The organism is Humidesulfovibrio mexicanus (assembly GCF_900188225.1).
Taxonomy (GTDB): Bacteria; Desulfobacterota; Desulfovibrionia; order Desulfovibrionales; family Desulfovibrionaceae; genus Humidesulfovibrio; species Humidesulfovibrio mexicanus.
The window spans coordinates 108,088-213,703 of the sequence record NZ_FZOC01000006.1 but is presented as its reverse complement, the minus strand read 5'-3'; the positions used below and the strand labels follow the sequence as shown (position 1 = coordinate 213,703).

Annotated in this window: 95 protein-coding genes, 2 tRNA genes and 1 other RNA gene (1 of these 98 cut by a window edge); 29 read left to right on the top strand and 69 right to left on the bottom strand. The window is 69.3% G+C overall.

Annotated features, from left to right (window positions below; translation table 11 throughout):
* Positions 1–125 precede the first annotated feature (125 nt).
* Together CHB73_RS13230 and CHB73_RS13225 are read left to right on the top strand one after the other, a co-directional pair.
* Entirely contained in the window at positions 126–1,289 is a 1,164-nt protein-coding gene (locus tag CHB73_RS13230) for a sensor histidine kinase (RefSeq protein WP_089275069.1), read from the top strand.
* Positions 1,290–1,326: 37 nt separating this feature from the next.
* Positions 1,327–1,887, top strand: coding sequence for a hypothetical protein (locus tag CHB73_RS13225; RefSeq protein WP_089275068.1), 561 nt, complete (start codon positions 1,327–1,329; stop codon positions 1,885–1,887).
* Between the two features lie 37 nt (positions 1,888–1,924).
* Here CHB73_RS13225 and CHB73_RS13220 read toward each other — a convergent pair whose 3' ends face one another.
* Positions 1,925–2,980 (bottom strand): DUF1786 domain-containing protein, encoded by a 1,056-nt coding sequence (locus CHB73_RS13220; RefSeq protein WP_089275067.1) that lies wholly within the window; start codon positions 2,978–2,980, stop codon positions 1,925–1,927.
* Between the two features lie 22 nt (positions 2,981–3,002).
* Positions 3,003–3,356: a tRNA-binding protein gene (locus tag CHB73_RS13215; RefSeq protein WP_089275066.1), complete on the bottom strand. Its 354-nt coding sequence runs from the start codon at positions 3,354–3,356 to the stop codon at positions 3,003–3,005.
* A 104-nt stretch (positions 3,357–3,460) separates the two neighbouring features.
* Between CHB73_RS13215 and CHB73_RS13210 the strand changes: the two genes are divergently transcribed.
* The 6 genes from CHB73_RS13210 (at position 3,461) to CHB73_RS13185 (ending at position 9,800) form a co-directional block, all read left to right on the top strand.
* The gene (locus CHB73_RS13210) at positions 3,461–4,312 is read left to right on the top strand and encodes an esterase/lipase family protein (protein ID WP_179217042.1); all 852 of its coding nucleotides are present in this window, start codon (positions 3,461–3,463) and stop codon (positions 4,310–4,312) included.
* Positions 4,313–4,480: 168 nt separating this feature from the next.
* Positions 4,481–5,485, top strand: a complete 1,005-nt coding sequence (locus CHB73_RS13205) for an omptin family outer membrane protease (RefSeq protein WP_179217041.1) — start codon at positions 4,481–4,483, stop codon at positions 5,483–5,485.
* A 248-nt stretch (positions 5,486–5,733) separates the two neighbouring features.
* Positions 5,734–6,567 carry a phage capsid protein gene (locus tag CHB73_RS13200; protein ID WP_089275063.1) on the top strand — a complete coding sequence of 278 codons (834 nt, stop codon included), beginning with the start codon at positions 5,734–5,736 and terminating at the stop codon, positions 6,565–6,567.
* Positions 6,568–6,598: 31 nt separating this feature from the next.
* On the top strand, positions 6,599–6,847 hold the full coding sequence (locus CHB73_RS13195; protein WP_089275062.1) for a hypothetical protein: 249 nt from the start codon (positions 6,599–6,601) through the stop codon (positions 6,845–6,847).
* Between the two features lie 227 nt (positions 6,848–7,074).
* The gene (locus CHB73_RS13190) at positions 7,075–8,514 is read left to right on the top strand and encodes a UTP--glucose-1-phosphate uridylyltransferase (RefSeq protein ID WP_089275061.1); all 1,440 of its coding nucleotides are present in this window, start codon (positions 7,075–7,077) and stop codon (positions 8,512–8,514) included.
* A 74-nt stretch (positions 8,515–8,588) separates the two neighbouring features.
* The gene (locus CHB73_RS13185) at positions 8,589–9,800 is read left to right on the top strand and encodes an alpha/beta hydrolase (protein WP_089275060.1); all 1,212 of its coding nucleotides are present in this window, start codon (positions 8,589–8,591) and stop codon (positions 9,798–9,800) included.
* 77 nt (positions 9,801–9,877) lie between these two features.
* Here the strand turns inward: CHB73_RS13185 and CHB73_RS13180 are convergent, their stop codons facing one another.
* From CHB73_RS13180 to CHB73_RS13170, 3 genes are read right to left on the bottom strand one after another with little or no spacing between them, the layout of a single operon-like run.
* A complete protein-coding gene (locus CHB73_RS13180) occupies positions 9,878–10,459 on the bottom strand; it encodes a hypothetical protein (protein WP_089275059.1) in 582 nt (193 codons plus the stop codon).
* Between the two features lie 31 nt (positions 10,460–10,490).
* Positions 10,491–12,089 carry a portal protein gene (locus tag CHB73_RS13175; protein WP_089275058.1) on the bottom strand — a complete coding sequence of 533 codons (1,599 nt, stop codon included), beginning with the start codon at positions 12,087–12,089 and terminating at the stop codon, positions 10,491–10,493.
* Positions 12,086–12,391, bottom strand: coding sequence for a hypothetical protein (locus tag CHB73_RS13170; protein WP_089275057.1), 306 nt, complete (start codon positions 12,389–12,391; stop codon positions 12,086–12,088). Before CHB73_RS13170 ends, CHB73_RS13175 begins: the two co-directional genes overlap by 4 nt.
* 542 nt (positions 12,392–12,933) lie before the next feature.
* On the opposite strand from CHB73_RS13170, the gene CHB73_RS13160 reads away from it, so the two are divergent.
* Together CHB73_RS13160 and CHB73_RS16545 are read left to right on the top strand one after the other, a co-directional pair.
* Positions 12,934–13,020, top strand: a tRNA-Leu gene (locus tag CHB73_RS13160).
* 958 nt (positions 13,021–13,978) lie between these two features.
* Positions 13,979–14,374: a hypothetical protein gene (locus tag CHB73_RS16545; protein ID WP_143337393.1), complete on the top strand. Its 396-nt coding sequence runs from the start codon at positions 13,979–13,981 to the stop codon at positions 14,372–14,374.
* Between the two features lie 241 nt (positions 14,375–14,615).
* Here the strand turns inward: CHB73_RS16545 and CHB73_RS13155 are convergent, their stop codons facing one another.
* From CHB73_RS13155 to CHB73_RS13085, 15 genes are all read right to left on the bottom strand, one after another.
* On the bottom strand, positions 14,616–16,208 hold the full coding sequence (locus tag CHB73_RS13155) for a HEAT repeat domain-containing protein (protein ID WP_089275055.1): 1,593 nt from the start codon (positions 16,206–16,208) through the stop codon (positions 14,616–14,618).
* Positions 16,209–16,253: 45 nt separating this feature from the next.
* A complete protein-coding gene (locus tag CHB73_RS13150) occupies positions 16,254–16,715 on the bottom strand; it encodes a chemotaxis protein CheX (RefSeq protein ID WP_089275054.1) in 462 nt (153 codons plus the stop codon).
* Between the two features lie 182 nt (positions 16,716–16,897).
* Positions 16,898–17,584: a DUF554 domain-containing protein gene (locus tag CHB73_RS13145; RefSeq protein ID WP_089275053.1), complete on the bottom strand. Its 687-nt coding sequence runs from the start codon at positions 17,582–17,584 to the stop codon at positions 16,898–16,900.
* Positions 17,585–17,814: 230 nt separating this feature from the next.
* Positions 17,815–20,748 carry a [protein-PII] uridylyltransferase family protein gene (locus tag CHB73_RS13140; protein WP_089275052.1) on the bottom strand — a complete coding sequence of 978 codons (2,934 nt, stop codon included), beginning with the start codon at positions 20,746–20,748 and terminating at the stop codon, positions 17,815–17,817.
* A gap of 34 nt (positions 20,749–20,782) precedes the next feature.
* Positions 20,783–21,121 carry a P-II family nitrogen regulator gene (locus tag CHB73_RS13135; protein ID WP_089275051.1) on the bottom strand — a complete coding sequence of 113 codons (339 nt, stop codon included), beginning with the start codon at positions 21,119–21,121 and terminating at the stop codon, positions 20,783–20,785.
* A gap of 18 nt (positions 21,122–21,139) precedes the next feature.
* Complete coding sequence (locus tag CHB73_RS13130; protein WP_089275050.1) at positions 21,140–22,345, bottom strand: ammonium transporter; 1,206 nt, start codon at positions 22,343–22,345, stop codon at positions 21,140–21,142.
* 462 nt (positions 22,346–22,807) lie between these two features.
* The gene (gene ispD, locus CHB73_RS13125) at positions 22,808–24,055 is read right to left on the bottom strand and encodes a 2-C-methyl-D-erythritol 4-phosphate cytidylyltransferase (RefSeq protein ID WP_089275049.1); all 1,248 of its coding nucleotides are present in this window, start codon (positions 24,053–24,055) and stop codon (positions 22,808–22,810) included.
* Positions 24,056–24,201: 146 nt separating this feature from the next.
* Positions 24,202–24,568: RNase P RNA component class A (gene rnpB / locus CHB73_RS13120), an RNA gene on the bottom strand.
* Between the two features lie 11 nt (positions 24,569–24,579).
* Positions 24,580–25,314, bottom strand: a complete 735-nt coding sequence (locus CHB73_RS13115) for a zinc ribbon domain-containing protein (protein WP_089275048.1) — start codon at positions 25,312–25,314, stop codon at positions 24,580–24,582.
* Between the two features lie 80 nt (positions 25,315–25,394).
* Positions 25,395–26,435, bottom strand: coding sequence for a Nif3-like dinuclear metal center hexameric protein (locus CHB73_RS13110; RefSeq protein WP_089275047.1), 1,041 nt, complete (start codon positions 26,433–26,435; stop codon positions 25,395–25,397).
* Positions 26,436–26,634: 199 nt separating this feature from the next.
* Positions 26,635–26,710, bottom strand: a tRNA-Ile gene (locus tag CHB73_RS13105).
* A 61-nt stretch (positions 26,711–26,771) separates the two neighbouring features.
* Positions 26,772–27,290 carry a D-glycero-beta-D-manno-heptose 1-phosphate adenylyltransferase gene (gene rfaE2, locus CHB73_RS13100; protein WP_089275046.1) on the bottom strand — a complete coding sequence of 173 codons (519 nt, stop codon included), beginning with the start codon at positions 27,288–27,290 and terminating at the stop codon, positions 26,772–26,774.
* Positions 27,291–27,293: 3 nt separating this feature from the next.
* Positions 27,294–28,082, bottom strand: a complete 789-nt coding sequence (locus CHB73_RS13095; protein ID WP_089275045.1) for a YkgJ family cysteine cluster protein — start codon at positions 28,080–28,082, stop codon at positions 27,294–27,296.
* The gene (locus tag CHB73_RS13090) at positions 28,079–29,854 is read right to left on the bottom strand and encodes a glycosyltransferase (protein ID WP_089275044.1); all 1,776 of its coding nucleotides are present in this window, start codon (positions 29,852–29,854) and stop codon (positions 28,079–28,081) included. Before CHB73_RS13090 ends, CHB73_RS13095 begins: the two co-directional genes overlap by 4 nt.
* A complete protein-coding gene (locus CHB73_RS13085) occupies positions 29,851–32,034 on the bottom strand; it encodes a glycosyltransferase (RefSeq protein ID WP_089275043.1) in 2,184 nt (727 codons plus the stop codon). Before CHB73_RS13085 ends, CHB73_RS13090 begins: the two co-directional genes overlap by 4 nt.
* Before the next feature lie 134 nt (positions 32,035–32,168).
* Here CHB73_RS13085 and CHB73_RS13080 point away from each other — a divergent pair, with 134 nt between their 5' ends.
* From CHB73_RS13080 to CHB73_RS13070, 3 genes are all read left to right on the top strand, one after another.
* Entirely contained in the window at positions 32,169–33,725 is a 1,557-nt protein-coding gene (locus CHB73_RS13080; protein ID WP_089275042.1) for a sigma-54 dependent transcriptional regulator, read from the top strand.
* Between the two features lie 61 nt (positions 33,726–33,786).
* Positions 33,787–35,244: a cysteine--tRNA ligase gene (gene cysS, locus CHB73_RS13075; RefSeq protein ID WP_089275041.1), complete on the top strand. Its 1,458-nt coding sequence runs from the start codon at positions 33,787–33,789 to the stop codon at positions 35,242–35,244.
* A gap of 25 nt (positions 35,245–35,269) precedes the next feature.
* Positions 35,270–35,854 (top strand): manganese efflux pump MntP, encoded by a 585-nt coding sequence (locus CHB73_RS13070; RefSeq protein ID WP_089275040.1) that lies wholly within the window; start codon positions 35,270–35,272, stop codon positions 35,852–35,854.
* A 96-nt stretch (positions 35,855–35,950) separates the two neighbouring features.
* Here the strand turns inward: CHB73_RS13070 and CHB73_RS13065 are convergent, their stop codons facing one another.
* From CHB73_RS13065 to rlmN, 10 genes are all read right to left on the bottom strand, one after another.
* Positions 35,951–36,904: a formylglycine-generating enzyme family protein gene (locus tag CHB73_RS13065; RefSeq protein ID WP_089275039.1), complete on the bottom strand. Its 954-nt coding sequence runs from the start codon at positions 36,902–36,904 to the stop codon at positions 35,951–35,953.
* Positions 36,905–37,097: 193 nt separating this feature from the next.
* Positions 37,098–37,409 (bottom strand): cupin domain-containing protein, encoded by a 312-nt coding sequence (locus tag CHB73_RS13060; RefSeq protein WP_089275038.1) that lies wholly within the window; start codon positions 37,407–37,409, stop codon positions 37,098–37,100.
* A gap of 25 nt (positions 37,410–37,434) precedes the next feature.
* On the bottom strand, positions 37,435–38,232 hold the full coding sequence (locus CHB73_RS13055; RefSeq protein ID WP_089275037.1) for an ATP-binding protein: 798 nt from the start codon (positions 38,230–38,232) through the stop codon (positions 37,435–37,437).
* A 79-nt stretch (positions 38,233–38,311) separates the two neighbouring features.
* Positions 38,312–39,934: a hydroxylamine reductase gene (gene hcp, locus CHB73_RS13050; protein ID WP_089275036.1), complete on the bottom strand. Its 1,623-nt coding sequence runs from the start codon at positions 39,932–39,934 to the stop codon at positions 38,312–38,314.
* 242 nt (positions 39,935–40,176) lie between these two features.
* Positions 40,177–40,929 (bottom strand): DNA-processing protein DprA, encoded by a 753-nt coding sequence (locus CHB73_RS13045; RefSeq protein ID WP_143337392.1) that lies wholly within the window; start codon positions 40,927–40,929, stop codon positions 40,177–40,179.
* 37 nt (positions 40,930–40,966) lie between these two features.
* On the bottom strand, positions 40,967–41,803 hold the full coding sequence (locus tag CHB73_RS16540) for a hypothetical protein (RefSeq protein ID WP_143337391.1): 837 nt from the start codon (positions 41,801–41,803) through the stop codon (positions 40,967–40,969).
* A gap of 104 nt (positions 41,804–41,907) precedes the next feature.
* A complete protein-coding gene (locus tag CHB73_RS13040) occupies positions 41,908–42,960 on the bottom strand; it encodes an agmatine deiminase family protein (protein WP_089275034.1) in 1,053 nt (350 codons plus the stop codon).
* 10 nt (positions 42,961–42,970) lie between these two features.
* Entirely contained in the window at positions 42,971–44,065 is a 1,095-nt protein-coding gene (locus CHB73_RS13035; protein WP_089275033.1) for a deoxyhypusine synthase family protein, read from the bottom strand.
* A gap of 89 nt (positions 44,066–44,154) precedes the next feature.
* Positions 44,155–44,709 carry a pyruvoyl-dependent arginine decarboxylase gene (locus CHB73_RS13030; protein ID WP_089275032.1) on the bottom strand — a complete coding sequence of 185 codons (555 nt, stop codon included), beginning with the start codon at positions 44,707–44,709 and terminating at the stop codon, positions 44,155–44,157.
* Positions 44,710–44,855: 146 nt separating this feature from the next.
* Positions 44,856–45,926: a 23S rRNA (adenine(2503)-C(2))-methyltransferase RlmN gene (gene rlmN, locus CHB73_RS13025; RefSeq protein WP_089275031.1), complete on the bottom strand. Its 1,071-nt coding sequence runs from the start codon at positions 45,924–45,926 to the stop codon at positions 44,856–44,858.
* Between the two features lie 331 nt (positions 45,927–46,257).
* On the opposite strand from rlmN, the gene CHB73_RS13020 reads away from it, so the two are divergent.
* The 11 genes from CHB73_RS13020 to CHB73_RS12970 all read left to right on the top strand — a co-directional run bounded on the left by CHB73_RS13020 (position 46,258) and on the right by CHB73_RS12970 (position 60,483).
* Complete coding sequence (locus tag CHB73_RS13020; RefSeq protein WP_089275030.1) at positions 46,258–46,830, top strand: flavin reductase family protein; 573 nt, start codon at positions 46,258–46,260, stop codon at positions 46,828–46,830.
* 187 nt (positions 46,831–47,017) lie between these two features.
* Positions 47,018–47,749 (top strand): YggS family pyridoxal phosphate-dependent enzyme, encoded by a 732-nt coding sequence (locus CHB73_RS13015; RefSeq protein WP_089275029.1) that lies wholly within the window; start codon positions 47,018–47,020, stop codon positions 47,747–47,749.
* Between the two features lie 123 nt (positions 47,750–47,872).
* Positions 47,873–48,439 carry a DUF4390 domain-containing protein gene (locus tag CHB73_RS13010; RefSeq protein WP_089275028.1) on the top strand — a complete coding sequence of 189 codons (567 nt, stop codon included), beginning with the start codon at positions 47,873–47,875 and terminating at the stop codon, positions 48,437–48,439.
* A gap of 7 nt (positions 48,440–48,446) precedes the next feature.
* Positions 48,447–50,666 (top strand): sensor histidine kinase, encoded by a 2,220-nt coding sequence (locus tag CHB73_RS13005; protein ID WP_235641601.1) that lies wholly within the window; start codon positions 48,447–48,449, stop codon positions 50,664–50,666.
* A gap of 158 nt (positions 50,667–50,824) precedes the next feature.
* Positions 50,825–52,705 carry a 6-hydroxymethylpterin diphosphokinase MptE-like protein gene (locus tag CHB73_RS13000; RefSeq protein WP_179217040.1) on the top strand — a complete coding sequence of 627 codons (1,881 nt, stop codon included), beginning with the start codon at positions 50,825–50,827 and terminating at the stop codon, positions 52,703–52,705.
* Between the two features lie 176 nt (positions 52,706–52,881).
* Positions 52,882–53,829: an NAD-dependent epimerase/dehydratase family protein gene (locus CHB73_RS12995; protein WP_089275026.1), complete on the top strand. Its 948-nt coding sequence runs from the start codon at positions 52,882–52,884 to the stop codon at positions 53,827–53,829.
* Complete coding sequence (locus CHB73_RS12990) at positions 53,826–54,869, top strand: glycosyltransferase (protein WP_179217039.1); 1,044 nt, start codon at positions 53,826–53,828, stop codon at positions 54,867–54,869. Before CHB73_RS12995 ends, CHB73_RS12990 begins: the two co-directional genes overlap by 4 nt.
* Positions 54,866–55,930 carry a methyltransferase domain-containing protein gene (locus tag CHB73_RS12985; protein ID WP_143337390.1) on the top strand — a complete coding sequence of 355 codons (1,065 nt, stop codon included), beginning with the start codon at positions 54,866–54,868 and terminating at the stop codon, positions 55,928–55,930. Before CHB73_RS12990 ends, CHB73_RS12985 begins: the two co-directional genes overlap by 4 nt.
* Positions 55,927–56,817 (top strand): class I SAM-dependent methyltransferase, encoded by an 891-nt coding sequence (locus CHB73_RS12980; protein WP_089275025.1) that lies wholly within the window; start codon positions 55,927–55,929, stop codon positions 56,815–56,817. Before CHB73_RS12985 ends, CHB73_RS12980 begins: the two co-directional genes overlap by 4 nt.
* A 31-nt stretch (positions 56,818–56,848) precedes the next feature.
* Positions 56,849–58,714, top strand: coding sequence for a B12-binding domain-containing radical SAM protein (locus CHB73_RS12975; RefSeq protein ID WP_179217038.1), 1,866 nt, complete (start codon positions 56,849–56,851; stop codon positions 58,712–58,714).
* Between the two features lie 14 nt (positions 58,715–58,728).
* A complete protein-coding gene (locus CHB73_RS12970; protein ID WP_089275023.1) occupies positions 58,729–60,483 on the top strand; it encodes a class I SAM-dependent methyltransferase in 1,755 nt (584 codons plus the stop codon).
* Here CHB73_RS12970 and CHB73_RS12965 read toward each other — a convergent pair.
* Positions 60,480–61,925 carry a hypothetical protein gene (locus tag CHB73_RS12965; RefSeq protein WP_089275022.1) on the bottom strand — a complete coding sequence of 482 codons (1,446 nt, stop codon included), beginning with the start codon at positions 61,923–61,925 and terminating at the stop codon, positions 60,480–60,482. The genes CHB73_RS12970 and CHB73_RS12965 overlap by 4 nt on opposite strands.
* On the bottom strand, positions 61,922–62,689 hold the full coding sequence (locus CHB73_RS12960; RefSeq protein WP_143337388.1) for a class I SAM-dependent methyltransferase: 768 nt from the start codon (positions 62,687–62,689) through the stop codon (positions 61,922–61,924). Before CHB73_RS12960 ends, CHB73_RS12965 begins: the two co-directional genes overlap by 4 nt.
* A gap of 175 nt (positions 62,690–62,864) precedes the next feature.
* Between CHB73_RS12960 and CHB73_RS12955 the strand changes: the two genes are divergently transcribed.
* Genes CHB73_RS12955 through CHB73_RS12940 form a run of 4 tightly spaced genes read left to right on the top strand, consistent with a single transcriptional unit; the run spans position 62,865 to position 66,305 of the window.
* Positions 62,865–63,980 carry a glycosyltransferase family protein gene (locus tag CHB73_RS12955; protein WP_089275020.1) on the top strand — a complete coding sequence of 372 codons (1,116 nt, stop codon included), beginning with the start codon at positions 62,865–62,867 and terminating at the stop codon, positions 63,978–63,980.
* Complete coding sequence (locus tag CHB73_RS12950) at positions 63,977–64,411, top strand: cupin domain-containing protein (protein WP_089275019.1); 435 nt, start codon at positions 63,977–63,979, stop codon at positions 64,409–64,411. The genes CHB73_RS12955 and CHB73_RS12950 overlap by 4 nt, the downstream gene beginning before the upstream one ends.
* Entirely contained in the window at positions 64,411–65,529 is a 1,119-nt protein-coding gene (locus CHB73_RS12945) for a DegT/DnrJ/EryC1/StrS family aminotransferase (protein WP_218819426.1), read from the top strand. Before CHB73_RS12950 ends, CHB73_RS12945 begins: the two co-directional genes overlap by 1 nt.
* On the top strand, positions 65,526–66,305 hold the full coding sequence (locus CHB73_RS12940) for a class I SAM-dependent methyltransferase (protein ID WP_218819424.1): 780 nt from the start codon (positions 65,526–65,528) through the stop codon (positions 66,303–66,305). Before CHB73_RS12945 ends, CHB73_RS12940 begins: the two co-directional genes overlap by 4 nt.
* Before the next feature lie 135 nt (positions 66,306–66,440).
* Here the strand turns inward: CHB73_RS12940 and CHB73_RS12935 are convergent, their stop codons facing one another.
* The 37 genes from CHB73_RS12935 to CHB73_RS12755 all read right to left on the bottom strand — a co-directional run bounded on the left by CHB73_RS12935 (position 66,441) and on the right by CHB73_RS12755 (position 104,651).
* Complete coding sequence (locus CHB73_RS12935; protein WP_089275017.1) at positions 66,441–67,664, bottom strand: glycosyltransferase; 1,224 nt, start codon at positions 67,662–67,664, stop codon at positions 66,441–66,443.
* Positions 67,652–69,457 carry a hypothetical protein gene (locus CHB73_RS12930; RefSeq protein WP_089275016.1) on the bottom strand — a complete coding sequence of 602 codons (1,806 nt, stop codon included), beginning with the start codon at positions 69,455–69,457 and terminating at the stop codon, positions 67,652–67,654. Before CHB73_RS12930 ends, CHB73_RS12935 begins: the two co-directional genes overlap by 13 nt.
* Positions 69,454–70,863 carry a sulfotransferase gene (locus tag CHB73_RS12925; protein WP_089275015.1) on the bottom strand — a complete coding sequence of 470 codons (1,410 nt, stop codon included), beginning with the start codon at positions 70,861–70,863 and terminating at the stop codon, positions 69,454–69,456. The genes CHB73_RS12930 and CHB73_RS12925 overlap by 4 nt, the downstream gene beginning before the upstream one ends.
* Positions 70,864–70,866: 3 nt before the next feature.
* The gene (locus CHB73_RS12920; RefSeq protein WP_089275014.1) at positions 70,867–71,445 is read right to left on the bottom strand and encodes a GNAT family N-acetyltransferase; all 579 of its coding nucleotides are present in this window, start codon (positions 71,443–71,445) and stop codon (positions 70,867–70,869) included.
* A complete protein-coding gene (locus CHB73_RS12915; protein ID WP_089275013.1) occupies positions 71,442–72,740 on the bottom strand; it encodes a DegT/DnrJ/EryC1/StrS family aminotransferase in 1,299 nt (432 codons plus the stop codon). Before CHB73_RS12915 ends, CHB73_RS12920 begins: the two co-directional genes overlap by 4 nt.
* Positions 72,737–73,708: a Gfo/Idh/MocA family protein gene (locus CHB73_RS12910; protein ID WP_089275012.1), complete on the bottom strand. Its 972-nt coding sequence runs from the start codon at positions 73,706–73,708 to the stop codon at positions 72,737–72,739. Before CHB73_RS12910 ends, CHB73_RS12915 begins: the two co-directional genes overlap by 4 nt.
* 3 nt (positions 73,709–73,711) lie before the next feature.
* Positions 73,712–74,455, bottom strand: coding sequence for a cytidylyltransferase domain-containing protein (locus CHB73_RS12905; protein ID WP_089275011.1), 744 nt, complete (start codon positions 74,453–74,455; stop codon positions 73,712–73,714).
* Entirely contained in the window at positions 74,452–75,531 is a 1,080-nt protein-coding gene (locus tag CHB73_RS12900) for a hypothetical protein (protein ID WP_089275010.1), read from the bottom strand. Before CHB73_RS12900 ends, CHB73_RS12905 begins: the two co-directional genes overlap by 4 nt.
* Complete coding sequence (locus CHB73_RS12895; protein ID WP_089275009.1) at positions 75,528–76,802, bottom strand: N-acetyl sugar amidotransferase; 1,275 nt, start codon at positions 76,800–76,802, stop codon at positions 75,528–75,530. Before CHB73_RS12895 ends, CHB73_RS12900 begins: the two co-directional genes overlap by 4 nt.
* Positions 76,799–77,680, bottom strand: a complete 882-nt coding sequence (gene hisF / locus CHB73_RS12890) for an imidazole glycerol phosphate synthase subunit HisF (RefSeq protein ID WP_089275008.1) — start codon at positions 77,678–77,680, stop codon at positions 76,799–76,801. Before hisF ends, CHB73_RS12895 begins: the two co-directional genes overlap by 4 nt.
* Positions 77,674–78,339: an imidazole glycerol phosphate synthase subunit HisH gene (hisH, locus tag CHB73_RS12885; protein WP_179217031.1), complete on the bottom strand. Its 666-nt coding sequence runs from the start codon at positions 78,337–78,339 to the stop codon at positions 77,674–77,676. The genes hisF and hisH overlap by 7 nt, the downstream gene beginning before the upstream one ends.
* Positions 78,336–79,460: an N-acetyl sugar amidotransferase gene (locus CHB73_RS12880; protein WP_089275006.1), complete on the bottom strand. Its 1,125-nt coding sequence runs from the start codon at positions 79,458–79,460 to the stop codon at positions 78,336–78,338. Before CHB73_RS12880 ends, hisH begins: the two co-directional genes overlap by 4 nt.
* 8 nt (positions 79,461–79,468) lie before the next feature.
* On the bottom strand, positions 79,469–80,677 hold the full coding sequence (locus CHB73_RS12875) for a DegT/DnrJ/EryC1/StrS family aminotransferase (protein ID WP_089275005.1): 1,209 nt from the start codon (positions 80,675–80,677) through the stop codon (positions 79,469–79,471).
* On the bottom strand, positions 80,677–81,426 hold the full coding sequence (locus tag CHB73_RS12870; RefSeq protein ID WP_089275004.1) for a cytidylyltransferase domain-containing protein: 750 nt from the start codon (positions 81,424–81,426) through the stop codon (positions 80,677–80,679). The genes CHB73_RS12875 and CHB73_RS12870 overlap by 1 nt, the downstream gene beginning before the upstream one ends.
* Before the next feature lie 2 nt (positions 81,427–81,428).
* Positions 81,429–82,436: a radical SAM protein gene (locus tag CHB73_RS12865; protein ID WP_089275003.1), complete on the bottom strand. Its 1,008-nt coding sequence runs from the start codon at positions 82,434–82,436 to the stop codon at positions 81,429–81,431.
* The gene (locus tag CHB73_RS12860) at positions 82,426–83,076 is read right to left on the bottom strand and encodes an acyltransferase (protein WP_089275002.1); all 651 of its coding nucleotides are present in this window, start codon (positions 83,074–83,076) and stop codon (positions 82,426–82,428) included. The genes CHB73_RS12865 and CHB73_RS12860 overlap by 11 nt, the downstream gene beginning before the upstream one ends.
* On the bottom strand, positions 83,073–84,449 hold the full coding sequence (locus CHB73_RS12855; RefSeq protein WP_089275001.1) for a glycosyltransferase family 2 protein: 1,377 nt from the start codon (positions 84,447–84,449) through the stop codon (positions 83,073–83,075). Before CHB73_RS12855 ends, CHB73_RS12860 begins: the two co-directional genes overlap by 4 nt.
* 7 nt (positions 84,450–84,456) lie before the next feature.
* On the bottom strand, positions 84,457–85,155 hold the full coding sequence (locus CHB73_RS12850; protein ID WP_089275000.1) for an N-acetylneuraminate synthase family protein: 699 nt from the start codon (positions 85,153–85,155) through the stop codon (positions 84,457–84,459).
* The gene (gene asnB, locus CHB73_RS12845; protein WP_089274999.1) at positions 85,146–87,023 is read right to left on the bottom strand and encodes an asparagine synthase (glutamine-hydrolyzing); all 1,878 of its coding nucleotides are present in this window, start codon (positions 87,021–87,023) and stop codon (positions 85,146–85,148) included. The genes CHB73_RS12850 and asnB overlap by 10 nt, the downstream gene beginning before the upstream one ends.
* 7 nt (positions 87,024–87,030) lie before the next feature.
* Positions 87,031–87,825 carry a phosphocholine cytidylyltransferase family protein gene (locus CHB73_RS12840; protein WP_089274998.1) on the bottom strand — a complete coding sequence of 265 codons (795 nt, stop codon included), beginning with the start codon at positions 87,823–87,825 and terminating at the stop codon, positions 87,031–87,033.
* Complete coding sequence (locus tag CHB73_RS12835) at positions 87,822–88,442, bottom strand: gamma-glutamyl-gamma-aminobutyrate hydrolase family protein (protein WP_089274997.1); 621 nt, start codon at positions 88,440–88,442, stop codon at positions 87,822–87,824. The genes CHB73_RS12840 and CHB73_RS12835 overlap by 4 nt, the downstream gene beginning before the upstream one ends.
* Positions 88,439–89,242 carry a class I SAM-dependent methyltransferase gene (locus tag CHB73_RS12830; protein ID WP_089274996.1) on the bottom strand — a complete coding sequence of 268 codons (804 nt, stop codon included), beginning with the start codon at positions 89,240–89,242 and terminating at the stop codon, positions 88,439–88,441. Before CHB73_RS12830 ends, CHB73_RS12835 begins: the two co-directional genes overlap by 4 nt.
* Positions 89,233–89,976: a hypothetical protein gene (locus tag CHB73_RS12825; RefSeq protein ID WP_089274995.1), complete on the bottom strand. Its 744-nt coding sequence runs from the start codon at positions 89,974–89,976 to the stop codon at positions 89,233–89,235. Before CHB73_RS12825 ends, CHB73_RS12830 begins: the two co-directional genes overlap by 10 nt.
* Positions 89,967–90,668, bottom strand: a complete 702-nt coding sequence (locus tag CHB73_RS12820) for a hypothetical protein (RefSeq protein ID WP_089274994.1) — start codon at positions 90,666–90,668, stop codon at positions 89,967–89,969. Before CHB73_RS12820 ends, CHB73_RS12825 begins: the two co-directional genes overlap by 10 nt.
* Positions 90,665–91,207, bottom strand: coding sequence for an adenylyl-sulfate kinase (locus CHB73_RS12815; RefSeq protein WP_089274993.1), 543 nt, complete (start codon positions 91,205–91,207; stop codon positions 90,665–90,667). Before CHB73_RS12815 ends, CHB73_RS12820 begins: the two co-directional genes overlap by 4 nt.
* 1 nt (position 91,208) lies before the next feature.
* On the bottom strand, positions 91,209–93,629 hold the full coding sequence (locus CHB73_RS12810) for a PEP/pyruvate-binding domain-containing protein (RefSeq protein ID WP_089274992.1): 2,421 nt from the start codon (positions 93,627–93,629) through the stop codon (positions 91,209–91,211).
* Between the two features lie 19 nt (positions 93,630–93,648).
* The gene (locus tag CHB73_RS16885) at positions 93,649–94,746 is read right to left on the bottom strand and encodes an NHL repeat-containing protein (protein WP_089274991.1); all 1,098 of its coding nucleotides are present in this window, start codon (positions 94,744–94,746) and stop codon (positions 93,649–93,651) included.
* Positions 94,743–96,014 (bottom strand): NTP transferase domain-containing protein, encoded by a 1,272-nt coding sequence (locus CHB73_RS12800; protein ID WP_089274990.1) that lies wholly within the window; start codon positions 96,012–96,014, stop codon positions 94,743–94,745. The genes CHB73_RS16885 and CHB73_RS12800 overlap by 4 nt, the downstream gene beginning before the upstream one ends.
* 2 nt (positions 96,015–96,016) lie before the next feature.
* Positions 96,017–96,763 carry an acylneuraminate cytidylyltransferase family protein gene (locus CHB73_RS12795; protein ID WP_143337386.1) on the bottom strand — a complete coding sequence of 249 codons (747 nt, stop codon included), beginning with the start codon at positions 96,761–96,763 and terminating at the stop codon, positions 96,017–96,019.
* 204 nt (positions 96,764–96,967) lie between these two features.
* Positions 96,968–97,585 carry a class I SAM-dependent methyltransferase gene (locus tag CHB73_RS12790; protein ID WP_089274989.1) on the bottom strand — a complete coding sequence of 206 codons (618 nt, stop codon included), beginning with the start codon at positions 97,583–97,585 and terminating at the stop codon, positions 96,968–96,970.
* A 66-nt stretch (positions 97,586–97,651) separates the two neighbouring features.
* On the bottom strand, positions 97,652–98,458 hold the full coding sequence (locus tag CHB73_RS12785; protein ID WP_089274988.1) for a glycosyltransferase: 807 nt from the start codon (positions 98,456–98,458) through the stop codon (positions 97,652–97,654).
* Between the two features lie 82 nt (positions 98,459–98,540).
* Complete coding sequence (locus CHB73_RS12780) at positions 98,541–99,266, bottom strand: hypothetical protein (protein WP_089274987.1); 726 nt, start codon at positions 99,264–99,266, stop codon at positions 98,541–98,543.
* 16 nt (positions 99,267–99,282) lie between these two features.
* The gene (locus tag CHB73_RS12775) at positions 99,283–100,455 is read right to left on the bottom strand and encodes a DegT/DnrJ/EryC1/StrS family aminotransferase (RefSeq protein ID WP_089274986.1); all 1,173 of its coding nucleotides are present in this window, start codon (positions 100,453–100,455) and stop codon (positions 99,283–99,285) included.
* Complete coding sequence (locus CHB73_RS12770; RefSeq protein ID WP_089274985.1) at positions 100,452–102,731, bottom strand: STT3 domain-containing protein; 2,280 nt, start codon at positions 102,729–102,731, stop codon at positions 100,452–100,454. Before CHB73_RS12770 ends, CHB73_RS12775 begins: the two co-directional genes overlap by 4 nt.
* 97 nt (positions 102,732–102,828) lie before the next feature.
* Complete coding sequence (locus CHB73_RS12765) at positions 102,829–103,599, bottom strand: hypothetical protein (protein WP_089274984.1); 771 nt, start codon at positions 103,597–103,599, stop codon at positions 102,829–102,831.
* Between the two features lie 9 nt (positions 103,600–103,608).
* Positions 103,609–104,118 carry a hypothetical protein gene (locus CHB73_RS12760; protein ID WP_089274983.1) on the bottom strand — a complete coding sequence of 170 codons (510 nt, stop codon included), beginning with the start codon at positions 104,116–104,118 and terminating at the stop codon, positions 103,609–103,611.
* Positions 104,115–104,651, bottom strand: a complete 537-nt coding sequence (locus CHB73_RS12755; protein WP_089274982.1) for a hypothetical protein — start codon at positions 104,649–104,651, stop codon at positions 104,115–104,117. The genes CHB73_RS12760 and CHB73_RS12755 overlap by 4 nt, the downstream gene beginning before the upstream one ends.
* 217 nt (positions 104,652–104,868) lie before the next feature.
* Here CHB73_RS12755 and CHB73_RS12750 point away from each other — a divergent pair, with 217 nt between their 5' ends.
* Positions 104,869–105,616, top strand: partial view of a PAS domain S-box protein gene (locus CHB73_RS12750; protein ID WP_089274981.1) — the start only. Its footprint extends 3,095 nt past the window's final position; only the first 748 of its 3,843 coding nucleotides appear in the window; its start codon is at positions 104,869–104,871; its stop codon lies off the right edge, out of view.

Genomic DNA, 105,616 nt, shown 5'->3' with positions numbered 1-105,616 from the left:
GTAGGTCGCCGCCAAGACTTTTTTTCAAAAGGCCCTGTCACTCGACAGGGCCTTTTTTGCGTTTGCCATTCGGGGGGGGGGGGGGGGCGTTGACGGCGATTTGCCGCACAGGTACCCTTGCAGGCATGGACGAGGCACATAGCGCAACGGCACAGGTCCTGACGGCTTTCGCCGCACCGGAGCGATTCGGGCGACAGGCAATCCTTGAGCAGTATCAGGCCATCGTCGGCAGCCATTGCCGCGCATTTTTCGACAGTCTCCCCACCATCGTGCTTGTCTTGAACCGTCAGCGGCAAGTCGTCTTCGCAAACGCCGCCGCCGTGGCCTTTTTCAAGCGCGGTCACATTGAGGATCTCCTGGGCTTGCGTCCAGGAGAGGCTCTTGGCTGCGTCAATGCCGACGCCGCACCCGGAGGCTGCGGCACATCGCGCCATTGCAGGCATTGCGGGGCGGTTCAGGCCATTCTTGAAGCCATTGACGGTCACGCGGCAGACCGCGACTGCACGCTTTTGAGAAGAGACGACGACTGTGTCGACGCACTGGACATGCATGTCTGGACCAATGCGCTGGACGTGAACGGGCAAGCGTTCATCCTGTGCTCCCTTACGGACGTCTCGCACGAGATGCGGCGCCGCAGCATGGAGCGGATTTTTTTTCATGACGTGTTGAATCTCGCGGGCGGCATCAGCGGGCTTCTGGAGGTGTTGCTTGAGGAGGAACGCTGCAGGGCGTGCCATGAACTCGGCATCCTCGACCAGGCCACGCGGAGCCTGGTGGACGAGATCGTCTCCCAGCGGGAGCTGCTTGCGGCCGAGGCGAAGGAGTTGCAGGCGGAGTATGCCCCGGCGAACACGCTGGCGCTGCTTTCCATGCTTCGCGATCTGTATGGCAACTCCCCGCAGGCCGAAGGGCAGACCCTTGCCATTGATGCGCAGGCTGCGGATGTCGAAGTAGAAACGGACGCCCGCCTGGTGCGGCGTGTGCTGGGCAACATGATCAAGAATGCCCTCGAAGCCGGACGACCCGGCGACACCGTCCGTCTCGGCTGCGTCGACGCGGGCGTCTCGGTGCGCTTCAGCGTGCACAATGCAGCGGTCATCCCCGCTTTCGTGCGCGAGGATATTTTTCACCGGCGATGCAGCACAAAAGGCGCCGGACGTGGACTGGGAACCTATAGCATGTTGCTGCTGTCGGAGCGCTATCTTGGCGCAACTCTGGATTTTGTTTCGGACGAGGGCCAAGGCACGGCATTTACGCTTCTGCTTCCCAAGCGGCAGGAAAGGATGTAATGGACCCAGCCAGTTGGAGTGCCTTTCCGGAGGGATAATGACCGAAACCTCTCGCACCACCTTGTTTTCCGGCGGCGCCCGCGGCGCCGAGGCCGCCTTCGGCGCCGAGGCCGAGGCGCGCGGCCTTGACGAGGTCATCTTCAGCTACGAGGGGCACCGGCCCGAACGCACGAGGGGCCTTCGCGTGCTTTCGCCCGAAGATTTGGCCCTGCGCGACGTGAGTGTGCAGTACGTGACGCGGCTCATGGGGCGCAGTTATCCACGGCAGACGGACGAGGGCAGCTTTCGCGCGCTCATCCAGAGCATCTGCTGGCAGGTGATCTCCGGGCAGGAAGTCTACGTGGTGGGCGAAATTTTGTCCGATCTCACCGTTCGGGGGGGGACGGGCTGGGGTGCGGAGTTTGCCAAGCTCTGCGACAAGCCGCTGTTTGTGTTCGACCAGCAGCATCTGGGCTGGTTTCGCTGGGAGCCGGGCCGTTGGAGCCCTGCACGCACCCCTGTCATCGGCAAGCGCCGCTTCACCGGCACCGGCACCCGCGACCTCACCCCGGCCGGCCGCGAGGCCATAGCCGACCTCTTCACCCGCAGTTTCGGCTAACGGCCGTCACCCCTCGCTCGCCCGTGGCGCCTGCGGCCTATGGCGCGGCGGGCAGCAGCCCCTGCAGCCTGAGGCCCTCCACCAGACCGAAGCTGCCCGTGAGCATCATGTCCCCGCCAGGGGCCGGGAACTCCACCTCAAAGCCCGCCAACAGGGTCCGCCTTGGGCCGATGACCAGCGTGTCCGGGAAGCCTTTCGCCTCTGCGGGCAGGGGCAGGCGCATGGTCCCGTGCCCCCGGTCGTCGAACACCTCCTCGAAGTCGAGGCCGCCCGCCCGAAAGCGCGCCAACTGATCCCACAGGCGCGGGGCGTCGATGAGCCCTGTGTGGTGCTCGTACACGCCGAATACCCGGCCCTGGAAGATCAGGAAGGCCACGGTGTGGCTGTTGCCGATGTTGACCAGGGTCAGGCCGCGCGCCTCCGCCCGTGCGCGGATGGACGGCTCGAAGAGTCCGCCCAGAACGGCGGCCGCGCCCGTGTCGGCCACCGGTCCGCCGCCGATGCTCTTCTGCAGGTCGGCCAGGCGGGTGAAGCAGGTTGGAACCTGGGTGTAGAGCAGGCTTTCCGGATGGCCTTGGGCCTCGTGCAGCAGCTTTTCCCAAAGCACGAAGCGTCCGCGCCGGTTGCTCTGCCCCGGATGGAAGCCGTGGTCCTGGGCGCAGGCGGCCACCAAGCCGGGCCGGGGCAGGCCCAGCGCATCCAGTGCCCGGTTCCAGAAATCCGGGTCGAAGTCCACGGCCAGCAGGTCCACGGCTCCGGCGGGGCAGTCCTCGCGAACGCCGACCCCGCTGGCCGCCAGGGCGTCCAGGTCGTCGGCCAGGGAAAAGGCAGCCGCCCGCGTGCAGGAGAAACCGAGCCCCGCCGCCAGATGCGCCCGCATGGCGGAATGAAAGCCGCCGCCCATGTTGCAACCGTGCAGATGCACGGCGCGGCCCTGGGCCGTGGCCTGGCGGATGCATTCGGCCAGCACGCGTGCCGGGGCGGGCAGCACCAGCTTGGGACAGTTTTCGATCTCCCGGTCAGGGAAATACAGGAGCACGTCTTGCGTGCCGGAGCCGATGTCCAGGCAGAGAATTGGGGCGGTTGCGGTCATGGGGCCTCGGATGCGTGGAGGGTTAATGGATGCGCGCGCCGTCGGGCGCATAGGCGTCGGGTGCGAGCAGGGTGACGTGTCCGGCTTCGTTGGCGCAGCCCAGCACCAGCACCTCGGAGCGAAAGCCTGCGATGCTGCGCGGGGGAAAGTTCACCACGGCCACCACCTGCCTGCCCGCCAGCTCCTCTGGGGCGTAGAGCTGCGTTATCTGGGCGCTGGACTGGCGCACGCCAAGGGGACCGAAATCGATCCAGAGCTTGTAGGCCGGGGTGCGGGCCTTGGGGAAGGGTTCCGCGCGCAGCACGGTGCCCACGCGGATATCAACCTGAAAAAAGTGGTCGGCCTCGACCTGTTCCGCTGCCTTAGGCGGTTCCATGGCACCTCCGTATCGTCACCTGTGCGCGATGACAGTCCATTTGCCCCATGCTACACAAGAGGCGGCGCGACAGGCAAGTCCCGCGCCTGCATGGAGGGCTCCTGATGCTGCTGGAAACAATGGCCGTCGTGGCGGTCGGCGTACCCGCGCTCCCCGCCGCCCTGGCCTGGCTGGAGAACCGCCGCAGCGGCGACTGGCTGCTGCAGCGCCGCCTGTGTGGCGGAAGGCTGGCGTCCGCGCTCCTGCGCGCCTTTCTGGACTCCGTGTGGACGCTGTGGTGCACGGCCCTGGCCCTGCCCTTCGGGCGGCTGTGCAGCGGCCACGGCCTGGCAACCGGTACAGGCCCGGCGGTGATTCTGGTCCACGGGCTGTACCACAATCCGGCGGCCTGGTTCGTGCTGCGGCGCAGGCTGGCGCGAGCGGGCTTTGCGGACGTGCGCTGCTACGGGTACCCCAGTTTCGGCCGCCCCTTCGGCGACATCGTGAGCGGCCTTGAGGAACTGGTGCGCCGCGCGGCGCTGGAGGTCCCGGACGGCCGCGTGGCCCTGGTGGGGCACAGCCTGGGCGGGCTGGTCATCCGCGCGGCCTGCGGTCCATTGGCGCAGGCCGATGCGGGGCACGGCGTGCGCATTGCCGGGGTGGCTACCCTGGGCGCCCCGCACAGGGGCAGCGTGCTGGCGGCGCGCCTGGGCGTGGGGCGTCTGGCCCGTGGCCTGGCCCCAGGCGGCGAGGTGCTGGAAGCTGTGCGGGGTCTGCCCCCCTGCCCCGGACCGGCCTTGAGCCTGTATACGCCTACGGACTGCATGGTGCAGCCGCTTTCCGGCGCGCTGCTTGAGGGCCGCGAACTGTCCGCCGGATGGACCGAGCGCGCGGTGCCCCCCGTGAGTCATGTGGGGCTGCTCTACAGCGCCCGCGTCCATGCGGAGGTCCTGGCCTTCCTGACCAGCTTGCGCTAAAGGCCCGCCTCCCTCCCGCAGGCCATCCCTCTTGGCCTTTGCGGTAACATGCGGCACGGTTTGCATCTTTCCCTGTTCAGGGGTAGGGGGGGACAAAATGGACCGCCTGAGGCGGGGAATCCCCCAAGGGCGGGCCAGCCGCATCATCTGAACCTGAACCAAGGCAACATGGCGACGCACGAGTCCAAAACGTTCTTCGGCGCGGCGCCTTCCGCGGCCCGGACCGCGACGCTTCTCGTGGCCCTTGCCCTGGCGGCGCTGCTGCATCCGCCAGGGGCATGGGCCGGGGACGCCCCGGCATGGCAGGTCGCGTTCAAGACGAAGTTCATGCTCAACAGCCACACGTCCTACCAGTTCGGCAACCCTTTTGACCCCTATCAGGTTCCCTTGAGTCGGCTCGAGTTCGACATGGACTCCACCTGGGCCGGGTTCGAGGCCCGTCGCCAGCTGGGCAGGCTCTCCCTCGGCCTGGGGTACATGAGCACCGTGCGCGACCAGAGGTCCGGGCAGCTGCGCGACTACGACTGGGACGACGACACCGCCCCGCACGCGCTCACCATCTTCAGCGCCTCCTCGTGCCGTATGCGCCCCAGCTACCAGTTTCAGGTCGATGCAGACCTGCGCGTGTCCGATGTGCTCGGCCTGCCGTCCTCGGTGGACCTGCGGCCAGTGGTCGGCTTTCGCGGGCAGCAGCTGCGCTTCATGGCGCACGATGGCGTGCAGTACACCTATGACACGGCCGGAAACGTGACCTCGCGGACCGACTTCGCGGGCGACGCCATCAAGTTCAAGCAGAACTGGCACCAGTACTTCGCCGGGCTGCGCCTGGCCTACGACTGGGATTCGCCGCCCCTTGTGCACAGCCTGCGCCTCAATTCGCAGCTGGACGTAAGCTACGTGGAGGGCAAGAACCGCGACGACCACCTCCTGCGCGGCGACCGCGTCACCCGCGACATCACCTACGGCCATGCCTGGCACGCCATGGCGGGCCTGGCCTTTGGCGTCACCGAGGGGCTCGACCTCGGTCTTGAGGTGGACTACCTGCACATAGAGACCAATGGGACGCACAAATTCCTCGACAAGGGCCTCGGCGTCGGCCTCAACTGGCTGAACGGGGTGCGCGCCTGGTCGGAGCAGACCTCCGTCTCCCTCTCGCTGGATTACCGCTTCTAGACCCGCCCCTTTCGCACACCCTGTCAACCCGCCAAACGCGTCCTTTTTCCGTCCCGTTTCAGGCCATTTTCATCCCGTCGCAAAAGCCGGGCTATACTTGCGTCCGCGCGGACCTGACGGAGGTCCGCACCCCGGCCCTGGGGCCGGACGCGCGCAGCCCGCATCCCTTGTGCCCCGGCCACCTGCGCGCACCGCCCCAAGCGACACCCGGCTCCCCCGGAACCTTTCACCATCTGGAGGATCCTGAAATGTCCCTGAGCATCAGCAACGCCTTTGTGGCCCAGTACACGGCCGACGTGCACGAGGCCTATCAGCAGCGCGGCAGCAAGCTGCGCGGAACGGTGCGCCTCAAGACCGGCGTGGTGGGCGCCACCGCCGTGTTCCAGAAGACCGGCCGCGGCGCGGCGGGCAAGAAAACCCGGCACGGCGCGGTGCCCCTCATGAACGTGGAGCACGCGAGCGTGTCCGCCACCCTGGAGGACTGGTACGGCGCGGACTACGTGGACAAGCTGGACGAGCTCAAGACCAACACCGACGAGCGCCTGGTGGTGGCCAACGCCGGGGCCTACGCCCTGGGCCGCAAGGTGGACGAACTCATCGTTTCGCGCCTGGCCCAGGGCGCGAACGTGGTGGCCGAGGGCGGCACCGGGCTCACCAAGGCCAAGGTGCTGGAGGCCTTCGCCCGCCTGAACACGGCCGACGTGCCTGACGACGGCAACCGCTTCGCCGTGGTGGGCGCGCACCAGTGGAACGAGCTGCTGGACATCAGCGAGTTCAAGAGCGCCGACTTTGCGGGCGACCGCTATCCCTGGCTCAAGGGCACCGAAAGCCGCACCTGGCTCGGCATCACCTGGATGTTTCACACCGGGCTGCCGCTTTCCGGCGGCGCGCGCAAGTGCTTCCTGTACCACAGAAGCGCCGTTGGCCTGGCCGAGGCCCAGGAGGTCAAGGTCTTTACCGACTGGGTGCCGGAGAAGGCCGCGCACCTGGTGGACCACATGCTCTCGGCCGGGGCCGTGCTCATCGACCCGGACGGCGTGGTGGAGATCGACTGCGACGACGACGCGGCCCTGGCGGCCTAGGCCAGCGACACTCAACACAAGGAAGGCGACTATGAGCTACGATTCCAGCACTATGCGTCTGCTTGGCGGCGTGCCCGGCCAGCAGCTGTTCCTGTACCGCACCCCGGACGCCATCGGCGCGGTGTCGGCCTCGGGCTACTTCGACAGGGCCGTGGAGGAGTACAATCTCACGAGCGGCGACATCATCCTGGCCGTATCCGGCTTCGGCGCGCTGAGCGTGCTGGACGCCCTGGTGGCCACGGTGGGCGGCGGGGTGGCCAGCACCGGTCTGCTGTCGTAGAGGCGCAGCCATGAGCGGGGGCGCGGGCCAAGGCTTCGGGCCTTTGCTGCGCGCCCAGGCCCGGCAGGGACTTCCCCGGTCCCGCGCCGGGCCTTTTTGCGCGCGGTTTTGCCGCGCGTCCCCCCCATGCGGGCGGACACTCCCGCTTGCCAAGTTGCCAAACTTCCGTATATGCTCATCATGCTGGGAAAAGACACAACGCGTCCGACAGAGCTTACGGAGCCGCAATGAAGATCAGCTGCCTCGCCACCCAGGACCCCGCCGTCCACACCATGTTCAAGCCCTTTGCCCTGAAGATGGAGGAGCACCGCATCCCCTCCATCGTCATCAACATCTTCAAGTGCTTCTATACGCAGATCATGCAGGGCGCGCAGGGCAAGCTCCCGGACGCCGACATCTCGCCCCTGAACGACGGCGAGGTGCCCGACTACGCGGATCTGGAAGGCTACGCCGAGGCCGGGCGCGAGGCCCTGGCCCACACCGTGGTCATCAAGCTCAACGGCGGGCTGGGCACCAGCATGGGGCTTGAGCGCGCCAAGAGCCTCATCCCCGTGAAGGACGGGCACAGCTTTCTGGACATCATCGCGCGGCAGGCCAAGGTGTTGCGCAGGAAGTTCAAATCCCCGCTGCCGCTGGTGTTCATGAACAGCTTCAAGACCCACCGCGACACCATGCTCAAGGTGGAAGGCCTGGACAACGGCGACACCGGCATCCCGCTGGCCTTTGTGCAGCACATGTACCCCAAGATCGTGGAGGCCGACTTCTCCCCGGCCGACTGGCCCGCCAACCCGGAGCTGGAGTGGAACCCGCCGGGCCACGGCGACGTGTACACCGCGCTTGTGACCTCCGGCCTGCTGGCCAAGCTGCTGAAGCGCGGCTACCGCTACGCCTTCATCTCCAATTCCGACAACCTGGGCGCGGTGATGGACGCCCGGCTGCTGGGCTACATGGCCAGGGAGGAGCTTTCCTTTCTGATGGAGGTGGCGCGGCGCACGCACCAGGACCGCAAGGGCGGACACCTGGCCCGGCTTGCGAACGGGCGGTTGGCCCTGCGCGAGCTGGCCCAGTGCCCGGAGGCCGAATTGGAGAGCTTTGCGGACATCGACAAGTACCGTTTCTTCAACACCAACTCCTTGTGGGTGGACCTGCGGCTCTTGGAGCGGGTCTTTGTCGAGAACCTCATGATGCCCCTGGACCTGATGCTCAACCCCAAGACTCTGGACCCGCGCGACCCGGATTCGCCGCCGGTGCTGCAGGTGGAGACGGCCATGGGGTCGGCCATCAGCGCCTTCGAGAACGCGCGCGCCGTGCTGGTGCCGCGCACCCGTTTTGCTCCGGTCAAAACCACTCAGGATCTGCTGCTGGTCATGAGCGACTGCTTTGTGCGCACCAAGCTTGAGACCATTGAGCAGAACCCGGCGCGCACCGCGCCCATGCCCGCCATTGTCTTGGACCAGAAATTCTACAAGAAGATCGACATGTTCCAGGAACGTTTTCCCAAGGGCGCGCCCTCGCTTCTTGAATGTGAACGCCTGGAGGTCCACGGGGACGTGCGCTTCGGCAGGAACGTGCGCATCCGCGGGGTCACCCGCGTGGTCAACCGCTTGCGCAAGCAGGCCCGCGTGGCCGATGGCGCGGTGCTGGAGGGCGAGGTGCTCTTCGGCTAGGGCTCTGGGCGTCCGGAATTTCCCGGTTGCCTTGCCCTTGCCCCGGCGGGCCGCCGGGTGTAGTGGCCCTGCCCATGAAGCCCCTCGCCATGTTTCGTCCGCTGTGCGCCCTGTGCGCCACCGTTCTGCTGGCGGCCTGCGCCGGTCAAACGCCTCCGGCCCCGCTGCCCGTCCCCACGCCGCCCGCGCCCCTGCACGAGCCTGTCGCCGCGTCCCCCCAGGATTGGCGCAAGCCCTCGTTCCTGTACGCCACCAACCGCAACGCCCTGCCCGGCAGAAACGGCAGCGCCCAGTTCGGGGGACTGCGCTCACGGGCCATGTCCTATGGCGAGCTCAAGACCACGGCCGGGGGCGGCCAGGCCGACGGCAGCGACCTGTACCGGGTGAACGTGGCCCTGGACAGGGTGACGCGCCTGGGCCAGGCGGGCTTCTTCTCCGAGGTGGAGCGCGCGGCCGCGCGCACGCCGGGGCGCGAGGTGCTGCTGTTCATCCACGGCTTTGACAACACGTTCGAGGACGCGGCCAAGACCGCCGCCAGGGTCAGCATCGGCATCGGCTTCACCGGGGCCACCGTGCTCTACAGCTGGCCCAGCGAAGGCAGCCCGGCCGCCTATTTGGCCGACCGCAACAACGCGTATTTCGCCGTGCACGCCTTGAAAGGCCTGCTGCGCGAGCTTGTGGCCAGCCCCTGGGTGGGCCGCGTGGGCGTGGTGGTGCACAGCATGGGCAACGAGGCCTTCATCCGCGCCTATACCGAGCTTGCGGGCGAGTGCCGGGGCGAGGCCGACGCTTGCGCGGCCTTGCGCAAGGTGCGCACCATCGTGCTGGCCGCGCCGGACGTTGACCGGGAGATTTTTCTCGACCAGCACGCCGCGCGGCTGACCGGCCTGGGCGCGCGCGTGGTGTTGTACTGTTCGCGTGGGGACGTGGCCCTGGCGGCCAGCGCGTTGATGCAGGGCGGCGACTACGAGCGCCTGGGCAAGAACGTCATGTGCATTCCCGGCATCCAGGTGACGGATGTGTCCGAGGTCAAGACCGACGTGCTGGGGCACTCGTGGATATCACAGAGCCGCGCGGTGCTGAAGGATTTGCGCTGCGCGTTGACCGAGGGCTGCGATCGTTTCGGCGCTGGCCTGCTGCGCGAGATGAGCTGCCTGCCCGCCATGCAGCCGCCCGGGGTCGCGGCCGGGCGCAGCTACTGGAAGCTCATCGCCCCTGGGGGCGGCACGGGCGCGCCCGCAACCGCGGGCTTCGGCTTCAGCCTGCCCTCGTTCTTGACCCAATAAGCAGACCGTATACACCAGCGGGCCGCGCTCCGGGCGTTTTGTCCGGGGCGCGGCCTTTGTCGTGTGGCGCGGCTTGGCTAGCGGCCAAGCTTGGCCGCCAGCCAAGTGGTGGGCGCGGGGGCCATGGGCGGGGCGGCCTCGCGGGCGTCCACGCCCCGCGCCTCGCGCAGCTTGTCCGCGTATTGACCCCAGAAGGACTGGGCCAGGCTGGTGGAGGCCGTGAGCGGGTAGGCCAGGGTGGCGGCCAGCCGCGCGGTCAGCGTCTCGCACAGCAGCGGGTCGTAGAGCCGGGGGTCGTCCACCCGGCGGATGTAGAGCAGTTGCAGGGGGCCTTGGGCGTCGCAGTGCACGGCCCCGGCCTGCGCCTCCCATTCGTCCAGGGGACTGCCGCCCACGCACGCCTCCAGCACGCGCAGGCAGTCCGCCGGAAGCGGATAGGCCGCTGCGTGCCGCCAGGCCGGCGACGTGGCGCTGGCGGCCAGCTCGGCCTGGGCCAGGGCGCAATTCCAGGGATGCGCGCGCAGCACGGCATCGCGCACGGCGGGCCAGCGCTGGTTGCACAGACGCGCGGCCTTGGTGTTGTCGCCAAGGGAGGCGATGGCCTCCTCGCCCAGGTCGGTAAGGGCGTTGTTGCAGATCTCGATGACGCTGGTGGCCATGTGGAGTCCTCCGTGTTCGGGGTGGCGGCCGTCATTTGGCCGTGGTCCGCCGTGCGGCCGCAGGGGCCGGGGTGTGCGCCTGCATTGCCGCTTCCTGGCGCGCGGCGCGGATGGCGGCGACCCTGTCCTGGGGCCTCAGGTATTCCGGCGGCAGCCCGAAGAGGGTCGCCGCGTGCCGGGCCATGGCGTCGGGCTCGAAGTTGTCCATGATGCTGAAGGGGTCGCCTCCGCCGAGCAGGGGTTGCAGGTAGCGCACGGCCTGGGCCAGGTTTTCGGCCTCGGCCTGGCGCTGTGCCTGGGCCACCGGGCTGGCGTAGTCCACCCGCAGGCTGCCCTGGGGCAGGTCCTTGGGCCAGGGGGGCAGTTCGCCCTCGCGCAGCAGAATGTTGAAGGCGCGCTCAATGAGCGGGGCCAGGAACTCGGTCTGCAGGCGTCCCAGCACCGGCCCCAGGATGCGCATCTTTTCCGCCTGCCGGATGAGGGCTTCGGTGGCGGTGCTGTTCACGGCCTCCGGGGCCAGCTGGTCGGCCAGGAAGATGCGGCGGATGCTTTGCCTGCGCCGCTCGATCATGGCCTCGATGGCCGAGAGGTCCACCCGCACGGGCAGGGCCTCGATGCGGTCCTGGGAGCCCGCGCGGTAGTACGACAGCCCGCCCGGCCCGGAGCGCACCGGCCCCAGGAAGCCGTCGTCCGGCACCATGAGCGGCGGATCGGACATCTTCTCCGCCGCCATGAGGGCGGTGCGGCTCATGGCGTTGAGCACGCGCACATCGGACAGGGCGGTGAGGCCCGGCCCCCGGCCGTAGGCCTCGCCCGAAACCTTGGCCCAGCGCGGGCACATGTACGGCATCTCGTGGTAGCCGGATTCCTCCAGCAGCGCGCCGCTGTCCTGCTCCACAAAGACGCAGGCGTAGGGGAAGTGCGCGCTGGCCGGGCTTGCCGGGTCGCGTTCGGGACGGGGGAACACCGCGTGGATAAGGTTGACGCGGGCCTCGGGCTCCTCCTGCGCACGTCGGCGCACCTCTGGCGGGCAGGTGGCCTCCCACTGTTCCAGCACTTGCCGCGCCGAAAGGGAGTAGGTGCGGATCACCGTGTCCACCATGCCGCGCGCGTCCTCGGCCAGGTGCGTCTCGAACAGGGGACGCACGCTGAAGCGGGCCAGGCAGTCGGGGTCGGCCTCCACCGAGAGCACCGCCGTGCCGAAGAGGCAGAGGTCCAGATACAGCTCGTGCACGCAGGCCTGGAAGCCCGTGGCCTCGGTGTTGAAGAGCGAGAGCAGCCGCTCGCGGCAGTCGGCCAGGAAAGCGCGCACCTCGTCGTTGTCCGGCGCGCCGCGTCCCAGCCGCAGGTCGAACCAGGGCAGGGCCGGATTGGTCAGCAGGCCGCCCAGGGCCGAGGCCAGCAGCTCCAGGCTGTGGGCCGGGGTGGAGTCGAACACGGCCTCGTCGGCGGGTTGTTGCCCCTGGCCGGGCAAGACCAGGCCCTTGCGCGGCATGATTTGTGCGGCGAGCTCGCGCCAGGAGGGCAGCCAGTGCCCGCGGGCCTCGCGCAGGGACGCCAGACGGTCCAGCACGGCCTGGGCCGCTGGTTCCGCCGGAGCCGGACGTGTTGGGTTGCGGCGGGCGCTCATTGCCCCAGCCTCGCCTTGAGCTGGCTTTCCTCCGTGGTCGGCACGGCTCCGCCCAAGGACTCCGCGGCGGCTTGCCCGGTCTTGGTGGCGCGCTCGGCCTGCCTGGCCTTGGCCAGAAGCGCGGCTTCCTCTTTTTTGCGGTCGGCCCTGCGCCGGGCCTCCGCCGCCTGCAGCGCCGCCTCGGCATCCTGGGCCTCGGACTGGCTGGCGCGCGTCGCCTGCTGGCCCAGCGGTCCCAATATGGAGCCGAAGATCATGTTGCCGATGAGGGAAATGGGGTCGAACCCTCCGCCACCGCCCATGGGGAACCTCCTTGGTTGTGCTTCCGGGCGGGATGCCCGGCTGCCCGCGCAAGTATATCCCGGCTTTGCGGGCGGGATGGAAATGGCGCGTTTTTAGCCGGGAAAAGGACGGAATCGCCCTGTTGACAGGGCAGGCCCAGGGGCCTGAAAAAGGAAAAAGGGCCGGTTGCAGCGGCCCTTTTTCGGGAGGAGGGGGAAGGAGTCCAGATTTCGCGTTCGCAGGCCCGGAAGGGGGCTGGGGATGGGGTGGGTGGGTTTGGTGTTCGTCTCCCGGACCCGCGCCGCGCTATCTGAACCAGATAAAGCATTCGGCGTGCCAATGTATATTATGTCTTTTTATCCAGCGTGTTGAGCTTGATGGGGCGGAAACGGAAGCGAAGTGCGCGCTGTATTTTGTGCATTGTGGTGCACAGATGTGCAAAGTTGTTGTGCAAGCAGGACATGTGCAGACGGGACACACGTCCCAGACGGCGGCGCTGGTGCGTGCGCCCGCCGTTCGGCTTGACAGAAGGGCTTGGCATCACCTAAATAGTCGGCTTCATGCCGGGATGGCGGAATTGGTAGACGCAGTGGACTCAAAATCCACCGGTCGCAAGGCCTTGGGGGTTCGAGTCCCCCTCCCGGTACCAGGTGCACTTTGCTGCACGGCAAGACCGTCCAGATCATGCTGGAAAATAAAAGCCCCGGGCAGAAGTCCGGGGCTTTTGTTTTCCAGAGGCGGTTGGGGCGCTAAGGCTTGGTCGTGAAGCCGCTTGGTTGGAGGCTCCTTTGTCGCTCAGAACGTGCCGAAGGGCTAGCTAAGGGCAATCACCCTGCCTCGCCGCTACCAAGCCTTAAAATGGGCCAAATTTGTACGTTTCACGATACCGATGTTTCACGGCGAAGGCGAAGGGATTTCCATAGGGGAGGGATGGGCAACCGTTCCTCCCTATTTTTTTATCTCGCATCTGTTGGGGGATATGTGCCATTGCGCAGAGGCGTATGATGCTCTAGCCTGCCTAAACGTGGTGAGACAAACAGCCTTATGGCACCCGCACCGGGGCAAAGTGACTTTCGAGGGTATGGCCGATGAAGCATAAAAGGGTGATTGCCGACTATGACAAGGATACTCTGTTTGGTGGGGTCGCTGGGGCGGGTCTAGAGCCAGAGTCCGTAGAGATTGCTCCAGGGCTCATACTGCGCCAGACATACGCGCATGTATTTGGCCCGCTGCTAGCAGCATTCAAGCGCCCTCTAGGCCCCCATGCGCCTCATCCTGCTCCTTGGATGGCCGTTGGGTCTGGTACGGCATGGGACATAGAAATTGAGATTGAGCTGATGGCATCCTCTAGGCCGACGGGGTTTGACCGCCTCAACTCATTATGGTTCGCAACTGCGCTACTTCGGCTCAGAACAGGGATTCCATTGCGGATGCCAATCATATCACCAATGGCATTTAGTGGGATAGCATCGTCTCAACAAGAGCCACAGTTTCTTACGATAGAAACGCAGTCAACGCAGCTTAGACTCTCAAAAACGCATAGATCAGTTGTCACACTTGATGATGTCGAGTGGCTTAGGCAGTATTATGTGTCCGGGGCGACTCTCGTGGATGATGAGCACTTTGGGGCAGCGTTTATGATGTTTGATGAATCCGTCTGGGTATCCAAGCCTCGTGCTGGGCTGTTGCTGGCATGGGGTGCGATCGAGTGCGCTATGCGTCCTGGACAGCGAGATACTGCGAAGCGTTTAGCTAGACATATCGCAGCGCTGCTTGAGCCGCGAGGGCCAAATCGAACCAGATTATATCAGCAGGTAAAAAGGTTATATGGTGTGCGCGGCGATGTGATACATGCGGGAGCCAGCGTTGCTCCAGATAATTACTTTGAGACGTTAGAGCTGACCCGCAGGTTGTTTCTCACCTGCTTTGAGCAAAGCGTATTGCCTGCCGCGAGGGATTTGGAAGGCGAGTGGAAAGCTTGTGAGGCTGAAATTCACGGCTAATCCTGCCCTCACAGGACCGAGGCATGTTCATAGGCAACACCGTGTGGGGGTAGCTTTTGGGGTACATTGTCTTTCGTTATGCTAAATTTCTCTTCTTTTCTCGTATGTTGTGTCTAAAGCTCGATTCCCCCTCCCGTACCAGGTGCACTTTGCTGCACGGCAAGACCGTCCAGACCATGCTGGAAAACAAAAGCCCCGGGCAGAAGTCCGGGGCTTTTGTTTGGCGCGGGTGCGCCGGGGCCTAGGGCTGGTCGTGCAGCAGCCCGGCCAGGGCGGCCTTGAGGTCTTCCGGCCGGAAGGGCTTGTTGATGAAGGCCGTGACACCGGCCTTGGTGGCCACCTCGCGCTGGGTGTTCTCGGATTCCGTGGTGACCATGAGGATGGGCGTCTCGTCATAGCCCAGGGAGCCGCGCAGCTTGCCCACCAGCTCCACGCCGTCCATCACCGGCATGTTCATGTCCGTGATGACCACATCGGCGAATTCCCCGTTTTCCACGTAGGCGTAAGCTTCCTGGCCGTTGGCGGCCAAAAGCGGCTCGAAGCCCATGTCCGTAAGGATGCGGCGGTACAGGGCCAGCATGGACTTGGAGTCGTCGGCCGCGATGGCCTTGCGCGTGGCGGTGCGGGCCTGGGGCAGGGTGGCCGCGTCCGCGCGCGACCGCGCGGTGCCGATCTCCTCCAGGCGCTGGGCGAAGGCGTCCAGAATGTCCTGGTCCTGGGACAGGCGCAGGGCGTCGATGAGCCTGTCGCCCACCAGGTCGTCCTTGTACAGCTCCTGGAAGAGCCGAAGCGCGCGCGAGGCCACGACGGCCCGGCAGATGCGCGGGCTGTTGGGCGTGCCCGCGGCGATGCGCTCGCTGATGGTCTTGAGCACGCCTGGCGCGGCGTGGCGCTCAAGCCCGGTGACCACGGCCATGAGGATGAGCTCGTCGTCCTCGTCCAGGCCGTCCACCAGGCACACCAGCCCTTTCAAGGTGCCGATGCGGCCCAGGGCCTCGAAGGCGGCGTAGCGCACGTTGGGATCGGTGAAGCAGCCGGAATCGAAGGCCCGCACCAGGGCGTCGGCGCCCTTGCGCGCGCCGATGAACCCGGCCACATTGCAGGCCAGGATGCGTTCGTCCGTGCCGCCGGTGGAGTACAGGGGCTCAAGGACCGGCAGGGCGGTTTCGCCCAGCCGCACCAGGGCGTCGGTGACGATGCGCCGCGCCGTGGGATTTTTGTGGTGAATGTGCTCGACCAGCAGGCGCGCCGCGCCGGGCGAACCAATGGCGGCCAGGGCGTCTATGGCCTTCCAAGTGGTCAGGTCGCAGCGTTCGTAGCTGCCGTCGGTCCCGGCGGCGTGGAGGGTTTCGGCCAGCACGGGCAGGGCGGAGGCGTCCGCGTAGACCCCGGCCATCTCCATGGCCATGGCCGCAAGCATCTGGTCCGGGTGGCGCAGAAAGGCGCGGAACACGCCTTCGGCCCCTACGGGGCGTATCTTGGACAGGGAGGCCAAAATTTCGATGAGCAGATCGGGGTCGGTTTCGGTCCCCGCCATGCGCATGAGGGGCTCGGCGGCGGAGGCGAAGGCGTATTCTCCGGCGGTGCGGATGCACAGGGTGCGGAAGGCCGGGTTCTGGCTCGCAAGGCCTTCGACCACGGTGGATTCGCTCGACCCGAGCACGGAATTGAGCGCGCCGACCACCATGTAGTCGACGCCGGTATCCCCCGTGGGCTTCTCGAATAGGTCCACCAGGTCGGGAATGAGCGCGGGGTCTCTGCTGCCCGCGATCTCGTTCAGGGCGGTTATCTGTTCGAGAAAATCCTTTTGGCGGAACCCGTCCAGCTTGCCCATTGCTGATCCTTGTCTATGCTTGAGGCCAGGCCGCAGCCCGGCGGTTTATTCGAAGCAGAACTCGATGGTGAAGCTCCCCGCATCGGTGTCGAAGGGAATGGCCATGATGGGCGACTTGGCGATGTGGGTGATGCTGTGGTTGTCGCCCATGATGACGGTGGGGGTGGAGCCCTGCAGCACGAGCCCTTTTTCCGCAAGGCCCGCGCGCGCCTGCCCGGATATCATGTTGGTGATCTCGCCCACGGCGTCCTTCACGTCCTGAAGGATGTCCTGGATGTCGTCGCCCAGCATGTTCTTGACCATGGCGACGGCGCAGGATTTCTGGAAGGAGATGGAGACGCTGCCCTTTTTGCCGTCGCCGGTAAGGCCCACCAGCCCCGTCACGTCGCCTGTGGCGATGGTGTTCTTTTTGACAAAGGGCTTGCCCGGCCTGGGGGTGATGAACGCCATGGTGCCGATGACGTCCGTGGCCGCTTTCACAAAGGGTTTTGCAAGTTCCACGTCCATGCGGATGGTCTCCTTCCGTGCTCATGTCCCCGGTGTCGGCTCGTGCCGAAACCCGCGCCGGGGCTGTGTCGGCGCGACCGCTCCCGCAGCAGGGGCGGGCGAGGCCGTGCACGTTATCCCTACGTTCCCTTGGGGGGCTTGGTCAAGTGATTTGGGTTTTTCGCGGGAGCTATAGCCCAGGGCTATGCGAAAAACAGGGCCAGCAGCACGGCGACGAGCAAGGAAGGCAGCAGGTTGGAGAGGTTTACGCGCTTGATGTCCAGCAGGGTGAGGCCGATGCCCAGGATGAGCAGGCCGCCCGTGGCCGTAAGCTGGCTGATGACCGTTGGCGTGAAGTGTTGCTGGAAGAGCCCGGCGAACAGGGTGAGCGCCCCCTGGTAGAGCAGCACCGGAACGAAGGAGAAGAGCACGCCGGAACCGAAGGTGGAGGCCAGCGCCACGGAGGCGAAGCCGTCCAGGATGCTTTTCGTGTACAGAACTGTGGCATCTCCGCGTATGCCTTCGTCGAAGCTGCCCACTATGGCCATGGCCCCGATGCAGAAGATGAGCGAGGCGGTAATGAGTCCCTCGGTGAATTGCGGGTTGCCGGAGCGCAGCAGCGCCTTGGCCCGTTCGCCCAGGCGCTCGAAGGCCATGTCCAGGCGCAGAAGCTCCCCGGCCAGGCCGCCCAGCAGGATGGCGAAGATCAGCAGCAGCGGGTTGCTCACGGTGAGCGCCATCTTGGCGCCGATCAACAGCACGCACAGGCCCAGGCCTTGGAACACGATGCTGCGGAAGCGCTCCGGAAAGCGGCCGTGCAGGGCCATGCCGGCCAGGCTGCCGAGAATGATTGCGGCGGCGTTGACGAGGGAACCGACGGGCAGGGTCATGGGCGCTCCTTGGGCGTAGGGGCGCGCGGTTGTTCCGCCAGGGCCCCGTCGGCCAGTGCGCTCATGCCAGATTCGGCCGCGCGCGTCGAGAGGCTGCTCCCCCATCCCGCGCAAGGGGGCTTCCGCGTCGCCCTTCAGCTTCGTCCCGTGTTCCCTTTTGCCGGGTCCGGGGGCGGCCAGCCCCCGGCCGCCGGAGGCCTTTCCCAATGCCCTGCGCTCATGCCGGAGCGCTAGTTGTGCCGCGCCGCGGCCAGCAAGGCCCGGCGCAGGACCTCCAGGCGCTGCGGGTCGGCGATCTTGCGGCCTTCCTCGTCGCGCACGTAGAACACGTCATGTATGCGGCCCGCGCTGGTGGCGATGCGCGCCAGATGCACGCGCGCCCCATGGGCGCAGAGGGCGCGCGCCAAGTCGTGCAGCAGTCCCAGGCGGTCCGGCGCGGCCACCTCGACCAGGGTGTGGAAGTCGCTCTGTGCGTTGTCCACGCGCACGGCGCAGCGGCCTCCCGGCGCGCGAGAAGCCTGGGCCAGCGGCGAGTTGCGCTTCTGTTCCAGCCGGTATTCCAGGGAGAGCTTGTCCGTGAGCGCATAGGACACCGCGCGCCGCACCCGCGCCCACAAGTCCTCCAGGGACAGCCCGGGGGCGGGCTCGCGCACCACGAACACGTCCACGGCCAGGCTGGCGCCCGGTCCGGCGGAGCCCGGCCCCCAGGTGAGCACCTCTGCCGAGAGGATGTGCAGGTCGTGCAGGGCCAGCACCCCTGCCATCACCGCGAAGAGCCCGGGGCGGTCCATGGCGGCGATGCTGACCTGGAAGGCGCGCCCGCGCACGGGCACGGCGTCTATTTCCGCCACCCCAAGGCCCGCCTTGGCAGCGGGCTTGCGCACCATGTCCTCGGCCAGGTTCAAGGCGAAGCGCCGGGCCAGGCGCAGGTGCCGGGCCACGGTGGCGGCGTCGAGCACCAGCAGTGCGCGCGCGGGCATGTGTTCCAGGCAGCGCTCGGCGAAGCCGCGCTCCAGCGCTGGCGTTGCGTCCTGTTCGGCCGGTTTGGTTGCCAGGGCCAGGGCGCGTTCGCGCACGCGGCGGCTTGTGTCCACGGCGTCGGGCCCGGAAAGCGGCCCGCGCGTAAGCAGTCCGCGGGCCTTGCGCGCCAGTTCGTCGAACAGCGCTGCGGTCCAGGGGCTCCAGGCGCGCGGCCCGGTGGAGCGGCTGTCGGCCACGGCCAGCAGATGCAGCATGTCCAGCCGTTCCACGCCGCCGCAGATTTCGGCCACGGTCGCGGCCACGGATTCGTCCGCAAGGTCGCGGCGGGTGGCGGTCTTGGGGATGAGCAGATGTTCGCGCACCAGGAAGGCCACATCGTCGATGGCCTCGGGGTCAGCCCCCAGACGGCCCAGAAGCGCGCGCGAAAGCGCTTCGCCCTCGCCGCAATGGTCGCGGCGCGGTTTGGCCAGATCGTGGCAGAACCCGGCCAGGAGCAGGCGGTCGAAATGCGGCAGTCCCGCCGCCCGTTCAAGGATATCCGGCGACAAGTCGCCGTCCGGCGGGCTGCGCCGCTCCTCCGGTCCGCAGGGGCGTATGGAGGCGAGGGCGCGCACCACCTCCAGGGTGTGCTTGCCCACGGGGTGGATGTGGAAGTCGTCGAACTGCACCAGGTGCTCCACGGGCGCGAACTCCGGCACCAGGGCCGCCATGAGGCCGGTGTCGAGCATGGATTGCAGCGCCGTGGCCACGGCCGGGGCCGCAGGTTCGGGAGGGTGCGCGCCCGGCGGGTCGGCGGCGTTTGGCGTGGGGGCGAAGAGACGCCGCAGCGCGTCGGCCAGCCGGGACGGCCCGGTTTGCGCCGATTCCTGCGGCGCGGCGTGGGGCGGGCTGCTTTCGGTTGGCTGGCCCGACGCCCGGAATATCTCCAGCAGCGCGGGCAGGATGTCCGGCAGTTCGGCGAAGGCGGCGCGGCGCGCGGGGTCGGCCAGGGCGGCGCGGGTGGCCCGCAGGGCCGACCAGGCCAGGGGCCGCGCGGCGCGGGCTGCGGCCACGTAGAGCGCCAAGATCAGCGCAGGCTGGTGGGCGGCGGCCTTGGGGTCGCAGAGGGCCATGCCTGTGGGGCCGCACAGGATGCCTGGAGCGGCTGCTGCGGGCGCGCAGGCCTCGGCCCGGGGCGGAAAGGCCTCCAGCCAGCAGGCCTGCCGCATGGCGCGGATGCGCGTCATGGCCTGGTGCAGGCGCGAGAGAAACCCTTCCACGGCCAGGCCGGTGGCCAAGCCGGTGGCCAAGCCGGTTGGAGCATCGGCGGCCTGGGGCTCGTCGCCGCCCTGGCCAGGCTCCGCGCCGCTGAAGCCGAGAGTTCTGGCCACCTGCGGCTGGAGGTCGAAGAAGAGCCTGTCGGTCTTGCGGCCCGCGGCCAGGTGCAGGGCCGTACGCGCGCAGAGCACGACGGCGTGGTCCGCTTCAAGCAAGGCCAGGTCCTCCGGGGTGAAGGGGGCCTGGGGCCCGGCGCACAGGGAAGGCACGAGACGCAGGAGCCAGCGGATTTGGTGGGCGTCGCGCAGGCCGCCCAGGCCGTTCTTGAGTTCCGGTTCGAGCAGACCGCTGGAGTCGCCGTGGCGGGCGCGGCGGCCCGCGTTGTGCTCCAGCACCCACTGGCCAAAGGCGGCGGCGCGGCCGGGAGGCGCGGCCTCGGCCAGGCGTCGCTGCAGTCGGGCGGTCAGCGCGCCCTCGCCCGCGACGTGGCGCACGTCCAGCAGAGAGGTGAGCACGAGCATGTCCTCTCCGGCCAGGCGGAGGCAGTCGGCCAGGGTGCGTACGCCGTGGCCCAGGTCCAGCCCCAGGTCCCAGAGGGGATGGAACAGCCCGCGCGAAAGCTCCTCCGCCGCAGGCGCAATGGCGTTTTCGTAGAGCAGCAGCACGTCTACGTCGGACGCGGGGCAGAGTTCCGCCCGGCCATAGCCGCCCACGGCGACCAGGGCGAAGGGCGTGGCGCAGAGCCCCGGCGAGGCGGTGCGCAATTCGTCCAGGCGCTCGCGGAAATAGGCGTCCATGAGGGCCGCGCCTTGGGCGGGATAGGCGTTGATGCCGCCCGCGCGCGCGGCTTCGGCCAAAAGCAGGCGGCCCTGCCGCAACCGCTGGGCGGCTGGCGGCAGGGCCGGAGGCGTTGTGTTGTCGTCCACTGTGAGGTGGGGGGACGCGCTGCCTGGGGGGAGGCTAGACGGCGGCGTCGCCGGTTTCGCCGGTGCGGATGCGCACCACCTCGTCCACGGGCAGGACGAAGATCTTGCCGTCGCCCACCTGCCCGGTGCGGGCCGCCTTGGTGGCCGCGCCGATGACATCGGCCACGCGGGCGTCCTCCACCACGACCTCGATCTTGACCTTGACCACGAAGTCCACCTGGTACTCGGCCCCGCGGTACACTTCCTTGTGCCCGCCCTGGCGGCCGAAGCCTTTCACTTCGCTCACGGTCATGCCCTTGATGCCGATCTCGGACAGGGCGGCCTTGATGTCATCCAGCTTGAAGGTGCGGGTGATGATCTCGACTTTCTTCATGACGCGTTCTCCTGCGGGCTACGCCTGGTAGCCGGTCTCGTTGTGCTGGGAGATGTCCAGGCCGCGGTCTTCCTCCTCGGGCGTGGCGCGCAGGCCCACCGTGGCGTCCACCAGCTTGAAGAGAACAAGGCTCGCGATGAAGCAGAAGGCCCATGTGGCGGCCACTGAAGCCAACTGTATCCAAAGCTGGGAGGGATTGCCATAGAAAAGCCCGCTGGCCTTGTTGATGCTGGCGAAAAGTCCGGTGGCGATGGCGCCCCAGGTGCCGCCCACGCCGTGCACGCCCACCACGTCCAGGGAGTCGTCGTAGCCGAGCTTGCCCTTCATGAGGACGCCCAGGAAGCAGAACACGCCGCCGCCCAGGCCGATGAGGATGGCGGGCATGGCGGTGACGAAGCCCGCCGCCGGGGTGATGGCCACAAGCCCGGCCACCGCGCCGGAGGCCGCGCCCAGGGTCGTGGCCTTGCCGGAGTGCAGCTTCTCCATGAGGATCCAGGCCAGAGCCGCGGCCGCGGCGGCCAGGTGCGTGGTCACGAAGGCGTTGACCGCGAAGCCGTCGGCGGCCAGCGCGCTGCCCGCGTTGAAGCCGAACCAGCCGAACCAGAGGATGGCCGCGCCAAGCACGGTCATGGGCAGGTTGTGCGGGATGAAGGGCGTGCTGCCATGGCCTTTGCGCTTGCCCAGCACCACGGTCGCGGCCAGGGCCGCGGCGGCGGAGCTCATGTGCACCACCGCGCCGCCCGCGAAGTCAAGGGCGCCCATCTCGGCCATCCAGCCTTTGCCCCACACCCAGTGGGCCATGGGGCAATACACCACCAGCAGCCACAGGGTGGTGAAAACCAGAAATCCGCCGAACTTCATGCGCTCGGCAAAGGCGCCGGTGATCAGCGCCGGGGTGATGACCGCGAACATGCACTGGAAGATCATGAACAAGAGGTGCGGGATGTTCTCCACCGGCCCGCCCGTGGCGTCCATGCCCACGCCGCCCAGGAACAGGAAGTCCAGGCCGCCGATGACCCCGCCCATGTCCGTGCCGAAGGCCAGGGTGTAGCCGACCACGGCCCAGAGCACGGACACCAGGCCGACGATGATGAAGCTCTGCATGATGGTGGCCAGCACGTTCTTGCTGCGCACCATGCCGCCGTAGAACAGGCCGAGGCCGGGGGTCATGAACATGACCAGGGCCGCGCAGACGATGATGAAGGCAGTATCCGCCGCGTTCATTTGAGGAAACCTCCCGTGGGGTGCGCCCCGGTGTTGCCTGGCGGGTGCTTTCCTGCGCAGGCTTGCCGCTTTGCTTTTTTGTCAATTCTTGCATACAAAGCTGAACGCGGAGCACTTTCCTCCGCAGTCCGCCGCCATCTAGCCGCCTTTGCCGTCAGGGCAGGGTGAAGACATCGCGCTTCCCACCTTGCGCAGACGGAATTGTCATTCCTGGTGCGTTTTTGTGGGTTGCGGCCAGAAAGAAGCAAGACTCGGGCCAAGTGAATGGTTGGCCTAAAAATAGCCAAGAATCCATTGGTTTTTTGCTTTTCTCCTATACGGCTGCGGCTCGCGAAGTGTGGTGAGGCGTGTCGATGGCGACATTTAATTGTGCAGAATTGTCAATTCGGCTATCGCGTTGCGAAAAAAAAAAGGCCGAAGCGATTGCTCCGGCCCTGCGCGGCGGGACTGGCTGGCTTTTCGTTAGTCGGGGCTGGCCGTCACCACGGCCACGGCCTTGATGCCCAGGCGCTGGCCGGTGAAGCCAAGGCCCTCCTCGGTGGTGGCCTTCACGTTCACCGCCCCCGGGGCAAGCTCCAGCAGGCGCGCCACCTGGGCGGCGATGCGCGCCTTGTGGGCGAAGAGCTTGGGCGTCTGCGCCACGATGGTCAGATCCGCGTGCTCCGGCCGGAAGCCCGCCGCCCGGACGCGGGCCAACGCCTCGGCCACGAACACGGCGCTGGGCATGTTGTCGAAGGCCTGGTCTGTGTCCGGGAAGAGCTGGCCGATGTCGCCCGCGCAGGCGATGCCGAGCAGGGCATCGGTCACGGCGTGCAGCAGCACGTCCCCGTCGGAGTGCGCCAGCACGCGCGGCGCGCCGGGAATGGCCACCCCGCCCAGAAGCATGGGCCGTGCCTTGGCCAGCACGGTGGGGTCGTCCTCGCCGTTGGCGACAAATTTGTGAACGTCGTAGCCCCAGCCCGTGCGCGGGCAGGCTGCCCTGGACGGGCGCAAAAGCCGCAAGTCCGCCGGGGTGGTGATCTTCACGTTGGCCTCCTCGCCGGGGACGACGCGCACAGGATGTCCTGCCCGCTCCATGAGCATGGCGTCGTCAGTGACCTCCCAGCCCTCGGCCTGGGCGCGCTGGTGCGCGGCCGCAAGCGGGGCCAGCAGAAAGCCCTGCGGGGTCTGCACGCCGCGCATTGCCGCGCGCTCCGGGGTATCGACGACGATGTCGTCTGCGTCCACGCGCTTGATGGTGTCCGTCACGGCCAGGCCGGGGATGGCCGCGGGACGGTCCGGGCCCAGGGCCTCCAGCACGCGGGCGCAGAGGGCCGCGCTGGCGAAGGGCCGGGCGGCGTCGTGCACAAGGACGCAGGCCGCCTCTTTCGGCAGCTCCGCCAGGCCGTGGCGCACGGAGTCCTGCCGTCTGGCCCCGCCCGCGCAGGCCCGCCAGGGCAGGCCCAGGGGGTCGCGCTCCCAAAGGCGCTCCACCTCGGCGCGCATGGCGTGCAGGTCCTCCTGCGGAAACACGAACACCAGCCCCCGCACGGCCTGGATGCGCGAGAAGGTGCGCGCGCTTTTCCAGAACAGGGGCGCGCCGTCCAGCTCGACATACTGCTTGCGCTGCGGGCCGCCAATGGCTGCCAGGGCCTCGGCCAGGCGCGTTCCGCCTCCGGCCGCGAGGATCACGGCCCAGGCTTCGGAAACGCGCGGAGGTGTGGATGTCATGCTGCTCCCCTTGCGTGTGGTCCACGTGCTGCGGGGACCGCCCACGCCGTCCGGGCAGGCGGGGCTTGGTCCCGCGTCTGCTTCGGACGGTCTGGGACTTGAGGGGTCCGGGGGAGGCGTGCGCCTGCCCCCGGTTCAGTGTCACAAGCCGGAGTCGGACTGTAAGCCGGGTTTTGTCACCGCCCGAGGGCGGGAGACCGTCATTCCTCTAGGATGGCCGTTGCCGACCACCTCAAGCGACCTACCCGGAGGCAATAGCCGGGCCAGCCTGCCTCCCTATTTGGTCTTGCTCCAGACGGGGTATGCCTAGCCGACCGTGTCACCACGGCCGCTGGTGGTCTCTTACGCCACCGTTTCACCCTTACCCGGCGGCCCGAAGGCCGCCTGGCGGTCTGCTTTCTGTTGCGCTTTCCGGGGGTCGCCCCCCCTGGGAGTTACCCAGCGCCCTGCCCATTGGAGCCCGGACTTTCCTCCCCGCGCCTTGCGGCGCGCGGCGACGGTCCGTCCAACTCCGGCCGTGTGGTCTATTTCTCGTCGTTGATGTGCGGCGCGTGCTCCACCCAGAAGATGATGCGCTGGCAGTTGGGGCAGCCCAGGATCTGCTTGCCCTTCTGCAGCTCGTTGTACGACTGGGGCGGAATCTTGATGTGGCAGCCGCCGCACACGCCGTCGGACACCGGCACGATGACCGGGTGCTCGATGCGCGAACGGATGAACTCGTAGCGGCCCAGGATCGGCGGCGGCACCACCTTGCCGGCCTTGGCGCGGCGCTTGGCCAGCGCGTCCAGGCGGCTTTGCGCCTTGCCGATGCGCTCGTCCAGGGTGGCCTTCTTGGCGTCGTAGCCTTCCATAAGGCCTTCCACCTCGGTGACGAGCTCCTGCATGGCGGCGTTCTGGCGCTCCAGCTCCTCCATCACCGCGATGCGCTCTTCCTCGCGCAGGCGGTTGAGCTTCTCCATGGAGTCCATCTCGCGCATCATGGCGTGGTATTCCTTGGAGTTGCCCACGGCCATGAGCTTGTTCTTGCTCTTCTTGATCTTGTGGCCGTCGTCCTCGATCTCTCCATCGAGCCGCTTCTGCTGGCCCTTCAGGATGTCGAGGCGTTCCTGGATCTGGGCCTGGCGCTCGCGCAGCTGGGCCACCTTGGTCTCCAGCCCGGTGAGCTCCAGGGGGGCCTCGCGCACCTCGGCCTCCAGGATCATGATCTCGTCATCCACGGTCTGCAGGACCACCAACTGCTCGATCTGCTTCTGATACATCGGCACCTCGCTTTATTCGGCCCCGGGAACGCCCTGGACCGGAAAGATATTGCTGTGCCCCCGCACTGCCGGAGCGGGCCTTAGGCCAGCGCCCGGAAGCGGAAGGGGCTTCTTCCCGCAAAGAAACGCACCTCGGCCCCGTCGCCGAGGGATTCCTGCAGCTCCGCGGCCAGCAGGCGCATCATCTCTTCTTCCAGCAGAAAATGCCCCACGTCGAGCACCAGGCCAGTGGTCTCCATGGCGGCGTGGTGCTTCACGTCGCCGGTGACGAACACGTCGGCCCCGGCGGCGAAGGCGGCCGGAATGAGCGAACCGCCGGAGCCAGTGGAGTAGGCCACGCGGCGGATGCGCTCCGGCCTGGGGCCGCATTCGATCCAGGCCAGGCCCTTGGCTCCCGTCAGCGGGCAGGGCGGCTGGGCGCCATAGAGCACGCCTTCAAGCAGGGCCGCGAAGGCCTCGTATTCCATGGCCTCGGGCAGGTCGCCCGCCTCGCCGTAGCCCACGCCCACGGCCGGGCTTTCAAGCCTGCGGACAAAGACCTCCAGATCCTTGCCCGCGAACACGCCCTTCAGCTCTTCGAATATTTCGGGCCAGGCCTGCTCCTCGGCCATCACGCGCAGCTCGCCGGTGGCGCTTTGCGACAGGGCGAGCACGCCGGGATTCTCCAGCAGGGGCCGGGCCTCGCGCTCGGTAAAGACCGAGGGGGCTTGGAAGAACGCCTCCCGCGCGGGGAAGCGCCGCACGGTCTCCAGGGTGGCGCGGTTGGCAAGGCCCAGCTTGCGCCCAAGCCAGAAGGCCGGGCCGTCCGGACGGCTGTCCAGGCTGGTGTGCGCGGCATACAGCCAGGCCCCGGCGGAGAGGAACAGCCGCAGCACGTCCAGGTGCCAGCCGGGGGTGGTGGGGGCTTGGGGCTTGAAATACAGCGGGTGGTGGGTGAGCACCAGGTCCGCGCCCCAGTCCAGGCAGGCCTTCATCAGTTCCGGGGCTGGGTCCAGCGCCACGGCGATTTTGCCCACCCGGGCGCGCGCGCCGCGTATCTGCACGCGGGAGTTGTCCCAGTCCGCGGCATATTCCTCCGGGGCCAAGGCCCGGATGCGGGAAAGCGCCTGGGTTGCGTCCATCAGCGGTCCTCCAAAACGCGCGGATGCTCCCGTAGGGTTTCCCCCTGGGAGCATCCGCGTTCGCCTGCACAAGTCCGGGCGTTATGGTGCGCGTCCTTCGCGATGGCGCGTCGTGTCAATGTCTGTCCTTGCTGCCGTTCGCCGGGCCGTGTGTCGCCGCCCCTTCAGGCTTCGCGCTCCGGCTGGCGGCCAGTGCTTCTGGTGGGCCAACCAGGGGTCGAACCTGGGACCATCCGGTTATGAGCCGGGGGCTCTACCAACTGAGCTATTGGCCCGTTTCCGTCCGAGCTGTATCCAGTACCCCGGTTCACGGGAGGTGTCAAGCAAGCGCCCGCTTCACCCCGTGGCGGCGGCTTTGCCCTGGGCGCTGGTCAGGCGCTCGATGAGCGCCGTGGTGGAGTAGCCGGGCAGAAGCGGCAGACTGAGCACGCGCCCTCCGTCCGCCTCCACCACCTCGCGGCCCACAATGCGCGAGAGGTCCCAGTCGCCGCCCTTGACCAGCACCTGGGGCCGGATGGCCGTGATGAGTTCAAGCGGCGTGTCCTCGTCGAAGAGCACCACGAAGTCCACGCTGGCGAGGCCGGCAAGCACGAAGGCGCGCTCGCGCTCGCTGTTCACGGGCCGGGGCGGGCCGGAAAGCTCCCCCTTGATGCGCCGTACCGAGGCGTCGGAATTGAGGCCCAGCACCAGGCCGTCGCCCAGGGCGCGCGCGCGGGCCAGCAGGTCCACGTGGCCGGGATGCAGGATGTCGTAGCAGCCGTTGGTGAACACCAGCCGGAAGCCGGGCGGCAGCGAGGCTCGTTTGTGCAGAAACTCCCGCAGGGACAGGATCTTGGGATGGGAAAGCGCGTCCATGGGCTACCCCCTTGGCCGGATGTGGTCCGTCTTGCCCAAAAGCGAAAGCTCCAGCCAGTCGAAGCCGAAGTCCAGGCAGGCTTCCTCGTCGCGCATGATGGCCGTCCGGCGTGCGTCGTCCATGTCCACATGCTCCAGCACCCGCGCGGTCATGATGAAGCGCTGGAAGTCGTCGGGCTGGTACAGGGCCAGCCCGGCCATGGCCATGTGGCGCTGGTCCGGCCTGTGTCCGGCGTCGGCCAGGGCGCGCAGCGCGGCGGCCAGGGCCATGTAGCGGTCGTTGGAGGCGTTGTAGGCGGACAGCCCCTGGTCGTCCATCCAGGAAGCGGGGCTCCATTGCGTGGTGTGCTCAAAGCCTTTGCAGTGCGGCTCGCGTATGATGAAGATCTGCTCCTCGACTCCTTCCGCGTCTTGCGCTGCTGGCCGGGTGGCCCGGCCCAGGGGATAGGTCCGGCAGGCCGAGGGCCGGTTTTCGTAGACCGCGCAGCTGCGGTCCGCCTGGGAAAAGGGGCAGCGCTTGGCCGAAGTGTCCTGCATGTGCAGTTGCAACAGCGGCAGGCCCACGCCGGGCATGGCGGTCTGGTCCGCGTATTCGTGCACGAACTCGCGCGAGCTTTGGCCCGTGGCGCGGCGCAGGCGCAGAACGTCGTAGGGGGTGAGCATGAGGTCGAGCGCCGAGCAGCAGGCCCCGAAGCAGGACACGCCCGGACGGCAGGCGAAGCGGAAGCCCTGGCCCGGCGCCAGCTCTTCGTGTTCGTCCAGGAATTGCTGGCTCTTGTCGGTGGCGGTCATGCGGCTCCTTGATCCCGGTCCAGCAGGGCCAAGGCCGCGGCGGCGTCCCTGTCCAGCTGCCGGGCCTGGGCGTTGATGATGGCCGCGATCTCTTCGCGGGGGTGCATGGTCTGCATCTTGTACCGGTTGCCCAGGGCGTTGGACGAGGCGTCGCCGCCTTCCGTCCCTTGCGCTGCCAGGCCGGAGCGCTTGCGGTGCCGCACGCGCAAATGCCCCTGGCACAGGGCCAGGCGGCCGCAGGCGGCCATGCGCAGGTCGCGCTCGAAATCGTCGTACTGCGAGGGGCCCAGGGCCAGGGAGAAGCCGCCGCCTTGGTCCGCCGGGGCGTCCAGCGCCCGCCTGCGGAACAGGTGGCAGCAGCCGGTGACGGACACGCAGTCCGACATGTGGCCGAAGAGCCCCCAGTCCGGCCCCTGCAGATGCGCGTCCAGCAGGCGGAAGGGGTTGGGCGTCAGGCTCTGGAAGTCCAGGGGGGGGCGGTTTTCGGGCGCGCCGTCGGCCGTGTCGCTCATTGTGTCATCGGGAACGACCAGGCGGCCCGCCGCGTTCTGCAGCAGGTGCGGGGCGTGGAAGTCGGCCACCAGGCAGCCCACCACCCCGGCCTCGGGCCGGTGCTCCAGGCCCGCGCCCAGGCGTTGCAGCCAGTCCGGCGGCAGGTCCACGTCGTCGTCCAGATAGACCAGGGTCTCGGCGGCCCTGGCCTCGGGCGTGGCCGCCAGCCAGTTGCGCGCGGCGGGCGCGCCGATGTTCACCGGCAGGCTGAGGCGCAAGAGGCCCTCGCCCAGGCGCGCGGTCCAGGCGTCCAGGACGTGCGGCGTGGCGTCGGTGCTGCCGTTGTCCAGCACAAGCACGCGCGCCCGGCCTCCGCCCTTGGTGGCGAGGTCCGAGGCGGCCAGGCTTCCCAGGGTGGCGTCGAGGTCGGCGGCCTTGTTCCAGGTGTAGAGCATGACCAGCGCCGGGCCGGGGGGCGGGGTGCGGCGGTGGCGCAGGCCGCTGGCGGCATCGGCGGCCACGCGCGCCAGCGAGGCCTGCCAGGGCGCGGCGGCCAGGCATTGGCGCAGCAGGCCGAGCGCGGCGGTGTCCTCCCCGGCGGCAAGCAGGGCCAGTCCGGCGCGCGATGCCGCGCAGGCCGGACCAAACGCCTCTTGCATGGGCGCGGGGTCGCCCACCAGCTCGTCCAGGCAGAAGTCCAGGTCCCCGCGCAGAAATGCGGACTGGGCCGCGAGCATTCGGGCCGCGGGCGCCAGACCGGGCATGTCCTGCAAGCCGGACAGGGCTGTGCGCTCAAGGCTTTGCGAAAGCTCGTTTTCCCCGCAATACAGGGCCAGCCCCAGGGCCTTGTCGCGCCAGAACAGTCCGGCCGGATCCTTGTCCACCTGGGCGGTCAGGAAGGCGGCCAGCTTTTCCGTGTCGCGCCGCCGGGCCAGGCGCTCGAAATAGGCCATGCCCCCGGCCTTGGCGTCGGGCGCGCGCCAGCCCTGCGCCACGGCCGCAAGCGCTCTGCGCGTGGGCGCGGAGAGCGGCAGCTCCGGGGCGGCGAGGATTTCCGCCGCAAGCGGCCCGGAGAGCGGATTCTCGCCAAAGGCCCAGAGGAGCAGGTCCGCGGCCAGGGCGCAAAGTGCCCGTGCCTCGCCCCGAGTGTCGGCGCGGGCCAGGGCGAGGCAGTGCGCGCCAGCGCCAGCCAGATGCCGCCAGCCTGTGGAAGCCAAAGCCAAGCGGCCGCGCAGGGATTCGGGCAGGGCCAGCCAGGACGCTTCCAGCCGCGCGCTCATGGCCTGCTCTCCTCCGGCTGGCCGGAGGCCTCCTCCCGCGCCAGTTCGTCGGCCAGGGCCTTGATGTCCAGGGGTTCGTACAGCGCCTCGCCGGAATAGACGCGCAGCAGGGTGAGGGTCTTGGCCGCGTTGCCCAGGCGCCGGGCCAGAAGCCGCCGGTTGATGCGGCCCATGCGCTGGCGCAGGAGCGGGTCCGCCGCGAGTTGGGCCACGGCATCGGCCAAGCCGTCCACGTCCTCCGAGGGCCGCAGCAGGCCGTTGACCCCGTCGTGCACCAGTTCGGGCATTCCGCCTACCGTCGTGCACACCACGGGCAGGGAGCAGGCGAAAGCCTCCAGCAGCACGTTGGGCAGGCTTTCCTGGCGCGAGGGCAGCACCAGCACGTCGGCGGCAAGCAGCTCCGCAAGCGCCTCTGCGTGGGAAAGATTGCCGGGCAGGCGCAGGCGGCTTGCCAGCGGCGGCGTCACCAGCGGCTCGAAGGCGCGCATGTCGCGCACGCCCGCGCCCACGAACTCCAGGTCGCGCACGCCGCGCCGGGCCAGCTCCGCGGCCATGCGCAGGAACACGTCGAAGCCCTTTGCCGGACCCTCGTTGCCCAGGTAGAGCACGCGGCAGCCGCGCTTCTCGCGCGGGGCGCGCTCGGGCGGAAGCCTGCCGCCGTTCATGTCCGGCTCCGGCAGGAAGGAGTTGTAGACCAGGCGCAGGAGCTTTTGGGGCACCAGATACTTGCGCAGCACCTCGCCGCAGACCTGGGAGTTCACCGTCACCCCCTGGGCCGCCAGGCAGTAGAGGGCGAAGATGGCGTTGGGCGGGAAGATGACGCCCCGGTTGATGAACAGGCGGTAGCGCGCGCCCCCGAAAAGGGGCAGCTTGGCCAGGGCCGCGCTCTTGTAGGCGCGGGCGTGGAAGGTGTGCACCACGTCGGCCTTCACGCGGCGGGCCAGCCGGGCCACGAAGGACGCGGCGCGCACGTAGTTGCGGAACCCGTCGAACTCCACGATCTCCACCGGGTTTGCGCCGGAGGTCAGCGGGCCCAGGGCCGCGCGGAAGCCGGAGCCAGGGGGGATGACCGCGGTGACGCGTAGGCCGCTTTCATGCATCCCGACGATGTTGTTCAGCATTTGCCTGCTGCCGCCGGAGAGTTTTTCCGAATCGGTCATGTACAGCACGCTTTTCACTTCCGGCCGCTTGCGCAGCAGCTTGAAGAAGAAGCGGGCCGAAACGCTGCCGGAGTACATGCGCAGGCGGCTCGCCATCCACGCGCCGTCCTTGGTCTTGCCCACGCCGATGCGGTGGATGCGCATGACATCGCCTCCGGCGGCGTTGGCGCTGCGCTCCAGGCTGAAGGCGGCCTCGAACCCGGCCTCGCGCGCGCAGGCCAGGGAGAGTTCGTCATACTGGCCCCAGGGCCAGCACAGGTACTGCGGGCCGCCGCCGTTCACCTCGCGCATCCGCGCCACGCAGCGGCCGAAGTCCTCCAGGCAGAAGGTCCGGCGTTCGGCGTCGCTGCGGCGGCGGAAGTACAGGCCGTCGTCCGCCGGCCGCAGGTGGGGCCAATAGCCGTTGTAGGCGTAGGCGCTGCCCGTGGAGAAGAGCGGCAGATCGCGGGCGCCGGGCGCGCGGCGCAGGCGCTTCGGGTAGATGCCCGTGGCGCTCCAGTGGGCGTGGGCGTCGCCCAGCCGCGCGATCAGGCGCAGGTCGCGGAAGGCCCCCTGGTGCCGGGCGCTGTGGCCGTGCACCTCGAAGCCGTAGTCCGCGATCAAGGCGCGAAGCTCGGCCTCGTTCAGGAACTGTGTGCGGTCGTCCGCGTCCAGCACGCGGCGGAAGCTTTCCGGCGCGGTGAAAAGCTCCGGGCCACCGGCCTCGGGCGGCAGCTGCGGGCGCTTGTCCCCCTGGCCGATGAAGTCCGTGACGCAGAAGAACGTGGCGGTCATGGAGTATTTGGCCAGCAGGGGCGCGGCCACGGTCCAGTTGCTCAAGTGGCAGTCGTCGAAGGTGAGCACGCAGGCCTTTTTCGGCATGGGCACGGCTCCGGACATGGCGGCCACCAGCTCGCGGGTGGAGATGGTGCGGAAGCCCGCGTCGCGGATGGCGGCGAGGTGCTCCTCGAACTGGCGCGGGGTGTGGCCGTCGGCCTCGCTGACGTTGTGGTGGCAGAAGACGGGGATGCTTGTCGGCACGTGATTCTCCTGCCTTGCCTGCTACCAGATGCCGGGCCGGACCGCAAACGCGGCATCTGGTTCGGCCAGCGCGCGACGGGCGGCGTCCGGACTCTCTTGATAATGCCGGGCATTGGGGCTACAAGCCCTGTGATATGTCAGAGCGGACGATTCTCTTCATCGCCGAGCCGCAATCCGTCAGCGGCATCTTTCCCGCCCTGCGCGACGCCGGGGTGCAGGCTGGCGTCGCCGACGGCCTCACCTCCGCCCTGGCCTTCCTCAAGCGTTCGCAGCCCGCGCTCATTTTCTCGCGGCCCAGCATGTCCGGCTACGACGCCATGGCCCTGCTCTCCCGCCTGGCCGAACTGGGGGACAAGGGCGAGGCCGCGCCGCCGGTGATCATCTTCTCGCGCTCCGGCAGCGCGGAGGAGGCCCAGAAGTATCTGGAACTGGGCGCGCGCGACTACTGGCTGGAGCCGCTGGCCTGGGAGAAGATCCACCTGGTGCTGCCCCCGGCGGAAGAAACGCCGGACCCGCCGCGCGTCGCCGCGCCGCGCCTGGCCTCCAACGCCGCCGGGCCGCTGGTCCTGTCCAACGCCTCGTCCGGCTCCGCGGGCCATGGCGGGAGGCTTTCCTCCAACGCCGCCAGTCCCGTGGCCCGCACCGCAGGGCAGCAGGACTCCACGGCCGGGCGCTTCCAGATCATCGGCCGACACCCGGCGGTGCAGCGTGTGCTGGCGCTGGCCCGGCAGGTGGCGCGCAGCAAGGCCACGGTGCTCATCTCCGGCCCCTCCGGCACCGGCAAGGAAATGTTCGCCCGCTTCATCCACCACAATTCCGACCGCGCGCGCGAGCCTTTTGTGGCCATCAACTGCGCGGCCCTGCCCGAGCACCTGCTGGAAAGCGAGCTCTTCGGCCACGAAAAGGGCGCGTTCACCGGGGCCATCAACCGCAAGCTGGGCAAGTTCGAGCTGGCCCAGGGCGGCACCATTCTGCTGGACGAGATCACCGAAATGGATTTGGCCCTGCAGGCCAAGCTGCTGCGCGTGCTGCAGGAGGGCGAGATCGACCGCGTGGGCGGGGTGGAGACCATCAGCGTGGACGTGCGCGTGCTGGCCACCACCAACCGCGACATCGAGCAGGCCGTGCGCGAGGGCAAGTTCCGCCAGGACCTGTTCTACCGTCTGAACGTCATTCCGCTGCGGCTGCCTGCGCTTTCCGAGCGCGGCGGCGACGTGATGCTTCTGGCCGACTATTTCGCCGCCAAGTACGCCGCGGCCTACGGCATGGGGCAGCAAGCCTTTGCCGAGGACGCCCGCGCCTGGCTTGCCGCCTATGATTGGCCGGGCAATGTCCGCGAGCTGCAGAACCTCATGGAGCGCGCCGTGCTGCTGGCCCAGGGCGGACCCATCCAGCAGCGGCACTTCCTGCTCGACGGCGACGCCTGGGGCATTGATTTGCCGGAGGCCGATGCGCCGGGGCACGAACCCGCCCCCGCCGGGACGGACGCAGCCCCGCAGCCCGCGCCGCCCACCACCCGGCAGGAGGCCGTGTCCGTCATGCCCCTGCACGAGATGGAGAAGCAGCTCATCCTCAAGAGCCTAAGCGAGACCAGCGGCAACCGCACCCAGGCGGCGGAGCTTTTGGGCATCTCCGTGCGCACCCTGCGCAACAAATTGAACGAGTACCGCGAGCAGGGGCTGGAAGTGTAGGAGCTTTTCCGGGTCGCCGCCCCGGCCCCCACCACAAACAATCGCACCGTTTGGAGTTTTCATGCGCCTGTACAACACCCTTGGCCGGACCAAGCAGGAATTCGTCCCCCAGCGCGGCAACGCCGTGTCCATGTACGTTTGCGGCATCACCGCCTACGACTTCTGCCACATCGGCCACGCGCGCAGCGCCGTGGTCTTCGACGTGCTGGTGCGCTATCTGCGGCACAAGGGCTATGACGTGACCTTTGTGCGCAACTTCACCGACGTGGACGACAAGATCATCAAGCGCGCCAATGAAGTGGGCGTCAGCTCCCAGGAGATCGCCGAGAAGTTCATCGGCGAGTTCTATGTGGACATGGACGCGCTGGGCGTGCTGCGCGCGGACGTGGAGCCCAAGTGCACCGAGCACATCGCGGAGATGGTCGCGCTTACCCAGGGGCTTATCGCCAAGGGCCATGCCTACGCCACGCCGAGCGGCGACGTGTATTTCGCGGTGCGCAGCTTCCCCGGCTACGGCAAGCTCTCCGGCCGCAACATCGAGGATCTGGTTTCCGGCGCGCGCGTGGAGCCCGGGGAGGAAAAGCGCGACCCGCTGGACTTCGCCTTGTGGAAGGCGGCCAAGCCCGGCGAGCCCTCCTGGCAGAGCCCCTGGGGACTGGGACGCCCCGGCTGGCACCTGGAGTGCAGCGCCATGAGCGAGAAGTACATGCCGCTTCCTCTGGACATCCACGGCGGCGGTCAGGATTTGGCCTTTCCGCACCACGAGAACGAGATCGCCCAGAGCGAGGCGGCCACGGGCAAGGATTTCGCCAAGTTCTGGGTGCATAACGGCTTCGTGCAGATCAACTCCGAGAAGATGTCCAAGTCCCTGGGCAACTTTTTCACCATTCGCGACATTCTGGCCCGGTTCCTGCCCCAGGTGCTGCGCTATTTCCTGCTCACCATGCACTATCGCAGCCCGCTGGATTTCTCCTTCGACGCGCTGGAGGAGGCGGAAAAGGGCGCGCGCCGCGTGTACGCCGCCCTGTCCCAGATCGATGCGGCCCTTGCCGGGACCAAGTGGTCCAAGACGCCGCTGCCGCAGGATATTCTGGACGAGCAGGCCGGGTATGAGCAGGGCTTCGTGGAGGCTTTCGAGGATGACCTGAACACCGCCGCGGCCCTGGGGCACCTGTTCGGCATGGTGCGTTTGGCCGGGCGTGTGCTGGACGACAAGGCCTACCGCAAGTCCGAGGCCGGGCGCGAGCTGCTTGCGCGCATCAAGGCCGAGGTGGCCAAGTGGTCGGGCGTGCTGGGCGTGTTCGGGCAGGAGCCCGAGGCCTTTTTGGCGGCCCTGAAAGCCTGCCGCGCCGGGCGCGCGGGCATTGAACCGGCACGGGTGGAGGCCCTGCTGGCCGAGCGCCTGGAGGCGAGGAAGGCCAAGGACTTCGCCCGCTCCGACGCCATTCGCGACGAGTTGGCCGCCATGAAGGTGGAAGTGAAGGACACCCCGCAGGGCCAGGCCTGGGACGTGTTGTAGCCGGGATTCCCGCCAGGAAGGACACATGCCCTTTGCAACGCTTTTGGCCATCGCCGTGGCGCTGGCCATGGACGCCTTCGCGGTGGCGCTGGCCACGGGCATTTGCCTGGGCCGGGTGCGGCCGGGACACGTGCTGCGCATGGCCGGGGCCTTTGGCCTGTTCCAGGCGCTCATGCCCGTGGCGGGCTGGCTGCTGGGCTTTTCCGTGCGCGGGCGCATAGAGGCCTTTGACCATTGGCTGGCCTTCGCGCTGCTGGCCTTTGTGGGCGGCAAGATGATCTGGGAGGGGCTGACCCAGACCCCCGACGACCCCGGCTGCGAGCCCGTGGACCGCACGCGCGGCTGGCCGCTTCTGGTCCTGGCCGTGGCCACCAGCGTCGACGCCCTGGCTGTGGGGCTTTCCTTTGCGATGCTCGGGCAGGGCATCCTGGTTCCGGCGCTGGTCATCGGCGTGGTGTGCTTCGCCATCACCGCCCTGGGCTTGAGGATAGGCTGCATGGCGCGGCGCGTGGCGGCCATCGGCCGCTATGCGGAGCTTTTGGGCGGCGCGGTGCTTCTGGCCATCGGGCTGCGCATCTTGCTGGAACACGGCGCCCTGTCCTTCGCGTAGCGGCGGCGTGCCCGCGGCACCCTCTGCCCTTCCTACCATGCTTGAGCAGGCGCAGTTGGAGGCCGTGTCCAGCGCCCTCAGGGCGTTCCTGAACGGCTAGGGCTTTTCGGTTTCCGGCAAGGGCTCGGCTGGCCGGGCGTCGCGCACCAGGCGCAGGCCATAGAAGGCCGTGGCCATGTCCGGCCAGGCGTGGCTGCGGTTGGCGCTGCGCAGGGCATCGGCCTTGGTCACCCAGGACCCCCCGCGCATGACGCGGGATTCGCCATCGCCGCGCACCACCGGATTCTCCTTCGCCGTCTTGCGGTAGGCCTCGGCGTCGTATTCGTCCTGGCACCATTCCCAAAGATTGCCGTGCATGTCGTGCAGGCCAAAGGCGTTGGCCGGATAGCTGGCTGCCAGCGTGGTGTGCATGTTGGGCCACGTGCGCGGCTGCCGCCGGATCGCCTTGCGCCGGGAGCCGCGCCGTTTTTTCGGGGCGATGGGCTCGGCCGCCAGCCGGAAGGGCTTGTCGAACGCCGCCTGCTCCTTCGTGATTTCCGGTCCGAAGCTGTAGGCCGTGGTCGTTCCGGCGCGGCAAGCGTATTCCCACTCGGCCTCGGTGGGTAGGCGGAAGCCGCCGCCCGTGCGGGCGTTCAGCTCGCGCACGTAGTTCTGGGCCATGTCCCAGGAGATCATGTCCACAGGGTACTGGTCGTCGTTCTTGATGAGCGAGGGATCGTCCCCCAAGACGGCCCGCCATTGGCCCCCGGTCACCTCCGTGGCGCCCATCCAGAAACCGGACAGGCACACCGTGTGCTGCGGCCCCTCGTCGTCCTCGCGGCCGGGCTCGTCCTCCGGCGCGCCCATGACGAAGCAGCCCGTGGGAATCCAGCGGAACTCCATGCCGGTGATGGTTTCGCGCCACTCGGCCCCGGGCGCGGGCTCGGCGGCGGCTGTTGAGGCGGGTTCGGCCCCGGCGGGCGTGGCCGCTTTCGGCACGGCGGGATCGGCGGCGCGGGCCGGGACGGCCAGGCAGAGCGCCAGGACCAGGGCCGCGGGCAGCCGCCTCACGCCGCCTCCCGAAGGACCGGGCCAGCCGGAGCGGGGACGTGGGGGAAGGGGGGGCGCGTGTGGGTCATGGCTGCCTCGCTTTGCTGTGATTGGACCGCCGTGGCGGCGGGGGAACCCCCACCGTACCCAAGGGCGGCCTTTTGGGCAAATGCGTACGCAGCGGCGCTCCCCGCGCCATATGGCGGCGCGGCGGCTAGATGGGCGGGGCGATGACCACCAGCACGCGCATGTCCGTGGCGGCGCTTACGCCGTGCGGTGTGGAGATGGGGCACACCAGCACATCTCCGGCCTTGGCCGGAACCTTGCCGTCCTCGGAAAGGAATTCGCCCTCGCCTTCCAGAATGGTCAGCGCCAGTTCGCCCTCGATGTTGTGCGAGTGCAGGGGCAGGGCCTGGCCCGCCTTGAAGTTGAAGTTGATGGCCTTCATGTGCTCGCTTTCGTGCACAAGGGTCATGGCCGGGCCGGTATCCTTGAAGGGGTTTTCGGGAATGCGGTGGATCTTCATGGCGAGGCTCCTGTTGTGGTGGCGTTCAGCCCAGGGGGCGCAGTCCGCCGGAGGGCGGGTTCTGAATCTGGCCGTCGCGGGTGACGACAATGGTGTTCACGGGCACGCCGCTTTCCGCAGCCTGGACCGCGCGCCGGGCGATGGCGGTCATGCCGTTGCAGCAGGGCACCTCCATCTGCAGCACGGTGATGTCCTTGATGCTGTTGGCGGCAAGGATTGCGGTCAGCTTGTCGATGTGGCTTTGCGCATCGTCGAACTTGGGGCAGCCAAGCAGCAGCACGCGTCCGGGAAGGTGGCGGTCGTTGAAGTCCGGCAGCGAGGGAGGGACGCAGTCGGCCGTGAGCAGCAGCCGGGCGTTCTGCAGAAAAGGTGCGCTTGGCGGCACCAGGCGCAGCTGGATGGGCCAGTGGGCGAGGTTGGAGATGGCCGGGCTTTGCTGGCGCGGCACGTTGGCCTGCTGGCAGGCGCTCGCGCCGGGCGCGGCTCCGCCGCCCAGGGTCATGGCCCGGCTGCCCGGGCAGCCCGCGCCAAGCCGAAGGCTCGCGGGGTCGGGCATGTGGTCGGGCGTTTCGCGGCCTTGGGCGCTCAGGTGGGCGGTCACGGCCGCGGGATCGAAGTCCTCGGCCTCCACTTCCACAATGCTGAGCGCGCCGGTGGGGCACTCGCCCAGACATGCGCCCAGGCCGTCGCAGAACACCTCGTTCACCAGCCTGGCCTTGCCGTCGATGATGGCCAGCGCGCCCTCGGCGCAGCCGGTGACGCAGTTGCCGCAGCCGTTGCAGAGGTCCTCGTTCACGGTGATGAGCTTTCGGGTGGCTCGCATGGTCTGGTCCTTTTGCGGCGCGGGGAGGTTCGTCGCTCCCCGCGTCGGTGGTGAGTGTGGAGCGGAGCTTGTGGCTGCGCTAGCCCAGGATGGCCTTCAAATCCTCGTCCGGGGTGCTGATGGGCTTGATGTTGAAGTTTTCCACCAGGAAGTTCAGCACGTTCGGGGTCACGAAGGCGGGCAGGCTGGGCCCCAGGCGGATGTCCTTGATGCCCAGCGACAGCAGGGTGAGCAGGATGGCCACGGCCTTCTGCTCGTACCAGGACAGGATGAGGGAGAGCGGCAGTTCGTTGACCCCGCAGTTGAAGGCACCGGCCAGGGCCAGGGCGATCTGGATGGCGGAGTAGGCGTCGTTGCACTGGCCGATGTCGAGCAGGCGCGGAATGCCGCCGATGTCGCCGAGCTTCTTGTCGAAGAAGCGGAACTTGCCGCAGGCCAGGGTGAGGATCACGGTGTCGGCCGGGGCCTTTTCCACGAACTCGGTGTAGTAGTTGCGGCCGGGCTTGGCCCCGTCGCAGCCGCCCACCAGGAAGAAGTGGCGGATCTTTCCGGCCTTCACGGCGTCGATGACCGCCCCGGCCACGTTCATGACGGCGTTGTGGCCGAAGCCCACCAGCACCTCGCCCTTGTCCAGGTCGTCGGTGAAGCCGGGCAGGGCCAGGGCGCGCTCAATGACCGCGCTGAAGTCCTGGTTGCCCACGTGCACCGCGCCGGGCCAGCCCACCAGCCCGGTGGTGAAGATGTTGGGCATGTAACTGGCGGCCGGCTTCTGGATGCAGTTGGTGGTCATGAGGATGGCGCCGGGGAACTCGGCGAATTCCTTGATCTGGTTCTGCCAGGCCGTGCCGTAGTGACCGAAGAAGTGCTTGTAGGCCTTGAGCTTGGGGTAGCCGTGGCAGGGCAGCATCTCGCCGTGGGTGTAGATGTCGATGCCCTTGCCCTCGGTCGCCTGAAGCAGCGTCTCCAGGTCGCGCAGGTCGTGGCCGGAGACCAGGATGCACTTGCCCTTGCGGTGGCCGATGGGCACGGGCGTGGGCGTGGGATGCCCGTATGCGCCGGTGTTGGCGGCGTCCAGGAGCTCCATGGCCTTGAGGTTGGCCTGGCCGCAGCGCATGGCCAGGTCCACCCAGGCGGCCAGGTCCAGGTCGGTGCGCAGGGCCTTGGCCAGGGCCTCGTATATGTATGCGGCCACGGCGTGGTCGCGCTTTCCCAGGATGGCCGCGTGGTCGGCGTAGGCGGCTACGCCTTTGATGCCGTAGATGACGGTCTGCTTGAGGGACTGCACATCGGCGTTGGGGTCCACGGCGTTGATGGCGTGTTCTTCGCCCTGCTTCACCAGGCCGGGGATGTCGGCCGCCGGGGCGAAGGCGAGCGCCGGGGTGGCGGGCAGGCTTGCGCCCAGGCTGGCGGCGCGGGCCTTCATGCACTCGCGCAGTTCCACGGCCTTGTTGATGAGCGCCGGGAAGCGCCCGGCGTCGAAGTTGACGTTGGTCAGGGTGCTGAACACGGCGGCATAGACGAAATCGTCCGTGGCCTCGTCGTGCTGGCCTTTCTGGTCCACGGCGTGGGCCGCCACGCTGAGGCCCTGGCAGGCGTATATCAAGAGGTCCTGCAGGGCGGCCACGTCGGGCTGCTTGCCGCACACGCCGATCTGCGTGCATCCTGTTCCCTTGGCGGTCTGTTCACACTGATTGCAAAACATTGGTCGCCTCCTCGCTCTGGGTTGTCGTCCGGTTTGCGGGTTCAGGCGGCCGGGAGGGCCCCGCCCGCAAAATGGGTTTACGATAACCTTTGCATCGGTTCTTTGACTTGTGTCAACGGGCGGGGTTTTTCCGAAAAAAAGCCCCGGCTGGCGGGCCGGGGCGGTTTTTGTTTTTATTTGATGAAACGTCAGCGTGTTACAGCTAACGCCTGGGCTCCTACCTCCTCAGGGAGTGGATGGTATTATGTGGCGAAGGCGAGGGGAAGAGAAGCGCTTTGCATGGAGGAGACCACAAGCGGTTTTGAAGCCGCCTGACGGATCGCCTCGACATTGGCGACACCGAGCTGCGGATTTTTCCGGACGCGAATTCCACCCTTGGCGATGAGCACGGCATTTCCTGGGGCTTCATTGGCCATGTCGCCGTATTCGACCACATAAAGGGGGAGTCCCATTTTCAGTGTGCTTTCCCCTGCGTGCAGGGTACCGCCTGTCGCCCCGGCCTCAATGACGATCATGGCACGGGAAAGGGCGATGATGAGGGTGTTGCGCTCCATGGCGCGATAGGTTTTCCAGCCCGCAGACGGCGGGAATTGGCTGATGACCAGCGCACGGTCCCAGTCCCAGTCTTGAACCAGGGTTTTGCGGATGCGGAAGTGTTCAATGCCTTCCGGCAGGACGAGTATGGTGGAGCCCCCGGCCTCGAACGCGGCTTTGTGGGCGGCATAGTCAACGCCTGCCGCATAGCCGGAAACTACCACGATGCCGCTTTGTGCGAGCTGGGTCGCGCAGTCGGCGGCGACTCTGAGCCCTTTTTCGCTGGCCTTGCGCGAACCGCAGAAGCCTACGGCGGGCTTGCCAAGCAGTGCGAGATTGCCCTGGCAGTACAGCGTCTTCGGTGTCTTGCTTCCCAACAGGCGAGCAACAGCCAGGGGAAAGCCTTCATCCCCAAGGTCAAGCGCAGCGGGCGCGAGCATCGGCTGTATGAGATTCGTCATGCTGTGTTTGTTGCCACAGTTTTGGGGCAAAGGCAATTTAGGTGTTGTCCTTATCTCGCAAGGTTTTTACCGCGTAAAGACCGTATATCTCCGCCGCCCCGTGCTGCTGGAGAATCATTGCGACAAAGTTCGCACTGACCCCAGATTGGTATTTGTCGTCGATGAGTATCACCGAATGGTCTTTCAGGAGCGCCGCGCCTGCGTCGGACATGGAGAGCCGAGCTCCTTCCCATGCTGCCCAGCGTTCGTCAAGGGGGAGTTCTTTCAGTTGGGCCTTTGGCCCATAATATTGAAAATGCGGGGTCAAGTCTGTCAGGCCTAGCGATGCCGCAAGCTGCTTGGCGAGAGCCGTGGGGAGGTCAGGCGATGTTTTTCCTGGCCGGGCAGGCACAGCTGCGACGAGGGGTGCATTCTTATAAAATGGCAATGATTGAATGGCGGCAGAAAGGTGCCTGCCGAGTTGGCCGATGGCTGATGCGTCGTTGTTGCTTTTCGCCTCGTATTCGAGCTGGCCGATGGCGGTGTGGATACCAGAGGTGTTGTCTGTAAAGTTGTAATCAAGAGCTATTGAACAGGAGAGGCAATCGCGGAGAAAGACACGTGTTCCTTGCTGACGTTCCCATTCTTCGACGGCAAAAACGTCAGCGTCGGAATGTAGCGGGTGCCAATAATTATCAAAATTTGGATTGTGCCTCAGCGAGTATGATGTCATTGCCTCATAGATTGGGGCAATGCTCTCTTTGAAGCGAACGGAGAAAGATTTGCAAGCCCCTGGCTTTTTGTTCTTCTGAATGCCAGTATTTTGCGCAAAAGAACGGCGAGTTGGACTCTTTGCTTCTTGCTCGGAAAAGTATTCAGATGTGATTCGTAGCATGCGGTTCCCTGCCTAAGGTCCTTCGGTCACAAACAAGTAGCCGAGGCCAAAAGCTAGCACGGAACGGTACAAAAAATCAATAATACATACAGAACTATTGAGGTCTACCGTGTGGCGGGCTCTTGCCTGGTCAAACAATGCACCGTGCCCAGGCCCCACACCAGGTCCACGGCGTGGATGCCGACGACGGGGCGGTCGAAGCATTCGGCCAGGACGCCCAGGGCGATGCGGTCGTTCGCGTCGTTGAAGGTGGGCACGAGCACGGCCGCGTTGGTGATGAGGAAGTTGGCGTAGCTGGCGGGCAGACGCAGGCCGTCGAAGTACAGCGGCGCGGGCATGGGCAGGCGGACGACCTCGGGCCGCGAGCCGTCCTGCAGCTTCGCGCCCTCAAGGATTTCGCGGTTCTCCTCAAGGATGGCGTGGTTCTCGTCGGCCGGGTTCGTTTCTTGGCAGAGCACCAGGGTGCGCGCATCGGTGAAGCGGCAGAAGTCGTCCACATGCCCGTGGGTGTCGTCGCCCTTGATGCCGTTTTTGAGCCAGATGGTGTGTGGGGTTCCCAAGGCCTGCGCGAACACGGCTTCGTAGTCCGCGTGGGTGAAGCCGGGGTTGCGCACCTGGATGTCCGGGTCCAGGCAGCATTCCTCGGTGGTGACGAGCACGCCCCGGCCGTTGGTGTCCAGCGCGCCGCCCTCGAAGATGACCTGCCTGCCCTTGTGCAGCACGGGAGCAATGGGGAGCCCCAGAATGTCCGCCGCGATGGCGGGCACCTGGGCGTCCAGGGCGAACTCCGGGTACTTGCTCCAGGCGTCGAAGCCGAAGCCCGCGATGGCGAGCGCGCCGCCGCGTTCCACGAAGCAGGGGCCGCAGTCGCGCATCCAGCCCCGGTCCGTGGGGATGATGTGGATGTCCACGCGGGAGAGGTCCACGTGGGCCTTGGCCAGCTGCCCTTTCGCGCGCTTGGCGACCTTGGCGTCGCCCACGGCCACGCGCACGCGCTCGCTCCCTTCCGCATTGGCGATGGCGCGGATGATCTCGGCAAAGGCCCAGGGCATGGGCGCGAACTTGCCCGGCCAGTCGCGCGGGTTCTGCGGCCAGGTGATCCAGGTGGCGGCGTGGGGCTCCCACTCCGCGGGCAGGCGCACGGCGGGCGCGCTCATGGCGGCTCCCCTATTTCCCGGCCTTGGCGGCCTTCTTGGCCAGGCGGTCCTGCAGGCCCTTGATGAGGATGGGCCAGGCCAGCGTGGCGTCGGCGTGGACCTCGGCGAAGCGGCCGCCCTCGGCCGGGGGCACGAATTTGCCCCAGCTGATGCCCTCCTGGTAGGTGCAGCCGGAAAGGCCGCCCCAGTGCACGGGCTCCGGGCAGATGCGGATGGCGTAGTGGAAGCGCCGCGCGGGCAGGTCGCGCTCCAGGCGGTCGCTCATGACATCGAAGAACGGCCCCACCTGCTGGGCCCAGTTGCGCGGCACGCCGCCGCCAATGGTGAAGATGCCCATCTTCTTGGCCCCGTGCATCTTCTTGGAATAGCTGAACAGGTCCAGAAAGGGGTTGAACTGGAAGGGCAGCTCCTCCGGGCCTTTCTCGCCCAGCAGGTGGCCGAAGTCCTTGGCCAGGATGGCGCAGGCCACGTCGAGCGCCAGTTCGGAGTCCGTGAAGGCCGGAATGTAGACCGGCACGTTCTTCTGATACGCGCTTTTGAGGATGCCGGGGCCGTCGTACTTCTTGCACAGGTGCTTGCCGATGGCCCGGCAGATGCGCTCGCTGGAGAGGTGCTGGACCTTCTGCTCGTCCATGAGCTGGTGCATCACCTCGCGCATGACGAGCTCGGCCTGGGTGAAGTTGGCCTCGGGCTCCAGGGTGTCGTACACGCGGTTGTACCCGGCGTCGAAGAGCGCCTTGTCGTTCATGCCCGAGTCGTACTTGAAGTGCTTGAGGCCCAGGGACTCGATGAAGCCGTGGGCCATGAGCGCGCCCGTGGACACCACCACGTCCAGCCAGCCCTCGTCGAGCATCTTGATGAGCAGCTTGCTCTGCTTGGCCACGGTCATTGCGCCGGAGAAGGTGCCCACCACCACGCAGTCGGGATCCTCCACCATGGCCTGCAGCACGTCCAGCGCCTCGCCCAGGCTGCGGCCGCCAAAGGCCGTGCGGCCCATGGCCGTAAGCAGCTCGTCGAAGTCGGTGATGGAGTCGGGGTCCAGGGTGGTCAGCGGCGTCAGGTTGTCCTTGGCGCCGTCGCGCAGGATTCGCTTGATGGTGGACATGGCGTTCTTTCCTTATGCCAGGGCCTCCCGCTCCCGTGAACCGGAAACGGGAGGCCCTGTTCGTTCAGTCTGTTTGCTGCGGCCGGGCTCTACAGGATGAAGACCACGGCCGAGACCGTGGTGGTCCACATGTTGGCTGCGCCCATGGCGGAAACCGGGGCCGAGATGGAGTCGATGATCTTGCCGCTCATGAGGTACACCTCACGGCGGGCGTCGTAGCCGACCTCGGGGTCGAAATCCACGCCCAGGGTGGTGGCCAGCATGGTGGAGGCCAGGTCCTCGGCGAAGTCGCCCAGTTCCTTCTCCTCCTCGCCGAAGCTGTGGTGCTCGGAGATGTAGCCGTAGTGCTCCTTGTCGGCCGGAATGGCCAGGCCCACGGAGCTGCCCACCAGGCGGCCCTTTTCGTTGGTCTGGTTGCGCGCCATGACGCAGAAGGTGATCTGGCCGGAATGCAGTTCCTTCACGCCCTCTTCAAGGGTCACCAGCTGGCAGTTGGGCGGATAAATACTGGACACGTAGACGAGGTTCTGTTTTTCGATGCCGGCCTCGCGCAGGGCCAGCTCGAAGGATTGCAGTTTGTTTTTGTGAACGCCAACGCCCTTGGTGAAGAAGGCGCGGGTGGGAACCATGGGAAGATTGGCCATGTATGGACCCTCCTGGGCTTGGAATAACGCCGGTGTCCCGACGAATGACGCCATATATTTTTTTGGAAGGGCTGGCTACTATAAAATTGGGCCAGCCCTGGCAAGAACAAAAAGCGGCCTGCCGTCAGGCCGGGTCAAGGGGTTGATTATCCGGTCAAAAGTTTCAGCTGGCCGCAGGCCGCGGCAATGTCCTGGCCCATGCTGCGCCGCAGAAACGTGGTGATGCGCTTGCTCCGGAGGTAGTTCTCGAAGGCCAGCACGCCTTCGGGGTCCGGGGCGGAGTAGGGCGCGGGGCCGGTCTGCGGCGGGGGGGGATTGTAGCTGATGAGGTTGACCTTGCAGCGGCGCTGGCCCAGAAGCCGCACCAACTGCTTGGCATGGGCGATGGAGTCGTTCACCCCGCCGAGCAGGATGTATTCGTAGGTCACGCGCTCGCGCTGCTTGAGCGGGTAGTTGTCCAGACAGGCGAGAAGCTCTTCCAGCGGCACGCGGGCGGCCTTTGGCATGAGCTTTTCGCGCAGCTCCTGGGTGGGCGCGTGCAGGCTGATGGCGGGCACGGCAAGGCCTGAGTCTCCCAAAATTTTGAGTCCTTGCGGAATGCCGACGCTGGAGACCGTGCTGCGCCTGGGCGAGATGGAAATGCCCTCCGGGCTGCCCAGGGTCTCCAGGCTGCGCAGCAGTTCCGTGAGGTTCATGAGCGGTTCGCCCATGCCCATGAAGACGAGGTTTTTCAAGGGCGGCAGGGCGTTTTCCGCAATGTGCGCGCGCGCCGCGAGAATCTGCCCCAGAATTTCGCCCATGGTCATGTTGCGGGTGAAGCCCAACTCTCCGGTGGAGCAGAAGGTGCAGCCCATGGCGCAGCCCACCTGGGTGGACAGGCACAGGGTGTAGTGTCCGGCCATGGGAATGAGCACGGTCTCCACGCGCTCGCCGTCGGCCAGGCGCAAGAGCAGCTTGATGGTGCCGTCGCGGCTGACGCGGACTACGTCGATTGACGGGCGCACGATGGCGGCGCGCTCCGCGAGCTTCGCCTTGAGCGCGGCGGAGAGATTGGTCATGGCCGAGAAGTCCGCCGCGTTCTTGTGCCACAGCCAGTGCCACAGCTGGTCCGCGCGGAAGCGGGGCTGCTTGAGCTCGTCCAGCACAAAGGCTTCCAGCTCGGAGCGGGTGAGGTTCAGGAGGTCCGCCTTGGGCGGGGTGGGCGCTGCGTTGGTCATCGCTCAAGCATGTACCAGCGCGCGGGCGGATGCACAAGGGGCGCCATTGGCCGCCGCAGCGCCACGGAGTCATGGCTTGGCCTATGCCGGGCTCCCTGTTCCAACGGTTCACGCCTTCCGGCCTCGCTGTCGGCGTCGGCCAGCGTGCGTCTGCGCCCTTTGTTCTTCCCATGAAAAGTTTTTGAAGGGGCGAGGGGGGGCGGGGGAGTGGGGAAACTTTTTTCAAAAAGTTTCCCCACTCCCCCGATACTATACTCCCTGCCGTCTTGCGGAACCATGTCGGCCTGGGCCATTGTGCCCCCAACGAATCTTCAGCCAAGGAGCGCGACACATGAAGAAGTCACTTGGAGCCAAGACCCTGGCCTATCCCACGCCGGTGTGGGTGGTGGGATCATACGACGCGGCGGGCAAGGCGAACGCGATGACGGCGGCATGGGCGGGCATCTGCTGTTCCGCGCCGCCGTGCCTGGCGGTGTCCATCCGCAAGGAGCGGCACAGCTACGCGGCCATCATGGCGCGCCGGGCGTTCACGGTGAGCATTGCGGGCCAGAGCCAGGTGGCGCAGGCGGACTACATGGGCATGGTCTCGGGCGCGGTGGCGGACAAGTTTGCGGTGGCCGGGCTGACGCCGGTCAGAAGCGAGCTTGTGGATGCGCCGTACGTGGCCGAGTTCCCTGTGGCCATAGAGTGCCGCCTTGTGCAGACGCTTGATTTGGGCGGGCACACGCAGTTCGTGGGCGAGATTGTGGACGTGAAGGCGGAGGAGTCGGTGCTCGGGGCCGACGGGCATGTGGATTTGTCCCTTCTGCAGCCCCTTATCTACGCGCCGGGCGCGAGCCTGTATTATGGCGTCGGTCCTGTGGTGGCCAAGGGCTTCAACGTGGGGCGCGCGTACATGGACTAGTCCCCGGGCGCAGCTTCTTGCGCGATTGCCCCCCATTCCCCCTATAAACGTTTTTGAAGGGGTGAGGGGGTGCGGGGGAGCGGGGAAACTTTTTGAAAAAAGTTTCCCCGCTCCCCCGCGTCGTCTCTCCGCCTTTTCCCTTTCCCGCCGCGTTGCCTCGGCCCTTCTTTTGTCCTATGCAGCCCGCATGAACGATACATCCACAGTCGGGCGTCGTGAGGAGCTTTGCCGCAACCTGGAATCCGTGCGCGCGCGCATGGCGGCGGCCTGCACGCAGGCCGGCAGGGCGCCGGATTCGGTGCGCCTGGTGGCGATTTCGAAGTTCCATCCCGCTTCGGACATCCGCGCGCTTGTGGCTTGCGGCCAGCGCGAGTTCGGCGAGTCGTACGCGCAGGAGGCCCTGGCCAAGCAGGACGAGCTGGTGGGCGAGGACATCCTGTGGCACTTCGTGGGCGGCTTGCAGAGCAAGAAGGCCAAGTCCGTGGTGGGCCGTTTCGGACTTGTCCACAGTGTGGACTCCGAGAAGCTGGCCCGCGAGCTGGCCAAGCGCGCCAGGGAGGCGCGGGTGCTGCAACCCGTGCTCATCGAGGTGAACATGGGCGAGGAGCAGAAGGCCGGGGTGGAGGAGGCGGAGCTTCCGGCGCTGGCCCGGCTTGTGCTGTCGCTTGGAGAGGGCGGCTTTGGGCTGGATTTGCGCGGGCTCATGTGTCTGCCGCCGGTGTTCGACTCGCCGGAGGAGGCGGGGCCTGCGTTCGAGTATTTGCGGGAGCTGCGAGACGGACTGGCGGCCGAGCTTGGCGTGCCGTTGCCGGAGTTGTCCATGGGCATGACGGGCGATTTCGAGGCGGCCATCGCCGAGGGCGCGACGATCGTCCGGGTGGGCACGGCGATTTTTGGCCCAAGGCCGCAACGGGGTTGAGGTTTGCCGTTTCCCGCTGTTCTTGATGCGCAGCTGCGCGAGTGCTATCGTGCGTATCGTGCACGCTTTGCGTCCCGCGCAGGCACGGGCCGCGCGCGCAGGTCACCTCAACCCGGACAGAGCATGTCGCAACGCCGCCGTCCGTTTTTGGCCGCAGTGCTGGCCCTGGTTCTGGCCCTTTGGGGGCAGGCGGCCCTTGCGCAGTCGCTGGTGCTTTCCAACCTGGTGGTGGACAACCAGTCCGGGGCGCTTACCGCGCGCTTCGGCGTGGCGCTGGATTCCCTGGCCGAGGTGTCGGACGCGTTGCAGGCCGGGGCCACCCTGGCGCTTTCCAGCAGGGGCAAGCTCACGCGGGAGGGCGGGCTGTTTTCCAGCCCCACGGTGGCCAAGGCGGAGATGTCCTGCCGCCTGAAGTACGACCAGTTGACCCGCGAATACGTCATGGCCATTCCCGGCCGCGAGGCGCCGCTCAAGAACCCCCGGCTGGACGAACTGCTGCGCACGGGCTGGGGCTCCCTGGCCCTTGAACTGGGGGCGTGGAGCCTGCTGGAGCGCGGGCAGGAATATTCCTTGGATCTGGACATCCGCCTGCACCAGACGGACATACCGAACTGGTTCCGGCGCACGCTGTTCTTCTGGTCCTGGGACGTGGCGCCCCAGACGTCCTACCGGCTGCACTTCAAGTACTAGGACGCCCGTGGAACCAACGCCAGAGCACAGGGCCGCCGCCGCGCCGCCCCTCCCCCCCGAGCTTCGGGAACGCCAGCGCCGCAAGCGCGAGATCGGCATCGCCCTGGCGGGAATGCTCGTCATCGTGGTGCTCACCTGGGTGGAGCTCAGGCTCCTGGGGGTCAATTCCTACCTGTTCCTTGGCCTGGTGAACCTGAACATCATCCTGCTGCTGTTGGTGCTGTTCGTGGTGGGCCGAAACGGCGTGAAGCTGCTTCTGGAGCGCCGCCGCAACGTGCTGGGCTCGCGGTTGCGCACGCGCCTGGTGCTGGCTTTCATCCTGCTCTCCCTGGTGCCGGTGGCGCTCATGTTCTATGTCTCGGCCAAGTTTGTGCAAACCAGCGTGGACTACTGGTTCAAGAGCCAGGTCGAGGACTCCATGGAGCAGTCCCTGGAGATCGGCCGGGCGTTCTACCAGTCGGCCCAGGCGCGCGTGGAGCAGCGCGGGCGTGAGGTGCTAGCGCAGGTGGCCGCGGCGCACTACGGCTGGGGCGGCCGGAACATGGACACCCATCTGGCCGAGTCGCTCCGGGAGTATGGCCTTGCGGTGGTGGGGGTCATCAGTCCGGAGGGGCGCGCCCAGAACACGCACCCGCCCCAGGTGTTCGACCGGGTGTGGAGCGAGGCGCGAACCAAGGTGAACCTGGAGGATTTGCGCAAGAACCCGCGGTATGTCTCGGTGATGCTCTCCACCTCGGGCAACGACCTCATTGTGGGGCTGCTGCCCGTGGACGAGGGGCGCGCGGGCTTCCTGGTGCTGGGCGAGAGCATCGGCGGCGGGCTCATGTACAAGCTGGACCAGGTGGCCCGCGGTCTGGACGAGTACAAGAAGCTGCGCAAGCTCAAGTATCCGTGGAAAATGACGCTGTATCTGACCCTGGGGGTCATGAGCCTGTTGATCGTGCTGGGGGCCAGCTGGTTCGGCTTCCGCCTGGCCAAGGAGATCAGCGCGCCGGTGCAGGCCATGGCCGCAGGCACCGAGCGCATCGCCAAGGGCGATCTTTCCGTGCGGCTGGACGACACGGCGGATGACGAACTGGGATCGCTGGTGCGGAGCTTCAACCGCATGGCCGAGGACCTGGAGGCCGGGCAGAAGCGCCTGCTGGACGCGCAGGAGCGCATGGCCCAGCAGTACGAGGAGTTGGAGCGGCGCGGCAGGTACATCGAGGCCGTGCTGGACAACATCACCAGCGGCGTCGTCTCCACCGACGCCAGCGGGCGCATCGGCACGGTGAACAAGGCGGCCGAGGCCATGCTGGGCGTGAACGCCGAGCAGCTGGTGGGGCGCAAGGCCCAACACCTGGTGCGCGGCGAGTTCGCGGAACTGCTCACCGGGGCGCTCAAGCACCTGGCCAAGGTGCCGGAGGCCAGATGGACCCGGCAGATCGACCTGCAGCTCAAGGATCGCGGGGCGCGCTTCTTGGTGAATCTCGTGGGGCTCACCGGCGGCGACGCCCAGGCCGAGGGCACCGGGCTTGTTGCCGTGTTCGAGGACATCACCGAGCTTGAGAAGGTGCAGCGTCTGGCCGCCTGGCAGGAGGTGGCCCAGCGCATCGCCCACGAGATCAAGAACCCGCTCACGCCCATCAAGCTTTCGGCCCAGCGGCTCATGCGCAAGTTCTCGGCCGTGGCCAACGACAAGAGTTTCGACGACTGCGCCGCGCTCATCGTGCGCGAGGCCGAGCGCCTGCAGCAGATGGTGGCGGAGTTTTCCGGCTACGCCAAGTTGCCGGAGGTGCAGCTCGTGCCCGGCGATCTGCCGCCGCTGCTCGCCGAGGTGGTGGGCACCTTCGCCACGGCCCACCGGGGCATCCGCTGGGAGCTGGACGCCGCCCCCGGCCTGCCGCCCCTGCCCTTCGACGCCGAGGGCCTGCGCAAGGTGTTCATCAACCTGCTCACCAACGCCGCCGAGGCCCTGGAGGGCCGCCAGGACGGGCGCGTGCTGGTGCGCGCCGCCCACGACCCGGCGCGCGGGCTTGCGCGCATCAGCGTGGAGGACAACGGCCCCGGCTTCACCCAGGAGGAGCGTGCGCGCATGTTCGAGCCCTACTTCTCGCGCAAGAAGACCGGCACCGGCCTGGGTCTTACCATCGTGCGCTCCATCGTCACCGACCACAAGGGCCAGGTGCGCGTGGAGGCCGCCCGGCCCAGCGGGTCCATCTTCATGGTGGAGCTGCCCCTGGCCTAGTGGTTTTGCCAAGCCCCGGAGCGCGTGCGTTCCGGCCAGTCGGGCGGTGTCCCGCGGGCATCTAGACAAACATTAGAAAATAGGGTTTCCTGCGGCCAGCCCCAGGCGTGGCCGCATCGTCAGGGATGCGCCAAGACGCTGCGGGGCGGGGGAGGGCGATGGCGGTTTCCTTGGCCAGGGTGCTGGCTCAGTTCCGGGCGCTGGCGGAGTCGGGCGTGCTGTTCAGCGCGCGCGGCGAGCCGCGGCCCGAGGATCTTGTCTCCCCGCCGTCCGCCGCAGTCCATGCGCCGGAGGCCCCTGCCCACATCTTTTCCCCCCACGCGCCCCTGTGGGCCTTTGAGAATCCCTGGCTTGCGCGGCCCGTTGCCGGGGGGCCTCCCGTGTTCCAGGTGCTGCCGCCGCAGAGCTCCCTGGACCAGGTGCTGGCGGCCACGCGGCTTGTGGCCGTTGTGGGGGCGCTGCCCAGTCCGGAGTTCCTGCGCCTCTTGGCCGAGCCCGGCGCGCTGGTCCTGGTGTTCGAGCACGACCCCGCCCGCCTGGGCCGTCTGCTGGCCGCTGTGGAGCCCGCGCGCCTGGCGGGCAAGGCCTTCCTGTTCCTGGGCCGCCCGCACGAATTTTCGCCGCCCCTGGCGGAGCTTCTGGGCCGCGAGGTGTTTCGCCTGGGCTTCCCGGCCTTTCTGGTCCCCGCCAAGGCCACGGAGGAAGATCGCGCCCTGGCCGCGGAGGCGGCCCAGTACGTGGAGACCCTGTTCTACCGCCATCAGGTGTATCCCCTGGGCAGTCAGTCCCTGAGCCGGGGCCTGCCGTTGCGGCCCATCGTCCAGGACCTGTTTTACGACCAGCTGGTCCACCTGTACGAGAATTTGCCCGCCTACGCCCTGTGTCCGGACATAGACGCCCTGCGCGGCCTGTTCCGGGGCGAGACGGCCATTTTGGCCGCCGCCGGCGCCGCCCTGGCCGAGCAGTTGGACTTCCTGCGCGCCCACCAGGACAACGCGGTGATCATCTGCGTCAACTCCGCCCTGCGGACCCTGGTGGAGGCCGGAATCCGGCCGCACTTCTGCGTGGTCAACGACACCTCGCTCCAGGTGGCGCGCAGCTTCGAGGGCCTGCCCCGGCTTCGGCCGGTGATGCTGGTGGCCCACGCCCTGTCCTGCCTGGGGGGCGAGGTGTTTCCGCAGAAGTTTCTCTTCGGCGCGGTGCGGCCGGATGTGTTCGGCCCGCGCCCGGCCCTGCGGCTGCACGGCTCGGTGCTCACCACGGCCTTTTCCCTGGCGCGGCACCTGGGCTGCGGCCGGGCCGTGCTGGCGGGCGCGCTGCTGTCCTCCGGCGATCCCTGGTCCTTGCGCTACGTCACCGGCGACGCGGGCCGCACGTACACCCCCCAGTCCCGCGAGCGCATCGACCGCTTCCCGCAGCTTTGTCCGGTGGTGAACCGTTTCGGCCGGGAACGCTTCACCAGCCTGAACTTCCTGGACGTGAAACACTGGCTGGGCGACGAGATGCGGCTCTCCGGCATGGAAGTGGTCAACACCAGCCGCGACAGCATCATCGACACCCCGCCCGTGGTGTTCGACGAGGCCCCGGCCATTGCGCCCACGGGGCGGCTGGCCGCCTCCCTGCGCACGGCGCACGCCGCGCGCCGCCGCGCGCCCGCCCTGGACGGGGCCCTGGCCGTGGCCCGCGCCGAGGCGGCCCGGCACAAGGGCAGCCTGGCGCTGCTGGACGCCCTGGACGCCTTGGACGCCAGAAGCGCCCGAGACGGGCAGGCAGGCGGCGGGGCCGCGTTCCTGGAACAGGGGCGCAAGGTGCTGGCCATCTTCGACGCCAACAACGTCACCTACCTCCTGCAACGCTTCGAGGATTTCGATCACCCGCGTTTCCATTCCCTGGTCACCTCCCCGGACCCGGAGCGGTTGGCGGAGGGCCTGCGCTACCAGTTTGGCTTCGCCCGGCGGATGCTGGCGCAGTTGCTGGAGCTGCTCGCCGGGCAGGAGGCGCGGCTCGCCGAGCTGCTTCGAGGCGCGCAGGGGGAATAGCCGTCCTTGGCGCGGTTCTTGAATGTCGTGCAGGCGCGCGCCGCCGCAGCGGGCGATGGCGCGGCGTTTGTTCCTCCCCCCTCATCCCGCAAGCCCTGGCAGGATTTTGACATGCGCCACTTCGCACGCCCACGCATTTCCCTCCGCACACGCCCGGCCCGGCCGGAGGCGCGTCCGTGATCGTCCTGGTCACCGGCGGAGCCGGATTCATCGGCAGGCATCTGGTGGCCCGGCTGCTGGCCCGGCCGGAGGTGACGCAGGTGCGCGTGCTGGACAACCTGTTCCGCCCCTGCCCGGCCCCAGGCGACATGCTGGACGACCCGCTGGTTTGCGACCGCCGCGTACGCTTCGTCAAGGGCGACATCCGAGATGCCCAGGCCTGCCGCCAGGCCGTGGCCGGGGCCGAGCTGGTGTTCCACCTGGCCGCCCAGTCCAACGTGCTGGGCTCGGTGACGGACCTGGGCTACTCCTTCGGGGCCAACGTTGCGGGCACGGTGAACCTGCTCACGGCCGCGCGCGATGCGGCCTGCGTGCGCTGTTTCGTGTTCGCCTCCTCGCGGGAGGTGTACGGCGAGCCCGCGGAGCTGCCCGTGCGCGAGCACGCGCCCCTGGCGCCCAAGAATGCCTACGGCGCCAGCAAGGTTGCGGCCGAGGCCTACTGCGGGGCCTTTGCGGCCCAGGGCCTGAACGTCCGAGTGGTGCGCATGGCCAACGTCTACGGCCCCGGCGACCGGGACCGGGTGATCCCGCTGTTCTGCCAGCGGGCCCTGGCCGGGGAGCCGCTCTTTCTCTACGGCGGCGGCCAGCTCATCGACTTCGTGCCCGTGGGGCTCACCTGCGAGGCCCTGCTGCGCCTGGCCGAGCGCGCAGGCGAGCTGCCTGCCGGCCCGGTGAACATCGGCTCCGGCCGGGGCGCAAGCCTGCCGGAGCTGGCCGAACGCGTGGCCGCCTGTCTGCCGGAACGCCGCGTGGAGACGCGCGTGCTGCCCGCGCGCGGGCCGGAGGTGCTGCGCTTCGTGGCCCATACCGGCCGCATGGCCGAGTGGCTCGGCATTTCGCCGCCGGAGGACCCGCTCGTCCTGCTGCCCGAGACCCTGGACTTCTTTCGCGAGGCGCGCCCGTGATCGCCGCCAGCGTCATCGTGCCCACCCTGAACCGTGCGGACCTGCTGGCCGGGTGTTTGCAATCCCTGGCCGCGCAGGATGTCCCGGCAGGGGATTTCGAGGTGCTCGTGGTGGACAACGGCTCCACCGACGGCACCGCCGCCCTGTGCGCCGAGGCCCCGGAGCGTTTCGGCTTGAACCGGCTGGCCGGGCTGCGCTGCGTGGTCGAGCCGGAGCCCGGGCTGCTCTCCGGCCGACACCGGGGCGCGCTGGAGGCCAAAGGCGGGGTGCTGGTGTTCGTGGACGACGACATCGTGGCCGCGCCGGGCTGGCTTTCGGCCTTGCTGCGGGCCTTTGACGACCCGCGCGTGCACCTGGCGGGTGGTCCCAGCGTGGGGCGCTTCGCCGTCGCCCCGCCGGAGTGGTTCGCGCACTTTCAGCGCCGCGATCCCTGGGGCGAGAGCTGCCCGGCCCTAAGCCTCATCCACATGGGGCACGAGCCCCGGATGGTCGAGCCGCACTTCGTGTGGGGGCTCAATTACGCCATCCGCAGGCAGACCCTGTTCGACCTGGGCGGCTTCCACCCGGACTGCATCCCCGCGCGCCTGCAGCACTTCCAGGGCGACGGCGAGACCGGGCTCTCCTTCAAGCTGGCCCGGGGCGGGCATTTGTGCGCCTATGCGCCCGGAGCGCTGGTGGAGCACTGCATCCCGGCCTCGCGCCTGACCCTGGACGCCTTTTGGCGGCGCTTCTTCTACCAGGGCGTGTGCGATTCCTACACCGCCATACGCAGGCTGGGCGCGGTGCCGCCCAAGCCGGAGGCCGAGGCCCTGGCCCAAAGCAGCCTGGCCGCGCACCACGGCCCCGGCCGCACGGAGCCGGAGCTGTCGCGCATCCACCAGGGCTACGCCCAAGGCTACCTGTTCCATAACGCGGCGGTGGCCGCAAGCCCGGCCCTGCTGGGCTGGGTGCTGCGGCGGGACTACTTCGACTACCGGCCGCCGACCCTTGAGCCCGGCGCGGCGGAGCGGATCGCCGCCCTGCGGGAGGCCGCGCAATGACCCGGGGCAACGACACCTCGCTGCTGCGCTGCCCGCGCTGCCTGGGCGCGCTGGAGGAGAGCGCCGGAAACGCCCTGCGCTGCGCCGCCTGCGCTGCGGACTATCCCAGCCTTGGGCGCTACCACGACCTCTTTGTGGAGTCCCGGCCCGCGCCGCCCTATCCGGCGGAGCTGGCGCACCTGCATTTCCCGCGCGAGGGGCTGCTGGCCATGACGCCCCCGCCAGAAACCGCCTGGGACCGGCTCTTCGGCAGGCGGGACTTCAACCGCGGCTGGGAGCGCGACCTGCAGGCCTTGCAGGACACCGTGCGCCAGGCGGGCTGTTGCGAGCGCGGCCGGGCCGAGTTCATGAAGGACGATGAAGCATCGCCCGCTTTCGAGCACCAGCGCCGCGAGGTGCGCGTGAAGGCGCGCAAGATCATGCGCCGCGTGCTGGGCGCGACCCCGGCGGGTTCGCGCGGCGGACTGGTGCTGCACGTGGGCTGCGGCGGCCGCTGCAACGACGGCATCCCCGTGGAGTACGCCCGTGCGGGCTACGTGAACCACGGGGTGGACGCGGTGCGCTCCTACGTGGAGGAATTTCTGGACCAGGGCCACGCCCAGTTGGCCAACGCCTTGGCCCTGCCCTACGCCGACGCCAGCTTCGACGTGGTCAACTACACCGACATCCTCGAACACCTCTTCGACCCCCTGGGCGGCCTGGTGGAGGCCGTGCGCGTGCTCAGGCCCGGCGGGCTCCTCATGCTCGATACGCCCGGCTATGCCAGCATCGACCGCAGCCGCGCCCTGTCCTACCTGGAATACGCCCTGGGCCGCGCCTTCCCGGCCACCCGGAGGCGCAGGCTCGTCACCGCCAGCTGGGACGGCCAGACCTTTTTCCATACCGAATTCACCGCCCGCGAATTGCGCCGCCTGCTGTCCCTGGCCGGGCTCGATATCCTGAGCCTGGACAACGAGACTTTTCACCCGGCCGAGCTGGACGGCCCGCCGCCACGGCCCTCGCTGCTGCGCAGGCTCACCCCGGCGGGCAGCTGGTTCGCCCTGGCCCGGAGGCCGTCATGAACGCGGCCATGAGCGAGGCCATGAGCGAGGACTGGCTGGCCCGGCAGCTGGAGGAATTCGCGGCCAGCCCGGCCCGGCTGCGGCAGTCCGCGCGCGACCACGCCCAGGACCCTGTGGGCAACTTCGCCCTGTTCCAGGCCGTGCGCGCGCAGGTGCAGGCCCTGGGCGTACCCGTGGAGGACCGCCGCCTGGATGCCGCCGAGCTGGTTCGCTGGATGGCGGACTGGCCGGAGCTGACGGAATTCTATCGCCCCTATGGCGGCTTCATGGCGGAGAAGTGCCTGGAGCACTTTATCACCACGCGGGAGGCCGCGCCAAAGCCGGGAGACGTGCTGGTGGACGTGGCCGCCGCGGGCAGCCCCTACGCCGGGGCGCTGGAGCGCCGGGGCGTGGCCGCCTACCGCCTGGACCTGTCCTACCCGCCGGGGGTGAGCGGCAGGCGCATCGGGGCCGACGCCACGGCCACCGGCCTGCCCGAGGCCTTCGCCGATGCGCTGACCCTGCACTGCGCCTATGAGTGCTTCATGGGCGACGCGGACACGGGCCTGCTGGCCGAGGCCGCGCGCATCCTCAAGCCCGGCGGCAGGCTGGTCATCGCCCCCCTGTACCTGGAGGACGGCTTCATCAATATCACCAGCCCGCGCTGCGACCAGTCGCTGGTGGCCATCGACCCCGGCGCGGAGCGCGTGTGGCGCGACGACCCCTGGGAGGAGCCCTTTGCCCGGCACTACTCCGCCGCCGCCTTCGTGGAGCGCGTGTGGTCGCGCCTGCCCGCCTGTCTCTCCGGCCAGGTGCTCTTTTTCCCGGACATCCCCGCCCTCATGCGGACCAATCCGGGTCAGCTCATCTACTGCCTCTTCGCCCTGCGCTGCGTGAAGGCTGGCTAGGCGGGGAGCCATGCGGAAAGGAGGTGCGTCCATGGAGTCCGACCGGAAGATTCGCGCGCTGCTCTTGTCGCCCATCTACGATGACCCCACCGAGCTGCCGCCCATGGGCTTCCTGTACCTGGCCGGGTATCTCCGCCAGCATCCCCGCATAGAGCTGTACGTCCCCCATTGCAGCCTGACGCCCAAAAACTCCCGCGAGCTACTGGCCGAGCGCGAATACGACGTCATCTGCACTGGTGGAATGCTCACCTTCGTGGACACCTTCGTCCGGTTTCTGGACGATGCGCGCGTTCTGCAGCCACAGGCCCTGCGCGTGCTGGGCGGCCCCATCGTCAGCGCTTTTCCCGGCGAGCGCCTGTTCTCCGAGTTGGACTTCCACGTCGGGGTGGTGGGCGAGGGCGAGGCCACCCTGGAGGACCTGCTTTTGGCCCACGCGGACGGCCGCCCCTTCCATCAGGTGCCGGGCCTGCTCTGCCGCGGGCTGGACGGCCGGGCGCTCGTCACCGAGGCGCGCGCGCCCATCAACCTCAAGAAATGCAACATCCTGCCCGACTGGAGCATCTGCGACATCGAGGCCTATTTCCGGCACATCGGCTGCCGGGTGCTGCATTTTCTGGGCAGCAGGGGCTGTCCCAACCGCTGCCACTACTGCAACAGCACCATCCGGGGCTACCGCATCCGCGCCGTGGACCAGGTGGTGGACGAGATACGCGCCACCCACGAGCAGTACCGGCTGGAGGGCTTAAGTTTCCGCGACGAGACCTTCATGGCCAACCCCAAGCGCATCCGCGAATTCTGCCGCGCCTACATGGACTCCGGCATCGGGCTGCCTTGGGGCTGCGGCCTGCGCACCAACATCGCCGACCTGGAGACCTTGCGGCTCATGCGCGAGGCGGGCTGCACCGAGATCCAGTACGGGGTGGAGAGCGGCAGCGCGCGGGTGCTCAAGCGCATGAACAAGCACGTGACCCCGGCGGACAACCTGCGCGCCATCCGCGAGACGCAGGCCGCGGGCATCAACCGGGGCGTGTCCGTCATGTTCGGCTACCTGGAGGAGACCAAGGACGACGTGCGCGCCACCATCGATCTGCTCATGGAGGCCAACGAGCTGCCCAAGTACTACTCCCTCACCACGCCGGTGCCTGGCACTCCGCTTTTTGACGACTGCGCCGCGCGCGGCCTTGTGGACGACCCCGTGGCCCACGCACGGATCATGAACAAGGCCATCTACCTGGCCTTTGCGCCGAAGCTCAACATGACCGGCATAGAGGACGCGGAGCTGTTCCCCTTCCTGCGGGAAGAACTCGCACGGCTGTACACCGCGCACTTTAGGCGCAACCACGCCTGGCTGCTGGAGTTCTCCTTCGGCATGGGCCAGGGCGGCTCGCTCAGGGCCGCCTGCTCGCATTGCGGGAAGGAACTCGCTGAGCGGGTGGGGCACCCCAAGTGGAGCTATCAGCTCTTCTGCCCCAACTGCCGCAACCACACCTGGGTCCATTTGGCCGACGTGCCCGAATACGCCGCGCACTTCGACGCGGTGCGGGGCTTTCTGGACCGTCTGGACGCCCAGGGCGGCGCCCTTGTGCTGCGCGCCACAAAAAACGATTTCGTCTACGGCAACATGATCAAGGTGGACCCCTTCGGCCGCGTCATGGGGCGCAGGCCGCCGGTCATCAGCGAAACGCAGTACCGCTTCCACTTGCGGGAGTGGGACCGCGCCGCGCCGCCCGCACAGTCCGCCTGGGCGCTGGTCATGGACATGGACCCGGACCGGGCCTACGCTGTGGAGCTGGCCGCCCTGGGCTTCGCGCCGGAGCGCATCATGCCCGTGCTGCCCGCGCCTGAACGCGCCATATGCTATACCGCGCCGCGCCCGGCCCAGGCCTGGGCCGGGTAGGGAGAACAATACGCATGAACAACCGCATACTGTGCATGGAGCTGGACTACACCGCCACCTTCCGGAAGTCCTTCGCCCTCGCCGACGTGGACCTGGACGCCGCCGCGCGCTCCGTGGCGGGCTTCGACTCCAGCTTCGGCGGCAAACGCGGCCTGATCTACGGGGCGGGCGCGTCCGGCGCGCTGGCCCTGCGGCTTGTGTCCGGCCTGCCCGGCGCGGAGATCGCGGGCTTCCTGGACGTGGCCCCGGCCAAGACCGCCTTCGAGGGCCTGCCGGTGACGCATCCGGCCAGGCTGGCCCACTGGCCGGACTATCTGGTCGTCGCCGTGTGCCCGGCAAACTATCTTTCGGTGATGAAGACCCTGGCCTTGCTTGCGCCGGAATCCTGCGACCTGATCTTCTTGTGGCGGTACGAGTTCTTCGATCCCCGCGCCTGGGCGCGCCTGGGCGCGGCGCAGGCCGGGCTCAGGGATTCCTGCGCATCCACGGCCTGTGTCCCGGAAGGCGCGGCGGACCTGCCCGGCGGCGACAACCGGGGCCGGGTGTACTTCGAGGACGGACGCACCTTCCGGGCCATCCTGGAGCAGGACTACGCCTTCTATCGCGACCTGGCGCGCGATGCCGGGCGCATGGCCCGGCTCATGGAGCTGGGCCTGGTCACGACCTGGATCCACGCCGACGGACCCCAGGGCCTGGTGCTGGAGCACCAGAGCCTGCTGGCCCAGTCGCGCGCCAACTGGAGCGCCTCGCAGTACCTGGACGCGGCGCGCTTCTTCGTCGGCTTCTGGGAGGCCGTCGCGCGGGAGGGCTACTCCCTGCAGGACTGCCATACGGACAACGTGCTCTTTGCGCGTTCGCGGCCCCGCTTCGTGGACTTCTGCTCCATCGGCCCGGCCGAGGCCGCCTGCCTGTCCGGCCCGCTGCTGGAGTCCTTTTTCCGGGCCTGGGTGCATCCGCTGGCCCTGGTGGCCGCGCGGCAGACCACCCTCATGCGCGACACCGTGCGGCGCACCCTGGGCTGGGAGGAGCTGGCCCCGCTGCTCACACCGGAGGTGGCGGCCCCGGTGGCGGCCTTGCGCGCCCGGTCCGAGGAGCGCTTCGCCGCGCGCGATCTGCCGGGCTTCCTGGCCGGGGTGCGGGCCTGGCTCGACGGCGTCACCGTGGCGTACTCCGCCGTGGGCTGGAACAGCGAGGGCTATCAGGCCGCCGGGTTGGGCGAGCTGCGGCCCGAGGGCGGCAAGGAGGAACTGGTGCTGGAGCTCTTGGCCCGGCACGGGGCGGCGAGCTTCCTGGACCTGGGCTGCAACAAGGGGCGCTTCAGCCTGCTGGCTGCAAGCCGGGGGGTGGAGACCGTGGGCCTGGACACGGCCGAGAGCCTCATCGACAAGCTGTACCTGCACGCGCGCGACACCGGCCTGCCGCTCACCGCCTTCATCGAGGACGTGGCGGCCTTTGGCGGCTACCGCAAGCCGGAGCGCCGTTTCGACGCCGTGGCCTACCTGGCCCTGGTGCACCATTTGGTGTTCACCTTCGGCAAGACCGTAAGCCAGGTGCTGGACCAGGCCGATGCGCTGTGTCGGCGCGTGCTGCTGCTGGAATACGTGGCCCCGCACGAAAGCGAGCCCTTCGTGCTCTCCAACTATTCGCCCGCGCACCACCCGGAGTACAATCCCCAGACCATCGAGGCGCTCATGCGCGAGCGCTACGACGCGGTTGAGGCGCATGTGCTGTGCCCCACGCGCACGCTCTTCGTGGGGGTGCGCGGCTAGGGGCGCGGCTTCAGGCCGCGCAGCACGGCGCGCGCCGCGGCCAGCACCTCGCGCCAGTCCAGCTCGTAGTCCGCGCTGTAGCTGTCGCGGCCAGGCTCGTGGATGGTCCTGCCGCACACGGGATGCGCCAGGGCGCAGCGCTCCCGCCGGTTTACGCAGAAGGGTTCGGGCTTGGCCCATTCCTCGTGGCAGTGGATGACGCCGGGGATGTTGGCGATGCTGGTGATGCCCGTGCCGTTGCCGTAGGGGGCGATGAAGAAATCCGCCTTTCGCGCCCAGGCCAGGGCCTCGTACAGGCTGGTGCCCAGGCCGTCGAAGGCCGCCACCGAGGGCGAGAGCGCGGCCAGCAGCTCTTCCAGCGCGGGCCGTTCCCGCTCCCAGCCGTCAAAAACCGCCCCTAGGCCTGGGTGCTCCGTGGCCAGGGCGTTCAGCACTTGCGCCAGGCCCTGGGCCTCGCCGCGCCAAGCGCGGTTGTGCCCGCGCAGGGTCACCCAGACCAGCGGCCGCGAGAGCGCCGACTCCTCCACCCGCCGCGCCAGCTCGGGCGTAAGGCGCTCTGCCGCCGCGTCCAGCAGTCGTCGGGCCACGGCCTCCTGCAGGGGCGCGGTGTGGGACAGCCGCGTGACGAAGAGGTTCTCCTCAAGCGCAAGCCGGAACAGCTCCGGCGGGGTTTGCCCGCCCTGGGCGGCCACGCGCAGGGGCGCGGGGCCGAGCTCCGCCGCGAACACCTGGCCCGCGTCGAAGAAATCAAAGGGGCCGAGGACCGACAAGGGCTCGCGGCCTGCGGTAAGGGCCGGGACAAAGGGCAGGGCCGAGAGCTCGTCGCTTACATGGTGGCCGAAGTTGAATACGAAGCCCAGGGCCAGCGCCGTGCGGCGCGTGGCGCCCGCGTTGCGGTACGCGGCCGCGAGGCCCGCGTTTTCCGCCAGCAGCCGGGCGAAGAGCTTGAGCCACTCCGCGAACTGCGCCGCGCCGTAGTAGTCGTGGTTGTGCGGGTAGCGCCGGTACTCGATGAAGCTCGCCAGGGCGTGCGCCTGCGGCAGCCAGAGGGCGACCTTGGCCTGGGGCGATTTGGCCGCCACGAGGAAGAATTCGCCGCAGCAGCGGAAGCGGTGGAACACCGGCTGGTCAAAGGCGTTGATGAACGCCGGGTAGGACTCGGTCCCGGCTGTGGGCCTGCCGCACCAGGGGCACACGGCGCTTACGGCCCCGCACGCCAGGGCGGCCTGCTGGAAGGCGGGCAGGCGCGGGTCGAAGCGCGGGGCGGCCAGGCCGAGCTCCGCCAGCCGCGCGGCTTCGGCCCCGGCGTCGTCGGCCCCGCAGGCGGCGATGTGCGCGGCGCAAAGGCCCAGCGCCGCGGCCTCGTCGCGCCACTGGTCCGGCTCCTCGGCGATCCAGAAGCGCTCGATGCGCGGAGGCTCGAAATGTGGCGCGCCGCTCACGGCTTGACCGCCTCCATGAACAGGGAGTCGGGCTTTCGAACGCCGCCGTCGGCCTCGATGTCCAGCAGATAGGCGTTGAAGCCGGGAATGGCGGATTCATCCGCCCTGCACGGGCGCGGCTGAACGAAGCCCGCGGCCAGCAGGGCCTGGGCCAGGGAATGGCGGTCGTACAGCCAGTGGTGGACCTCGCCGGAGCTGCGGAACGCGCCGATGGCGGCCGGGTCCGGGCGCGCGGGCGCAGGCGCGGCAGCGCCCGCCGGGCGCAGTTTGCCTGCGGCGCGCAGGGCCGCGCGGGCTTGCCGGGCCTCCGCGCCCACCCGCGCGAACACATACTCCTGGGCGGGCATGGGGTCCTGCTTCCAGTAGTCCAGCATCTCGCCGCCGGAGCGTTCGCGCACCATCTGGTCCAGCATTTCCAGCATGATCCATTGATAGCGTTCGCGGCTGCCCTCGTCTCCGGCCAGCGCGCCTTCCAACTGCGCCAGGTACTGCCGGGCCATGGCCTCGAAGTCCGGCACGGCGCAGCGCAGCACCCCGCCGGGCTTAAGCACCCGCAGGCACTCCCGCAGGAAGCCGCCAGCCTGGGCGCGGGGAAAGTGCTCCAGCAGGTGCGAGTGGTAGGCCACGTCGAAAGAGGCGTCGGGAAACGGCAGCCCGCGCGAAAGGTCGCAGGCCATGACCTCCGGCGCGCAGGCGCGGAAGTCCACATTGACCCAGTCCGGGTGGAAGCGCCCGCCGCACCCCAGGTTCAGCATCCGCCGCATGAACACCTCGCATTTCCGGTTGCCACCGGTCCGGTCCGTTCAGTACCATCCGGCCGACTTTGCAAGAGGGAAGCCATTGCCCGCCGCCTGCGGTGGCTCGGAACTTGCTGTGGGTAGCGCGCGGCGTTCATGCCGTCAAGAAATCGCCCGCACGAGAGGGAGGCGCCCAAAACCCATGCCCGCCGCACTTGTCGCCCAGTATCCCTGGTGGTCCCTGTCGGACCCGGTCATCACCTTCGCCATGCGCCTGACCCGCCTGGGGCTTTCCCCTCGGCTGGTGGGGCCGCGACAGCTGGATTTTCTTGCCCGGCGCTTCCCCAGCGAAGCGGTGTTTCGCGAGCTTCCCGTGCACTGGTCGGCCTCCGCGCAGGAGGCCCCGCAGCGCCTGGTCGAGGCCCTTTCCGGCCCCGGCCCGCGCCTGGCCGTGTTCTTTGACGAGCCGTCGTTCCTCGCCTGCGCGCAGACCGTGGCGGATTTGGGCGCGCGCGCCTTCCTGTATTCCACAGAGATTCCCGATCCCGGCCAGTTCGACGCGGGCCTTCTGGCCCGCGCCTTTGCCGCAAGCCGCGCCCGGCTGCTGATTCAGGACCAGGACCGCCTTCGCGGCTACGCCCAGGCCACGGGGTACGTCCCGGCCGACCCGGTGCTTCTGCCCAACGCCAGCCTGCCTGATGAGGATTACGGCGAGGAGGATGTGGAGATTCCTGGCGTGGAGGACTGGTCGCGCACCCTGGTGCTCTCCGGATCCATCCAGACCGAGCACGCCACACTGGAGACCATGGCCTCCTTTTTGCGCTGCGCGGCGGCCTCGCGACCCGGCTGGAAACTTTTGGTGAGCGGCTGGGGCGGCGCGGGGCTGGAGGAGCTGCGGGCCGTCGCCCAGCGGTGGCCGGAGATCGTGCTGAACACCGATTTCTTGAGCGGCCCGCAAATACGCCGGGTGTACGCCCTGTGCCGGGCGGGCGTTGTCAGCTACTACAACGGCGGGTACAACCACCGGCATTGCGGCCGGGCCTCGGGCAAGCTGTACTGGATTTGCCGGGCGGGCAAACCGGTGCTCTCGAACGACAACCTGTCCATTTCCGGCCTGGTGCGCGAACACGGCCTGGGCTTCGACCTGACGCGGGCCGCGAGCCTGGACGCGCTCGACGACGCCGGACCTGCGGGCGGCGCGGCCATGGGCGCGCGGGCGCGGGCCTTTTATGCGACCGAGGCCCAGGCCATGAGCGCCACGCTGGACGCCCTGCTTGCGGACAACGGTACCGACCCGGCCCAAGGAGGCAGCCGATGATCGAGCACATCGCCCACCAGGGCCGCACCCTGGCGCTGATTCTGCGCGCGGGCTTCCAGAAGGACGGCATCGAGTTCTTCACCCCGCCGGAGTTTTCGCAGCAACTGGCCTACATGAAGCGCGGCAAGGGCTACGCCATTCCGCCGCACGTGCACAACCCCGTCCCGCGCGAGGTGCGCTTCACCCATGAGGTGCTGTTCATCAAGAGCGGCCGCGTGCGCGTGGACTTCTACCAGGACGGCGACGCCTACCTGGAAAGCCGCGTGCTCGGCCCCGGCGATGTGATTCTGCTGGCCGACGGCGGCCATGGCTTCGCCATGCTGGAGGAGTCGGAGATCATCGAGGTGAAACAGGGGCCGTATGCGGGCGAGGACGACAAGCGCCGCTTCGCGCCCGTGGACGAGGCCTGCGTGCGTCTGGAGGACTGCTGATGGATTTCATCCCCGTGAACGAGCCCCGGCTGGACGGCAACGAGGAACGCTACCTGGTGGAGTGCGTGCGCTCGGGCTGGATCTCCTCCGAAGGCCCCTTCGTGGCCCGGTTGGAGGAAGGCCTGGCCCGGCGCATGGGCCGCAGGCACGCCGTGGCCGTGTGCAACGGCTCCGCCGCGCTGGACGCCGCCGTGGCCGCCCTGCGCCTGGGGCCGGGCGATGAGGTCATCCTGCCCGCGCACACCATCATCTCCTGCGCCGCCGCCATCGTGCGGGCCGGGGCCACCCCGGTGCTGGCCGACTGCGACCCGGACACCTGGAATGTCACGGTGGAGGCGGTGGCCGCGCGCATCACGCCGCGCACCAGGGCCATCATGGCCGTGCACATCTTCGGCCTGCCCTCGCCCATGCAGGGCCTGCTGGCCCTTGCGGAGCGGCACGGCCTCGTGGTCATCGAGGACGCGGCCCAGGCCATCGGCCAGACCTGCAACGGCAGGCCTTGCGGCGGGTTGGGCGACCTCAGCTGCCTGAGCTTCTACCCCAACAAGCACGTCACCACGGGCGAGGGCGGGATGCTCCTCACCGACGACGACGGGCTTGCGGAGCGCTGCCGCAGCTTGCGCAACCTCTGCTTCCAGAAGCGGCGCTTCGTGCACGAGGAGCTGGGCTGGAACTTCCGCATGAGCAACCTGCAGGCGGCCGTGGGCGTGGCCCAGCTGGAGCGCCTGGACGCCGCGCTTGTCCGCAAGCGGGAGATGGGCGCGCTGTACCGGCGGCTGCTTGCGGGCGCGCCGGGCATCCAGCTGCCCCTTGCCCGCACGGCGGACGCCGAGAACGTCTACTGGGTCTTCGGCGTGGTGCTGGATGACGCCGTTCCCTTCGACGCCGAAGAGGCCATGGCGCGGTTGGGCAAGGCCGGGGTGGGCACGCGGCCCTTCTTCTGGCCCCTGCACGAACAGCCCGTATTGCGACGCCTGGGGCTTTTCGCGGGCGAGCGGCACCCGGTTTCCGAGCGCATCGCCCGGCGCGGCTTCTACCTGCCCGGCGGACTGGGGACCACGGACGCCCAGATCGAGGCCGCGGCCGCGCAACTGCGCCACCTGCTGGAGACGGCGTGAGCGCGGGCGGGGAAGAGCAAGCCCGCGGCGGCGTGTTCGGTCTGTACGCGGCCTACTACGACCTGCTGTACCGCGACAAGGACTACGCGGCCGAGGCCGCCTTCGTGGCCGGACGCCTGCGCGCGCACGCGCCCGGGGCGCGCAGCCTGCTGGAGCTTGGCTGCGGCACGGGCAGGCACGCGGCGCTGTTCTCCGCCATGGGCTTCCAGGTCACCGGCGTGGACCGCTCCGAGGGGATGCTGGACAAGGCCCGCGCCAACGGCCCCGGCTGCCGCTTTCTGGCGGCGGACATCCGCGAGCTGGCCCTGGACCGCCGCTTCGACGCCGTGGTCTCGCTGTTCCACGTCATGAGCTACCTGACCGAGGACGCGGACCTTGTGGCCGCGCTTTCCCGCGCCGCGGAGCATTTGGCGCCGGGCGGGCTGCTCTTCTTTGACTTCTGGCACGGCCCGGCCGTGCTGAAAACCCCGGCAGAGGTCCGCGTGAAGGAGATGGCCGATGAGCGCGTTTGCGTCATCCGCCGGGCCGACCCCGTGCACCACGCCCACCGGCACGTGGTGGACGTGAACTTCACCGTGAACATCCGCGAGCGCAGCGGCGACCGCGCCGAGACCCTGCGCGAGACGCACGCCATGCGCTATTTCTTCGCGCCGGAGCTGGAAGGCTTCCTGGAACAGGCTGGGCTTGTCGCCCTGGAGTTCGGGGAGTGGATGACCGGCGCGCCCGCGAGCGACGACGCCTGGTCCGTGTACTGCCTGGCCCGCAAGCGCGGCTAGTCCGGGCCCCTTGTCGGGCGGGACCTTGCGCCGATGCCTTCACACCGGCGCCGCCCCGCTGGCCGGAGCGCGCGATCCTTCGCGCAGCCCGGCGTTCCGGGCGAAAGCGCCCGTCTGTGAGGCCTGGGGGGATTCTCAGCGGCCTTGGGCCAGCTCTTCCAGCAGCGCGGCCAGCCTTCCGGCCTGGATGGGCAAGGGGTAGCGGGCCAGCGCCAGTTCCCGGCAGCGCGCCCGCGCATCGCGCGGCCCCCGCGCCAGCACTGTTTCGATGGCTTCGGCCAGGGCGTGCGGCGTCATCTCCCGCGCGGCCGCGCCAGCCCCGTCCGCCAGCATCTCCTCCACCCCGCCCACGGCGAATCCGGCCACGGGCGTGCCGCAGGCCAGGGCCTCGGCCACGGTGTTGGGCAGGTTGTCCTGCCGCGCCGGATGCACGAGCACGTCCGCCGCGCTGTACGCCAGCACCTTGTCCGCGTCGCGGGTAAGCAGGCCCAGGCGGCGCACGGCCGCGTGGCCTTCCGGAACCTCCAGCCCGCCGCCGCCCATGAGCAGCAGGGTGGCTCCCGGCTCAAGCCGGGGCAAGGCCGCCAACAGCAGGTCCGTGCCCTTGCGCGGGTCGTCCAGCAACAGCGAGGCCGCCAAGAGCACCCGGCCCCGCTCCGGCAGGCCCAGGGCGCGCCGGGCCTGGGCGCGGTCCACGGGGCGAAACACGTCCAGATCCAGGCCGTTGGCCAGCACCTCCACCCTGTGTTCGGCCCACAGGCCCAAGGAGGCCTCCCGCGCGATCCAGGCCGAGGGTGCCGCGGCGCAGAGGCCGGGGGTTTGCGCCAGCACGGCGCGCTTCTCCGCCAGTTGGGCGGCGATGCGCTCCGGCGCGCAGGAGGGGTATTCGCCCCAGGTGGGGCAGGCCTCGCCGCAGGTCCCGGAAAGATGCAGGCGGCAGCCGCCGGTGTAGGCGCAACGCCCCGTGGCGCTCCACAGGTCGTGCAGGGTCCAGACCGTGGGCGCGGCCTGGGCGCACTGCCCGGCCAGCTCCGCGCTCCAGCCGTGGCGCGTGGCCCCGTGCAGGTTGTGCACGCTGATCGCCTGGGGCCGGAAGCGTTCGATGATCCGGCCCAGCTCCGCGCGGACGTGTTCCCTGGCGGCGGCCGAGGGCTCGTCCAGCCAGTCGCGCACCAGCTCCGGCGGGGTTTCGATGACCTCGGTGTCCCAGGGATGCGCGTTGCCCGGCTGCGGCGTGTCCGGGAAGCGCACCACGCGCAGCACCTGGTGCCCCAGCCGCGTCAGGCCCGACGCCATGCGCGCGGCGGCTGTGGAGGCCCCGCCTTTCACCTCCCCGTCGGAGAGCATCAGGATGCGCATGACCCGCCCCCTTGCGGCGCAAAGTCCGCCGCGATGTCGCGCAGGCTGCGGCGTTTCCCGGCGTGGAAGCCGCGCGCGAAGTCCCGCGCTTTGGACGCAAGGCCCTGCGCATACTCCGGTTCGGTCAGGAAGCGGCGCACGGCGGCCCAGAATGCGTCCGCGCTCAAAGTCATGTCGCCTGCCGGGTCGTAGATGTCCGCAAAGGGGAAGGGTTCGGCCCGGCCCAGGTGCGGGTCCAGGCGGAAGTGCAGCAGGGGCTTGCCCGCTTCGGCGCAGTGCAGCACGCCCACGCCCGTGTAGTTGAGCGCCACCACAAGGTCCGCGGCGGCAAGGGCGCGGGCCAGGGGCAGGTCCAGCGGGGCCAGCAGGGCGCGCGCCTCCGGTCCGGCGGCGTCCACGGCCTCCAGGTCCGGCAGGCCGGGGTGGGTCTTGAGGCTGAGGGCCAGGCGCGGGGCCAGGTCGGCCGGGGGCGCGGCCAAGGCGCGCAGGGCGGCCAGCTGCGCCCCCAAGGCCAGCACCGGGTAGAGCACGCCCGGCCGTCCTGTTGCGGCCATCAGCGCCAGCACGTTGAGCTTCCCCTTGGCCGCGGCCCAGGGTAGGCCGGTGTCCACGGGGTATTCGTTCTCAATGCCCAGGTCCGCGCAGGGGACGAGGCGCTTTGCCGTGATGCCGGAGCGCAGGTACGCCTCGCGGTCGCCCTGCCCCAGGTGCAGCACCAGATCGGCTTTGGGCCGGGCGGCCCGGGTAAGCCCCACGCCGTGGGGCAGGCAGAGGCTCGGGATGCCGAGCTCTCCGGCCACGCTGGCGGGCAGCTGGGATTCGCTGTCTTCCAGGCTGCTGACGGCCACAAGCGCCGGGGGCGCGGCGGCCATGGCGCGCCGCCAGTAGCCGCGCGTGGCCTCCAGCCAGGTCCAGCGCCGGAACAAGGCGGCGAAGTGCGCGGCGTTGACCGCGAGCATGGTCCGCAGGGGCTCGGGCTGGGCGTTTTGCAGCAGCTCCAGCGCCTGTGCGCAGCGGCCCGCAACGTCCGGCCCCGGATTGCCCGCCGGACCCAGGCCCAGCACGGGCAGCCCGGTATCCCGCGCAATGGGCCGAATGTGCTCCGGCAGGTGCGAGTTCACCACCAGCACTACACGGTCGCCAAAGGCGGCGCGCAGCTCCCGGATGTGCCGCCCCAGGCGGAACACCTCCAGCGGGTTCAGGCACACGGCCGCCCGGCCGCGCAGGAGTTCCGCGTTGTCGTGCAGAAAAAAATCCGGCTGCGCGTCGCCGTCCGGGGCCGGGGATGGCGTCGCGGCCTCTTGCGGCTCCGGCAGGACGACGCTCTCCACCTGGCCGGGAAAGGCTGCGGCCCAGTACAGGGCGGCGGTGTCCGCGGGCTCGAAGTAGAGCATGGGTCGCGGCGGGTTGCGGCGGAAGACCGTGAGTGCGCGCACGCCCCGCGCGACGAGGGCGGTCATGAGCCCGTGCGCGGTGGCGGCGGAGAGCCAGTAGGCGTAGAGGGCCTCGCGGTCGAATTCCGGCCAGCACAGGCCGTCAAAAGTGAGCCCGGCGCGGGCGGGTTCGAACCAGGAGGTCTCCAGCCTTGTGGCCAGGGCGCGGGCGCTGGCCTGGGCGGTCTCGTCCAGCCAGTCATCCAGGATGGTTGCGGCCAGTCCCTCGCGCAGGGTCCAGGCCAGGGCCTGGGAGTCGAGCGCCACCAGCGTGCGGCCCTGGGCTGCGTCCTCCAGGAGGCGCTGCTGTCCCGGCCCGGCGAGGTCCGTGCCGTGGAAGAGGACGGCGTGCGCGATCATGCGTCCGGGCCTTGGCTGTTTTCGGCGCGGGGCCAGCCTGCCGGGCCGGGAAGGGTGCGGAAGCCGGGATTGTCGAAATAGCCGCGCCGGATGAAGCTCATAAGCGCCAGCCTGGACAGCGCGTAGAAGGGCGGCAGGGCCAGGGCATAAAAGAGCCGCCGGCTAAGCTCGCGCCAGCCCAGGCGCGTGCCATCCGCCAGCCAGGCGGGCGCGGGCAGTTCCCCGGTGAAGGGCCGCCACAGCCGGGCGGCGAGGCCGCGCCGGGGGTCGGCGTGCAGGGGCGCATAGCCCAGGTCGCGCATCTCGTCGGCGAAAAGGGCTTCGATGACGGCGGTTTCGCTGTCCGAAAGGCGCGAGCGCCAGCGCTGGGTGACGTAGGCGTTGGGCCCGGTGACCTTGCGCGACACGTTGTCCGGATCGTTCTTGAGCGGACCGTGGGCGTTGGTCTGGTACGTGTTGCTGTAGGCGCCGGCCCCGCGCCAGGGGCTGCCCAGGCTGGTGGGCGTGAAGTCCGGCTCGGCCCAGGGCCGGTGGAAGTCCACCCCCAGCCAGCGGCACAGGCCGCGCAGGGTGGGCGCGAAGTCCAGGTTCAGATCCTCGTTGCGCAGGGTGACGAAATGCGGCGCGAATTCGGTTTTGAGCGCGTACACGGTCTTGGCGGCGGATGCGCAGTACACGATCCAGTGCAGGAACACGCAGCCCTCGGTGCTGGGTTCGCCGCTGGCGAGCTCCGCCAGACGTGCGCAAAGGCTGCCGGGGGCCAGTCCGTGCATGTTGCCGTTGACGTTGACGAACTGGTGGCGGTTGGAGGCGAACACCGCGCGCGGGTCGCGCACAAGGCTGATGAACCGCGCCTGCGGGAAGTCCCGCAGCATTTCCCGTGCAATGCGCCCGCTGAAGGGCCTAGCCCGCGGCTCCGCGCGCAGGCTCACCGCGTCGGAGGTGAGGATGTAGGCCGTCTGGGAGGTGTCGCGCCCAGCGGCGACGGCGAAGGCGTAGTAGGCGGCCAGCACCAGGTCGCGCCGGGAGATGGTCGGCCCCGCCGAAAGGAGTTCCGTGAAGGCGCGCAGCCCGGCCTCGCGGTCCAGGGGAACGTCGGGATCGCCGCCGATGCGCCGGACAAAGGCGCGCTGTTCCGCGTCCATGGGCTGCATGGTCAGCCCGAACTTGGTGCGCGAAAGAATGAACGCCCGCGCCCGCTCAGCCCCTATTTCCGGGCTGTCGCCGAACTCGGAGAGCAGGTAGGAATACAGGTAGTGCGCCCAGTGACAGCCCAGCACTTGCGGATGCTGGTCGAAGCTGGCCATGACGAAGCCGTTGCCAGCCCTCCCGGAGTGGTCGAGCACGGCCAGCAGGTTGGCCCGCGCGCCAAAGGCGCGGAACGCGGCGGCGTGGCTGGCGTCCATGGGCTAGCGCTCCTCTCCGTTTGGCCCATAGGGCGGCAGGGGGTGGCGGGCAAGCCAGTCCTCGCGGAACAGGGCGAAGAAGACGGCGTCCACCTCGCGGCCGTCCAGCACAAAGCGCCGGGCGCGGCGGCCGTCGGGCGTCATGCCGAGCTTGTGGGCCACGCGCAGCATGGCGGCGTTCTCCTCCATGGCCCCGGCCTCTATCTTGCGCAGGCCGCGCGCGCGGAACAGGTGGTCGGCCAGGGCGGTCCAGGCCTGGGTGGCCAGGTCGCGGCCCCAGTGCCCGCGTTCGCCGATGAGGATGCCCAGTTCGGCCACGGCGTTGGGGGCGTCCACCGTGGCGGTGACATTGCCCACGTGCCCGCCCTGCCGCGTAAGCATGGCCCAAAGGCCGCTGGGCGAGCCCGCGAAGGATTCCGCGTAGGCCCGGCAGGACTCCAGGCTGTGCGCGCGGTGGCGCTGCTCGCTGTGGCGCACCACCTCCGGGTCGTTGAGCCACGACACGTAGCGCTGGCCCAGATGTTTCGGCCCGAAGGGCTCAAGGGTCAGCAGCGGCGTGCGCAGCGTGGCGTCGGCGCTCATTTTCCTGCTCCGGCCCTGGCCCTGGCGCGCAGTTCGTCCAGGTTGGCCCACACCTTGCGGAAGGCGGCGATGACCAGATCGGCCTCCTCGTCGGTGTAGTCGTGGGGGCCAAGTTCCAGCGCCAGCAGTTCGTGCTTGTGCAGCCGCTCGGCCACGGGGCAGATGCCCTCGTCGTAGCGCGCGTGGCCGTGGTAGAAGTCCGCGCTCCAGGGGAAGCCGCGGCTGCCGTGGGCCGTGCGCCGCTGGTAGATGGGCAGCAGGTGCAGCAGCTGGTAGCCCGGCGAGATGTGGGGCACGCCCTCTGCGCGCAGGGCGTCGAGGATCAGCCCGCGCTCCACGCCGATGGCCTTTTCGTCCAGGCGTGGGGCGTAGATGTAGAACACGTGGGTGCAGCCCGGCCGGATGACCGGCGTGGCGAGGCCCTCCAGTCCGGCGAGCCCGCGCGAAAGCCGCTCGCCCGTGGCCTGGCGCATGGCCGCAAGGCCCGGCAGGCGCTTCAGCTGCTCGGCGGCCATGGCGGCTTCGATCTCGCCGTAGCGCAGGTTGTAGCCGATGATGTTGGCGATGTCGTTCTCGCCCTTGGGGCCGATCACGGCCTCGCCGTGGTTGCGGATGAGGCGCATCCGCTCGGCTATGCGGTCGTCGGCCGTGACCATGACCCCGCCCTCTCCGGTCTGGATGAGCTTGTGGCAGTTGAGGCTGAAGCCGCCCACGTCGGCCACGCAGCCAGCGAAGCCTTGCGGGCATTTGGCGTAGGGGGCCTGGGCCGCGTCCTCCACGAGCTTCAGCCCGTGGCGGGCGCAGATGGCCGCAAGCTCGTCCAGCCGGGCCGCGTGGCCGAAGATGTCGGTGACGATGACGGCCTTGGTGCGCGGGGTGATGTTGGCTTCCACCGAGGCCGGGTCCAGGTTGAAGGTCTCGGGCTCGATGTCCGCGAACACGGGAATGGCGTTCCACACCAGGATGGCCGTGGCCGTGGCCGACATGGTCCAGGGGCTGACGATGACCTCGTCGCCGGGCGCTATGCCCAGCGCCCCCACCGAGGCCATGAGCCCGGAGGACAGGGAGTTGAAGGCCACGGCGTGCTTGATTCCGAAGAGTTTTGCGAAGGCGGTCTCGAAGGCGAGCACCTCCGGCCCGCCGTAGAAGCGTTCGTTCCAGGAGCCCAGGTAGCCGGAGAGCGTGCCCGAACGGATGACCCGCAGGGCGGCGTCCTCCTCGGCCTTGCCGATGCTGTTGTATGTGGAGAAGGGGCGGGCGATGGTCCTTTCGCCGCCGAAAAGCGCGAGCGTCATTGCGTGTCCTCCATGAGAATGCGGTCCATGAGGCGGTGCAGGGCCAGGCTGTCGCGACCGGTGGAAACGGGCAGGGCCGCGCCGTCGAGCACATCGGCCAGGTGGGCCGCCGCGTTGGGCAGGGCCTGGTCCAGCGCCACCTGCCGGGGCGCGTCCGGGGTGAAGGCCGTCAGGCCCGGGTAGTCCGGAAGCGCGGCCGGGGAATAATGCGTCAGCGCGCCCAGGGTGTCCAGGGTCAGGCGGCCGCGCGTGCCGATGACGTCGATTTCGTTGATGCGCAAGACCCCGTCCGAGAGGCCCACCAGGCGCGCCTCAAGGCCGTCGGCATAGGCCAGGGTCACGCTCACGGTGGGGTCCTCCGGGGTGATGCCGGGCCTCTTGCCGTCCATACGCACGCGCTCGGGTTCGCCCAGCCACCACAAGAGCAGGTCCAGGTAGTGCGAGGCGTTGTGCCGGAAGCCCCGCGAATAGTAGACGAGCAACGACTCCAGCCGCCCCAGCTCCCCGGCGGCCATGCGTCGGCGCATGTCTGCGTATTCCGGCAGGAAGCGGCGCGAGTAGTTCACGCACAGGGCCGCGCCCGCGCGCTCCAAAAGGCCGACCAGCTCCTCGGCCTCGGCCAGGGAGCCCGCCAGCGGCTTTTCGCACAGCACGGCGCGCAGGTCTTGTGCGGCCGCCAGGCGCAGCAGCTCCGGATGTGTCCGGTCCGGCGCGGCAATGATCGCGGCCTGGGCCGGGCAGGCGGAAAACAGCTCCTGCGCCGTGGCGAAGGCGGGCAGGCCGTACAGTCGGGCGATCTCCGCGCGCGTCGCCGGGTCGGGGTCGGCCACGCCCAAAAGGCGCAGGCGCGGCTGGGCCAGGATGGCGTGGAGGTGCGAGAGCGCGCCAAGGCCGTTGCGTCCCCGGCCAAAGCGGTAGCCGATGCCCCCGCAGCCCAGCAGGACCACGCCGTGCGGCGCGCCGGCCACGGCCTAGCCCTCGTCCACGTGCTTTTGCCGCACGTGGGCGTTGATGGCCGCGAGTTCCGGATGCTCGCGCAGGTAGCCCAGGAATTCCCAGGCGCGGGGGCACTGGCCCTCGCGGTGCACGGCCTCGAACACGCGGCGGACCACCTCGTAGTCCTCGCGCGTGTCCACGCACAGGCGAACGTCCGGCCCCGCAAGCTGGGCGTTTGCGGCCACGCCCTGCAACCGGAACAACCTGGGGTTGTGGTAGATGAAGCAGGTGACATGGGAGCGGTCCACGGGATCCTGGGTCATGGCCGCCACCCGGCGCAGCAGCGCGGTGGAGAATACCCCGGCGGCGAAGCCCATGGGCAGGACGTTTTCCGGCAGGTAGTTGGCGGTGAAGTCGTAGTCCCCCGCCAGGTGGGCGGCCACGGCCAGGTCGATGAGCACCGGGTCGTTCAGGGGCGAGTCGCCCATGAGCTGGCAGATGAGGTCGGCTTCGGCGGCCTCGGCCGCGCCCAGCACGCGGGAGAGCACGTCGTCCTCCGAGCCCCGGAAGACGCGCACGCCCAGCCGGGCGCACAGCTCCGCGATGGGCTGGTCGCCCTCGTTCGCGGTGGTGGCCACCACGACTTCATTCAGCCATTTGGAGCGTGCAACGCGCTCGAGGAGGCGTTCCAGGGCGGGTTTGCCTCCAAGGGGCAGCAGCACCTTGCCCGGCAGGCGCGACGAGCCCATGCGGGCCTCGATGATTCCGCAGATCTTCATTCTGGGGTCCTCCCTGGTGCCCCGGCGCGGAGCAGGTTGAGCAGGTCGTTCAGGCCCGCGTCGGCGAAGGTGTCCGGCGCGGAGGGCCGCATGGCGGCAAGGTCTGCGGCGAGGAGCTCCGCCGCGTTGGCGAACAGCAGCTCCGGCGGCAGGGGCAGCACGCGGCCCAGCGCCGCCTCCGGCAGCAGGGAGGCCGTTGGCCTGCCGCAGAGCCAGGCCGTGTACAGGGCCATGGTGTTGATGCCGATGACCGCCCGGGCCGCGAGGATGCTGTCCACCAGGTCGGCCTGCCGGGCCTGCTCCACGGCGAAGGGCAGCCCGCTACGGCCCAGCAGGTCCAGGTGTCGGCAGGCGGTTTCCGAAGGGTGCAGGCGGATGCGCAGGCGCGCGGCCCCGAAGCGCCGCAGCAGTTCCGGGCCGTGGGAAAGCAGGTCCGCCAGCACGCGGCCCTCGTGCGCCCCGGCGTAGACGAAGCGGCCGTTGCCGTCGGCGTTCATGCCGGGGTCGGCGGTGGTCTGGGAGAGGAACAGCAGGTCGCCTTCCGTCATGGCGGAGCAATGCCGCCCGCGGGCGGCGATGCGTTCCAGCAGGGCCTCCAGGTGGCGGTTGCGCAGGCGCGCCAGCCGGGGCAGGCCCAGCTCCCCGGCCAAGGCCAGGGCGCGCGGGTCGCACAGGGCTATGGCGTCGGGCAGGCCGCGTTCCCAGTCTTTCTCCGGATGGCCGAAGCGCTCGCGGTAGTCGCTCCAGCTGTCCAGCACGGCCGCGCAGGGAATCCGGCCCAGCAGCTCGCGCCGCACAAGGCCTTGCGGAAATTCGCCCCAGCCGGGGTTGTACAGGGCGGCGGCCCAGGGGGCCGAGCGCAGCCGGGCCGCGCATTGGGCCGCGCATTGGCCAGCATCGGGCAGGGCCAGCACAGGCAGCCCGGCACGGCGGAAAATGGCCTCGGCCGGGGCGCCTGTCAGGGTCAGCGCGGCCCAGTCCAACCCGCCGCCCTCCGCCTTCAGCAGGGCGGCCAGAAGCTCCGCGCCGCCCGCATCGTGCGCCAGCACCAGGATTTGGCCGTCGGCGCGCGTCATGGCTCCGGCTCCAAACGCCGCGCGCCGGGCTCGTCGCTGTAGCCCCGGCCGTAGATGAGGTGCGCGTTGGGCGCGCGCTCCGGGCCGGGGCGGAACTCGCAGCCCTCGGCCAGGGGCAGGGCTGCGGCCCTGTGCGCGGCCTCCTCCGGGTGGCGCTCCGGGGCGTCCAGCAGTTCCCAGGAGCCGTGCGCGCCGCGTTTCCATATGGCCGGGTCGCGCCGGGCGTCCACCAGGCGCAGGAACGCTTCGCGCTCCATGCCCAGCCAGCGCAGGAACAGCGGCAGGTCGCGGGGCTCCCGGTCCCCGCCGTGGCGCAGGACAAGCTCCAGCCCCTGGGCGCGGGTCAGGCGCTTCAGGCGGATCTCGCGGCAGGCGTGGTCCAGGGCCTTGCCATAGCCGTATTTCAGGAACTTGATCCAGTCGTGGGTTCCGGAATAGTGATGGCAGTCCATGTGGTTGTATGTGTCGAAGGTGCGCTCCTGGCTGCCGGGCTCATAGCCGTGGGCGGCGATCATGGCCTCGTGCTGGGCCTTGGAATCCCAGCGCAGGTAGTTGCCCAGGTAGATGCCGCGCACGCCGACCTTCTCCAGCTCGCGGTCGTGGGGGTAGGCGAAGGGCAGCACGTCGCGCCCGGAGAGCACGCTGGAGGCCGCGGCCAGGTCCTCGGCCTCGAAGCCCATGAGGTCGTGCTCCTTGCGGTACTTGCGGGTCATCTCCACCTCGTCCAGGTGCGAGAACATGCCCACCTGGTCCAGCCCCTGGTGCGCGCCCCAGACGATGAGCGGAATTTTGAAGCGCACCGCCGCCTGCACCGGAAACACGGTCTGCCCGGCGATGCAGTGCCAGTACATGCTGGCCATGAGGCGCAGGGTCTCCCGCGTGACGGTTTTGAGCAGCTCGGGCGAGAGGGTCATGCCGATGAGATCGCAATTGAAGCGCATACGCAGGAACGCCAGGTTGCGGATGCCGAGATCGGTGTTGTACTGCGTGTTGTAGTGCACCAAAAGCGGCCGCAGGCCGAACACGTTCTTGACCGTGTGGACGACGAAGTAGGAGTCGCGCCCGCCGCTTACCGGCACGATGCAGTCGTAGTTGGCCCCGGAGGTGTTGCGGTAGGAGGAAAGCAGCCGCTCCAGCCTGTCGCGCCGGGCGGACCAGTCGAGCGTGTCCTTCTCCTCGTGCACGCGGCAGCCGGAGCAGACCCCCTGGTCGTCGAAGGTCAGGTGCAGCGGATGGTTTTCCGGGTACAGGCAACGGGTGCAGTATCTCATATGACTTCTTTGGGGTGGTGCTCGAAGCGCATGGCCGAAAGCGCCTCGTCCGGCCTTTTGACCATGCGGCCGTCGGCGTCGAACCCGGCCGCGCCGTGCTCGTCGCTGGGGGACAGGCGCACATCCACGCCGTGGGCGCGCAGGGAGGCCTTGCACACGGCCACGCTGTGCTCCGTGTAATGCAGCATGTTGCCGACCGCCGCGGCCGCGGCCCCGGTTTCGGTCAGCACGGCGCGCAGGTGCTCCGGGCGCCCGGCCCCGCCCAGGGCGATGACCGGCACGGACACGGCCTGCGCCACCCGGCGCGTCAGGTCCAGGTCGTAGCCTTGGCCCTGGCCGTCGCGGTCCGCCGCCTGGACGAGAATCTCCCCCGCACCCAGGGCCTCCAGCCGCGTCGCCCACGCTTCCGGGGCGAGATGCGCGGGAATCTTCGCCCCGCCGGTGAACACGCGCAGGCGGTCCCCGTCCAGGCGGCGCACGTCCATGGCCCCTACCACGCACTGGCTGCCGTACACGCGGGCGATGTCCCCCACCAGCGCGGGGGACTCCAGGGCCCCGGCGTTGACCACGATCTTGTCCGCCCCGGCGCGCACCAGCCTGGCGGCGTCCTCCACGCTGCGGATGCCCCCGCCCACGGTGAGCGGGGCGAAGCAGCGTCCGGCCACGCGGCGCACCAGCTCCGGGTCGGCGGTGTCGCCTGGGCCGCGCGCGTCGATCTTGAGCAGAATGATCTCGTCCACGCCCCAGGAATCGAGGAACTCGGCCGCGATTTCCGGCCGTCCCACGGGCAGTCGCCTGTGGAAGCCCAGGCTCTGCACCACCAGGCCGCCGCCGTCTCCGGTCAACAGCAGGCAGGCGATGACGCGCTTCTTCAGCACGGCGCGGCCTCCTTTTCAAAGCCCAGGCTGGCGAAGAGCCGACGCAGGATTTTGAGGCCGTGGGCCTGGCTTTTTTCCGGGTGGAACTGCACGCCGAAGATGTTGTCGCGCTGCACCGCCGCCACCACAGCCTCCCCGTGGGAGCACACCGCGCTGACCACGCTGGCGTCGCAGTCCAGGGCGTAGCCGTGGTCGAAATACACGCAGGGCGACTCCAGCCCGGCGAACAGGGGGTCCTGGCGCAGCACGGAAAGCGTGTTCCAGCCCACGTGGGTTGCAGCCACTCCTGGCCCGGAGGCGATGCGCCGCACCCGGCCGGGGATCCAGCCCAGGCCTTTGTGCAGACTACCGCCGCCCTCCGCGCCGTCCTCCACGCCCTCTTCGGACTCCTCGGCCAGCAGCTGCATCCCCAGGCAGATGCCCAGCACGGGCTTGCCGCGCTCCAGCACGTTGCGGGCCAGGGGCTCCAGCAGACCCAAGGCGCGCAGGTTGCCCATGCCCTGGGCAAAGGCCCCCACGCCGGGCAGGATATACGCGTCCGCCGCGTCCAGGGCGGCGGCCTGGGCCGAGACCGCGTGGCGGTAGCCCAAAAAGCGCAGGGCGTTGGAAACCGATTGCAGGTTGCCCACCCCGTAGTCCACCACGAGGATGCGTTTCACGCGCCCTCCCCAAAGCTGGCGGCCAGCTCCCAGGCGCCGTCCGGCCCCTTGCGCCAGATGTCCTTGTTGCGGAAGCGCTCGGCCACCTCCCAGAACTCGGCCTCGGAGATTTCCAGGTAGCGGCAGAAGGCCGCAATGAAGCGCGGGGCGCATGTGCCGTCGTACTTGCGCACCAGCTCGATGCCCTCGGCCCTGGTCATGCGGCCCAGGCGGATTTCTTCGCTGACCTGCTCCGTCACCTTGCCGAAGCCGAACTTGAGGTGCTTGAACATCTGGTTCACCACCACGAAGTCCTCGTCCAGGGCCTCGTGCCCGGTGATGTCGCCGATGTCCTCCGGGGGGTCCGTGCGGATCTCCAGCCCGCGCGCCATGGAGAAGGCCGCGTTCTCCCGCTTGGTGAAGCCCTCGATGTAGTAGCCCATGTAGACCACCTTGAGCCGCCCCAGCTCCATGTCGTCGTCGGAGCAGTACTGGTACCAGAACAGCTCCTCCTCGCCCATGCCCTCCGGGGTCAGGGCCTGCGGCCCGCCCTTGAGGGTGTGGCAGTGCTTCATGCGGCTGGCGTCGCCTGTGGTGGAACCCACCTCCAGCGCGCCTGCGGTTATGGCCGGGTTTTCGCCCAGAAAAATGACCGGAATCTGGTAGGCGATGGCCGCCTTGGGCGCGCTGGTGTACAGCGCCATCTCCGTGGATTTCGCCCAGTTGCCGAAGCGGCGGAAGCCTTCGCGCATCAGCGTCTTCCAGGTGCCGGGCGCGGGCTGCACGGTGAGGCAGTCGAAGCCCAGGGACACCAGGTTGGACAGGTTGCGCGCCCCGCGCTCGGCCAGTTGCTCCGGCGGGTAGGAGCAGCACACCAAAAGCGGGTTCAGGCCCATTTCTTCCTTGATGAACACGGCCTGCCGCGTGCTGTCCTTGCCGCCGGACACGCCCACGATGCAGTCGTAGCCGGAGACGTTGTGCCGCCGCGCGAAGGCGCAGATCTCCTCCAGCTCCGCCCGGCGGGCGGTCCAGTCCACGTGGGGGTCCTCCTGGGCGAAGCGGCAGGCCGGGCACACCCCTTCCTCGTCAAAGACGATGCCCGGCCGCGTGTCGGGCTGGACGCAGCGCGTGCAGTAGCGCATGGGCGGGCCTATCTCCCGTTGAACAGGCGCACGGTTTCGGCCAGGGCTTCGGCCTGGGCTTCGGCTTCCGCGTCCTCGAAAAAGTTGGTCTTGAACTGCACGATCTGCCCTTGCGCGGCCTTGGCGTTGGGGCAGCGCGCGGCCCAGGCGGCGCGGAAGTCCCCGGCCCACAGGGGGTGCGCCAGCACATGGGAGAGCAGCGGATCGCCCGTGTCCCACAGGGGTTCGTCGAAGGTCATGCGCCAGGCGGCGTAGAAGGGGTCGCCGCCCTTGGCCAGGAACTCGCGCCGGAAGTCCGCCCAGGTGAAGTCCACCAGCTCCGTGCGCAGGCGCGCGGCCAGGGCGTAGTACGCGTGGACGAAGCCCTCCGGCGTGCGCTGGGGGGTGAGCCAGGAGCAGCCCTCCAGGGCCTTGAGGAGGAGGCCCGCGTTTCTGCGGCGGCGCTCCACCAGCTCCTCCAGCCGTTCCAGCTGGGCCAGGCATACCGCGGCGCACAGGTCGGGCATACGGTACTTGAAGCCCAGGATGGCGTGCCGGGCGAAGGCCGGGTTCTGCAGAAATTCCTTGGTGATGAGCCCCTGTTTGGCGCTGACGATGTCGTAGCCCAGGATGGAGAGCTGGCGCACGGCGTCGCCCAGGCGCTCGTCGGCGGTGAGCACCAGGCCGCCCTCGCCCGCGGTCATGTGCTTGGAGGCCTGGAAGCTGAAGCAGGCCATGTGGCCCATGGTCCCCGCCAGTCTGCCCCGGCACTGGCCCAGAAAGCACTGGGCGTTGTCCTCGATGACCATGATTCCGTGCTTGCGCGCCACGGCCATGAGCGCGTCCATGTCCGGGGGCAGCCCGTAGAGGGCCACGGCCACGATGGCCTTGGTGCGCCCGGTTATGCGCGCCTCCACGCTGGCGGGGTCCAGGGTCAGGGTGTCCGGGTCCACGTCGGCGAACACGGGTACGGCCTGCTGGTACACGGCCGTCATGGAGGTGCTGGCCATGGTCAGCGGCGGGGCGATGACCTCGTCGCCCTGGCCGACCCCGGCGGCGGCCATGGCGGTGTGCAGGGCCGCCGTGCCGCTGACGTGGGCTATGGCGTAGGGAGCCCCGAAGCGTTTGGCGAAGGCCTGCTCGAAGCGTCCGGTCATGAAGGAGTTCTTCGTGGTGCGGAACTCGTGCTCCAGCACCTCGTCCAAATATTTCTTCTCGTTTCCGCCAAGGCGTTTCATCAGGACTTCTCCATGGAAAGCGTGAGCCCCAGGTTGCGGGGCACGTCCGGCATCAGGGCCAGGATGTCCGGCCGGGATTCCAGCAGGGCGAGGACATCGTCGAGGAAAAACGTTCTGCCGAGCCGCAGCAGCTCCGCATACAGGGCGCGGGCGAGCGCCAGGTCCGCCGGGGTGTCCACCGTGAGGCGCAAGCCCGAAAGATCGCGCGGGGCGAGGAGGTTGCGCAGGCGGAAGTCCTGCGGCCGCATCCAGATGTGCGGGGTGACGTGCTCGCGCTCGAAAGGCTTGCGGGCCTCGCGGTGGGCGCGCTCCAGCGCCTCGCGGGAGAACACCTCCGTGTCCAGCCCCTCGGGATAGCTGGGCGTGATGGTGTTGCTCACGTAGTCCGCCCCGCCGGAGGCGAAGTCGTCCAGCAGCGCGGCCATGACGCCGGGGTCCTTGAAGGGGTCGTCGGCGGTGATGCGCACCACCACGTCGGCGCGGGCCTCGCGGGCGGCCAGGGCGTAGCGCTCCAGCACGTCGTCGGCCGAGCCTCGGAACAGGTCCGCCCCGGCCTGGCGCGCCAGGGGCGCGAGCGCCTCGTCGCCGGGCAGGGTGGTGGTGGCCACCACCATGGCCTCGATGCCGGGGCAGGCGGCCACGCGCTCCAGCACGCGGCACAAAAGCGGCCTGCCGCACAGGTCGGCCAGCACCTTGCCGGGCAGGCGCGTGGAGCCCGTGCGCGCCTGGATTATGGCCACCGTGCGCATGGCTAGCCTTCCCCCCCGCAGAGCCTGTCCAGCAGGGCCTCCGGAAGCCGGGGGCCGTCGCTCCAGTTGTCGCACCCGGCGCACAACGGCAGCTCGTGCGCGCGGCCCTGGGCCAGGGCCAGGCGGTAGGCGCGGTAGCGCGCGCCCGTGTAGACCTCGCGGATGCTCGCGGCGCTCACATCGCCCAGGATGTCCTCGCCGAAGCAGTCGCGGTGGCACAGGGTCACGCCGCCGTCCCAGTTCACTGCGGTGGAAAAGAACGGAAATTCGCAGGCGTGGCGGGCCTTGGCTTCCGTTTTGCGCACGGCCCCAAGCCCCCCGGCGAAGTTGTGCAGGGGCTGCACCTGGACTTCATCGGCGATTGGGCCCCAGTACTCGGCGAAGCGGGCGAACTCCCCGGCCAGTTCCGGCGCGCCCAGCATCTTGGCGCGGATGAAGGGCCGGTCGAGCCCGAGCGCCGCGCGGCGTTCGAAAAAAGCGTGGCAGTTGGCCAGCACCTGGCCGAAGAGGTCGCGCCCCTTGACCTTGCGGAAGGTCTCCGGCTCGAAGGCGTCGATGCTCAAGGAGATGTCGTCCACGCCGGATTCGAGAATGGCGTCCACCAGGCCGGGGTCGTCGAAGCTGGCGTTGGTGTTGAAATGGATGATCCTGGCGGCGTTCTTTTTGCGCGCGTAGGCCAGCATGTCGGCGAAGCGCGGATGCAGGGTGCTTTCGCCGTCCTTGTGCATGTTCAGCACCAGCACCGGGCCTTCGGCCGCGCATTCGTCCATGAGCCGGGTGAAGAGCCCCCAGTCCATGAAGCCCCTGGCCCGGCGCATCCGCCCGCGCGAGCCCTCGTTGTGGGCCGGGCACATGAAGCAGCGCAGGTTGCAGTTGAGCGTGGGCTCGATGTTCAGCATGAGCGGAAAGTCCTGCCGCCCCTGCTCGATGAGTTCCGGCCGCATGAAGGAGTAAGAGCCGGGGATGAAGAAGGGCCGCATGGGGTTTTCAATGCTTGCGCTATGCGTCATGGCGCGCCTCGGTTGCGGATTGTCCGCGCCTGGGTTCTCCTCGGCGGCGCAGCAGGCGCGCGGGATTGCCCGCGACGATGGCCTCGTCGCCGAAGGATTTGGTGACCACGGCCCCGGCCCCCACCACGACGCCGCGCCCGGTGCGCACGCCCTTGCAGATGAAGCTGTGGCCGCCCAGCCAGTTGTCCGGCCCGATGGCGATTGCCGCGCCCGTGTAGCCCTGCTCGCGGATGAGCCGACCCGGCTCGATCTTGTGGTCCGAGCTGTTCAGGTACACGAAGCCCGCCAGCCAGGAATCCGCCCCGATGGAAAGCCCGTGCCCGCCGTTGAGCAGGCAGTAGCTGCCCACTTGCACGTCGTCGCCCAGCTCCAGCAGGGCCGCGTTCGCCGCGACGAGCCAGACCTCGGTGCCGAGCGACACGCGCTGGCCGATGCGCACGCGGCCGCCCGCGCGCATCCGCAGGTAGGTGGTTCCGCCCAGGGTCACGTCGTCGCCAACGTGGAGATTTTTGAGGCTCGCGCCATCGCGCAGCAGGATGCGCAGGGGCCCCTGCACGCGCAGGTTGCGGCCCACGGCGGCCCCGGCCAGCCGCAGCCGCCAGGTCCAGTAGTGCGAGCGCAGGGCGTCTGGCAGGCTCATGCGGCGCCGTCCTTGCGGTCCTTGTAGATGACCCGCGCCATGTCCAGCGCGCGCCGGGAGTTGATGATGAAGCTTTCGTCGCCGGGCATGAGGAAGTTGACCACCAGCGGCCCGGACAGCGCGCCCGTGGCGAAGAGGCGCGAGCGCGAGGTCACGAAGGCGCAGGACTCCAGGTACACGGAGTCGAAGTCGCTGGCGAACTCGCGCCGGGGGTTCAGCATCTCGAAGCCGTGGGCGTTTCTTTTGAACACCGGCGAGATGACCTTCTCCACCCCGTAGGAGCTGTCCGCACCGTTGAGCGCCAGGGTGAAGACCGACTCCTCCAGCGTCTGCGTGGTGACGAAGGGGGTGTGGATGTAGTTCAGCGTGGTGACGCCGGAAAGCTCCGGGTCGTGGAGCCTGGCCACGGTTTCCAGGGTGTGGGCCACGCTGCGCGAGCGGATGGTGTCCTTGGGGTCGCGCAGGTGGAAGCGGAGCCTGGGGTCGGCGTGGCGGCGCACGGTGTCCTCGGCCTCGGGGTTGTCGCAGCTCACGATGATCGTGTCGTAGAGCGGCGACCCCGCGCAGGCGAGGATGGCCAGGTCCAGCAGGGTGTGGCCGTTGATGCGCTCGTTCCAGAGGTCGGGGAGGAAGTCGAAGTGGCGGCGGCAGGGAATGACGGCCAAAAACGGCCCCTGGCCGCGCATGGCTTCCTGCGCCATTTCGCGCTTGATTTCGCGCCGGGCGTGGAAGATGCGGCCGTGGTCGTTGGTGAGGTTGCTCCCGTGGCGGCGATAGTAGAACAGCGGCAGGTTGACGTTGGCCGACTTGTGGCTCCCCTTGAGCTTGGTCCACAGGTCGAAGCCGTCCTGTGCGCCCAGGTCCTCGCGGTAGCCGCCGCATTCCTGCAATATGCGCCTGCGGATCATGGTGCAGGCTCCGTTGGGCGGCAGGTCCGTGGCGTGGTTGCGCTCAAAGAGCCTGGGCGTGCGGCTCAGCGAGATGAAGTCGCCCTGCTCGTCGATGAGGTAGTAGTCCGGAAACACCAGCGCCACGTCCGGGTTGGCGTCCAGGTGGTTCGCCAGCACGAGCAGGATGTTCTCCTCGAACACGTCGTCGCCGTCCAGGCGGATGAGATACTCGCCGCGCGCCTCGGCGCTGGCCAGGTTGCACACCCCGGGCAGGCCCACACCTTCCGTGCGGAACAGGCGCACGCCGGGAACGCCCCGGTACAGGTCCAACACCGCCTGCGTGCGGTCCGTGGAGTTGTCGTCGAAGATGAGCAGCTCCCAGCCGGACATGCTCTGGCGCAGCACGCTTTCTATGGCGGCTTCCAGGTACTTGGCGCAGTTGCGCGCGGCGATGTAGACCGAGACCTTGGGCGCGTTGCTCATGGCAATCCTACAGGCAGCGGGCCAGCTCCGAGCGGAAGCGGCACAGCTCCCGCAATTCGTCCGGGGTCATGCTGCACACATGGTCCGGCCCGTACATGTTCTTGTCCAGCGTGAAGTGCTTCTCCACTATGCCCGCCCCGCGCGAGAGCGCCGCCATGGCGGCGGTGATGCCCTCGCTGTGGTCCGAGAACCCGGCGTAGCGGCTGAAATCCACCTGGCCCAGGCGCAGGTCCTCCAGCCGGGCGGGGTACCTGGCAATGCAATGCAAGAATCCTACCGGGGCGCTTGTGGGCACCTGGGGAAAGTCCGGGCCGTCCCACATGCCGAGCGACACCAGAAGCGGCTTGCCCGTGGCGGCCAGGGCGGCCATGAGCGCGCCCTCGCGCACGGAGCGCGAGGCCACCTTGTAGCGGCGCACCCCGGCCTCCTCCAGCAGGGGCACCAGCTCCGGGCTGAACACCGAGGCCATGAACTCGATGCCCGCGCGCGCGCAGGCCTCGGCCAAAAGCAGCACCTGCCCGCGGGAAAGCTCCGTGGACAGGTTGTAGTCATACCAGGGGTTGTTCTCCCTGGGGAACAGGGCGCGCGCATCGTAGACCTGGAACTTGGCCACGTCGGCCCCGGCCTCTTTGGCGGCGTGGATAAGCTCCACGGCAAGGGCCATGTCGCCGTTGTGGTTCTGCCCGATCTCCGCGATTATTTCCATGTGTCCGCCTCTTCCAGCCAGATGTTCAGGGTGATGAGGGAAAAGACCGTGTGGCCGCACAGGCGCTGCGGGTCGGCCAGCAGGGCGCGGGCGGCGTCCGCCGCATCCTTGCGCACAAGGCCCTCGCGCGCAAGGCGCGAGCCCGGCCCCAGGCCTTCGTCCACCAGGTCGGCCCATTGGCCGCGCAGCCAGTGGTCTATGGGCACGTTGAAGCCGTGCTTGGGCCGCGAGACCACCTCCGGCGGCAGCGCGTCCTCGAAGGCCCGGCGCAGCGCCCACTTGAGCTCGCCGCTGCGCACCATCTGCCGGTAGGACAAGCGCCCGGAAAGGGCCAGCACCTCCGGCGCGGCAAAGGGCACGCGCGCCTCCACGGAGCGGGCCATGCTCATGCGGTCGGCCTTGCGCAGCATCTCCTGCGGGAAATACATGCCCCGGTCCTGGGCGATGGTCTGGCGCGGGGTCCACGGGCCGTCCCCGCTGACGGGAAAATGACGCAGGGAATTGTGCGCCGCCGCCGCCACGTCCGGATGGAAGAGCCGGGCCTTGTCGGCCTCGGACGCGTAGTAGTGCCAGGCCCACAGGCGGCCGGGCAGGGCGCAGGCCTCCATGGCGCGCAGGCGCTCCTCCAGGTTCAGCCCCACGCTCTGGAACGAGATGTCCCCCTCTGGCCCGGACAAGGGGTCTGGTCCGGGCGCGGGCGCAGGCCCCAGCCGGTCCAGGTGGGCGTACCAGGAATAGCCGCCGAAGCATTCGTCCGCGCCGTCGCCGCTGAGCAGCACCTTTATGCCCGCCTGGCGCGCGGCCCCGCACACGGCCAGCACCCCCAGGCCAGAGGACACGGAGAAGGGCAGGTCGCCGTAGCGGCAGAAGTCGCGCAGGCCGGCGCGGAAATCGTCGGCCGCGACGCGGATGGTGTGGTGCTCGGAGCCGATTCGCCGGGCCAGCGCCTCGGCCTGGGGCGACTCGTCCGCGCGGCCGTGGTAGGGGTCGGCCACGTCCTCGAAGCCGATGGTGAAGGTGGAGAGCCTGGGCAGGCGCGCGGCGGCGAGGGTGGCCACGATGGAGCTGTCCAGCCCGCCGGAGAGGAAGGCCCCCACGGGCACGTCGGAGAGCAGGCGGCTCTCCACGGCGCGGGTCACCACCCTGCGCGTCTCGGCCACGGCCTCCGCGTCGGAGAGCGGGGCCGGGTCGGCCGCGAGGGGATGCGGCCCGGCGTAGGCCCGCAGGCGGATGCCCGAGGCGTCGGCCACCAGCAGGTGCCCGCGCGGCAGGGCGCGCACCGCGCGCAGGCCGGTGGCGGGCTCCGGCACCCAGAGGAAGGTGGGGAAGTCCCACAGGGCCTGCAGGTCTAGTCCCCGGTCCAGAATATCCAGGCGCAGCAGGCTTTTGAGCTCCGAGGCGAAGGCCAACTCGGTTTCCGAGAGCTGCGCGTAGTACAGCGGCTTCTCGCCGGGAATGTCGCGCGCGAGGATGAGCTTCTGCTCCGGCTCGATCCACAGGGCGGCGGCGAACATGCCGTCCAGGCGGTCGAAGAGCGCCTCGCCCTCCTCCTCCCACAGGTGGCAGATGACCTCGCCGTCCGAGCGGGTGGCGAAGCGGTGCCCGCGTTTTTCCAAGTCGCGGCGCAGCTCGGGCGAGTTGTAGATCTCCCCGTTGTACAGCAGGGCTGCGGAGCGGTCCTCGTTGTACAGGGGCTGGCCGCCGCCGGGCAGGTCGTTGATGCTCAGGCGGCGCATTCCGGCGCGGAAGCCCGGCCGCAGCAGGTAGCCCGCCGCATCCGGCCCGCGATGGAACAAGGCCTCCACCATGGCTTCCAGCACTGCGTCGGGCCTGGGCTCGCGCATCATGTATCCGGCGATGCCGCACATGGCGCGCCTACTCCTCCCGCTTCCGCAGGCCGACGTCGGCCGCGATGGCCCGCACCCGCGCGGTGGTCTCGGGCAGGGCCAGATCCTCCGGCGTGTCGATCTCCACCCAGCCGCCGTGGAAGGTGGCGGCCGCAAGCGGCAGTCCGGCCCGGGCGGCCTCCTGCAGCAGGTCGGTCATGAAGGCGGTTTCCGGCGTCTTGCCGTTGACGCTCCCGCGCGCGGCGCAGGCGTCGAAGATGTCCCACAGCTGGCGCGCGCCCTGGGCGCTGAAGCGCATGAGCCCGATGTACTGCCCCTCGATCTGGGCCAGGGTCTCGGGTTTGCCGCCGATCTCCACGATGGCCCCGCCGCGCATGGCCAGGGTCTCGGCGTCCTTGAGGGGGTCGCCGAAGCGCTTGCGCCAATACGGCTCCCAGTCCAGGTCCACGGCCACGGCCAGGTGTCCGGGCGCGTCCAGCACGGCGCGCAGGGCCTCGCGCGGGTAGGCGATGTCGCCGTAGCCCACCACCGCCCCGCCGGACATCAGCTCGCGGGCCTGCAGCAGGGTCCAGACCATGTTGGTCTCGGCGTAGCGCGGATTGGTCACAAGGGTCAGACCCCGCCCTTCCAGCTTCTCCGCCAGCCAGCCCGCCACCAGCACATGGTCGGTCACGCCCTCGGCGTTCAGCACGGCGCGCTGCACGTCCAGCAGGGGCAGGCCGGGCGCGGCCTCCAGCAGGCATTTGGGATTGGTCCCGGTATGGGGCCGCAGGCGCAGGCCCTGGCCTGCCGCAAGCAGCACGGCGCGCGTCACGTGGGTCATGGGGTAACCTCCAGAAAGGCGCGCACGAGGGCCATGTCCTCCTGCCGGAAGGGGGCCTGACGCTCCGGGTGCCAAAGCATCCCGGCCTGGGGCAGGGCCGCGTGGGCGAAGAGCTCCACCGAGCCGTCCGGAGCCAGGGCCAGGGCGCGCAGGCCAGCGCCCAGGTCGTCGGGCAGCAGGCCGTAATGGTGGTAGGAATTGGCGTCCGCGGGGAGCGCAGGCGCGCCTTCGCCCGAAGCGAGGCCGTGGCGCGTGGCCACGTGGCCCGGCAGAGGCCGGAGCGCGCCGCCGTGAAAGTGGTTCAGCATCTGCGCGCCCCGGCATACGCCCAGCAGCGGCAGGCGGTTTTCCCCAGCCCAAAGGATGAGCGCGCGCTCCACGGCGTCGCGCTCCGGGCAGACGTCGTCCTGCCCGGTGCCGGGCGCGGCGTTGCCCCCCGTGAGCAGCACGGCCTGGGGCCGCAGGCGCTCAAGCCAGGCGTCCAGCAGGCGCGGGGCGCCTGGCGCGGGCGCACACACAAGGCCGCAGGCGGCCAGGAATTCCGGCCAGGCCCGGTCCAGGCAGTCGCGCTCCTCGCGTCCGGAAACGCGGCGCTGCGAAACGGCGACGAGCTTCACGCGGCCTCCCTGCCGGGCTTGCGGGCCAGGCACACGGTGACGTTGCACATCTGGTACGGGGCCAGAGCGTAGAGCGCGCCCTGCAGCGCGCGTCCGGCCAGGTTCAGGCGGTAGCCGTCGCGTCGGCCACGGCTTTCGTCGAAGCTGGCCTGCTCCGCCGCGCGGAACAGGGGGAACTTGTAGAGGAAGGGGTAGTTCTGCGCGGCCCAGGTGCGCTCCACCGTGAACCCGGCGCGGGTCAGCAGGGACTCGTACTCGCGCCGGGTGAGGTTCAGCTTGTGGAACTGGCCGGGGCCGTCCGGCTTGGGGCCTTTGGCCTTTTGGGCCGCGTGCCAGTCGATGAGCCGGTTTTGCAGGTTGTCCGTGCGGAAGGAGGCGCAGAGCGCGCCGCCAGGGGCCAGCACGCGCAGGGTCTCGGCCAGGGCCTGGTCCATGCCGTGCTCGATGCCGTGATACAGGCCAAAGGCCAGCACGCACTGGAATGCACCGTCGGCGAAGGGCAGGCGGCGCATGTCGGCCTGCACGAGCGTGAGCGAGCCGTCGGCTTGGGCAAGTTTCGCCAGGCCCGGAGCCACGTAGTCCATGCCGACGATGCGCGCGCCCTGGTCGTGGAAACGCCGCAGGATGCGCCCGCTGCCGCACCCGGCCTCCAGCACGGGGCCGCTGACGCCCTGCATGGCCTCCAGGGCGTGGCGCAGGGGGTAGGCCTCGGGATTGGCCGCAGCCTCGTCCGCCGGGATTGCGGCCCAGCGCCTGGCCCAGTAGGCGTCCACGTGCTCCTGGCGGCGGGTTACGCGCATGGCTTGAGCCCTCCGCCAAGAATGGCCAGGTGGCGCAGCACCGGGTGCATCACATAGAAGGTGCGGCCGCCCGTGTTGTCCGCCTCGCGGTGGTCCACGCCGGGGCCGCCCGCCTGCGCGATGCGTTCCAGGGCGTCCAGCAGCACGCGGGCGCGGAAGAGCGGGTCCAGCACGTAGTCCAGGCCGCTGGGGTCTGCCGGGCGGGAAAAGCGCCTGCGCGCCAGGATGGGGCCGCAGTCGATGTCCCCGGTCATGAGGATGGCCGAGGCCCCGCACTCGTCGCGCTCCAGCAGGCTGTAATAGTTGGTGGTGCTGCCCTTGTAGTCCGGCAGCCAGCCGCCGTGCACGTGCAGAAAGCTTTTGCCCAGGCCCAGCACTCCGTCGCGCAGGATGGCCCCGCCGGGGCCGGAGAAGATGGCCAGGGATTCGGGCCGGGCGCGCAGGGCGGCGGCCACCTCCGGGCCGTTCATGTCCAGGGACGCCACGGGGGTGGCGCTTACGCCCGCGCGGGCCAGGGTCTGGGCCACGGGCTCGGCCGGGTCGAAGCGCAGGCCGCAGGCCTTGGCCGGGGGCAGGGGGGCGGCAGCGCTCCCGGCCATGGCCGCCGGAGCATCAGCCGGGGCGCGCAGGAGCAGGGCGTGGGCGGGCAGCAGCCCGGCCTGCTCCATGGCCTGCGCGTACGCGCGGGAGCGGGCGGTGTCCGCCGCGAGGAAAATGACCCCGTTCAGCGCCATGGGGCGTCCTCCGGCGAGAGGGCGTTGACGCGCCAGACCTCGGCGCGCAGGGAGAGCAGGGCCAGGGCGGCGTTTTCCGGGCGGGCGGCCAGGGCCGGAAGCTCGGAACAGAGGGTGTCGTTCAGTTTGAGCTGGGCGTTGAGCAGCCGCAGCTCCGTGTCCGGGCCGGGGCACAGGCCGAGCGCCGCCGCCAGCAGGGCGTGCAGGCCGATGTCCCGGTTGCCCGCGTCCGGGTCGGTGGGCGTGCCCAGGCCGTATAGTGGGTGCGGGGCGTAGGCCGGAAACAGGCGCTTGGCCACCTCGATTTTTCGCGCCAGGCGCGGGAGCCATTGGGCGTCGGCCGCGCTGTTCTCGCCGCTGGCCGCGCGGACGAGCAGGGCGCGCAGCAGCGGGGCCAGGGCCACCTCCGCGCCGTTTGCCTCAGACGCGGGCTTGGGCGCGGGCTTGGGCGCGGGCAGGGCTGCGCGCAGGGCGTCCAGGTCCGCCTGACGCCCGGCGAAGGATTCCAGCAGGGCCAGGCACAGGCCGGGCAGGGGCGATTCCTGGGGGAGGGCGGCAACTCCGGCCAGCTCCGCCATGGCCCGGCCGCGCTGCTCCGCCCAGGCGCAGAGAAAGTCCGCTCCGCCGTAGGGCGGGTACATGTACCGGCAGGGTTCGGCCAGCAGGCCGGGCGAGGCGTAGGGATAGCTCACCGCCCGCCTCCGGCGTCCGGGAAGCCGGGCGCGTGGCCGAGGATCATGGCCGCGATTTCCGGCGCGCGCGCAAGCAGCGCGTCCAGGCTTCCGGTGTTCGTGATGGTCAGGTCCGGCCGGGCTGGCCGCACAAAGGGGATGTCCACGCCGGGCATGTCGGCCATGCGTCCGGCCAGCGCCTCGCGGTACAGGCCCTTGGGGTCGCGCGCGGCGAGAGCGTTCAGGGGAACGTCCAGGAACACCTCGCGGTAGGCGCGCAGGTTGTCGCGGTTCCATTGCCGCGTGTCCTCGAACAGGGACAGGATGGCGCAGACCACGTCCACGCCCTGGTCGTCCAGCAGCTTGCACAGGCCGTTGAAGCGTTTGGCGTTCTTGTGCCTGTCTTTGAGGCTGTGGCCCAGGTCGGCCCCGAAGACCTGGCGCACGGCGTCGCCGTCCAGCAGCACGCAGGCCCGGCCGCTGGCGCGCGTCAGGCGCGTCACCTCCTGGGCCAGGGTGCTCTTGCCAGAGCCGGAAAGTCCGATGATCCACACCACCATGTCAGGCGCGCCTCCGTGCGACCACCGTAATCATTTCCGCGCCGCAGTCCAAGTGCAGGTGCTCCGCGCCCAGGAAGCCCTGGAAGAGCTGCTCGCCGCAGCCGATGGCCGCGGGCAGGCCCAGCTCCGCGCAGCGGATGGCCATGTGCGAGTTGGAGCCGCCATGTTTGGTCACAAGCCCGGCCAGGCCGGTGGTGAAGATCCAGTCGAAGCCGGGGTCCGCGCTTTCAATGAGCGCGATGCGCCCCGCCATGTCCCGGCTGGCGGTCTCGCGTCCGGTGACCGGCGCGGTGCGCGCGCGCACGCTTTTGCTGGTGATGAAGTTGGGGCGGCATTTGAGCAGCGGGATCACGTCCACGTCGGACTCGTGCGCCAAGAGGAAGGGCAGGCGCACGGCCTGGCTGAGCTCCAGGGCGGCGCGGCCCTGTCTGCTCCGCTCGCGCAGCTCGTCCTCGGCCTCGCGCGGGCGGCAGCTCCAGGCTCCGGCCAGCAGCTCGCCGATGTCCAGGTGCGAGAGCTCCTCGCGGCTCAGGCCGTTTTCCTCGCCCCAGGCGGCCAGGCCCTCCAAGGCGTCGCTGAGGTTTTGGGTGAAGCGGAACTTGCCCAGCTCGCGCCAGCGGATGGCCTGGGTCATGAACGCGAACAGGCGTCTTGCGTCGCAGGCGAGGCCGCGCGCGGCCAAGGCCGCGTCGATGGCCTGTTCCTCCGGGCCGGTGAGGGCGAAAGGTGCGTGGCCGTGGCGCGTGGTCGGCGCGGTGGCGCGCTCCGTGTGGCCGGGGCGGCCAGGACGGAAATCCCCGCGCTGGTCGTAGCGGCGGGAGAGGATGTCGTAGGTGCCGGGGCGCAGGTGCCCGTAGCGCCGCTGGAAGTCCTCGTGCCCCAGGGCGCCGGCGGCCAGGGCCTCGGCGTCCTCCATGAACTCGGTGAGCACCGTGCGCACCGAGGCGCGGAAGGCCTCGGCCCTGTCGGCCGTGAGCAGTCCCAGACGCGTGAGGGAGCGGAGCAATTCCTCGGCCATGAAGGCCGCGCGGGCCAGGATGGAGAAAGGCAGGGTGCCCAGGCTCCGGCAGTCGTCCAAAAGGCCCTTGACCGCGTAGAGCCGCGCCGGGCCGCCGCGGGCCAGGGCTTGAAGCCGGGCGGGCCGCCGGGCGTCCAGCCGGTCCAGGCGGGCCAGTTGCGCGGCCATGAGGTCCGGCTGGCCGGAAAGCACGCGGTTGGTGAGGGCCAGCAGGGCCTGCTTGAAGCGTGCCGCCTGCTCCTGGCTGAGGCCCAGGGCCAGCAGTCCCGGCAGGGCGCGTTCGTCGAAGTCCAGGGCGTGGACGGTTGCCGCCACCTCGAACTCCACGCGGTCGTGCAGTTCCGGGGCGGCGCGCAGGCGGTCCAGCCAGGCGTCCACCAGGCGCTCGCCCAGGTCATCCGGCAGGCTTGCGGGCAGAAAGGAATTGAAGCTTTCGCGCACGTCGATGTAGGGGCGGCCAAGCAGGTCGAGCATGAGCGGACGGCCGGTCATGTCGCGGTAGCCCATCTCGGCCCGGGCCTCGGCCCAGACGGAGTCGGTGATGAGGCTGCGGTACAGGGACGCGGCCAGCCTGCGCGGGGTGGTCCCGATCATCTCCGCCGGGTTCCAGTCGGGCATGATGCCCAGGACCGAGGAGCGGCCCAGACTGCCGGGCAGCGGGGCCAGGCGGGCGCGCACGAAGCGGCGCACCTCCTCGGCGGCTACGTCCACGCGGCGGGTGGTCTCGCGGTTCCAGTTCACCTGGCAGGCCATGCGCCGCACTTGCAGGATGAACACCTCGCCCTGGCGCGTCACCGCGAACTCGATGTCCAGCCCCGGCGAACGCACGGCGTCCTCCACCTCGCTCACGGCGGCCAGCAGGGCGCGGAAGCGCGGGGACTCCACCCGGCCGGTCTGGCTGCGCCTGACGAGCAGGGTGCGGCTCACGTCGTCGCGGCCCCCGGTGACGGTGTCGTGGCGGCCGGTCTCGTCGTCGTAGTTGATGACGTAGTACGGCGCGCCGGTGTCCAGGTCGTGGGTGAACACCACCCCGCACATGCTGATGTCCTGCACCATGGGCTGCACCAGCACCTGCTCCTCCCCGGCGGCCGGGCGGCCGTCCTCGGCATAGGAGGCGACGACTTCATCCACCGCGCGGGCGAGGGCCTCGCCATCGCTGGCGCTTACGCCGCCCACGCTGGCGTAATGCCCGGCCAGCGAGGCCTCGGCCCCGTCTTCGCCCATGGCGCTGCTGCGCACGATGAGCGTGCGCCCGGCGAAGCGGTCGCGGATGTTCTGGAGCACCGCGCCGGGCTCGGTGCGCCAGCGCTCCACGCGGAAGACCACGCTTTCGGGCACGCAGGCGCGGGTGAGCTGCGCGCGCAGGGCCTCCAGGGTGTCGGCCTTGGTGGTGAGGGCGACCATGTGCGCTCCGCTTCGGGCTTCAGTCCAGCCGGAAGGCGTGGACGAGGTTGTGGATGTTGTCCGCCGCGAAGAGCCTTGGACCATCGGGCAGGGCCAGCGCGGCCAGGCCGCAGAAGTTGCTTCCCGGATACCCGGACAGGGCGGCGGCGTCCACCACCCGCTCCAGGCGGCCATTCGCGTCCAGCCGGGCCAGGCGGCCCCTGGCGGCCAGCCAGACGCCGTCGGGCGTGAAGGTGAACTGGGTGAGGTACTCCGGCGCAAGGCCGGAAGAAAAGCGCGACCACTCCCCGCCGCGCATGGGCCGGGAGAGGATGACCGCCGGATTCTGGGAGGACACGTAGAGTCTGCCCCCGCGAATCGCCAGGGCGCTGGGCTGGGTCAGCGGGCAGGGCTCGAATTCCGGTCCGCCGCCGTCGAGGCTCAGGCGCGCCAGCCTGCGGTTCTTGCCCGAGGCGTCGGCCAGGATGCAGAAAAGGGTCCGCCAGCCCGAGTCCGGGTCGGCCGCGCCCAATATGGGCCGCAGGCCGTTCCTCTCGTCGGCCAACTCCACGGCCAGCTCGCGCGCCACGGTGCCGTCGGCCTCCACCAGCAGCAGCCGGGGCCGGGCGAAGTCGCAGACCCACAATGCGCCGCCCCCGGCCTGGAACAGGCCCCAGGGCCGCGAACCGGGCAGGGGAACCAGGCGTCCCTGGCCGCCGTCCGGCGGCAGCACGGCCAGGCCTTCGCCGCCCAGGCTGGTGGCCCAGAGGGCGCCGTCGGCCCCGGCCTGCAGGCCGCAGGGCGTGGCCAAAAGGCCGTGGCCCAGCGCCCCGGCATACGCGGGGCGCGCATCGCCGCGGGGGGAGAGGAAATCCGTCCGGAGGGCGTTCCACAGGGCGTCGTGCCGGGACTCCAGGGTCTTGGCCGCGCCGCTTTTGGCCAGCAGGGCGGCCTCGCTGCCGGAATCTCCGGCCAGGTCGGCCACGGCGTCGAGCACGGCGGCGGCGAGAACGCAGGACCCGGCCAGCGTTCCGGCCGGGCGGCCCGTCCTCTGGCCCTCGTCTGGGGCGAAATTGTCCGGGGCGTCGAAGAAGGGCTGCCGGGCCAGGGCGGGCGCGGCGTTGCTGGCGGTGCTCATGCGTGCTCCAGTTTGCGCCGGACCGTGTAGCGCAAGAGGTCCATGGGGGTGCAAAGCCGCATGGAGCGGCGCGCGTCCAGGATGAAGGGGGCCACGCGCCCGGCGGCCAGCAGGGCGTCGAGCTCCTTGGCCTCGCCAAGGGTCAGCGCGAAGAGGGAGCCGTCGGGCTGCAGCACATCCGGAAACTCCTGGCGGCCGTGGATGGGGCGGCCGGTGGCGGTGTTGACGCGGCGGCCCGTTGTCGGGTCCGTGCGCCACAGTCCGTGGCCGTCCGGGTAGGCCAGGATCAGGTCGTAGCCGCCGTCCGCGTCGGGCTGTTCCAGAAGATTGTAGGACAGGGGGCCGTCCTCCGGTCCGGGGTGCCAGGGCAGCCGCGCACTGGGGGGGTCGCCGGAAAGGTCGAGGGAGGCGCGGCGCTCGCCCTCCGGCCCGCGGCCGTACAGTTGGCAGTGCGGATGTTGGGGCGCACCCGGCGCGAAGCCGAGCCTTGGCGTTCCGTCCTGGCCGCGCCAAGCCAGGCAGGGCAGCCCCGGCGTGAGGTGCAGCCCCACGCAGAGCACGCTGGACAGCCCAGGAGCGCCGTGCAGGGCGGCCAGCTCCATCGCCTCGGAGCCGGGCAGGCTTAAGCGCGCGCGTTCCGGGCCTTCGGGCAGCAGCAGCGGGCCGCAGGCCCTGGCGCGGTCCTGGTCCGCCACGGCGAACAGCGCGCCGTCGGCCGGGTTGAGGGCGAAGGCCGGTCCCTGGCCGCGCGCGTCCTGGGCGGCCCACAGGAAGCGGAAGGGCAGGGTGAGCAGACGCGGGCCGCCCTGGGCCTGCGGGTCAAGGGGCAGCAGGATTCCGGACCCGCGCAGGCGCAGGTGCCGGTTCAGCTGGCAGGGGTGGTCGGCGGGGGCGGTCGCGCTCAGCAGCGGCGCGTCCGTTGTTGCGGCGTTGCGAACAAAGGCTTCGATGTCCTCGGCGCGGAGCAGGGGGTTCTCGCAGCCCACCACCAGCACGCGGCGGCCGTCGGCGGCCAGGCGTTCCAGGGCGGCCAGCGCGCCGCGCGGCAGCAGCCCGCCTGGACCGGGCTGGGGCGCGGCCAGCAGCACGGCGGAGAGCCCGGCATCCCTGGCCATGTCCAGCAGTTCCGCATCGTGCCCGGCCACGACGACACGCTCCAGGCCCCGGGCCTGGCGCAGGGCGGCGAAGACCCGGTCAAGGGCTGCGGCGCCCGCGTCGCTGCTCAAAAGGGCCGGGTGCTCCGGCATGAGCGGGATGATGGCGTCCATGTTCAGGCTCCGAAGCGGAACAGGCCGCTTGTGATGATTTCCTCGGCCAGGAGGAAGTCCTCCAGGGTGTCGATATCCACCAGTCCGGCCTCGTCGCGGATGATATGCAGAAAAGGCTTGTCCGGGGCGTTGAAGCGCGTGCCCTGGAACAGTCCGTAGCGGCGCTCGTAGGCGAGCTGGCCTTCGGTTCCGGGGCAGAGGGGGACGAGCATCCCGTCGCGCACGCGGCACAGGGGCGCGCTTGCATGGTCCACCCGGCGCACGGCCACGACGGAATTGTATCCGCGCTCGAACTGTCCGCAGAGATGGTCCAGCAGGGCCGGGGTGCGGAAGGGAGAGGTTGGGTAGAGCACGGCCAGGGCGTGGGGCTCGTAGCCCTGCTCGCGCAGCCCGGCCAGCATGTGCGCGGCGGCCTGACCCACGCTGGCCCTGTCGTCGGCCATGCTGGCCGGGCGCAGAAAAGGCACTTCGGCCCCGAAGGCGCGGGCCACCTCGGCGATCTCCGGGTCGTCTGTGGAGACGACCACCCGGCCAATGCGCCGGGCCGCCAGGGCGGTTTCGATGGTGTAGGCGATGAGCGGCTTGCCGCACAGGGGCAGGATGTTTTTGCGGGGCAAGCCCTTGGAGCCGCCGCGTGCGGGAATCAGGGCCAGCGTCTCCAGGGCCGCCGTCTGCGGCATCGGCGGCGCCGGGACCGGGGCGCGCCCGTCCCGCCGGTTTGTCCGCTCCACGCCCAGCGCTTCCGCCATAGGTCACATCCCCCTGTTCATTCGCTCCACGAACGATCGCGGCAGCTTCTGCCCTGTGGACAACCGCAAGCAACATCCGTTCCATGGGCGCTGTCGGCGTTCACCGGAGCGGGGCGGCCCACAGCGCCGCACCACGACCGTTCGTTCACTGAATGCAGTATCGGAGGGAACAGGGCAAGCCTTTAGGCAGGCCCGGAGGCCAGCCTAGGCCAGGTGCAGCACCAGGCTGGTGCCCGCGATGCGCCAGAGCCGCACGCGCTCGGCCAGCCGGTCCAGCGCGCGCATGACGCCCGGGGCGTAGTCGGCGTAGTCGTGCCAGAGCACGGCTCCGCCGGGCGCGGCAAGGCGCAGGGCGTGTTCCGAGTCGCTGGCCGCGAATTCTTCGTGGTGGCAGCCGTCCACGAACACCAGCTGGGCGCGGCGGGCGAAGGGCGAGTAGTCGAAGGTCCGCGAATCGCCGTAGTGCTGGACGATGCGCGAGGGGCCGGAGTAGGAGGCGAAGCGCTCGCCCGGAACGTCCGGATACACGTCGAGTTCGGGGTCGCTGGGCCGTCCGGCCGCGTCGTGGCCCGGATGTCCGGCCGGGGACAGGTCCAGGGTGTGGATTTCGGCCCGGCAGTTCACCGCCAGCTGCAGGGTGGTCTCGCCCTGGAAGGTGCCGATCTCGAAGGCCAGCGACGGATTGATGACGCGAGCCACCTTGAGCAGGGCGGCCATCTCCTCCAGCAGGATGCCGCCGTAGGACTGCCGCCAGTCCAGCAGGGACACGGGCGTGTTCTCGGCCTGGGGAAGTATCTGGGCCAGGGTTCTTGCTTCGATCATCGCGGCCTCCGGTTGCCTGCTGCGGAACCGTTCGGTGCATGAACGGTTTTTTGACGGTCCCTGTCCTTACGCTCCGGGCTTGAGGCCCGGCTCGCCCCCGGCCAGGAACTCCCGCGCCAGGAAGGCCAGGCGGCAGGACTCCTCGTGCTGGGTCATGGCCCCGTGGAAGCGTACGGAATAAAGCACGCGCGGCACATGGACGAAGCGCGCGCCGTGCATGGCCATGCGCAGGTAGTGGGCGTAGTCGTTGGCGAACTGGAATTCCTCGTCCATGAGGCCGGTCTTTTGGAGCCAGCTGGCGCGGTGCAGGGTGGAGACGCCGATGTGGAACCACTCGGCGAAGCAGGCCGTGAAGTCGTAGTCGGGCTTGCGCACCAGGCGCAGGATGCGGTCGTCGTCGGTGACGATGCTGAAGTCGGAGTACGCCAGGTCGGCCCCGGTCTCGTCCAGGGTGCGGGCCAGCTCTTCGATCATGTGCGGATGCGGCAGGTCGTCGCCCACGATGTAGGTGCAGTATTCGCCGGTGACCTGCCGGAAGCCCGCGTTGTAGGTGCCGGTGCGTCCCAGGTCGGTCTCGCTGGCGATGATCTTGAGGATGCGCCGGGGGTGCTCGGCGTGGGTGTCCTCGCGGTAGCTTCTGCAGCGCTTGTGGACGATGTTTCCGGCCGCGTCCATGGCCATGATGGGAGTGCTTTCGCGCAGCTCCAGCTCCTGCGGCAGTTGGCGCAGGTAGTCCTTGGTGCCGTCGGTGCTGCCGCCGTCCACGATGATCAGCTCCAGGTCCTCATGGGTCTGGAACCAGCAGTGGTCCACGCAACCGGGCAGGTATTTGTGCTGGTTGAAGTTGGGAATGACGATGCTGACGCGGGGCATGGCGGCTCCTTGGGGGTGTTGGGGCGCGTTCGCGGACGGCGGCGCCGGGTCCGCAGACTCATCGGCCGGGCGCGGCGTTTGTTTAGGGGCCGCCGGGCGTCGGGGAGGCCGGTCCGGCGGCTCCGTTCAGCGCCAGGGCGCGGACCTGTCCGTTCTTGCGCAGAAGCACCCGGCCGCGCTCCACGGCCTCCAGGGTCCAGCCCTTGGCCTGGCCGCCGGGGTGCAGGGTCAGGGGCACGCCGTCCACCAGAAACATCGCCGCGGGCCTGGCCCCGGCCATGACGGCCACCAGCCGGAAGCCCTCCAGGCCGGGCGGGACGTTTTGCGGCGCGGCCACGAACCCCAGCACGCTGGCGCCGCCGGACAGGGCATGGCGCTTCCTGTTCTTGTCGGCCATGGGCAAAAGCAGGGGCTCCAGCGGGGCGAAGGCGGCGCTCTGGCCGTCCGTCCCCGGCTGCCCCGGCGTGCTTGCGGCGTTGGCCGCACCCGCCGGGGCGGTGGCATTGGACGCGCCCTCGGGCGCGGGCGGGCGGTTCAGGGCGGCGGCCTCGGGCGCGGGTTCGGCCGGGGGCGGCAGCGGAATGTCCGGCGGGGCGAAGGGCGGGCTTTCCAAGCGCAGCACGTTGCGCTCCAGAATGGCCCGCACGGGCGATTCCTCGGCCATGGCCAGGCCTTTGGCGCGCAGTTCCTCCGGCGGGCGCAAGGCGCCTTGTGGCCTGGGCGCAAAGCCCGTGACCACATACGCCAGCCCCAGGCCCACGGCGGCGGGCAGGGCCAGCCGGGGCAGCGCGCGCCAGATGTTTCTCAAGGCCGTCCCTCCGCTCCTAGCTTGCCAGGACCTCGGCGATGTGTTCCTGCGCCTCGGCCGTGAGGTAGGGGTGCATGGGGATGCTGAAGATGCGTGCGGCAACGGCCTCGCTTACGGGCATGGAGCCGGGCGCGTAGCCCAGGTTGGCGTAGGCGGGCTGCAGGTGCAGGGGCACGGGGTAGTAGATGCTGGTGGGCACGCCCTCGCGTCCCAGGTGGTCCATGAGATCGCTGCGGTGCGCGGCCGAGGAGGCCTGGATGCTGTACTGGGCGAACACGCTTACGCGTCCGGCGGGCACGGTGGGCAGGGTCAGCCCGTCGATGCCGCCAAGAAGCTCGGCGTAGCGCTTGGCCACCTGCTGGCGCAGGGCCACCTCCTCGTCGAAGATGTCCAGCTTGGCCAGCAGCACCGCCGCCTGCATGGTGTCCAGGCGGCCGGTGATGCCCAGGCGCACGTTCTGGTACTTGTCCGCGCCTTGGCCGTGCACACGCACGGACTGCAGCAGGGTCAAAAGCTCGTCGTCGTCGGTGAAGCAGGCCCCGCCGTCGCCGTAGCAGCCCAGCGGCTTGGCCGGGAAGAAGGACGTGCAGGCGATCTGTCCGAAGGAGCAGGCGCGCCGCGTTGCGCCGTCCATCTCCACGGTTGCGCCAAAGGCCTGGGCCGCGTCCTCCACCACAAGGAGCCCGTGCGCGGCGGCCACGCTCAGCAGGGCGGAGTAGTCGGCCAAGAGGCCGAAGAGGTCCACCGGGATCACGGCCTTGGGCGTCAGCCTGGCCGTGTGCGCGGGCAGGGGGTGGATGGCGGGGTCGTCGGCCTCCACGGCGCGCACGGCCTCTTGCAGGCGTTCGGGGTCCATGTTGTAGGTCACGGGGTCGATGTCCACGAACACCGGGGTCGCGCCCAGAAGCGCCACCACCTCGGCCGTGGCCATGAAGGTGAAGGGCGGGCAGAACACCGCATCGCCCGGGCCCACGCCAAGGGCCATGAGGGCCATCATGAGGGCGTCCGTGCCGGAAGCGCAGCCCACGGCGTGCCGCGTGCCGCAGTATTCGGCCAGGCGCTTCTCCAGCCTGGACACGTCCGGGCCGTTGATGAACGCGCCGGATTCGAGCACGGCGCGCAGGTTCTGGTCCACTTTGCCCGCAATGCGGGCGTACTGGGTCTTCAGATCGATGAAGGGAATGCTCATTGCGGCGAGACCTTCGCCTGCCCGTTGACGCCGTTTGGGCCGGGCAGGACTTGGTAGATGCGCACCAGGGGAAAGCCCTCGTGCAGAAGTTTGAAGTAACGCGACTGCTCGGGCCGGGTCGGGTCGCCCACCAGCAGCTGCACGGCCATGCTGTTGTACGCCATGTCGTCCAGGAGCAGGGCCTGGCGATTTGCTTCGTTGATGAGCAGATGCGCCCCGTCCTTGCGCGGGGGAATGCCGATGGGCCTGGGGCCGCCAGCGCCCAGCACCTGCGCGCTGGCCAGGGGCAGTGGCTTGCGCCGACTTTTGACCTTGAGCATACCCGTGCGCGTGTCCACGTTCAGCGCTTCGGCCACCTGCATCACCGAGGCGTGGCGGCCGCCGCCGCCCACCACGTCCCAGGAGCCGTAGAAGCTGATCCAGTACAGCAGGGGGATGTTTTCCCAGCTCACCAGCAAATACTGGGGCGGGCAGGCGGGCACGGGGCGTCCGTCATTCCGAAGGGCGGAGATGTCGTGGCGCACGGCCAGGGCGGGCATGGCGTCCCAGCGGCGGACCAGCCCGTCGGCGCGGCCAGGCGTGCCGGGCAGCCCCGCGGAGAGCAGGATGACCCGCGCCGCCTGGCGGAAGCTGTCCGTGGTGAGGGCGAGAGCCGTGGGAAACACGTCGCGCCCGGCGTGGCGGCCGCCGTCGATGGGCGTGGCGCGTTCGGCGAAATACTGGGCCGCATAGCCGTAGTCCCACCAGGTCCACAGGCGCGCGTCCGGCGGCGTGTCCTGGCGCAGGCTCAAAAGGGCCTGCGCGTGGGGCGCGGTGAGCACCGGGGTGGGGCGCGTCTCGGCGTACCTGGGCGCATAGGACGCCAGCACGATGAGCGCGGCCAGGGCGGCCTGGATGCGCACCGGCCAGCGGGGGGAAAGGCCCAGGCGGAGGACCAGGGCGCTGGTGAGCCAGTATGCGCCCGTCCCCAGGCCCAGGGCGAAGAGTGGACCGCCGAACATGGCGAAGCGCGTGCCCATGCGCAGGCTGGCGAAGGCCAGCACGGCAAGGGGCAAGAGCAGGATAAAGAGCGGCCGCCGGGACAGCAGGAAGGCCATGCCCAGCAGCCCTGCCGCGCCGCCCGCCTGGGAAAACGATGTCCCGTCGAAGAACAGGGCCAGGTCGGCCACGTTTCTGGCTTCGCGGATGCTTTGGGTGATGCCGGGGTAGCTGGGCGGATCCTCGCCGGAGGCCAGCCGGGGCAGGCCGGAGTCCGAGAACGGCTTGAAGTAGCTGAGGGCCTTGGTCCACAAGGCGTCCACGGGCAGCAGCAGTCCGCAGACGGCCGCAAGGGCGGCGAAAGCCGCAAGCCAGGCCCAGGGCGAGTCGTTCCAGCGGGCCAGGGCGGCGGGCTTGCGTGCGGCCAGCCAGGCCGCCGTGGCGGCCAGGCCCAGGCCCGGCAGGTCCGAAAGGCCCAGCTGGAATACTTCTGCGCCGAAGCGGCGCGGCCCGGCGTAGGCGGCCAGGGCGTAGATGGCCAGCAGGCGCAAGAGCGCCGCGCGGCGTCCGGGCAGGGCCAGGGCAGCGCCCAGGGCCAGGGCCAGCCACAGCAGCCCCACGCCCAGGGCGTGGATGTCGTCATGGGCGAAATGCGCCACCCGCGCAAGCAGGCCGAAGCCCAGGGCCAGCCAGGGCATGGCTGCGGGCATGGCCGGGGGCGCTGTGCGCTCCTCTTCGTTGGGCAGCCATTGCTGCGGCAGGCAGGGCCGCAGCAGCAGGGCCAGGAACAGCGCCAGAAGCAGGGGCATCAGCAGGGTGAAGGGGTCGGAGTCGAAATAGCCGAGGCGCGTGCGGTAGGCGTAGGCCGGGGCCAGCGCGCCGATGAGGCCGGGCAGGATGGCGGCGCGGCGTCCGGCCAAAAGCCAGCCCCACAGGCCGGTCGCCACTGCGGTGAGCGAGCCCAGGACGGGCGGCGTCCAGAACGCCACCGACCACAGCGGCTGCCCGGAGACGGAAGCCAGCAGCCGGGCCAGGGCGGCCATGCCGAAGTGCGCGTATTCGCCGATGCCCTTGGCCCCGGCCAGCCAGCAGTAAGCGTCGTGGGTGGAAAGGATGCGCTCGCCCTGGACCATGAAGGCCGGGGAGTTCCAGGCGGGGGCTTCCAGCAGGCGCACGGCCAGGGTGACGAGGAAGCCCGCCGCAGCCAGCAGGACGAGATGCCGCCAGTCCGCCCGGAAGTCCGGGCGTTCGTCCAGGAGCCTGAAGCGGCTGGTGCTGGTGGTCGCGTCGGGGTTCATGCCCTGCCTTGAGCCTCTTGGGGGGTGCCCGGCCGGATTGCGCGCGGTGTGCTCCGGCTCGTGTTGGCCTCTAGCCGTTTTCTTCGCACAGGGCAAATCACTCCGGCAGGGCGGTGTCGCCCAGGAAGTCGCCCAGCACGCCCTGGGCCTGGAAGCTTACGCTGTCGCGGCCGCGCAATATTTCTCCCGAGACCGTGTAGGGCGAGGCCAGCAGCGCGCCCCGGCGCACGGCCGCCGTGCCCTCGGCCCGCACCTGCACCGGCTCCCGCAGGGAAAAACTGCGGATGCGCAGCGCGCCCTCGCGGTACTCAAGGGCCAGGGCCGCATCGCCCAGCCACAGGCCGCCGGGCAGTTGCAACGCCTTGCCGCGCAGTTCGATGAAGCCCTTTTCCAGCGCATCTTTGCCGCGCAGAAAGCGGCCCTCGGCCCGCAGGTCCACGCTGCCCAGGATGTCGAGCCGCCCCAGGCAGGCCAGGTTGGCCGCCCCGTCCAGGTCGAAATCCCCGGTGTCCAGCAGCACCAGGCGCATGTCGCGGCCGCCGGTGTTCGCGCGGATGGTCAGCAGGGGGCTTACCCCCAGGCGCACCTCCAGCCATTGGGCGCGGGGCGAAACCGGCCAGCCCGGCCCCTCGGCCACGAAGCCGTTGACGCGGAAGCCCAGCGGCCCGGCGCGGTCCACGCTTTGCCACGAGATGCGCGCCGGACGCAGGCCCTCGGCCCAGCGGCGCAGCAGCTGGTCCCACACCGTGTCCCAGGGAAGAAAGAGCACGAGCCCGGCCAGCAGGCCTGCGGCCAGCGCGGCCAGGCCCGCTCCGGTGAGTGCGCGCGCTGTGCCGGGATTCCGGGTGGGGGGGGGGGCTTCGGGCATGTGCGGTTCCTATCGCGCGAGGACCAGGTCCAGGTCCATGCGGTCGTCCATTTCCGGCGTGGGCGCCATGTGCGCGGACACGGTGCCGAGCCCGGCCTCCACGTTCAGGTCGCGCAGCAGGCCCACCAGCTCCGGCAGGGTGAGGGCCTGGGCGCGCAGGGAAAGCCTCTGGACGCCGTCCGGCTGCTGGACCGGGGTGAGGGCGAGGCGCTCCGGGCCTATGCCCGCGCTCCGCGCAACCCGCTCGGCCGCAAGCAGGGGCGGCTGGCCTTCCAGCTGGCCCCGGCGTTGGCGCAGGTCCATGACTTCCGCCGCAAGCGGCGCCACGCTCATGTACGTCTGCCCAAGCTCGTCCACCTGCTTTTCCTCCATGCGGGTGAAGGCCGAGAGCCCGGCCCAGGCGCCCAGCAGCGCAAGGGCCCAGCCGCAGAGGATGGTCCGCCACAGCCTGCGCTGGGCGGCGGCGGGCAGATGGGCGAGCCGGGCCACGGCGCGCCAGGGGCCGTTCGGGAAGCTCACTGGTCCTCCCCCGGCGGGGCGGCGCGGTCGCGCGCCTTGATCTCCAGCTCGAAACGCACTGGCCGGGCGAGCATGTCGGCCTTGGCGAGGGAGATGTCGAAATAGGCCTCGGCCGCCAGGGTCGCCTGATAGCGCCGGAGATCCTCTGGCGTGGCGGCAAGACCCGTGGCGACCCCGCTGGCCGTGGCCATGGACACCTCGCGGATGCGCACGCCCTCCGGCGCGAGGCGCGATAGCGCGGCCAGAAGCTCCACCATGTCCAGGCGCTGGGCGGACTGGGCCTTGAGCTTGCCCAACTCGAACTGCAGGCGGCCGTAGGGCGAACGCCCCGGATCGGCGTTGAGCGCGCGGCGGTAGACCTCGTGCAGGGTCTGGGCCATGCTTTCGGCGCGGCGGTGCTCCTGCCACCAACGCAGGCCCTGCCCGGCCAGGAACAGGGTTCCGGCCAGGCCGAGCGCCACGAAGATGCGCCCGTAGCGCTGGTGTTCGGCGTCGGGAAGGCCGCGCCGCGACGTATCGGTCTCTGCGTCCATGGGCACCCTGGATCGTTCTGCTGGGGAATGGCCTTGCGGCCGCCATCGGACTGGACCACTAGCACGCGCGGCCCTGCTGGTCCAGGCCGGGCGCGCGCCTCCCCTGGCCGGAGGCCGGTGGATGCCACTACGTATTTTTGCCCACCCTTGTTGTGCGCAGTCCGCCATGCTGATAGCTCCGCCCCATGGAGCCCGCCGCTCCGCATCGGGGAAGCATGTGAAGTCCATTCTCCCGTCGAGTCTCGCCGTCCGCCTGACGCTGGTGATCCTGTTGGCGCTTTCGCCCGCGGTGCTGGTGGCTGTGGCGCAGAATCTGGAACTGCGGGAGCATCTGCGCACCGAGGCGGCCAACGGGGTCATCGGGCTGTCCGAATCCCTTGCAGGCCAGGGCCGGGAGCGTCTGGTCTGGATGCGCCAGCTGCTGGACGGCATTTCCCATGTGTCCCAGATACGGACGCCGCGTTCGGCCCGGGAGGCGACCCCGCTGCTGCGCGAGGTGGTCCGCGCTCTGCCCGGTTTGGCGGTGTGCTCCCTGTACAACGCCTCCGGGCGTTTGCTGGCCACCTCCCGCCCGGCCGATGCACGCGCCGATGTGCGGGGCCAGTCCTGGTTTCTCGATGCGCGGCGCTGGCCGGACTGCGTTGTCGGCCGCCCCTTGGCCCGGGACGGCGAAGGGCCGCCCATGCTGGTCATGGCCTGCCTCGTGCGGTCAGGACGCGGCGGCGAGCCGGACAGCGGGGGCGTGCTGGCCCTGGAGGCGGACTACGGCTGGTTTGGGCAGATGGCCCTGGGGCAGTGGCTGCCGCCTGGGGCGGTGGCCGAGGTGGTGGCCGCCGATGGTCGCGTCCAGGCCAGGCATCCCGCGCCGCTGCTGCGTGGCATGGGGCAGGCCCCCACCGAGGAGGCCGCTGCGCGCATGGCGCGCGTGCTTGGGGGCGAGCGTGTGCACGAGGAACTGGATCCGG

Bases quoted from the DNA above. Each gene is read 5' to 3' on its own strand.
- CHB73_RS13230 (WP_089275069.1), top strand. From the start codon at position 126: ATGGACGAGGCACATAGCGCAACGGCACAGGTCCTGACGGCTTTCGCC.
- CHB73_RS13225 (WP_089275068.1), top strand. From the start codon at position 1,327: ATGACCGAAACCTCTCGCACCACCTTGTTTTCCGGCGGCGCCCGCGGC.
- CHB73_RS13220 (WP_089275067.1), bottom strand. From the start codon at position 2,980: ATGACCGCAACCGCCCCAATTCTCTGCCTGGACATCGGCTCCGGCACG.
- CHB73_RS13215 (WP_089275066.1), bottom strand. From the start codon at position 3,356: ATGGAACCGCCTAAGGCAGCGGAACAGGTCGAGGCCGACCACTTTTTT.
- CHB73_RS13210 (WP_179217042.1), top strand. From the start codon at position 3,461: ATGCTGCTGGAAACAATGGCCGTCGTGGCGGTCGGCGTACCCGCGCTC.
- CHB73_RS13205 (WP_179217041.1), top strand. From the start codon at position 4,481: ATGGCGACGCACGAGTCCAAAACGTTCTTCGGCGCGGCGCCTTCCGCG.
- CHB73_RS13200 (WP_089275063.1), top strand. From the start codon at position 5,734: ATGTCCCTGAGCATCAGCAACGCCTTTGTGGCCCAGTACACGGCCGAC.
- CHB73_RS13195 (WP_089275062.1), top strand. From the start codon at position 6,599: ATGAGCTACGATTCCAGCACTATGCGTCTGCTTGGCGGCGTGCCCGGC.
- CHB73_RS13190 (WP_089275061.1), top strand. From the start codon at position 7,075: ATGAAGATCAGCTGCCTCGCCACCCAGGACCCCGCCGTCCACACCATG.
- CHB73_RS13185 (WP_089275060.1), top strand. From the start codon at position 8,589: ATGAAGCCCCTCGCCATGTTTCGTCCGCTGTGCGCCCTGTGCGCCACC.
- CHB73_RS13180 (WP_089275059.1), bottom strand. From the start codon at position 10,459: ATGGCCACCAGCGTCATCGAGATCTGCAACAACGCCCTTACCGACCTG.
- CHB73_RS13175 (WP_089275058.1), bottom strand. From the start codon at position 12,089: ATGAGCGCCCGCCGCAACCCAACACGTCCGGCTCCGGCGGAACCAGCG.
- CHB73_RS13170 (WP_089275057.1), bottom strand. From the start codon at position 12,391: ATGGGCGGTGGCGGAGGGTTCGACCCCATTTCCCTCATCGGCAACATG.
- CHB73_RS13155 (WP_089275055.1), bottom strand. From the start codon at position 16,208: ATGGGCAAGCTGGACGGGTTCCGCCAAAAGGATTTTCTCGAACAGATA.
- CHB73_RS13150 (WP_089275054.1), bottom strand. From the start codon at position 16,715: ATGGACGTGGAACTTGCAAAACCCTTTGTGAAAGCGGCCACGGACGTC.
- CHB73_RS13145 (WP_089275053.1), bottom strand. From the start codon at position 17,584: ATGACCCTGCCCGTCGGTTCCCTCGTCAACGCCGCCGCAATCATTCTC.
- CHB73_RS13135 (WP_089275051.1), bottom strand. From the start codon at position 21,121: ATGAAGAAAGTCGAGATCATCACCCGCACCTTCAAGCTGGATGACATC.
- CHB73_RS13130 (WP_089275050.1), bottom strand. From the start codon at position 22,345: ATGAACGCGGCGGATACTGCCTTCATCATCGTCTGCGCGGCCCTGGTC.
- ispD (WP_089275049.1), bottom strand. From the start codon at position 24,055: ATGACATCCACACCTCCGCGCGTTTCCGAAGCCTGGGCCGTGATCCTC.
- CHB73_RS13115 (WP_089275048.1), bottom strand. From the start codon at position 25,314: ATGTATCAGAAGCAGATCGAGCAGTTGGTGGTCCTGCAGACCGTGGAT.
- CHB73_RS13110 (WP_089275047.1), bottom strand. From the start codon at position 26,435: ATGGACGCAACCCAGGCGCTTTCCCGCATCCGGGCCTTGGCCCCGGAG.
- rfaE2 (WP_089275046.1), bottom strand. From the start codon at position 27,290: ATGGACGCGCTTTCCCATCCCAAGATCCTGTCCCTGCGGGAGTTTCTG.
- CHB73_RS13095 (WP_089275045.1), bottom strand. From the start codon at position 28,082: ATGACCGCCACCGACAAGAGCCAGCAATTCCTGGACGAACACGAAGAG.
- CHB73_RS13090 (WP_089275044.1), bottom strand. From the start codon at position 29,854: ATGAGCGCGCGGCTGGAAGCGTCCTGGCTGGCCCTGCCCGAATCCCTG.
- CHB73_RS13080 (WP_089275042.1), top strand. From the start codon at position 32,169: ATGTCAGAGCGGACGATTCTCTTCATCGCCGAGCCGCAATCCGTCAGC.
- cysS (WP_089275041.1), top strand. From the start codon at position 33,787: ATGCGCCTGTACAACACCCTTGGCCGGACCAAGCAGGAATTCGTCCCC.
- CHB73_RS13070 (WP_089275040.1), top strand. From the start codon at position 35,270: ATGCCCTTTGCAACGCTTTTGGCCATCGCCGTGGCGCTGGCCATGGAC.
- CHB73_RS13060 (WP_089275038.1), bottom strand. From the start codon at position 37,409: ATGAAGATCCACCGCATTCCCGAAAACCCCTTCAAGGATACCGGCCCG.
- CHB73_RS13055 (WP_089275037.1), bottom strand. From the start codon at position 38,232: ATGCGAGCCACCCGAAAGCTCATCACCGTGAACGAGGACCTCTGCAAC.
- hcp (WP_089275036.1), bottom strand. From the start codon at position 39,934: ATGTTTTGCAATCAGTGTGAACAGACCGCCAAGGGAACAGGATGCACG.
- CHB73_RS13045 (WP_143337392.1), bottom strand. From the start codon at position 40,929: ATGACGAATCTCATACAGCCGATGCTCGCGCCCGCTGCGCTTGACCTT.
- CHB73_RS16540 (WP_143337391.1), bottom strand. From the start codon at position 41,803: ATGCTACGAATCACATCTGAATACTTTTCCGAGCAAGAAGCAAAGAGT.
- CHB73_RS13040 (WP_089275034.1), bottom strand. From the start codon at position 42,960: ATGAGCGCGCCCGCCGTGCGCCTGCCCGCGGAGTGGGAGCCCCACGCC.
- CHB73_RS13035 (WP_089275033.1), bottom strand. From the start codon at position 44,065: ATGTCCACCATCAAGCGAATCCTGCGCGACGGCGCCAAGGACAACCTG.
- CHB73_RS13030 (WP_089275032.1), bottom strand. From the start codon at position 44,709: ATGGCCAATCTTCCCATGGTTCCCACCCGCGCCTTCTTCACCAAGGGC.
- rlmN (WP_089275031.1), bottom strand. From the start codon at position 45,926: ATGACCAACGCAGCGCCCACCCCGCCCAAGGCGGACCTCCTGAACCTC.
- CHB73_RS13020 (WP_089275030.1), top strand. From the start codon at position 46,258: ATGAAGAAGTCACTTGGAGCCAAGACCCTGGCCTATCCCACGCCGGTG.
- CHB73_RS13015 (WP_089275029.1), top strand. From the start codon at position 47,018: ATGAACGATACATCCACAGTCGGGCGTCGTGAGGAGCTTTGCCGCAAC.
- CHB73_RS13010 (WP_089275028.1), top strand. From the start codon at position 47,873: ATGTCGCAACGCCGCCGTCCGTTTTTGGCCGCAGTGCTGGCCCTGGTT.
- CHB73_RS13000 (WP_179217040.1), top strand. From the start codon at position 50,825: ATGGCGGTTTCCTTGGCCAGGGTGCTGGCTCAGTTCCGGGCGCTGGCG.
- CHB73_RS12985 (WP_143337390.1), top strand. From the start codon at position 54,866: ATGACCCGGGGCAACGACACCTCGCTGCTGCGCTGCCCGCGCTGCCTG.
- CHB73_RS12980 (WP_089275025.1), top strand. From the start codon at position 55,927: ATGAACGCGGCCATGAGCGAGGCCATGAGCGAGGACTGGCTGGCCCGG.
- CHB73_RS12975 (WP_179217038.1), top strand. From the start codon at position 56,849: ATGGAGTCCGACCGGAAGATTCGCGCGCTGCTCTTGTCGCCCATCTAC.
- CHB73_RS12970 (WP_089275023.1), top strand. From the start codon at position 58,729: ATGAACAACCGCATACTGTGCATGGAGCTGGACTACACCGCCACCTTC.
- CHB73_RS12960 (WP_143337388.1), bottom strand. From the start codon at position 62,689: ATGCGGCGGATGCTGAACCTGGGGTGCGGCGGGCGCTTCCACCCGGAC.
- CHB73_RS12955 (WP_089275020.1), top strand. From the start codon at position 62,865: ATGCCCGCCGCACTTGTCGCCCAGTATCCCTGGTGGTCCCTGTCGGAC.
- CHB73_RS12950 (WP_089275019.1), top strand. From the start codon at position 63,977: ATGATCGAGCACATCGCCCACCAGGGCCGCACCCTGGCGCTGATTCTG.
- CHB73_RS12945 (WP_218819426.1), top strand. From the start codon at position 64,411: ATGGATTTCATCCCCGTGAACGAGCCCCGGCTGGACGGCAACGAGGAA.
- CHB73_RS12935 (WP_089275017.1), bottom strand. From the start codon at position 67,664: ATGCGCATCCTGATGCTCTCCGACGGGGAGGTGAAAGGCGGGGCCTCC.
- CHB73_RS12930 (WP_089275016.1), bottom strand. From the start codon at position 69,457: ATGATCGCGCACGCCGTCCTCTTCCACGGCACGGACCTCGCCGGGCCG.
- CHB73_RS12925 (WP_089275015.1), bottom strand. From the start codon at position 70,863: ATGGACGCCAGCCACGCCGCCGCGTTCCGCGCCTTTGGCGCGCGGGCC.
- CHB73_RS12920 (WP_089275014.1), bottom strand. From the start codon at position 71,445: ATGAGCGCCGACGCCACGCTGCGCACGCCGCTGCTGACCCTTGAGCCC.
- CHB73_RS12915 (WP_089275013.1), bottom strand. From the start codon at position 72,740: ATGACGCTCGCGCTTTTCGGCGGCGAAAGGACCATCGCCCGCCCCTTC.
- CHB73_RS12905 (WP_089275011.1), bottom strand. From the start codon at position 74,455: ATGAAGATCTGCGGAATCATCGAGGCCCGCATGGGCTCGTCGCGCCTG.
- CHB73_RS12900 (WP_089275010.1), bottom strand. From the start codon at position 75,531: ATGACGCGCGCCGACGGCCAAATCCTGGTGCTGGCGCACGATGCGGGC.
- CHB73_RS12895 (WP_089275009.1), bottom strand. From the start codon at position 76,802: ATGAGATACTGCACCCGTTGCCTGTACCCGGAAAACCATCCGCTGCAC.
- CHB73_RS12880 (WP_089275006.1), bottom strand. From the start codon at position 79,460: ATGCGCTACTGCACGCGCTGCGTCCAGCCCGACACGCGGCCGGGCATC.
- CHB73_RS12875 (WP_089275005.1), bottom strand. From the start codon at position 80,677: ATGAAACGCCTTGGCGGAAACGAGAAGAAATATTTGGACGAGGTGCTG.
- CHB73_RS12870 (WP_089275004.1), bottom strand. From the start codon at position 81,426: ATGCGCACGGTGGCCATAATCCAGGCGCGCACGGGCTCCACGCGCCTG.
- CHB73_RS12865 (WP_089275003.1), bottom strand. From the start codon at position 82,436: ATGACGCATAGCGCAAGCATTGAAAACCCCATGCGGCCCTTCTTCATC.
- CHB73_RS12860 (WP_089275002.1), bottom strand. From the start codon at position 83,076: ATGAGCCTGCCAGACGCCCTGCGCTCGCACTACTGGACCTGGCGGCTG.
- CHB73_RS12855 (WP_089275001.1), bottom strand. From the start codon at position 84,449: ATGAGCAACGCGCCCAAGGTCTCGGTCTACATCGCCGCGCGCAACTGC.
- CHB73_RS12850 (WP_089275000.1), bottom strand. From the start codon at position 85,155: ATGGAAATAATCGCGGAGATCGGGCAGAACCACAACGGCGACATGGCC.
- asnB (WP_089274999.1), bottom strand. From the start codon at position 87,023: ATGTGCGGCATCGCCGGATACATGATGCGCGAGCCCAGGCCCGACGCA.
- CHB73_RS12840 (WP_089274998.1), bottom strand. From the start codon at position 87,825: ATGACCCACGTGACGCGCGCCGTGCTGCTTGCGGCAGGCCAGGGCCTG.
- CHB73_RS12830 (WP_089274996.1), bottom strand. From the start codon at position 89,242: ATGCGCGTAACCCGCCGCCAGGAGCACGTGGACGCCTACTGGGCCAGG.
- CHB73_RS12825 (WP_089274995.1), bottom strand. From the start codon at position 89,976: ATGGCGCTGAACGGGGTCATTTTCCTCGCGGCGGACACCGCCCGCTCC.
- CHB73_RS12815 (WP_089274993.1), bottom strand. From the start codon at position 91,207: ATGGTGGTGTGGATCATCGGACTTTCCGGCTCTGGCAAGAGCACCCTG.
- CHB73_RS12810 (WP_089274992.1), bottom strand. From the start codon at position 93,629: ATGGTCGCCCTCACCACCAAGGCCGACACCCTGGAGGCCCTGCGCGCG.
- CHB73_RS16885 (WP_089274991.1), bottom strand. From the start codon at position 94,746: ATGAGCACCGCCAGCAACGCCGCGCCCGCCCTGGCCCGGCAGCCCTTC.
- CHB73_RS12800 (WP_089274990.1), bottom strand. From the start codon at position 96,014: ATGGACGCCATCATCCCGCTCATGCCGGAGCACCCGGCCCTTTTGAGC.
- CHB73_RS12795 (WP_143337386.1), bottom strand. From the start codon at position 96,763: ATGGCGGAAGCGCTGGGCGTGGAGCGGACAAACCGGCGGGACGGGCGC.
- CHB73_RS12790 (WP_089274989.1), bottom strand. From the start codon at position 97,585: ATGATCGAAGCAAGAACCCTGGCCCAGATACTTCCCCAGGCCGAGAAC.
- CHB73_RS12785 (WP_089274988.1), bottom strand. From the start codon at position 98,458: ATGCCCCGCGTCAGCATCGTCATTCCCAACTTCAACCAGCACAAATAC.
- CHB73_RS12775 (WP_089274986.1), bottom strand. From the start codon at position 100,455: ATGAGCATTCCCTTCATCGATCTGAAGACCCAGTACGCCCGCATTGCG.
- CHB73_RS12770 (WP_089274985.1), bottom strand. From the start codon at position 102,731: ATGAACCCCGACGCGACCACCAGCACCAGCCGCTTCAGGCTCCTGGAC.
- CHB73_RS12765 (WP_089274984.1), bottom strand. From the start codon at position 103,599: ATGCCCGAAGCCCCCCCCCCCACCCGGAATCCCGGCACAGCGCGCGCA.
- CHB73_RS12755 (WP_089274982.1), bottom strand. From the start codon at position 104,651: ATGGACGCAGAGACCGATACGTCGCGGCGCGGCCTTCCCGACGCCGAA.